At 33.0% G+C, this 115343-nt stretch carries 104 protein-coding genes and 1 tRNA gene (2 of these 105 running past the window's edge); 47 read left to right on the forward strand and 58 right to left on the reverse strand.

Annotated features, from left to right (window positions below; all coding sequences use genetic code 11):
- Positions 1–218 carry the end of a YHS domain-containing (seleno)protein gene (locus IEV10_RS12105; RefSeq protein WP_188374989.1) on the forward strand. The gene continues 253 nt to the left of window position 1, outside the view, so only the last 218 of its 471 coding nucleotides appear in the window; its start codon lies beyond the left edge, outside the window; it ends in the stop codon at positions 216–218.
- Between the two features lie 27 nt (positions 219–245).
- A complete protein-coding gene (locus IEV10_RS12110; RefSeq protein WP_188374990.1) occupies positions 246–599 on the forward strand; it encodes an SPW repeat domain-containing protein in 354 nt (117 codons plus the stop codon).
- Between the two features lie 67 nt (positions 600–666).
- Here the strand turns inward: IEV10_RS12110 and IEV10_RS12115 are convergent, their stop codons facing one another.
- From IEV10_RS12115 to bshC, 5 genes are all read right to left on the reverse strand, one after another.
- On the reverse strand, positions 667–891 hold the full coding sequence (locus IEV10_RS12115; protein ID WP_188374991.1) for a DUF3820 family protein: 225 nt from the start codon (positions 889–891) through the stop codon (positions 667–669).
- Positions 892–1437, reverse strand: coding sequence for a DUF922 domain-containing protein (locus IEV10_RS12120; RefSeq protein ID WP_188374992.1), 546 nt, complete (start codon positions 1435–1437; stop codon positions 892–894).
- Between the two features lie 82 nt (positions 1438–1519).
- Positions 1520–3442 (reverse strand): muramidase family protein, encoded by a 1923-nt coding sequence (locus tag IEV10_RS12125; RefSeq protein WP_188374993.1) that lies wholly within the window; start codon positions 3440–3442, stop codon positions 1520–1522.
- 38 nt (positions 3443–3480) lie between these two features.
- Positions 3481–5016 carry a glutamine-hydrolyzing GMP synthase gene (guaA, locus tag IEV10_RS12130; RefSeq protein ID WP_188374994.1) on the reverse strand — a complete coding sequence of 512 codons (1536 nt, stop codon included), beginning with the start codon at positions 5014–5016 and terminating at the stop codon, positions 3481–3483.
- 86 nt (positions 5017–5102) lie between these two features.
- Positions 5103–6698, reverse strand: a complete 1596-nt coding sequence (bshC, locus tag IEV10_RS12135) for a bacillithiol biosynthesis cysteine-adding enzyme BshC (RefSeq protein WP_188375109.1) — start codon at positions 6696–6698, stop codon at positions 5103–5105.
- Positions 6699–6838: 140 nt separating this feature from the next.
- Here bshC and IEV10_RS12140 point away from each other — a divergent pair, with 140 nt between their 5' ends.
- From IEV10_RS12140 to IEV10_RS12155, 4 genes are all read left to right on the forward strand, one after another.
- The gene (locus tag IEV10_RS12140) at positions 6839–9319 is read left to right on the forward strand and encodes a M14 family metallopeptidase (RefSeq protein ID WP_188374995.1); all 2481 of its coding nucleotides are present in this window, start codon (positions 6839–6841) and stop codon (positions 9317–9319) included.
- 32 nt (positions 9320–9351) lie between these two features.
- Complete coding sequence (locus IEV10_RS12145; RefSeq protein ID WP_188374996.1) at positions 9352–12195, forward strand: M16 family metallopeptidase; 2844 nt, start codon at positions 9352–9354, stop codon at positions 12193–12195.
- 63 nt (positions 12196–12258) lie between these two features.
- Positions 12259–13218 carry an MBL fold metallo-hydrolase gene (locus tag IEV10_RS12150; protein ID WP_188374997.1) on the forward strand — a complete coding sequence of 320 codons (960 nt, stop codon included), beginning with the start codon at positions 12259–12261 and terminating at the stop codon, positions 13216–13218.
- Positions 13219–13226: 8 nt separating this feature from the next.
- A complete protein-coding gene (locus tag IEV10_RS12155) occupies positions 13227–13694 on the forward strand; it encodes a DUF1572 domain-containing protein (RefSeq protein ID WP_188374998.1) in 468 nt (155 codons plus the stop codon).
- 92 nt (positions 13695–13786) lie between these two features.
- Here the strand turns inward: IEV10_RS12155 and IEV10_RS12160 are convergent, their stop codons facing one another.
- Positions 13787–14206, reverse strand: coding sequence for a nucleoside-diphosphate kinase (locus IEV10_RS12160; RefSeq protein WP_188374999.1), 420 nt, complete (start codon positions 14204–14206; stop codon positions 13787–13789).
- Between the two features lie 169 nt (positions 14207–14375).
- Here IEV10_RS12160 and IEV10_RS12165 point away from each other — a divergent pair, with 169 nt between their 5' ends.
- The 3 genes from IEV10_RS12165 to IEV10_RS12175 are packed head-to-tail and all read left to right on the forward strand — an operon-like array spanning position 14376 to position 17159.
- Positions 14376–15392: a DHH family phosphoesterase gene (locus IEV10_RS12165; protein ID WP_188375000.1), complete on the forward strand. Its 1017-nt coding sequence runs from the start codon at positions 14376–14378 to the stop codon at positions 15390–15392.
- Positions 15392–15934: a gliding motility-associated peptidyl-prolyl isomerase GldI gene (gldI, locus tag IEV10_RS12170; protein WP_188375001.1), complete on the forward strand. Its 543-nt coding sequence runs from the start codon at positions 15392–15394 to the stop codon at positions 15932–15934. Before IEV10_RS12165 ends, gldI begins: the two co-directional genes overlap by 1 nt.
- Positions 15927–17159: a peptidylprolyl isomerase gene (locus IEV10_RS12175; protein ID WP_188375002.1), complete on the forward strand. Its 1233-nt coding sequence runs from the start codon at positions 15927–15929 to the stop codon at positions 17157–17159. The genes gldI and IEV10_RS12175 overlap by 8 nt, the downstream gene beginning before the upstream one ends.
- Positions 17160–17261: 102 nt before the next feature.
- Here IEV10_RS12175 and IEV10_RS12180 read toward each other — a convergent pair whose 3' ends face one another.
- Positions 17262–18728, reverse strand: a complete 1467-nt coding sequence (locus tag IEV10_RS12180) for an aminoacyl-histidine dipeptidase (RefSeq protein WP_188375003.1) — start codon at positions 18726–18728, stop codon at positions 17262–17264.
- Positions 18729–18790: 62 nt separating this feature from the next.
- Here IEV10_RS12180 and IEV10_RS12185 point away from each other — a divergent pair, with 62 nt between their 5' ends.
- From IEV10_RS12185 to IEV10_RS12195, 3 genes are all read left to right on the forward strand, one after another.
- On the forward strand, positions 18791–19858 hold the full coding sequence (locus IEV10_RS12185) for a DUF3810 domain-containing protein (protein WP_188375004.1): 1068 nt from the start codon (positions 18791–18793) through the stop codon (positions 19856–19858).
- Between the two features lie 81 nt (positions 19859–19939).
- Entirely contained in the window at positions 19940–22915 is a 2976-nt protein-coding gene (locus tag IEV10_RS12190; protein WP_229719708.1) for an amidohydrolase family protein, read from the forward strand.
- A gap of 12 nt (positions 22916–22927) precedes the next feature.
- Positions 22928–24238 carry an amidohydrolase family protein gene (locus IEV10_RS12195; protein ID WP_188375005.1) on the forward strand — a complete coding sequence of 437 codons (1311 nt, stop codon included), beginning with the start codon at positions 22928–22930 and terminating at the stop codon, positions 24236–24238.
- A 51-nt stretch (positions 24239–24289) separates the two neighbouring features.
- Here the strand turns inward: IEV10_RS12195 and IEV10_RS12200 are convergent, their stop codons facing one another.
- Positions 24290–25084 carry a DUF6503 family protein gene (locus tag IEV10_RS12200; RefSeq protein WP_188375006.1) on the reverse strand — a complete coding sequence of 265 codons (795 nt, stop codon included), beginning with the start codon at positions 25082–25084 and terminating at the stop codon, positions 24290–24292.
- A gap of 66 nt (positions 25085–25150) precedes the next feature.
- Here IEV10_RS12200 and IEV10_RS12205 point away from each other — a divergent pair, with 66 nt between their 5' ends.
- From IEV10_RS12205 to IEV10_RS12215, 3 genes are read left to right on the forward strand one after another with little or no spacing between them, the layout of a single operon-like run.
- Positions 25151–25948, forward strand: a complete 798-nt coding sequence (locus tag IEV10_RS12205; protein WP_188375007.1) for a TrmH family RNA methyltransferase — start codon at positions 25151–25153, stop codon at positions 25946–25948.
- Between the two features lie 9 nt (positions 25949–25957).
- Positions 25958–27190, forward strand: a complete 1233-nt coding sequence (locus IEV10_RS12210; protein ID WP_188375008.1) for a M48 family metallopeptidase — start codon at positions 25958–25960, stop codon at positions 27188–27190.
- 23 nt (positions 27191–27213) lie between these two features.
- Positions 27214–27537 carry a hypothetical protein gene (locus IEV10_RS12215; RefSeq protein ID WP_188375009.1) on the forward strand — a complete coding sequence of 108 codons (324 nt, stop codon included), beginning with the start codon at positions 27214–27216 and terminating at the stop codon, positions 27535–27537.
- Between the two features lie 22 nt (positions 27538–27559).
- Here the strand turns inward: IEV10_RS12215 and IEV10_RS12220 are convergent, their stop codons facing one another.
- The 5 genes from IEV10_RS12220 to IEV10_RS12240 all read right to left on the reverse strand — a co-directional run bounded on the left by IEV10_RS12220 (position 27560) and on the right by IEV10_RS12240 (position 37203).
- Positions 27560–28264: a hypothetical protein gene (locus IEV10_RS12220; RefSeq protein ID WP_188375010.1), complete on the reverse strand. Its 705-nt coding sequence runs from the start codon at positions 28262–28264 to the stop codon at positions 27560–27562.
- Positions 28261–33702, reverse strand: coding sequence for a T9SS type A sorting domain-containing protein (locus tag IEV10_RS12225; RefSeq protein ID WP_188375011.1), 5442 nt, complete (start codon positions 33700–33702; stop codon positions 28261–28263). The genes IEV10_RS12220 and IEV10_RS12225 overlap by 4 nt, the downstream gene beginning before the upstream one ends.
- 31 nt (positions 33703–33733) lie before the next feature.
- Positions 33734–35935 carry a peptidase G2 autoproteolytic cleavage domain-containing protein gene (locus IEV10_RS12230; protein ID WP_188375012.1) on the reverse strand — a complete coding sequence of 734 codons (2202 nt, stop codon included), beginning with the start codon at positions 35933–35935 and terminating at the stop codon, positions 33734–33736.
- A 23-nt stretch (positions 35936–35958) separates the two neighbouring features.
- On the reverse strand, positions 35959–36471 hold the full coding sequence (locus tag IEV10_RS12235) for a T9SS type A sorting domain-containing protein (protein WP_188375013.1): 513 nt from the start codon (positions 36469–36471) through the stop codon (positions 35959–35961).
- Positions 36472–36558: 87 nt separating this feature from the next.
- Complete coding sequence (locus IEV10_RS12240) at positions 36559–37203, reverse strand: outer membrane beta-barrel protein (protein ID WP_188375014.1); 645 nt, start codon at positions 37201–37203, stop codon at positions 36559–36561.
- Between the two features lie 336 nt (positions 37204–37539).
- On the opposite strand from IEV10_RS12240, the gene IEV10_RS12245 reads away from it, so the two are divergent.
- The gene (locus IEV10_RS12245) at positions 37540–39372 is read left to right on the forward strand and encodes a tetratricopeptide repeat protein (protein WP_188375015.1); all 1833 of its coding nucleotides are present in this window, start codon (positions 37540–37542) and stop codon (positions 39370–39372) included.
- 52 nt (positions 39373–39424) lie between these two features.
- Entirely contained in the window at positions 39425–41209 is a 1785-nt protein-coding gene (locus IEV10_RS12250; protein ID WP_188375016.1) for a tetratricopeptide repeat protein, read from the forward strand.
- A 422-nt stretch (positions 41210–41631) separates the two neighbouring features.
- On the opposite strand, the gene rimO is transcribed toward IEV10_RS12250, so the two are convergent.
- Positions 41632–42936: a 30S ribosomal protein S12 methylthiotransferase RimO gene (rimO, locus tag IEV10_RS12255; RefSeq protein ID WP_188375017.1), complete on the reverse strand. Its 1305-nt coding sequence runs from the start codon at positions 42934–42936 to the stop codon at positions 41632–41634.
- A gap of 123 nt (positions 42937–43059) precedes the next feature.
- On the opposite strand from rimO, the gene IEV10_RS12260 reads away from it, so the two are divergent.
- The gene (locus IEV10_RS12260) at positions 43060–44136 is read left to right on the forward strand and encodes a serine hydrolase domain-containing protein (protein ID WP_188375018.1); all 1077 of its coding nucleotides are present in this window, start codon (positions 43060–43062) and stop codon (positions 44134–44136) included.
- 136 nt (positions 44137–44272) lie between these two features.
- Here IEV10_RS12260 and IEV10_RS12265 read toward each other — a convergent pair whose 3' ends face one another.
- From IEV10_RS12265 to IEV10_RS12310, 10 genes are all read right to left on the reverse strand, one after another.
- A complete protein-coding gene (locus tag IEV10_RS12265) occupies positions 44273–45931 on the reverse strand; it encodes an amidase family protein (RefSeq protein WP_188375019.1) in 1659 nt (552 codons plus the stop codon).
- Between the two features lie 49 nt (positions 45932–45980).
- Entirely contained in the window at positions 45981–46409 is a 429-nt protein-coding gene (locus tag IEV10_RS12270) for an SRPBCC family protein (protein ID WP_188375020.1), read from the reverse strand.
- A gap of 3 nt (positions 46410–46412) precedes the next feature.
- On the reverse strand, positions 46413–47387 hold the full coding sequence (ftsY, locus tag IEV10_RS12275) for a signal recognition particle-docking protein FtsY (RefSeq protein ID WP_188375021.1): 975 nt from the start codon (positions 47385–47387) through the stop codon (positions 46413–46415).
- Between the two features lie 141 nt (positions 47388–47528).
- Positions 47529–47681, reverse strand: coding sequence for a DUF4295 domain-containing protein (locus IEV10_RS12280; protein ID WP_087491600.1), 153 nt, complete (start codon positions 47679–47681; stop codon positions 47529–47531).
- Between the two features lie 22 nt (positions 47682–47703).
- A complete protein-coding gene (gene rpmG / locus IEV10_RS12285) occupies positions 47704–47886 on the reverse strand; it encodes a 50S ribosomal protein L33 (protein ID WP_008271040.1) in 183 nt (60 codons plus the stop codon).
- Positions 47887–47912: 26 nt separating this feature from the next.
- The gene (gene rpmB / locus IEV10_RS12290) at positions 47913–48149 is read right to left on the reverse strand and encodes a 50S ribosomal protein L28 (protein WP_087491601.1); all 237 of its coding nucleotides are present in this window, start codon (positions 48147–48149) and stop codon (positions 47913–47915) included.
- 81 nt (positions 48150–48230) lie between these two features.
- Positions 48231–49478, reverse strand: coding sequence for a competence/damage-inducible protein A (locus tag IEV10_RS12295; protein WP_188375022.1), 1248 nt, complete (start codon positions 49476–49478; stop codon positions 48231–48233).
- A gap of 2 nt (positions 49479–49480) precedes the next feature.
- The gene (locus tag IEV10_RS12300) at positions 49481–49822 is read right to left on the reverse strand and encodes an Hpt domain-containing protein (protein ID WP_188375023.1); all 342 of its coding nucleotides are present in this window, start codon (positions 49820–49822) and stop codon (positions 49481–49483) included.
- A 78-nt stretch (positions 49823–49900) separates the two neighbouring features.
- A complete protein-coding gene (locus tag IEV10_RS12305; protein WP_188375024.1) occupies positions 49901–50512 on the reverse strand; it encodes a fumarylacetoacetate hydrolase family protein in 612 nt (203 codons plus the stop codon).
- Between the two features lies 1 nt (position 50513).
- A complete protein-coding gene (locus IEV10_RS12310; protein ID WP_188375025.1) occupies positions 50514–51290 on the reverse strand; it encodes a 3'-5' exonuclease in 777 nt (258 codons plus the stop codon).
- 124 nt (positions 51291–51414) lie between these two features.
- Here IEV10_RS12310 and IEV10_RS12315 point away from each other — a divergent pair, with 124 nt between their 5' ends.
- From IEV10_RS12315 to IEV10_RS12330, 4 genes are all read left to right on the forward strand, one after another.
- Entirely contained in the window at positions 51415–52503 is a 1089-nt protein-coding gene (locus IEV10_RS12315) for a polysaccharide lyase family protein (protein ID WP_229719710.1), read from the forward strand.
- Positions 52504–52827: 324 nt separating this feature from the next.
- Positions 52828–53412: a Crp/Fnr family transcriptional regulator gene (locus tag IEV10_RS12320; RefSeq protein WP_188375026.1), complete on the forward strand. Its 585-nt coding sequence runs from the start codon at positions 52828–52830 to the stop codon at positions 53410–53412.
- 95 nt (positions 53413–53507) lie between these two features.
- The gene (locus tag IEV10_RS12325) at positions 53508–53861 is read left to right on the forward strand and encodes a nuclear transport factor 2 family protein (protein ID WP_188375027.1); all 354 of its coding nucleotides are present in this window, start codon (positions 53508–53510) and stop codon (positions 53859–53861) included.
- 33 nt (positions 53862–53894) lie between these two features.
- Positions 53895–54473, forward strand: coding sequence for a YceI family protein (locus tag IEV10_RS12330; protein ID WP_188375028.1), 579 nt, complete (start codon positions 53895–53897; stop codon positions 54471–54473).
- Between the two features lie 94 nt (positions 54474–54567).
- Here the strand turns inward: IEV10_RS12330 and IEV10_RS12335 are convergent, their stop codons facing one another.
- The 4 genes from IEV10_RS12335 to recR all read right to left on the reverse strand — a co-directional run bounded on the left by IEV10_RS12335 (position 54568) and on the right by recR (position 57816).
- On the reverse strand, positions 54568–55878 hold the full coding sequence (locus IEV10_RS12335; RefSeq protein ID WP_188375029.1) for a dihydrolipoamide acetyltransferase family protein: 1311 nt from the start codon (positions 55876–55878) through the stop codon (positions 54568–54570).
- Between the two features lie 118 nt (positions 55879–55996).
- Positions 55997–56617 carry a haloacid dehalogenase-like hydrolase gene (locus tag IEV10_RS12340; protein ID WP_188375030.1) on the reverse strand — a complete coding sequence of 207 codons (621 nt, stop codon included), beginning with the start codon at positions 56615–56617 and terminating at the stop codon, positions 55997–55999.
- Complete coding sequence (locus IEV10_RS12345; protein ID WP_188375031.1) at positions 56610–57188, reverse strand: phosphoribosyltransferase; 579 nt, start codon at positions 57186–57188, stop codon at positions 56610–56612. The genes IEV10_RS12340 and IEV10_RS12345 overlap by 8 nt, the downstream gene beginning before the upstream one ends.
- Before the next feature lie 10 nt (positions 57189–57198).
- On the reverse strand, positions 57199–57816 hold the full coding sequence (gene recR, locus IEV10_RS12350) for a recombination mediator RecR (RefSeq protein WP_188375032.1): 618 nt from the start codon (positions 57814–57816) through the stop codon (positions 57199–57201).
- 91 nt (positions 57817–57907) lie between these two features.
- Between recR and IEV10_RS12355 the strand changes: the two genes are divergently transcribed.
- Positions 57908–59368, forward strand: a complete 1461-nt coding sequence (locus tag IEV10_RS12355; RefSeq protein WP_188375033.1) for a sodium:solute symporter — start codon at positions 57908–57910, stop codon at positions 59366–59368.
- Here IEV10_RS12355 and IEV10_RS12360 read toward each other — a convergent pair.
- Positions 59355–59717, reverse strand: a complete 363-nt coding sequence (locus IEV10_RS12360; RefSeq protein WP_188375034.1) for a CoA-binding protein — start codon at positions 59715–59717, stop codon at positions 59355–59357. The genes IEV10_RS12355 and IEV10_RS12360 overlap by 14 nt on opposite strands.
- Positions 59718–59852: 135 nt before the next feature.
- Between IEV10_RS12360 and IEV10_RS12365 the strand changes: the two genes are divergently transcribed.
- Positions 59853–62327, forward strand: a complete 2475-nt coding sequence (locus IEV10_RS12365; RefSeq protein WP_188375035.1) for a TonB-dependent receptor domain-containing protein — start codon at positions 59853–59855, stop codon at positions 62325–62327.
- 468 nt (positions 62328–62795) lie between these two features.
- On the opposite strand, the gene IEV10_RS12370 is transcribed toward IEV10_RS12365, so the two are convergent.
- Complete coding sequence (locus IEV10_RS12370) at positions 62796–63806, reverse strand: 3-oxoacyl-ACP synthase III family protein (RefSeq protein ID WP_188375036.1); 1011 nt, start codon at positions 63804–63806, stop codon at positions 62796–62798.
- 183 nt (positions 63807–63989) lie between these two features.
- On the opposite strand from IEV10_RS12370, the gene IEV10_RS12375 reads away from it, so the two are divergent.
- The gene (locus IEV10_RS12375; protein WP_188375111.1) at positions 63990–66440 is read left to right on the forward strand and encodes an alpha/beta hydrolase family protein; all 2451 of its coding nucleotides are present in this window, start codon (positions 63990–63992) and stop codon (positions 66438–66440) included.
- 70 nt (positions 66441–66510) lie between these two features.
- Here the strand turns inward: IEV10_RS12375 and IEV10_RS12380 are convergent, their stop codons facing one another.
- Positions 66511–66972: a phage tail protein gene (locus tag IEV10_RS12380; protein WP_371862950.1), complete on the reverse strand. Its 462-nt coding sequence runs from the start codon at positions 66970–66972 to the stop codon at positions 66511–66513.
- A 293-nt stretch (positions 66973–67265) separates the two neighbouring features.
- Here IEV10_RS12380 and htpG point away from each other — a divergent pair, with 293 nt between their 5' ends.
- The 3 genes from htpG (at position 67266) to IEV10_RS12395 (ending at position 70173) form a co-directional block, all read left to right on the forward strand.
- The gene (htpG, locus tag IEV10_RS12385; protein WP_188375038.1) at positions 67266–69152 is read left to right on the forward strand and encodes a molecular chaperone HtpG; all 1887 of its coding nucleotides are present in this window, start codon (positions 67266–67268) and stop codon (positions 69150–69152) included.
- A gap of 135 nt (positions 69153–69287) precedes the next feature.
- A complete protein-coding gene (locus IEV10_RS12390) occupies positions 69288–69890 on the forward strand; it encodes a Crp/Fnr family transcriptional regulator (protein WP_229719712.1) in 603 nt (200 codons plus the stop codon).
- A gap of 187 nt (positions 69891–70077) precedes the next feature.
- Positions 70078–70173 carry a hypothetical protein gene (locus IEV10_RS12395; protein ID WP_371862947.1) on the forward strand — a complete coding sequence of 32 codons (96 nt, stop codon included), beginning with the start codon at positions 70078–70080 and terminating at the stop codon, positions 70171–70173.
- A gap of 19 nt (positions 70174–70192) precedes the next feature.
- Here IEV10_RS12395 and IEV10_RS12400 read toward each other — a convergent pair whose 3' ends face one another.
- The 3 genes from IEV10_RS12400 to IEV10_RS12410 form a co-directional block, all read right to left on the reverse strand.
- Entirely contained in the window at positions 70193–71098 is a 906-nt protein-coding gene (locus IEV10_RS12400; protein ID WP_188375039.1) for a TIGR01777 family oxidoreductase, read from the reverse strand.
- Positions 71099–71161: 63 nt separating this feature from the next.
- On the reverse strand, positions 71162–71836 hold the full coding sequence (gene mnmC2, locus IEV10_RS12405) for a tRNA (5-methylaminomethyl-2-thiouridine)(34)-methyltransferase MnmC2 (protein ID WP_188375040.1): 675 nt from the start codon (positions 71834–71836) through the stop codon (positions 71162–71164).
- Positions 71836–72351, reverse strand: a complete 516-nt coding sequence (locus IEV10_RS12410; protein ID WP_188375041.1) for a DUF4920 domain-containing protein — start codon at positions 72349–72351, stop codon at positions 71836–71838. Before IEV10_RS12410 ends, mnmC2 begins: the two co-directional genes overlap by 1 nt.
- Positions 72352–72466: 115 nt before the next feature.
- Here IEV10_RS12410 and IEV10_RS12415 point away from each other — a divergent pair, with 115 nt between their 5' ends.
- On the forward strand, positions 72467–73537 hold the full coding sequence (locus tag IEV10_RS12415) for a branched-chain amino acid aminotransferase (protein WP_188375042.1): 1071 nt from the start codon (positions 72467–72469) through the stop codon (positions 73535–73537).
- 51 nt (positions 73538–73588) lie between these two features.
- Here the strand turns inward: IEV10_RS12415 and IEV10_RS12420 are convergent, their stop codons facing one another.
- Positions 73589–73975 carry a pyrophosphohydrolase domain-containing protein gene (locus IEV10_RS12420; protein WP_188375043.1) on the reverse strand — a complete coding sequence of 129 codons (387 nt, stop codon included), beginning with the start codon at positions 73973–73975 and terminating at the stop codon, positions 73589–73591.
- Between the two features lie 53 nt (positions 73976–74028).
- Here IEV10_RS12420 and IEV10_RS12425 point away from each other — a divergent pair, with 53 nt between their 5' ends.
- Positions 74029–74214 (forward strand): hypothetical protein, encoded by a 186-nt coding sequence (locus IEV10_RS12425; RefSeq protein ID WP_188375044.1) that lies wholly within the window; start codon positions 74029–74031, stop codon positions 74212–74214.
- A 46-nt stretch (positions 74215–74260) separates the two neighbouring features.
- On the opposite strand, the gene IEV10_RS12430 is transcribed toward IEV10_RS12425, so the two are convergent.
- Complete coding sequence (locus tag IEV10_RS12430; protein WP_188375045.1) at positions 74261–76282, reverse strand: dipeptidyl-peptidase 3 family protein; 2022 nt, start codon at positions 76280–76282, stop codon at positions 74261–74263.
- 92 nt (positions 76283–76374) lie between these two features.
- Between IEV10_RS12430 and IEV10_RS12435 the strand changes: the two genes are divergently transcribed.
- Positions 76375–77394 (forward strand): SRPBCC family protein, encoded by a 1020-nt coding sequence (locus IEV10_RS12435; protein ID WP_188375046.1) that lies wholly within the window; start codon positions 76375–76377, stop codon positions 77392–77394.
- Complete coding sequence (crcB, locus tag IEV10_RS12440) at positions 77395–77760, forward strand: fluoride efflux transporter CrcB (protein ID WP_188375047.1); 366 nt, start codon at positions 77395–77397, stop codon at positions 77758–77760.
- A gap of 5 nt (positions 77761–77765) precedes the next feature.
- On the opposite strand, the gene IEV10_RS12445 is transcribed toward crcB, so the two are convergent.
- On the reverse strand, positions 77766–78365 hold the full coding sequence (locus IEV10_RS12445) for a DUF1684 domain-containing protein (protein ID WP_188375048.1): 600 nt from the start codon (positions 78363–78365) through the stop codon (positions 77766–77768).
- 239 nt (positions 78366–78604) lie between these two features.
- Between IEV10_RS12445 and IEV10_RS12450 the strand changes: the two genes are divergently transcribed.
- From IEV10_RS12450 to IEV10_RS12460, 3 genes are read left to right on the forward strand one after another with little or no spacing between them, the layout of a single operon-like run.
- Complete coding sequence (locus IEV10_RS12450) at positions 78605–79813, forward strand: MDR family MFS transporter (RefSeq protein WP_229719713.1); 1209 nt, start codon at positions 78605–78607, stop codon at positions 79811–79813.
- Positions 79813–80190 (forward strand): VOC family protein, encoded by a 378-nt coding sequence (locus tag IEV10_RS12455; RefSeq protein WP_188375050.1) that lies wholly within the window; start codon positions 79813–79815, stop codon positions 80188–80190. The genes IEV10_RS12450 and IEV10_RS12455 overlap by 1 nt, the downstream gene beginning before the upstream one ends.
- 5 nt (positions 80191–80195) lie before the next feature.
- Entirely contained in the window at positions 80196–80939 is a 744-nt protein-coding gene (locus IEV10_RS12460) for a DJ-1/PfpI family protein (protein WP_188375051.1), read from the forward strand.
- A gap of 3 nt (positions 80940–80942) precedes the next feature.
- Here the strand turns inward: IEV10_RS12460 and IEV10_RS12465 are convergent, their stop codons facing one another.
- Positions 80943–81386 carry an Lrp/AsnC family transcriptional regulator gene (locus IEV10_RS12465; protein WP_188375052.1) on the reverse strand — a complete coding sequence of 148 codons (444 nt, stop codon included), beginning with the start codon at positions 81384–81386 and terminating at the stop codon, positions 80943–80945.
- Positions 81387–81555: 169 nt separating this feature from the next.
- Here IEV10_RS12465 and IEV10_RS12470 point away from each other — a divergent pair, with 169 nt between their 5' ends.
- The gene (locus IEV10_RS12470; protein ID WP_188375053.1) at positions 81556–81897 is read left to right on the forward strand and encodes a hypothetical protein; all 342 of its coding nucleotides are present in this window, start codon (positions 81556–81558) and stop codon (positions 81895–81897) included.
- 4 nt (positions 81898–81901) lie between these two features.
- On the opposite strand, the gene IEV10_RS12475 is transcribed toward IEV10_RS12470, so the two are convergent.
- Positions 81902–82519 (reverse strand): DEAD/DEAH box helicase, encoded by a 618-nt coding sequence (locus tag IEV10_RS12475; RefSeq protein WP_188375054.1) that lies wholly within the window; start codon positions 82517–82519, stop codon positions 81902–81904.
- 5 nt (positions 82520–82524) lie between these two features.
- Positions 82525–85941, reverse strand: coding sequence for a methylmalonyl-CoA mutase family protein (locus IEV10_RS12480; protein WP_188375055.1), 3417 nt, complete (start codon positions 85939–85941; stop codon positions 82525–82527).
- 360 nt (positions 85942–86301) lie between these two features.
- Between IEV10_RS12480 and IEV10_RS12485 the strand changes: the two genes are divergently transcribed.
- Positions 86302–87399 carry an OmpA family protein gene (locus IEV10_RS12485; protein ID WP_188375056.1) on the forward strand — a complete coding sequence of 366 codons (1098 nt, stop codon included), beginning with the start codon at positions 86302–86304 and terminating at the stop codon, positions 87397–87399.
- Between the two features lie 40 nt (positions 87400–87439).
- Here IEV10_RS12485 and IEV10_RS12490 read toward each other — a convergent pair whose 3' ends face one another.
- Positions 87440–88570, reverse strand: coding sequence for a TlpA family protein disulfide reductase (locus IEV10_RS12490; RefSeq protein ID WP_188375057.1), 1131 nt, complete (start codon positions 88568–88570; stop codon positions 87440–87442).
- Positions 88571–88708: 138 nt separating this feature from the next.
- Between IEV10_RS12490 and IEV10_RS12495 the strand changes: the two genes are divergently transcribed.
- The gene (locus IEV10_RS12495) at positions 88709–89413 is read left to right on the forward strand and encodes a DUF4197 domain-containing protein (protein WP_188375058.1); all 705 of its coding nucleotides are present in this window, start codon (positions 88709–88711) and stop codon (positions 89411–89413) included.
- Between the two features lie 22 nt (positions 89414–89435).
- On the opposite strand, the gene IEV10_RS12500 is transcribed toward IEV10_RS12495, so the two are convergent.
- The 4 genes from IEV10_RS12500 to prfA all read right to left on the reverse strand — a co-directional run bounded on the left by IEV10_RS12500 (position 89436) and on the right by prfA (position 92835).
- Positions 89436–89948: a hypothetical protein gene (locus IEV10_RS12500; RefSeq protein ID WP_188375059.1), complete on the reverse strand. Its 513-nt coding sequence runs from the start codon at positions 89946–89948 to the stop codon at positions 89436–89438.
- Positions 89949–90116: 168 nt separating this feature from the next.
- The gene (locus IEV10_RS12505; RefSeq protein ID WP_188375060.1) at positions 90117–90899 is read right to left on the reverse strand and encodes an ABC transporter substrate-binding protein; all 783 of its coding nucleotides are present in this window, start codon (positions 90897–90899) and stop codon (positions 90117–90119) included.
- Positions 90900–90907: 8 nt separating this feature from the next.
- On the reverse strand, positions 90908–91723 hold the full coding sequence (gene pyrF, locus IEV10_RS12510) for an orotidine-5'-phosphate decarboxylase (RefSeq protein ID WP_188375061.1): 816 nt from the start codon (positions 91721–91723) through the stop codon (positions 90908–90910).
- A 35-nt stretch (positions 91724–91758) separates the two neighbouring features.
- Positions 91759–92835, reverse strand: coding sequence for a peptide chain release factor 1 (gene prfA / locus IEV10_RS12515; RefSeq protein WP_188375062.1), 1077 nt, complete (start codon positions 92833–92835; stop codon positions 91759–91761).
- Between the two features lie 497 nt (positions 92836–93332).
- On the opposite strand from prfA, the gene IEV10_RS12520 reads away from it, so the two are divergent.
- Positions 93333–93995, forward strand: a complete 663-nt coding sequence (locus IEV10_RS12520) for an ATP-binding cassette domain-containing protein (protein ID WP_188375063.1) — start codon at positions 93333–93335, stop codon at positions 93993–93995.
- Here the strand turns inward: IEV10_RS12520 and IEV10_RS12525 are convergent.
- The 7 genes from IEV10_RS12525 to IEV10_RS12555 all read right to left on the reverse strand — a co-directional run bounded on the left by IEV10_RS12525 (position 93992) and on the right by IEV10_RS12555 (position 101476).
- Positions 93992–95170: an AIR synthase related protein gene (locus IEV10_RS12525; protein WP_188375064.1), complete on the reverse strand. Its 1179-nt coding sequence runs from the start codon at positions 95168–95170 to the stop codon at positions 93992–93994. The two genes, IEV10_RS12520 and IEV10_RS12525, sit on opposite strands and share 4 nt — an antisense overlap.
- 113 nt (positions 95171–95283) lie before the next feature.
- Positions 95284–96783: a carboxypeptidase regulatory-like domain-containing protein gene (locus tag IEV10_RS12530; protein WP_188375065.1), complete on the reverse strand. Its 1500-nt coding sequence runs from the start codon at positions 96781–96783 to the stop codon at positions 95284–95286.
- Positions 96784–96793: 10 nt separating this feature from the next.
- Positions 96794–98365 carry a CsgG/HfaB family protein gene (locus IEV10_RS12535; protein ID WP_188375066.1) on the reverse strand — a complete coding sequence of 524 codons (1572 nt, stop codon included), beginning with the start codon at positions 98363–98365 and terminating at the stop codon, positions 96794–96796.
- A 31-nt stretch (positions 98366–98396) separates the two neighbouring features.
- The gene (locus IEV10_RS12540) at positions 98397–98816 is read right to left on the reverse strand and encodes a curli production assembly/transport component CsgF (RefSeq protein WP_188375067.1); all 420 of its coding nucleotides are present in this window, start codon (positions 98814–98816) and stop codon (positions 98397–98399) included.
- A 16-nt stretch (positions 98817–98832) separates the two neighbouring features.
- On the reverse strand, positions 98833–99582 hold the full coding sequence (locus tag IEV10_RS12545) for a CsgE family curli-type amyloid fiber assembly protein (protein ID WP_188375068.1): 750 nt from the start codon (positions 99580–99582) through the stop codon (positions 98833–98835).
- 8 nt (positions 99583–99590) lie between these two features.
- On the reverse strand, positions 99591–100127 hold the full coding sequence (locus IEV10_RS12550) for a hypothetical protein (protein ID WP_188375069.1): 537 nt from the start codon (positions 100125–100127) through the stop codon (positions 99591–99593).
- Between the two features lie 113 nt (positions 100128–100240).
- Positions 100241–101476 (reverse strand): hypothetical protein, encoded by a 1236-nt coding sequence (locus IEV10_RS12555; protein ID WP_188375070.1) that lies wholly within the window; start codon positions 101474–101476, stop codon positions 100241–100243.
- Between the two features lie 753 nt (positions 101477–102229).
- Here IEV10_RS12555 and IEV10_RS12560 point away from each other — a divergent pair.
- Complete coding sequence (locus IEV10_RS12560) at positions 102230–103243, forward strand: glutamine synthetase beta-grasp domain-containing protein (protein ID WP_188375071.1); 1014 nt, start codon at positions 102230–102232, stop codon at positions 103241–103243.
- A 65-nt stretch (positions 103244–103308) separates the two neighbouring features.
- Here the strand turns inward: IEV10_RS12560 and IEV10_RS12565 are convergent, their stop codons facing one another.
- Positions 103309–104256 carry a calcium/sodium antiporter gene (locus IEV10_RS12565; RefSeq protein ID WP_188375072.1) on the reverse strand — a complete coding sequence of 316 codons (948 nt, stop codon included), beginning with the start codon at positions 104254–104256 and terminating at the stop codon, positions 103309–103311.
- 163 nt (positions 104257–104419) lie between these two features.
- Between IEV10_RS12565 and IEV10_RS12570 the strand changes: the two genes are divergently transcribed.
- Positions 104420–104779: a BlaI/MecI/CopY family transcriptional regulator gene (locus IEV10_RS12570; protein WP_188375073.1), complete on the forward strand. Its 360-nt coding sequence runs from the start codon at positions 104420–104422 to the stop codon at positions 104777–104779.
- A 1-nt stretch (position 104780) separates the two neighbouring features.
- Positions 104781–107054, forward strand: a complete 2274-nt coding sequence (locus tag IEV10_RS12575; protein WP_188375074.1) for a M56 family metallopeptidase — start codon at positions 104781–104783, stop codon at positions 107052–107054.
- A gap of 39 nt (positions 107055–107093) precedes the next feature.
- Here the strand turns inward: IEV10_RS12575 and IEV10_RS12580 are convergent, their stop codons facing one another.
- Entirely contained in the window at positions 107094–109088 is a 1995-nt protein-coding gene (locus tag IEV10_RS12580) for an endonuclease (RefSeq protein WP_188375075.1), read from the reverse strand.
- A 560-nt stretch (positions 109089–109648) separates the two neighbouring features.
- Between IEV10_RS12580 and IEV10_RS12585 the strand changes: the two genes are divergently transcribed.
- Positions 109649–109801, forward strand: coding sequence for an SsrA-binding protein (locus IEV10_RS12585; protein WP_188375076.1), 153 nt, complete (start codon positions 109649–109651; stop codon positions 109799–109801).
- Positions 109802–109989: 188 nt separating this feature from the next.
- Here IEV10_RS12585 and IEV10_RS12590 read toward each other — a convergent pair.
- Positions 109990–110063: transfer RNA gene (locus IEV10_RS12590), tRNA-Arg, on the reverse strand.
- A 140-nt stretch (positions 110064–110203) separates the two neighbouring features.
- On the opposite strand from IEV10_RS12590, the gene IEV10_RS12595 reads away from it, so the two are divergent.
- The 4 genes from IEV10_RS12595 (at position 110204) to IEV10_RS12610 (ending at position 113456) form a co-directional block, all read left to right on the forward strand.
- Positions 110204–110761 carry a YeeE/YedE family protein gene (locus tag IEV10_RS12595; RefSeq protein ID WP_188375077.1) on the forward strand — a complete coding sequence of 186 codons (558 nt, stop codon included), beginning with the start codon at positions 110204–110206 and terminating at the stop codon, positions 110759–110761.
- Between the two features lie 2 nt (positions 110762–110763).
- Complete coding sequence (locus IEV10_RS12600; protein WP_188375078.1) at positions 110764–111180, forward strand: DUF6691 family protein; 417 nt, start codon at positions 110764–110766, stop codon at positions 111178–111180.
- Positions 111180–111980, forward strand: a complete 801-nt coding sequence (locus IEV10_RS12605; protein ID WP_188375079.1) for a sulfite exporter TauE/SafE family protein — start codon at positions 111180–111182, stop codon at positions 111978–111980. The genes IEV10_RS12600 and IEV10_RS12605 overlap by 1 nt, the downstream gene beginning before the upstream one ends.
- A 69-nt stretch (positions 111981–112049) precedes the next feature.
- On the forward strand, positions 112050–113456 hold the full coding sequence (locus IEV10_RS12610) for an MBL fold metallo-hydrolase (RefSeq protein WP_188375080.1): 1407 nt from the start codon (positions 112050–112052) through the stop codon (positions 113454–113456).
- Positions 113457–113487: 31 nt separating this feature from the next.
- On the opposite strand, the gene IEV10_RS12615 is transcribed toward IEV10_RS12610, so the two are convergent.
- From IEV10_RS12615 to tpiA, 3 genes are all read right to left on the reverse strand, one after another.
- Positions 113488–113763 (reverse strand): ATP-dependent Clp protease adaptor ClpS, encoded by a 276-nt coding sequence (locus IEV10_RS12615; protein WP_188375081.1) that lies wholly within the window; start codon positions 113761–113763, stop codon positions 113488–113490.
- A gap of 106 nt (positions 113764–113869) precedes the next feature.
- Positions 113870–114706: a 50S ribosomal protein L11 methyltransferase gene (gene prmA / locus IEV10_RS12620; RefSeq protein WP_188375082.1), complete on the reverse strand. Its 837-nt coding sequence runs from the start codon at positions 114704–114706 to the stop codon at positions 113870–113872.
- An 8-nt stretch (positions 114707–114714) separates the two neighbouring features.
- Positions 114715–115343 carry the 3' portion of a triose-phosphate isomerase gene (gene tpiA, locus IEV10_RS12625; RefSeq protein ID WP_188375083.1) on the reverse strand. Its footprint extends 121 nt past the window's final position, so the window shows 629 of its 750 coding nt (coding positions 122–750); its start codon lies beyond the right edge, outside the window; it ends in the stop codon at positions 114715–114717.

Raw genomic sequence — 115343 nt, forward strand, 5'->3', positions numbered from 1 at the left:
TGCCGCAATATGGAGGTTTCTGCGCTTTCGGAACTTATGCTGGTGCTAAATTTAGAGTAGATCCAAACAAATTTATAGTAGAGGATGGAAAGTATTATCTGTACTTAAAAAATGTAGAATTAGATGCAAAGCAATTATGGTTAGCAGAAAACAATCATAGTAAACTAAAGAGCATTGCTGATAAAAATTGGAAAAAGCTTAGTAAAACTCATAATTAAGTGATTGATTATAAATAACTAAAAATCATGAAATTCGTAACCAAAAGAATACACGCCTTTTTAGATTACCCAGTAGCTATTGCTTTGATAATACTACCTTTTTTATTAGGCTTAGGAGACTCTAATTCGTTAGCAGTAACGCTTTCTGTAGCCACAGGAATAGCAGCCTTTATATTGACGCTTTTAACAGATCATCATCTAGGCATATTTAAAGTAATCTCTTATAAAGTGCATTTAATTGTAGATTTTATAGTTGCAATTGTATTCATCGTTGCACCTTTTATCTTTTCATTTGAAGGTATAGATGCATATTATTACTGGATTAATGGCGTTGCAGTACTTACAGTAGTAAGTTTACACAAATCGGAAGCTGCACTTTAAGACCTAAAAACAATGACTAAAGGCGATTTGAATTAAACCTCAAATCGCTTTTTCTTATTTACAAATACTAAAACTCTCGGCGTATCGTATAAATCAATTCTTCCAATCCGTTGATTTTAATATCGTACATCTGTTGCATCATGTCACCTAATTTTCCTTTTGGGAATCCTTTTTGCTTAAACCATGTGTAATAATACTCAGGAATATCAACCAGATATTGATCTTTATATTTACCAAACGGCATTTTGTATTTGGCAAGCTCTATTAAAGCCTCCTTATTACCTGATAACATTTACTGTGTTTTAAAAGCTTCCAGCTTTTTAAGTTCTTGAGCTATTAAAATATTCCAAGCAGTTTGTTTTTCTCTATTTATAGAGTGATTGGTTTCTTCGTCGTATAAGTTCTGCATTTTAGAAGACGCCAAACTTATGGATTTATACAAATCATTGAGTTGGTTTCGCAGACTTGAAGATGCTTTGATTCTACTTATTTGCTCACGAAATTTTCTAGCATGTAATTCCGTTATATCAAAATGCAATTGTTCATGCTTTAATATGTGAGGTGAAGCATCTTCTGGTTTATACCATGATTCTGATGGATAAAACAAACACTCTACGGTGGTAGTAAAATCAGTAATTCTGTCTCCTGTTTTGCCAATAGAGAATCCAAACGTAATCCCAGAAGCTGTTAATGCAGCGGCATCTGTGTTTTGATTTGGTATACCTTTAAAATCTTTCCAAACTAAAGGTTTATTTGCATTCCATGAGAAGGTCTCTAAATCTTCATTTTGGCTAAAAGCTATAGACGTAAATAAAAGGAGTGCGAAAAAAGTTTTCATTGATGATGATTTTCAATTAAAACGATGGCAAATAATTCTTATTGTAATTTAGAGCTTAATGCTAAATCAAAATGATAGAAACTTAATTAACCGCTACAATTTTAAGATTGTCGTACCTAACAATATAAGTTGCTTCGTTTACATAGCCCCCAAATGTCTTCTTGGTATAACGGAATTTGTTCTCAATATACTCTGTTGCCGATTCATCATCAGAATTTGGTAAACCATCATCGTTAGATGCTAAACGCAATAATATATCTAAGGTTAAATCAAACCCACGAGTAGCATATTTACTTGGTGTTAAGCCATATCTAGACTTATACATACTTACAAATCCATTTGCAGCATCCGTATCGTATTGCTTATTAATAGTAGCATAATGAAACTTAAGATTAGACAAATGATAATTGTTGTCTGGGTCTTTACTTTCAAAAGCTCTGCTCTTATCTGTAGTTGTTAAAATGATTTCAATATCGTCAACCGATAGCCCATTTAAAAGACTAATAATACTAGATCCAAAAGACATATCATCTGTTTCTAAGAAAACAATATTCTTACCTTTTTTAAAAAGTCCTTCAAACGTCGTAGGATAAATAAAATACTCATCTTTTCCTTTGTCCTTACCTTTTTTAGTTATCTCAGAAAACAATTGCTTAGCAGCAGGGAATTCTCTTTTAAGGGTATTACTTATTGGCTTATGTTTCTGATCCGCAATAATAACAACTTGAGCTTTGGTACTATCCGTTTTAATATAATTAATCATTTTTTGTGCCAATATCTTTTTATCTGGAATGGTTTGATACACATTTCCTGATACTTTTGAAGGCATTGCTAATGGAGCAAAAACAGGAACAGCATCGCTTCTTACCTCAGCTGCAAAACGGTCGAACGTTTTGGACATCATTGGCCCGATTACGGCATCGTAATCAGAAAAATCTTCGCGACTTGTTATGTTAACAATCTCTGAGGTTCTATTTTCTGTATCAAACACCTTCAAATCGGTAGAAATCCCTAAATGTTTTGCAGAATCTAGAGCCATTAAAACACCAGAATGAAAGTCTAAAGCTGTGCTTAAAACTCTATCAGATTTCATCATAGCTTTTACCTCAGCAACAGAATCTAAATCAATTCTATGCAGCTTAAATGGTAATAATACTGCCAATCTTTTTGTTGAAGTATTCGTAATATTATCTCTTAAATCTGTAATATTATAGTCTTCGTCAGCTACGGTAGTAATTGTCTCTACATCCGAAGGTACTTTAAGTACCATACCTGCTTTTAAACCAGATTCAGCAAGCCCAGGATTCAATTCTTCTAATTCTTCTTGTGTTAAACCCAACTTTACTTTTAGTCTGAAGAACCCTTCCTTTGGTTGTACTTCATAGTAATTAAATGCTGTATCTGTTGTTTTCTCTTCGTTATTTGCAATATTGGGAACATTTAAGGCATCACCTGGCTGTATAACGTCCTTCATATCTGGGTTTAAAGCTTCTAATTCTTGTACTGTAATTCCAAATTTATACGCAATACGCCATTTACCTTCACTTGGCAAAACGGTATACTTCTTTATCGTATTAGATAATGTTTGTTTTGATATTACAGTCTTAAATCGTGGTATTCTAATTCTATCGCCTCGTCTTAAATTTTCAGAATATAATCTTGGATTGGCTTTTTTAATATCATCTTCACTGACATTATATTTCTTTGATAAGCCGTACAGTGTTTCTTTTCGTTTTACTTTATGCTTTTTATAATCAATAACCTCTTTAGACGCTTCAACTATTGGGTCATTTTTTACTTTAGAATTTGGAATAATTAAAGTTGTATTTGGTCCAAAATTAGTTTTAGCATCTGGATTTAATGCCAGAATATCGAAAGGTGTTACCAAATATGCTTTAGCTATACTCTCTATAGTTTCACCAGTCTTTACTTTATGCGTCTTATAATTTTGTGCGTTAAGACTAATAGTAAAAACGGAGAGTAAGATGATTAAAAATTGCTTCATAACTATTTAAAAAATTAGAACTTAAAATAGTTCATTTTCTATTCCCATTCTATAGTTGCTGGTGGTTTTGAACTGATATCATATACAACTCTATTTACACCTTTCACTTTATTTATTATCTCATTTGAGGTTTTCTGTAAAAACTCATAAGGTAAATTTACCCAATCTGCCGTCATACCATCAGTACTTTCTACAGCTCTAAGTGCTACACATTTTTCGTAAGTACGCTCATCTCCCATCACACCTACACTATTAACTGGTAGTAATATTGCACCAGCTTGCCAAACCTTGTCATACAAATTCCAAGAACGTAGATTATTAATAAAAACAGCATCGACTTCTTGTAATATACGAACTTTCTCTGGCGTTAGATCTCCAAGAATCCTAATAGCCAATCCAGGTCCAGGAAATGGATGACGTCCTAATAACCCTTTGTCCATATTCATAGAAGCCCCAACACGTCTTACTTCATCTTTAAATAATGCCTTTAATGGCTCAACCACTTTAAGTTTCATAAAATCTGGCAATCCACCAACATTATGATGACTCTTAATTGTTGCACTTGGTCCACCAGTTGCCGATACACTTTCTATAACATCTGGATAAATTGTTCCTTGTGCTAACCACTTCACGTCTTTAATCAAGTGTGCTTCATCATCAAAAACCTCAATAAACATAGCGCCTATGGTCTTTCGTTTCTCCTCTGGGTCACTCTTTCCTGCTAAGGCTTCCAAAAAGCGTGCCGAAGCATCTACACCCTTAACGTTAAGCCCCATACCTTCGTACTGCTTGAGTACATCGGTAAATTCATTTTTACGTAACAAACCATTATTTACAAAGATGCAATACAGATTTTCTCCAATTGCTTTATGTAATAACATTGCTGCTACAGAAGAATCTACACCTCCTGATAAACCAAGAACGACTTTATCGTTTCCTAATTGTGCTTTAAGCACATCAACTGTTTCGTCTACAAAAGCATTTGGTGTCCAATCCTGATTAAGTCTCGCAATTCTTACAAGAAAATTTTCGAGTAATTGCTTTCCATCTGTGGTATGATAAACTTCAGGATGAAACTGAATAGCATAAGTATCTTCGCCTTCAATTTTATAAGCAGCGTTTTCTACATCTGCTGTACTTGCTAGTAAAGTGCCTCCAGTAGGCAATTTCTTAATGGTATCACTATGACTCATCCAAACTTGACTGCCTTCTGATATGTTTTCAAAAAAAGCTTCGTCTTCTTTTACAAAACCTAGATTTGCACGACCATACTCTCTTGTATTGGATTCTGCCACTTCTCCACCAGAAAAGTGTGCTAAATATTGTGCACCGTAACAAACGGCTAACATTGGTTTTTTTCCACGGATATTAGACAAATCTGGATGAAGCACTTCTTCACCTCTCACAGAGTTTGGACTACCCGATAAAACGACAGCTTTAAAACTGTCAGAATCTGAAGGAATTTTGTTGAATGGATGTATCTCGCAATAGATGTTTAACTCTCTAACGCGACGCGCAATAAGCTGTGTGTATTGCGACCCGAAATCTAAAATAAGGACTTTGTTGTGTTGCATGCACAAAAATAGAAATAGATTTTAGATTGGAAATTACGATTCGGGATTTTTTGAAGAATTTTTAATCCTTTTTATTAACAGCAAAATTATATCGTTAAAATCGTAAAATCACCTTCTAATGGCTCTAAAGATTTTAATAACTCGGGGATTAACACTTCTCCGAATTCTAAATATAATTCTGAAAAATTTGTATTTCGTTCTTGTAAGCTATTATTAGGAAATAATTGTTCTTGTAATTCTGTAGCTCTAGCTATTTGATCTGCAAGTTTTCTCTTTTGGGCTTTTAGTAATCGTTTTTCAAGATGCTGAAGCCCTTTGAGTTGCTTTTTTTCTTGTGCTTCTACTGCACCTAAAAAAGACTTATCGGTATCTTTTGCAAGTTGATGTAATCCTACAAATTGATGCTTTAAATGTTCTGTCTGTTCAGAAAAATCAATATTAATATTTGATATTTTTCGAACACGTTTATTAATAAAACTATCGCGCTTCAGAAATAAATCAGTATCCGTAATATCTAAACTTTGTTGTTTTCTAGCTTGTTTTTCAGTTTTGATTAATACCGAATTACGCAATAACAATATTGGAAAAGTAACATTTTGGGCTTCAAAATTAGACTTTAACTGAAACCAATATGCCATTTCACCGCCGCCTCCAATGTAGCATAGGTTTGGTAAAATTACTTCTTGGTATATTGGACGCATAATTACGTTTGGTGAAAAACGCTCAGGCATCTCATCGAGATGTTTTAGTAATTCACCCTTATTCCAAGTAAGATTTGTAGTATTGACTTTAAATACATTATCTTCAAAAACAATGCGTTCACGTAGATTTTCATCCAAATAAAAAAGATTTATTTCTCTAGGATTAACTTGAATTTTAAATCCTAACTTTTCAATATTTCTGTTAGTATCAGAAACCGCGTTAAAAGCAGTTTGTTCTAACAGTTCTTTTTTCATTTGCGGAATAAAAAGTTTTTTTAATTCTTTATCATCAGCATCCAAAACCACTAAACCGTATTCTGTAAAAAGAGCATTCGCTAAATAACGCGTTGCATCTGAAAGATTATTATGATTGATATAAGCTTCCTTAAACCAACTCTTTAAAGTATCTGCATGTCGTCCTGGCCCAAATTCGGCAGAAATAATATCCAATACATCATCTAAACCTTCTGTATTAAAACGGCCTACTGCACCACCATCTTTTCTATTCCATTGTATTTTTTTTCCTCTAAAGTTGAAATAATTAATTTCATCAAAATCATGATCTTCAGACGCCATCCAATAGATAGGTACAAAATTAAAATCTGGATAAGTGTCTTTAAGCTGTTTGGTAAGATTTATCGTAGAGATAATTTTGTGTAGAAAATATAATGGTCCCGTAAATAAATTTAATTGATGACCAGTAGTTATGGTAAACGTATTTTCTGATTGCAAGCTTTCAATATTCTGAAGTGTCAATTCTGAAGCATCAGTACTTTGGTATTGCTGTTTTAACACATTTGCTAAAACGACTCTCGACTCTGGTGTAACAGACAACGCTTTTTCTTCAATTTGTTGTTTGAAATTTTCTAGCTTAGGAAAACGATGATACAATGGTTTCAACTCATGGTTTTCATCCAAATAATCACATATAAATGAAGAGAAATAATTTGTGTCTCTAAACGAAATACAGTCGGTTGGCATGTAATGGTTGTTATTAAGGTATAAATATACTGCAAGAGTAAAAGACAACTGCTAATTTTTAGTTAATATGATTAGGAAAACGATAAATCTCCTTCACAGTCTTTATTTTTACTAGCTTTGAAGCTAAACTAAACAAAACTATGCAAAGACTTCTATTTTTGGCATTATTCCTTTTTGGAATAAGCTTTGGTTCTTTTTCACAGAATATTCCATCTCCAGGTGAATTTTTAGGTTATCCAATAGGCACGCAATTTAGTAGGCACCATCAAGTACTTGATTACTTTAAAGCTGTAGCTAAAGCCACGCCAAATCAAGTTAAGATTGAAAAATATGGCGAAACATATGAGCGTCGCACACTTAGTCTGGCCTTTATTTCTAGTGAAGAAAACATCAGAAATTTAGATGAGATTAGGGAGAACAATCTTAAAAACGCAGGTTTATTAAATGGCCAAGTCAATAATCTTGAAGTTGCCATTGTTTGGTTAAGTTATAATGTACATGGTAATGAGGCCTCAAGTTCTGAAGCTTCGATGCTTACACTCTACAAGCTACTTACCGAAAAACAAGAGTGGCTAAAAAATACGGTTGTCATTATCGACCCGTGTATCAACCCTGATGGTCGTGACCGTTATGTCAATTGGTTTAATGAAACTGCTAGTCAACCATACGATATAGACCAACAAGCTAGTGAACACAATGAGCCATGGCCTGGTGGTAGACCTAACCATTATCTTTTTGATTTAAACAGAGATTGGGCATGGGCAAGCCAGGTAGAATCGGCTTCAAGACTAAAAGCATACAACAAATGGATGCCACATATTCATGTGGATTTTCATGAGCAAGGCATCAACGAACCTTACTATTTTGCGCCAGCTGCAGAACCATTTCATGAAATTATTTCAGATTTTCAACGGAACTTTCAGACTGAAATAGGGAAAAACCATGCTAAATATTTTGATGAAGAAGGTTGGTTATTTTTTACTAGAGAACGCTTTGATTTATTTTACCCTAGTTATGGCGACACCTATCCAACTTATATGGGAGCTATTGGTATGACCTATGAGCAAGGTGGTCATGGACGTGCAGGTTTAGGCATCTTGAACGACGAAGGGCATGTCTTAACTTTAGTAGAACGTTTAACACACCATACCACAACAGGTTTATCTACAGTTGAAATAGCTTCAAAAAATGCAAAACGCTTGAATGACGAATTTTCAAAATTCTTTGATAATTCTGGATTGAAATATAAGAGTTATGTTCTAAATGGCAATCCCGATAAAATTAGCAGTCTAAAAACACTTTTAGACAAACATGAGATTCAATATCAAAACGCGACATCAAGTAAAGTTAGTGGTTATAATTATGCAACAGGTAAACAAGGTAGCTTGAATACTGATGCCAATACTTTAGTCGTTCATAGCGACCAACCAAAAGGAAAAATGGTAAAAGTTTTGTTTGAACCAAATGCAAAACTTACCGACTCACTAACGTATGACATAACTGCGTGGAGTATGCCTTATGCCTATGGTTTAGATGCAATAGCGAGCACATCAAAAGTTTCAAGCTCAAAAGCTTTAGATAAAAAAGAATACCAACCCTTAGCTGACGCTTATGGTTACGTCAGTGATTGGAACTCAATGAAAGATGCCAAATTTTTAGCATCGTTATTAAAAGCTAATTTCAGAGTGCGTTTTACAGAAAAGCCGTTTTCTTCTAACGGAAAAGACTTTGACCGAGGCTCATTAATTATTACTAAAGGTGATAATGCTAAAATGAAAAATATGCTTGAGACATTAAATACTATTGCAAAAAAGCATGACAAGCAACTCTCAACAATTACTACGGGATTCTCAAGAAGAACTCCAGATATTGGCTCGCCAGATATTAAACTCATTAACAAACAAAAAATTGCTATACTCTCTGGCGAAGGTACTTCATCCTTAAGTTATGGTGCTTTATGGCATTTCTTTGAGCAGCAATTACATTATCCAGTAACTTCAATAAACACTGATAATTTAAGCCTAACCAATCTAGATAAGTACAATATCCTTATCATGCCAAGTGGTTATTATGGTCGCATTTTAAATGACGACATGATGAAAACCTTAAAAGATTGGGTACGCTCTGGTGGTAAAGTTATTGCCATTGATGCTGCATTAAGAAGTTTTGCTGGCAAAGAAGGGTTTAACTTAAAATACAAGCAAAATGAAAACAATGAGGAATCAGATAACCTAATTCCTTACGATGAGCGCGAGCGTCAATATGTGAACAATATGATTACTGGCGCCATCTTTAAAAGCAATGTAGATACCACCCATCCTATGGCTTTTGGCTATGACAACGATTATTTCACTTTAAAAATCGGTAGCTCCACCTATGATTTATTGAATGGTGGCTACAATGTGAGTCATATTAGTAATACAAATGCGTTTTCTGGTTTTGCTGGAAAAAATGCACTAAACAATCTACAAAATACGTTAGTATTTGGAGAAGAGCGTATGGGTAGCGGAAGCTTTATTTATATGGCTGATAATCCTATGTTTAGAAGCTTCTGGGAAAACGGTAAACTATTTTTAGTCAATTCCATTTTCTTTGTTAACAACAACGCATTCGAATTATAAAAAACTATACTATTCACTTAAACTACCAACTCATGAAATTATTCAGATATGTAAGTATCACTTTCATTATGGCGATAAGCTTATTTAGCTGTAAAAATGAAACAACAGATAAAACCAATGAATTAGAAGTTAATTACGAAACCTTTGAACTCGACAACGGACTTAAAGTCCTATTTCATATAGACCGTTCTGACCCAGTAGTGGCAGTTTCATTAACTGCTCATGTAGGATCAGCAAGAGAAATTGAAGGGCGCACAGGGTTTGCTCACTTATTTGAACACTTATTATTTTTAGAATCCGAAAACCTTGGTAAAGGTGGGCTTGATAAAATGAGTGCTCGTATTGGCGGCTCTGGAGCTAATGGTTCTACTAATAGAGACCGCACAAATTATTTACAAACTGTTCCAAAGGACGCATTAGAAAAGATGATTTGGGCTGAAGCCGATAAGCTAGGATACTTTATTAATACGGTGACTGATCCTGTTTTGGCAAAAGAAAAGCAAGTTGTAAAAAATGAAAAACGCCAATCGGTAGATAACCGTCCTTATGGTCATACACAATACGTCATTGATAAAAACCTCTATCCTAAAGGACATCCATACAGTTGGCAAGTTATTGGCTCTTTAGAAGATTTACAAAATGCAACTTTGCAAGATGTTAAAGATTTTTTTAACCGTTGGTACGTACCTAATAATGTGATTTTAACTATTGCCGGTGATTTTGATACAACTCAAGCAAAACAATGGATAAAGAAGTATTTTGATGAAATTCCAAGAGGAGAAGATATTCCGGCATTAGCTAAGCAATCTGCAGTTTTAGAAGCTTCTAAACATTTGTACTACGAGGATAATTTTGCACGTGCACCTCGATTAACAATGGTTTGGCCTGGAGTTCCTGATTATCATGAAGATTCTTACGCACTAAGTGTATTAACACAATATTTAACTAACGGGAAAAAAGCACCACTAGATAAGGTTCTTGTTCAAGATGAACAATTAACGAGCTTTGTTGGCATGGGTGAATATAACTCTGAAATTTCAGGACAAATACAGTTAAGCGTTACGGCTTTTAATCAAGTAGAATTAGATGATGTGGCAAAGGCCATTAACAAAGGATTTGCAGATTTTGAAGCTAATGGCATCTCAGAAGATGATTTAAACCGAATCAAAGCTGGTCAAGAAACTAATTTCTATTCTGGTTTATCTAGTGTTTTAGGAAAAGGCGCTCAATTGACGCAATACGAAATGTTTGCTGGAGATGCAGGTTTTCTTACCAAAGATGTTGAAAACATTTTAGCGGTTACTCCTGAAGATGTCATGCGTGTTTATAATACCTATATTAAAGATAAAAATTATATCGCTACGAGCTTTGTTCCTAAAGGACAAGCTAGTTTTGCTCTTGAGAATTCTGAATTAGCAGAAGTTGTAGAAGAACAAATTGTTGAAGGTGCTGAAGAATCTTTTGATGCATCTATTGCTGCAACCTATGAAAAAACTGCTTCTAGCTTTGACAGAAGTATTGAACCGCCTTATGGCGAAAGCCCAAATGTAACTGTTCCAGAAGTATGGAAAGAAAATCTTAGCTCTGGTATTAAAGCCTCAGGGATTGAAAATGATGAAGTGCCATTGGTGCAGTTTCAATTAAAGATTAAAGGTGGTATGCTTTTAGAAAGCATAGATAAAATAGGTGTTTCTAACATAATGGCTGATTTAATGTCGCGAGGCACCAAAAACAAAACGCCTGAGCAGTTAGAAAATGAAATCGAAAGTCTAGGCGCCCGCATTAACACATTTGCTACTGATGATGCTGTGTTTATTTCTGGAAGCTGTTTGTCCAAAAAATATGAAGCAACCATGGCTTTAGTTTCTGAAATCTTATTAGAACCACGTTGGGATGCTAAAGAGTTTGATTTAATTAAGCAAAGTGTAAAATCTAGCATTCAACGTCAAAAAGCTAATCCTAATGCTATTGCTGCTAATGAATATGCCAAGCTATTATATGGAGAAGACCATATATTAGCACAAAATAGTCAAGGTACTGAACAATCGGTAGATGCTATTACTATTAAAGATTTACAGGAGTATTACAACAATAATCTAACACCAAAATTGGCTTCGCTAAATATTGTTGGAGATATCTCTAAAGATAAAGTCATAGCCAATCTAGAAACCATTAATACCAAATGGGAAGCAAAAGATGTAAGCATACCAGAATTACCAGAAGTAAAAGTTCCCGAAAAAGCAACAGTATATTTTTATGATGTACCAAATGCTAAGCAATCGCAAATTCGTTTTGGGTATCCTGGACCAAAAGCAACTGATGATGATTATTATGCAGCCTCAGTCATGAACTATCGTTTAGGTGGTGGTGGTTTTGCATCTCAATTAACGCAAGAATTGCGTGAAGGCAAAGGGTATACTTATGGTATTCGTTCGAGGTTTAGTGGAGATGAAAATACAGGAAGCTTTACTATTTCTAGTGGTGTGAGAAGTAATGTGACGTACCAGTCCGCAGCTTTAGTCAAAGACATTTTAGATAATTACGCTAAAGATTTTGACAGTACTGATTTAGAGGTTACCAAAGGCTTTACATTAAAAAGTGGTGCGCGTGCTTTTGAAACACTAGGTGCTAAACTAAATATGTTATCAAATATTAGTGATTTAGGTTTTGATGATGACTACGCTAAGCAACGTGAAGAAATTGTAAAAGCACTTACGGTGGATGATATAAAAACTTTAGGCAAAAAATATATTAGACCTGACAAAATGATTTATTTGGTCGTTGGTGATGCTGCTACACAGTTAGACAAATTAGAGCAATTAGGATTTGGTAAACCTGTGTTATTAAACCCAACTTACGAAGCCTTAGACCAGTAACAAAAAACAATTTATAAAAGGTGTTTATATTTTCTATATTTAGGATGTATAAACACCTTTATCATGCTTAACAAAATCGCTCTCTTATTATTTCTAGTAATTACTGCTTGTGATATAAAAAGAGATAATAGTGAAAATTTTCCTAGTACTAAAACTGTATCCAAAACGTCATTAGTAATTCTTGGCACTGCTCAAGATGCAGGTTATCCCCAGATTGGATGTACAAAATCTTGTTGTACAAATAAATGGAGTGACAAAAACTCAACTCTAGTTACTAGTATCGGTATTATAGAACCTAAAGAAAAGAAAACCTATCTTTTTGAAGCAACTCCAGATATTAAATTTCAAATTAAAAAGCTATCATCATATATAGATAATAATAGTATACAATTACCAAACGGCATATTCTTAACACATGCGCATATAGGACATTACACAGGTTTAATGCAATTAGGTCGTGAAGCAATAAACGCTAAAAACATTCAAGTTTTTTCAATGCCAAAGATGTTTGATTATTTGAGTTCAAATGGCCCTTGGAATCAATTAGTTGAACTAGGAAATATAGATTTAAAAGCAATCAGTGATAATACTGAAGTTTCTGTAAATTCTAACTTAAAAATCACACCATTCATTGTACCACACAGAGGAGAATACACAGAAACCGTTGGTTATAAGATTAAAGGACCTCATAAGACTGCTTTGTTTATTCCTGATATTGATAAATGGGAAAAGTGGGAGATTTCTATTGAAGACGAGATTAAAAAAGTTGACTATGCATTCTTAGACGCAACTTTCTATAAAAATGGTGAAGTAGGAAATAGAGATATGTCTCAGATACCGCACCCTTTTGTAGAAGAGAGTTTTAAGCGTCTTAAAAACATGACTTCAAATGATAAGTCTAAAGTATATTTTATACATTTCAACCATACAAATCCACTCTTACAAAAGAACTCAAAGGCTCAAAAAGAAGTTATAAATTTAGGTTTTAATTTTGCAAAAGAAGGTTTAATTTTTGAATTGTAACATAAATCATGTCTCACATCCAACACGTATCAAAACACCTGAATGATGTCTTTTTTGGAGGTAATTGGACGGCGTCTAATGTAAAAGATACTATTACACCAATTACACTAAAAGAAGCTCATCATAAAATCAAGGACTGTAACACCATTGCAGTTTTAGTATTTCATATTAATTATTATGTAGAAGGCATACTACCTATTTTTAAAGGTGGCGGACTAGAGATTCGAGATAAATATAGCTTTGATGCACCAGAATTTAAAACTGAACAAGACTGGGAAGGTTATAAAACTAAAGTCTTAAAAAATGCTCAACTATTAGTTGATAAAGTCAATAAACTAAGTGATGTTATAATTTTTGAGCCATTTGTAGATGAAAAATACGGAAATTACTATCGTAACTTAAACGGATTAATTGAGCATACTCACTACCATTTGGGACAGATTGCTATTTTAAAGAAACTCACTAGTAAATCTTAATTATAAGATTCTGAAATAAGTTAATTAATGGCAGTGTAAAACTAAAAAGCCGATACAAATGTATCGGCTTTTTTATATTACATCTTAAAATCTTAGAACATTTCTCGACCTGAGAAATGAAAAGCACCTTCAATAGCTGCATTTTCATCACTATCACTACCGTGAACAGCATTTTCACCAATTGATGCCGCATATAGTTTGCGGATAGTGCCTTCAGCTGCTTCAGCAGGGTTAGTAGCACCAATTAAAGCTCTAAAATCTTCTACAGCATTATCTTTCTCTAAGATAGCTGCAACAATAGGACCACGAGTCATGTACTGTACTAACTCGCCAAAGAAAGGTCTTTCATTATGTACAGCATAAAAAGCCTCAGCATCTTGCTTAGTCATATGTGTTAATTTCATTGCTACGATTCTAAAACCTGAAGCGTTGATTTTCTCTAATATTGCGCCAATGTGTCCTTTTTCAACAGCATCTGGCTTTAACATTGTAAATGTTCTGTTAGTTGCCATATTTTCTTTTTTAATTATCACCAAAACTCTTGGTGAATTCGCGTGCAAAAATACGCTATTTTATAGAATACACAAGCATCAAACTGGTTTAGAATTTCAATACAAAACTTCGCTAAATTATATGCAAAGCATTTCAAGGATTTGTGATTAAATTGTATATTCGTCTGTTATGAAAACAGAAGAAATTAAAGCAGTAAAAGCCTTACTTAGTGAAGTCAAAAAAATCGTTATTATACCACATAGAAATCCTGATGGTGATGCTATTGGCTCTACTCTAGCTTTGATGCACTACTTAAACCAATATAATCATGAAGTAAGAGTTATTGCGCCAAACGATTATCCTGATTTTTTAAAATGGATGCCAGGTGAATCTTCAGTTTTAAAATTTGAAACAGAACGTGAAGTTTCGGAAAAATTAATTGCTGAAGCTGATATTATGTTTACTCTAGACTTTAATGCCTTACACCGAACAGGTAAAGATATGGCTGAAGTATTAGCCGCTTCGCAATCACTAAAAATTATGATTGACCATCATCAAGCACCAGACGATTATGCTACATACATGTATTCTGATGCTAAAATGTCTTCAACTGGAGAAATGGTATATAACTTTATAGAAATGCTTGATGACACCGATAAAATAACAGTGGATATTGCCACATGTATTTATGTTGGCATTATGACAGACACAGGCTCTTTTAGGTTTAGATCTACCACAAGTCGTACCCATCAAGTGATTTCAAACTTAATTGAAAAAGGTGCAGATAATACCGAAATTCATAACCAAGTTTACGATACCAATAGCTATGATAGGTTACAACTTTTAGGTAGAGCGCTTCAGAATTTAAAAGTTATTCCCGAGTATAACACAGCATATATTACGCTTTCTCAAACAGAGTTGGATGAATTTAACTATAAAAAAGGAGATACTGAAGCTGTTGTTAATTATGCATTATCAATTCATAAAACAATTTTAGCAGCCATATTTATTGAGAACACACAAGAAGGTATTATTAAAATCTCATTAAGAAGTAAAGGTGATCTTTCGGTAAATGAAATGTCTCGTGCACACTTTAATGGCGGTGGACATACAAACGCGGCCGGAGGTCGCAGTGCACTTTCTCTTGAAGCAACAGTTGAAAAATTTATTGCTATATTGCCTGAATATAAAAGCCAACTTGTATAATGAAAAACCTACTTTTTATTCTTATTCTGGCTACTCTATTTTTGGGCTGTAAATCTCCAGAAGCAAGACCTCCTGAAGTTGTCAATTCTGGTTCTTTTATTAAAGAATCGGTTGAACGTAACATAGAGCTTAATAAAATAGAACGCGAAAAAATTCAGAAAGTCATATCCGGTTTTTCAGATAAAGCTTTTATGCCCTCAGAAAATGGCTTTTGGTATCACTACAATTCTAAAGCAGAAAACGATAGTATCACGCCTAAATTTGGTGACCGCATCGCATTCACATTTAATATTTCTGACCTAGATGGTAATGAAATTTATTCTAAAAATGAGATAGGCACACAATACTATACTATGGATAAGGAAGAATTATTTTCAGGCCTTAGAGAAGGCTTGAAACTTATGAAAGCCTCCGAAGATGTCACATTTATATTTCCATCACAAAAAGCATATGGCTATTACGGTGATGATAACAGAATAGGCACTAATGTGCCACTAATTTGCAACGTAATTTTAAAAACAATAACCCAAAACAATGATTAAGAAAATTTATATCCCATTAGCAGCACTAATGTTACTCTCTATAACAAGCTGCAAAAAACCTAAATATAATGTTGAGGATGGACTTTACGCAGAAATTATAACCAACAAGGGTACAATGGTTGCCAAACTTCACTATGATAAAGTACCAGTAACAGTAGCAAATTTTGTTGCATTATCAGAAGGCAATCATCCTTTAGCTGAAGAAGAATATAAAGGAAAACCATTCTATGATGGCATCATATTCCATAGAGTAATAAACAATTTTATGATTCAAGGTGGTGACCCTACTGGTACAGGAAGAGGAACTCCTGGTTATAAATTTGCTGCTGACTTTAGTCCAGATTTAAAACATGATAAGCCAGGAATATTATCTATGGCTAATAGTGGAGGAATTAACACTAATGGAAGTCAATTTTTTATAACAGAAGCGCCATATGCTAGAGGTAATTTCTATGACGCACAAGGAAACTTAAAACCTTGTGATCAACCTGGAGTTAGTTGTCATTCTGTATTTGGAGAACTTGTTATAGGATTAGAGGTACAGGATTCTATATCCAATGTTAAAGTCATTGACCCAAGAACTAGAAACCATAAGCCTGTTGAAGATGTATTAATAAATAAGGTTAATATCATAAGAATTGGTAGAGATGCCAAAAAGTTTGATGCGCCTAAGGTATTTGAAGAAAACATGCCTAAAGTGGAAGAAAATTTCAAAGAATTGAGAAAAGAAGCTGCTGAAAAAGCTGAAGAAGCTAAGCGTATCGCGGAGGAAAAGAAAGCAAAAGTAGCTTCTGAATTTAAACCAACTCTCGATGATTATAACGCTAAAGCTAAAACATTAGCGTCTGGTTTAAAAGTGCATTATCTTACTAAAGGTAATGGCGCTAAACCAAAAACTGGTCAAACTGCTATGATTAATTACCAAGGTTATTTTACTGATGGAAAATTACTAGACAGTAATGTAAAAGACGTTGAAGAAAAATTTGGTATGCTTAACCCACAAAAGGTACAACGTAATATGTATGCACCTACTCCAATGAAAGTTAGCCCAGATGCAAACTTATTTGGAGGTTTTAAAGAAGCTTTAGCGACAATGCGTGTTGGTGATAAAGCGTTCTTTTATTTCCCATCTCACTTGGCTTATGGTGAAGGAGGACGTCCGCCAATTGTAAAACCTAATACCGATTTAGCATTTATTATTGAAATGGTAGATATTCAAAAATAGTCTGAAACAAAATAAATTAAAAAAGCAGCTATTCTAAAGAGTAGCTGCTTTTTTAATTATAATTATATATAATACCGAATCAGGTTTTGCATTACATTAAGATTAATTCTTTTCAGGAATATTCTCCAAAATCTCTAAAACAAACTTCCAGTATTTCTGAGTCGAAGAGATTTGGGCACGTTCGTCTGGTGAGTGCGCTCCTTTAATGTTTGGACCAAAACTTATCATATCCATTTCTGGGTAATTCTGTCCCAAAATACCACATTCTAATCCTGCATGACATGCCGCTACATGAGGCTTTTCACCATTATTAAGTCGCTCATAAATTGGCACCATGACTTTTAGAATATCAGAATCCATATTTGGTGCCCAACCAGGATAATCTCCAGAAAACTCAACTTCACAACCTGTTAACTCAAATGTAGCCCGCAATGTATTTGCCAAATCTAGTTTAGAACTCTCGACAGAACTTCGTGTTAGGCAACCTATTTTAATATGACCATCTTTAATAATAACTCGTGCAATATTATTAGAAGTTTCAACTAAATCTTTAATATCTGGACTCATTCTATAAACACCATTTAATGCAGCGTAAATAGATCTGGTTAAACCTTCTTGTACACCTAAATCCATAATCTTGTCTGGAGTTTCTGTTTTAGAAATAATTATTTCTAAATCCGGCTCCATAGTTTTGTATTCCTTCTTAATCGTTTCAGAAAGTTGTTTCATTTCAAAACTAAAAGCATCTTCATGCACAGCATCGATAGCAACTATAGCTTTGCTTTCACGAGGAATTGCATTACGTAAACTACCACCATCAATTTCAGAAATACGCAAACCAAAGTTTTCAAAACCATCAAATAACAAACGGTTCATTAATTTATTGGCATTGCCTAATCCTTCATGGATTTGCATACCCGAGTGCCCACCTTGTAACCCTTTTACGGTTATTAGGTATCCTATTTTAAATTCTGGTGTATCTTCTTCATTATAGTCTCGAGTAGCAGTCACATCGATTCCACCCGCACAGCCAACACCTATTTCGTCATCTTCTTCAGTGTCTAAATTTAAAAGTATATCACCTTTTAGCAATCCGCCTTTAAGTCCCATTGCACCTGTCATTCCAGTTTCTTCGTCAATAGTGAATAAGGCCTCTAAATCTGGATGTGCAATACTATCACTCTCTAAAATTGCCATAATTGTAGCCACACCTAGCCCATTATCTGCACCAAGTGTTGTGCCTTTAGCTTTTACCCAATCACCATCGACAAACATGTCGATACCTTGAGTGTCAAAATCAAAAACAGTATCATTATTTTTTTGATGTACCATATCCAAGTGACTTTGCATCACTATAGGCTTACGTTTTTCCATACCTTTTGTTGCAGGCTTACGAATGATAACATTACCAACTTCATCTTCAATCGTTTCTAAACCCAAAGTTTTACCAAAATCTTTCATGAATTGTATGACGCGTTGTTCCTTTTTTGAAGGTCTTGGTACTGCGTTTAAATCTGCAAATTTATTCCAAAGCGCTTTTGGTTCTAAAGCTCTTATTTCTGAACTCATATTTCTCTTTTTTTAAGTCGGTCAAAGGTAACCAAACAAAAACTATTTTCTATTTTTGAGACATGCGTATTACAAAAAAAGGAGCATTACTTATTTTTTTAGTATTTCAGATTATTCTCATTAATATTCTGAAGCATTATCCAGAATTTGTTGAGCAGTACTATAGTAATGGACTGTATGTGTTGCTATCTAAATTAATGCGTTATTCTTTTGGCTGGATACCTTTCTCTGTTGGTGATATGCTCTACACTTTGGCTGGAGTGTATGTGATAAGATGGTTTGTTCTCAATTTTAAAAATAGTTATAAGGACTCCATCAATTGGCTTCTAGATATAACTTCTGTTCTTTCAATCACTTACTTTGCTTTTCATATACTTTGGGGATACAACTATTACAGGCAACCGCTTCATAAAGCGTTTAATATTAAAGCTGAGTATTCTACTGAACAATTAATTGCGTTTACTGAACGACTCATAGAAAAATCGAATCTTATTCATAGACAACTTAGCGACAATGACTCTTTAAAAATTGAATTACCTTATACAAAATCTGAAGTTTTTGATAAGGTACAATTAGGATACCTTACACTTTCTAAAACATATCCACATCTGGTTTATCAACCTCAAAGCTTAAAAAAGTCAATTTATAGTACAGCATTAACTTATATGGGATTTTCGGGATATTTAAATCCGTTTACAAACGAAGCTCAAGTTGATGGATTGATTCCCGTATACAAGTTCCCAACAACATCTTGCCACGAAGTTGCACATCAATTAGGCTATGCTGCAGAGAACGAAGCCAATTTTATCGGAATGTTGGCTTCAGTAAATAATGATAACATCTATTTTAAATACTCTGGATATACTTTTGCATTACGTTATTGTCTTTCTGAAGTCTATAAACGCGACCCAAATACTTATAAAAGTATTTTAGAAAGAGTCAATAAAGGCATCCTTAAAAACTATAAAGACGTCCAAGATTTCTGGAAATCCTATCAAAACCCTTTAGAGCCTGCTTTCGAAAAAACCTTTGATACATTCCTTAAAGCAAATAATCAGACCGCAGGTATCAAAAGTTACAGCTACATTGTAGGATTGCTCGTCAATTACTACGATAACAATACATTGTAAAAACGTTAAAAACTCATAATAAGAATGAAGATTTAGCCATAAATCTTATCTTAGAATTCTAATTTTTAACCAACTCCTTTTATGATTAAAGCTTATTTACGGCTGCTCATGCTCATGTGCAGTTTCTCGTTATTTGCACAAGATTATTTTCCTAGTAATTCTGGAGTAAAATCTAATAACTCCAATTACATGGCATTTACAAATGCAAAAATTTATGTTTCACCAACAGAAGTTATCACAAATGGTACGCTTCTCATCAAAGATGGCAAAGTTGTTAGCGTTGGTAAATCAATTAATCTCCCAAAAAACACTACTAAAGTTGACCTCTCAGGTAAATCTATATATCCATCTTTTATAGATATGCATACTACTTTTGGAGTTGCAAAGCCAAAACGTGGTGGTAATGGACCACAATATGGTGCTAGTAGAAGTGGATTTTATTGGAATGATCACATCATGCCAGAACAAGATGTAATGGCAAATTTTGAGTACGATGCCAAATCGGCTTCAGAATTGCATAAACTAGGGTTTGGTGTCGTTAACACACATTACCCTGATGGAATTGTTCGCGGAACTGGTGCATTAATTGCTCTAAATAATGATGCAGATAATTCGCTTCGCGTTGTTGATGGAGAGACTACTCAAAATTTCTCGTTTAGAAAGAGTGTAAAATCACGTCAGTCATATCCGTCTTCTATTATGGGAAGCATGGCGCTTTTGCGTCAGATGTATGATGATGCCAAATGGTATGCTGCTGGCAATGTAGACACCAAAGATTTATCATTAGAAGCATTAAACGGAAACAAAAATTTACTACAAATTTTTGAAGCAGGAAGTCGTGCAAATTTATTGCGTGCTGACAAAGTTGGAGATGCTCATAATGTACAATATGCTATTGTTGGTGGTGGAGATGAGTACGAACGCATCAATGACGTAAAAGCAACGAATGCAACAGTCATTTTACCTATAGATTTTCAGTTAGCCTATGATGTGGAGAATCCTTTTTTAGCTTCTACACTTTCATTAAGTGATATGCGCTCTTGGAATCAAGAACCTCACAACCCAAGACTTTTAGCAGAAAATGGAATTCAGTTTGCGTTAACTACTCATGGATTAAAATCTAAGAAATCATTTAAATCCAACTTAATGAAAGCCATTGAAAGTGGACTTTCTAAAGAAAAAGCTTTAGAAGCGTTAACAATTGTTCCTGCTAAACTACTAGGTAAGTCTAATGTTTTGGGGACTCTTAAACCTGGAAGTTATGCCAATTTTTTAATTGCTTCTGGAGATATTTTCGAAAAGAAAACGAAGCTATACGAAAATTGGGTGCAGGGTATGCAACATATCATCACTAATATGAATGTAAAAGATATTGACGGTGATTATAACTTTAAACTTGCTGGAAATGACTATAAGCTTAATATAACTGGAAGTACTAGCAAAACTAAAGCAAAACTAGAATCAAAGGACAAAAGCTTAGGCACAAAAATATCTTATTCTGGAGATTGGGTGAACTTAACTTTTAAAACTGCAGATAGCACAAAGAAAGAGTTTATCAGAATTGCTGCTAATACAGCAAATGGTGATAATTTAAGTGGAAAAGCAATTATGCCTAACGGTGCTGAATATAATTTCTTTGCGAATAAAGAAGTTTCTGAAGCAATGGCTAAAAAAGATAAAATGGACAAAAAGACATCTGATGATTCTCCTTTTATGAGTCCAATTACGTATCCAAATTTAGCATATGGTTTTACTAAAAAGCCTAAAGCAGAAACATTACTATTTAAAAATGCTACAGTTTGGACCAATGAAAGCGAAGGTATTTTAGAAAATACAGATGTACTCATTAAAAATGGAAAAATTGCACAAATAGGCAAAGACTTATCTGATAGAAGCGCTAAAGTTATTGATGCTCAGGGCAAGCATATTACTGCTGGCATTATTGATGAGCATTCGCATATAGCTGCGGCTTCAATTAATGAGGGTGGTCATAACTCCTCTGCCGAAGTGACAATAGAAGATGTCATAGATGATGAAGATGTAGACATCTACCGCAACTTAGCTGGTGGCGTAACATCTATTCAAATTTTACATGGTTCTGCAAACCCAATTGGCGGACGTTCTGCAATTATAAAATTAAAATGGGGTGAATCTGCAAATGATTATATCTATGACAACTCGCCTAAATTTATAAAGTTTGCTTTGGGAGAGAATGTAAAGCAATCACGAAGTCGAGTAAACTCGCGCTTTCCTCAATCTCGTATGGGTGTTGAGCAAGTCTTTGTTGATTATTTCAGCAGAGCTAAAGCTTATGACCAAGCTAAAAAAAGCGGAAAACCATACAGAAAGGATACAGAAATGGAGGTGTTGGCTGAAATCTTAAATGGAGAACGTTTCATTTCTTGTCACTCTTATGTCCAAAGTGAAATTAATATGCTAATGAAAGTCGCTGAACAATTTGGGTTTAGAGTCAATACATTTACCCACATTCTTGAAGGTTATAAAGTAGCAGATAAAATGGCAGAACATGGTGTTGGTGGTTCTACCTTTAGTGATTGGTGGGCATATAAGTATGAAGTTAATGATGCTATCCCATTTAATGCCGCAATCATGCATAATGCTGGCGTTACGGTTGCTATTAATAGTGATGATGCCGAAATGTCTCGTCGTTTAAATCAAGAAGCTGCCAAATCTGTTAAATATGGTGGTGTTAGCGAAGAAGATGCATTAAAATTTGTAACCCTTAATCCTGCTAAATTATTACACTTAGATGACCGTGTAGGAAGTCTAAAGGTTGGAAAAGATGCTGATGTAGTATTATGGAGTGACCACCCACTTTCAATTTATGCAAAAGCTGAAAAAACAATTATAGAAGGTGTCACATATTTCGATTTAGAAAAGGACAAGCAAATGCGTGAGGCCATAAAAAAAGAGAAAAGCGAATTAATAAATAGGATGCTTCAAGACAAAAACAAAGGTTTAAAAACACAACCTGTAAAAAAGAAAGAAAAGAAATTATTGCATTGCGACTCAATGGATAATCATATTCACAACTAAAAACCATAAAAAATGAACGTATTCAATAAATTAAATACCCTATTGTTTTTGTTGTGTATCACTTTTGGGTTCTCACAACAAACACCAGCTCCAAAACAGAGCAAAGCCATTGCAATCATGGGTGCAACAGCACATATTGGTAATGGAGAAGTTATTGAAAATAGTCTGATTACATTTTCAGACGGAAAAATTACCAACATCGGTGATGCTACCAGAATGAAAATTAGCACATCTGACATGGACGTAATTGATGCTACCGGAAAACATGTTTACCCAGGTTTTATTGTTTCTAATGGCACACTAGGCTTAGTAGAAGTAGATGCCGTTAAAGCCTCTAATGATTTGGCAGAACTGGGTACTTTTAATCCTCATATTAGAAGTTTAATCGCTTATAACACAGAATCTAAAGTTGTAGAATCTATGAGGCCTAATGGTGTACTATTAGGACAAGTTGTACCTCGTGGTGGTCGTATTACAGGTACCTCTTCTATTGTACATTACGATGCTTGGAATTGGGAAGATGCCGCTATAAAAACAGATGATGGCATTCATGTTAACTGGCCAAATAGTTTTAGTCGTGGTCGTTGGTGGCTTGGAGAAGACCCAGCACTAAAACCAAACAAAAACTACGATAAGCAAGTTAAAGAATTAGAAACCTACTTCAACGAAGCAAAAACATATAATGCTGGACCAAAAACTGAGCGTCATTTGCCTTTTGAAGCAATGTCTGGCTTATTTAGCGGTTCTAAACATTTGTACATTAATGCCAATGACCAAAAGAGTATTACAGATGCTGTAAACTTTGCAAAATCTCAAGGTGTTTCTAAAATTACTATAGTTGGCGGCTATGAAGCTGGAGAAATTACAAACTTTTTAAAGCAAAATAATGTGTCTGTATTTTTAAGACGTACACATTCTAGACCTAACAATGAAGATGACGATTACGATTTGCCATACAAGCTAGCTAAAAAATTAGTTGATGATGGTATTTTAGTATCTCTAGAGCATAGCGGGCAAATGGAACGCATGAACTCTCGTAACCTTCCTTTTTATGCTGGCACAACGGTTGCCCACGGTTTAACTAAAGAACAAGCCTTACAATTAATTACGCAAAACCCAGCAAAAATTATGGGTATTGATAATATGTACGGCACTTTAGAAGTTGGTAAAAGTGCCACGCTTTTTATCAGTGAAGGCGATGCACTAGATATGCGAACTAATATCGTTAGCCATGCTTTTATTGATGGTCGTAAGTTGAGTTTAGAATCTCACCAAACAAAACTTTGGAAACGGTATTCGGAAAAATATAAAAATCAAGATTAAGCATAAAAAGGGAACCAATTTGGTTCCCTTTTTTGTTTTAATAGATATATCTTATTCAATAATCTTAGCACCTTCTGGCATTCCAAACAAGCTATTATCTGGAGCTTCTTCTTTTACTACAACATCGGCAAACTCAACTGTGTTTCTTAACTCAGTAGGTTTACCTTCCTCAACTTTGTACCAGGAAATACTTTTAGGCAAAGCTAATCCATTAAATGTATTCCAATTATCATAACGGATATAACTAAATCTTGTACTCTTCTCTTCTTTACCAAAAGTTACAGTATATGCCAACCATTGCATTTTCCCAGAATCTGCATCATAATATACAATATATTGGTCGTTTGGAGAGACGCCAACACCGGCATCATAAGAAATTAAAACACCTGGATATGTTTTACCTTCAAAAGTTAAAGGCTCTGCTTCTTCATAGATGATACCATCATCGCCAACGATAAATGGCATGGCATAGAAGTACATCATTAAACCTTTGTAAAACTTAGCATTTCCTTTATATTCATTTCCATCTTTTTCGTTAACCCATAGGGTTCTCCCGTCAAAACCTGCAGCATGCGTTGGTGTATCAATCAATTCAGCTCGGGTTTTAAGATTTGTTGTCGTTACCTCAGCGCCGTTAGGCTTATTCATGGTAAAAGACAAGGTCTTCATTTTATTCCAATTGTCAATACCGCCATGAGCATCAAACACTTTAGTTATACTCTCCGGATATACACTAGTCGTAATATCCTCTTGCTTAATGTCTTCAACTTCTGTGGCAGATTTTGTTTCATTTTTACAGGCTACAATAATAGTTGCGACTGTAAATAGTAATAATAATTTTTTCATGATATGGTTTTTGTTGATGGGTTTGACGTTATATTTCCTGTAAAATTACATTACTTTTGTTATTGTATGCATAAATCTATAACAAGCCCACAAAACCCATTAATAAAACAGCTTATTCAGCTTAAAGAAAAGTCGCGCGAGCGCAAGAAAACAAATCGTTTTTTACTAGAAGGAAAACGTGAGTTATCGCTTGCTATAAAAGGTGGCTATGATATTGAAACACTCTTATACTTTCCAGATTTGTTTTCTGAAAGTGAAGCAGAAGCTATGGAACGCTATACTATTGAAATTATTGAAATTTCAAAAGAGGTATTTCAAAAATTGGCACATCGCGGAACTACAGAAGGTGTTATTGCTGTAGGAAAGACCAAATCGCATACGCTAGAAGCATTAAAACTCAGATCAAAAAACCCTTTGATTTTAGTTGCCGAAGCGCCTGAGAAACCTGGAAACGTTGGCGCATTATTACGTACTGCTGACGCCGCAAATATAGACGCAGTAATTATTGCTAATCCTAAGTCCGACATCTACAACCCAAATATTATTCGCTCTAGCGTAGGTTGTGTATTTACAACAGAAATTGCAGTTGCTAATACTAATGAGGTAATTAGTTATTTACAGAAGTATAACTTTAATATTTATAGTGCCATTTTGCAAGAATCAAAACCTTATCACACACAAGACTATACACTACCAACCGCTATTGTTGTTGGCACTGAAGCTACTGGTCTCACACAAGAGTGGCGAGATGCTGCAACTCAAAATGTGACTATTCCAATGCAAGGGATTATTGATTCTATGAATGTTTCTGTTGCTGCAGGTATTTTAATTTTTGAAGCTAAAAGACAGCGTGATTTTAAATAATTTAATCAAATGAATTCAGATACTCTCTTTTATATTATCATAGGTATTATTAGTGTTAATTTCATAAAAGATAAAATCCTTGATGCCTTAAACGCAAAGCATTTTAATGATCCAATTCCCAATGAATTAGCTGATGTTTTTGATAAAGATGCCTATAAGAAATCTCAAGCTTATAAAGCTGTAAATTATAGGTTTGGAATTTGGTCGTCTCTATTTTCTCTAGTTCTAACTCTTAGCTTTTTACTTCTAGATGGTTTTGAATACGTCGATACTATTGCTAGAAGCTATTCAGAAAACCCAATAATTATTTCGTTAATATTTTTTGGTATAATTATGCTTGCTAGTGATATTATTTCTACACCTTTTTCTTATTACAAAACCTTTGTTATTGAAGAGCGTTTTGGTTTTAATAAAAGCACTAAAAAGCTCTTTATTATAGACAAAATCAAAGGCTTATTTATGATGGCAATACTTGGTGGTGGTTTATTAGCTTTAATTGTTTGGTTTTATCAAGCTACTGGACAATATTTTTGGTTGTATGCATGGGCATTAATTACTGGATTTACTGTATTTATGAATATGTTTTATGCGCGTTTAATAGTCCCATTGTTTAATAAGCAAACACCTTTAGAGGATGGCGAATTACGAAACAAAATTTCTGACTATGCAAATTCTGTGGGGTTTAGCTTAAAAAAGATTTTTGTTATTGACGGTTCTAAACGAAGTACTAAGGCCAACGCTTATTTTTCTGGATTTGGAAGCGAGAAACGTGTCACACTGTTTGATACTTTGATTAATGATTTGGATGAAGAAGAAATCGTTTCTGTTCTAGCGCATGAAGTTGGACATTATAAGCGTCAACATATTATTTTTAATCTTTTTGCTTCAATTCTATTAACAGGGTTGACGCTGTTTATTTTATCAATCTTTATATCTAACCCATTACTATCTAATGCTATTGGTGTTGAGATACCAAGTTTTCATGCAGGTCTTATTGCTTTTGGTTTGCTCTACTCGCCTATTTCAGAACTAACTGGACTTATTATGAATTACTTTTCACGTAAGTTTGAATACCAAGCAGATGACTATGCAAAAAACACCTACAAAGCAGAACCACTAATTAGTTCATTAAAAAAACTATCTAAAAACAGCTTGAGTAATTTAACACCGCATAAAGCTTATGTTTTTATGCATTATTCGCATCCAACATTATTTCAGCGTATTGAGAATATGAGAAAATAGTATATTTAAGAAACCAAAATCTTATGTGGGAAGAAAAGCTAAAATACTTCGACAAGCTTGTTGATCAATGTGATCGCTTTGAGCGTAAAGGCAAAAAGATGATTTATACCTCTGCAAATGGCTATATGTTTGCTTTATTAAACAAAGCTGGAGAGATAGGTTTTAGATTACCTAAACCTGTAGCTACAAAGTTTATGGAAGAGCATAACACTGGTCCTTATTATTCTTATGGCGCCAAAATGAAAGACTATGTGTTAGTCCCAGAATCACTCTACGACAATGAAAAGTTACTGGTAGATTTCTTAAATCAGAGTTATGATTTTGTAATGAGTTTGCCTAAGAAATAAAAAATATTGATTCCTTATTACTTTACTGGATATTAAATTGAAATATATCAGATTCTGAAGTATTTCCAGCTGCATCTCTAGTAACAACTCTCCAATAATAAATATTGCCTGAGACAACTGCAACAGTCAATTGGCTTGCAGAAATATTACTTGTGGCTAATTCCGGTGGATTTATAGTACTTAAATACACATCATAATCAACAATATCATCATCGACATCACTTCCACTCCATTGCAATGTCACTGAGTTTGTTGAAGGCAGTGTTTGTGCGATAGTAGGTGAAATAATTTCTGCTTGAAAAGGTGGATAGGTTTGTATAGCTTCTCCTGCATTATAAAAATTCCAGGTTTCACTTTCTAATATTTCATCATTAAAGGCATAGTTTACAAACCATCTATATGAAACAGCTCTTTGAATAGTTACTGGGTATATAAAATCTTCCGTTTCGTACTCTGTAATACTATTAGTCGATAAATTTTCTACAGTGAGTATATAACTTTGCGCATTGTTATTAGGCTCCCATTCAAAAAGTACAGTGCTTTCGGTAGGTGTAATATTTGTACCTTCAGTACATAAAGAACTTTCGAACGGAAATATTAATTGAACGCCCTCAACATCATCAGGAATTTCACCATTTGGTATAAGCGTATTTATATTATCATCAGTAGTATCTACGCATCCTTGAACAAGTAGTACAAAACAAGTAAGCTTAATTAGTCTTTTCATTGTTTGATAATTTTATAAGTTGAAACTCTTGTTTTTGAAACCACAGAAATTATATACATACCTGAATCAAAGCCTCTTGTATCCAATGCTATATTCCGAGTTTCACTTCTATATTTTTTACTTAAGACCAACTTTCCAACAACAGAATAAATGTTTACAAAAATTTCTTCATCTTCATTAATATTGTCAATATTAACTATATCATTGAATGGATTAGGAGAAACAATAAAATCTTTTGTATTAAAGATGACATCATTAAAAGTACCTTGACATTCTAAGTCTGTACTTACTTTTAGCGTATTTGCGCCTTCTTTTAAATCTAATGTTATTGAAGAATTATGTGTTGTAAACGCTTCGCCATTAAACACAAAATTATAGCGAGTACTGCCAGACATTTCTACTACAATTCTATTTCCTGAAGCTACTCTACTTGCAAAAACTTCTAATGGATTGGGTTCTGTTATAACTATTGTATAACAAGCTTGATAATTTGGCCATTCTTCAATAGTAATACACATTTCATAAGTGCCCGCTAATAGATTAAGTATATCTATATCATTAATAAAATTATACTCTTGAAAAAAGTCTTCTCCTATAAGCGTAACCCTATAAGAATAAGCCTCTTGAGACACTATTGTTATTTGACCATCATTACTGTTTAAACAGGTTTCGCTAAGTATAGAAATTGCAAAATTATCATTTGCTAATCCAGGAAAAGGACATCCAAATAAATCTACAGGAACACCAAATTCTGTTCCTGGACATAAGTCTTCAGTATTAGGCACACCATCGTTATCTGCATCTTCACAAATGATCTGATAAGTCGCACTATCATCTTTGTCCCAGTTATCGTATGTTCCATCTGTATTAGAAATTACCGCTACTGGATCATCTACCAAAATACATCCTAAATCCGGATTATTTATAGCATTAAATATTTGCAGATTTTCATTATTACCATTTTGAAGATTTAACTGATCTGCTATCAACGTATTTGATTGACAAAATAGAGTTTCCAGATTAACATTTTGAGTAACACTTAAGCTACTAAGAAGATTAGATGAACAGTTGAGTTCTTTTAGATTTGTTAGTACATCAACATTTAAAGCATTGAGACTATTATTAGCAACATCTATATTGACTAAATCTGAATTGAAATCTAGGTTTAAAGTTGTTAATCCATTGTTTGAAACATCTAAAGAGATTAAGTCCGTAAGCGATGTTAAATCTATATCCGTAATCGTATTATTAGAGGCATCTAAATTTGTCAAAACTATATTATTACTAAGGTCTACTGCAGAAACATTATTAACTTCAAAATTTAAATTAACTAAGCTCACAAAATCCTCAATACCAGTTAGGTCCGAAATTTCTCTAGAAGAGATATTTAAAAAAGTGAGACTTTCAATAGTTGCGGTGGTCACATAATCGTCTAATGGTGCTGTATCATAGCCTAAATCAATTAAAGCTTGTTCAAAATTGTCATCAGGGACAAATGTTTGCCCAAAAAAGCAATCTGTAGCAAACTGAGCTGTTGCATCAATGCTCCAAGTCGCTCCTGCTGGTACAGTACCATTATCTGTTTCAATACATGTTAAGTCTGGATTGCTTTGCGCATTGAGATTGGTTAATATGCTATTTTGTCCGTTTCTAATATTTAAAATTTCAAGTGAATTAGATTGACAACTCAAACTTGTTACATTTTGATTTAACTGAAAATCGAGCTCAACAATAGCATTAGCATCACAAATAAAATCATTTAAACTTGGTACTTCACTAGGTAAAAAAGAAGTGAATACATTATTAGAAATATCCAAAACTGCCAGATTGGTATTTTGAGTTAAATCAATACTAGCTATTGAATTGCTTGAACAATTTAGAGTTGTAAGTGCCAAATTACTTGCTGTATTAACAGTACTTAACTGATTATTAGAGACATTTAGAGTTATTAAGTTCATGTTTGAACTGACATCAATAGTAGTGATCGCATTGCTTGAACAATTTAAATCTTCTAAAGCTTCAAAATCTTCGATTCCAGTTAAGTCAGCAATGTTATCTCCGCTCACATCCAAGCCTATTATGTTTTCAATATTAGCTGTTAAAACATAATCATCTAACGGTCCAGAATCATAACCTAAATCAATTAAAGCTTGTTCAAAATTATCGTCAGGTACAAAAGTTTCGCCAAAATTACAATCTGTATTATAGCTCGCTGTCGCATCTTTTAGCCAACTTGCAGGAATAGTATTTATAGCATCTACTTGAATACAGTCTAAGCTTGGGTTATTGGTAGCATTAAAACTGGCTATATCAGCATTTATACCATTTTGAATATTAACAGACTCAACCAAGTTATTAGAAATATTAATTGAAATTATTTCTGGACAAAACTCTGTTTGATTAGCTTGGTATACACAAGCTGAAATTGCCATTGTGGTTAAATCTAAGCCATCAACAATTTGATTGTTACTAAGGTTTAAGGTCTTTAAACTTCCAAGGTTATTTGATAACGTGAGATTTGAAATTTGATTTGTATTACAATCGACCTCAATAAGAGCAAAGTTATTATTCAAATTTAAAGATGTTAACTCATTATTGGAGGTGTACAGATATTCTAATGCTCCATTTCCACTTAAATTCAAATCAGTCAAGGCATTAAAATTACAGTCTAATCGCTTTAAAAGTGGACTTGATGCAACATTTAAACTTGTTAAACTATTTTGAGCTGCGGATAACTCTACTACATTTATATTATCGGTTAAGTCTATTGAAGTCATTTGGTTGCTTGTAACATCTAATAGTTCCAAAGCCCCATTAGCACTAAAATCTATTTGGGTAATTTCATTAGATCTACAATTAAAGTTTTGAAGTGCCTGATAATTATCCAAAGCTACATTTGATAAACTATTATTTGCACAACTAAACACTGTGAGTGTCGTATTAATAATAGTAGAGGTTGTCATATTATTAATACTATTGCTATTGCAATTTAAATTCTCAAGAACAGGATTATTGCTTATATCTAATGTTGTTAATTCATTATTTGAAGCATTAAGAATTCTTAAAAGTTGATTACTACCTACATTTAAGGCCGCTAATTCATTATCAGCACAATCTATAATTTCGAGGTTAGCATTAGCGGATACATCTAAATTGTTTAAGTCGTTTCCGGCGCAAAAAAGCGCTACCAAATTATCTGTACCGCTAAAATCAAACACATTTGTGGTATCATCAATAAAATTTGAACTACAATTTAATCGCTCCAAAAATGTCAAATTACTAACATCTAAAGCCTCTAGAAAGTTAGCACTACAATCTAACTCTACCAATGCTTTAAAATCTGTAATCCCAGTTAAATCCAAAATACCAGAATCACTTACATCTAAGGTTTGAAGCAGCTCAATATTTGCAGTCAATACTTGGCCATCAATGACATTATCATAACCAAAATCAATTAATTTTTGTTCAAATACTAGATCTGGGATTAGTGTGATTCTATTATTTACACAATCATCATTATAAGACGCTATTGTATCAATCTGCCAAGCCGCAGGAATGTTTCCTAAAACTGCGTTATCAACATTAATACAAAACAAGCTTGGATTTCCTGTAGCATTTAATGCTGCTAAAGCTGCATTATTTCCATTAGCTATATCAAGTGTCATTAATGCATTATTACTGCATAAGAGTGATATTAAAGCTGTATTAAACGAGACATTAAGATTCTCTATTTGGTTGTTAGAACAATCTAAATCTGTCAAAGCAAGATTTGTATCTAAACCTAAAACTGAGATTAAATTATCAGAGCAATTGAGCGTTTGCAATGCTGCAAAATCTTGAATACCTGTTAAATCTGATATGGCCAAACTAGAAACATCCAAATTGGTTAACATATCAATATCTGTAGTTGCTACAAAATTGTTAAGCGTTCCATCTGTATCTATACCTTGGTCGATTAATGCTTGTTCAAAATTATCATCTGGAACATATGTCCCACAATTCAAATTGTAATCAGCAGTAGCGTCTTTTTGCCATCCTGGAGCACCATTTGCAAAGACAACATCATCGACTTCTATACAAAACAGATTGGGGTTATTTATAGCATTAAAATTAGTTATTGCTGCATTATTTCCATTAACTGCGCTTAACGCAAACAAGTTATTATCATTACATAAAATTGATGTTAGAGCTGTGTTGCTTGATAAGTCAAGACTCTCTATCTGATTGAAAGTACAATCCAAATCTGTGAGAAGTGGGTTGTTATCAAGCGCTAAACTTTTTAGATTATTACTAGAACAATTTAAAGTTGTTAACCCTGTATTACTAGATACATCCAAATTTGAAATCGTATTATTTTGAATGTTCACTAATACTAATGCTGTATTAGCAGTAAGGTTTATATCGGATAAGGCATTATCAGATATATCTAAATCTTCTAGGTTTGTATTAGCCGATAAATCAATGCTCTCGATAGCATTAGTACTTGCATCTAAAACTTCTAAAGCTAGAAAATCTTCAATACCTTCTAAACTAACAATAGACGCATTAGAAACGTCTAGCATTATTAAACCCTCAATATTAGCTCTCAGCACCAAATTGTCTAAAACATCATCATAACCTTGATTGATAAGTTCTTGCTCAAAATTATCATCTGGCACATACGTAAAAATATCTATACATATTGCATCGCTATAATAAGTAAAGTCATCTTTAATCCAACCATTTGGTGTGAAGTTAGTATCTATTTGAATACAGAATAAATCTGGATTATCAGATGAATTTAATGTTGAAATAAGACTATTGTAGCCATTAGCTACAATAAGTGACGTCAATAGGTTATCAGAAACATTAATTGTAGCAGCACCTTGACATAAAGTCAAAGGATTGGTTTGTGGGTCAGGGCAAACAAGTGTATTGATATTACTTAAGTCTAAACTTGTTAAAACATTATTTGATACTTCTAGATTTTTTAAAACTGTATTTGTTGAAAGATTTAAAGTGTTTATTTGGTTTGAAGCACAAAACAAACTTTCTAAATTGGTATTGCTATCAAAGTTTAAAGCTCCAGTGATTCTATTATTTGAAACATTTAGAAACTTAAGGCTTGTATTAAGAGAAACATCTATTTGACTTAGTCTATTATCATTGCAAACCAAGATTTCAAGACTTATAAAATCCTCAATTCCAGAAAGATCAGCTATCTCTAAATCTATAATATTTAATGAAGTGACATCTGTAATTCTATCAGTAAACACTAAGCCATTATTAGCGATACCATCCCCCATACTATTTGCATCTCCTAAATTAACTTCAGAACCATCTTCTGCATGGGTTTCTAAGTAATTTTCAAAATTTGCATCTGGTATTGATGTCGTTTGAGAAAATAACGAACTGCTAAAAACACAAATAACACAAAGAGATATAAGACTTGTTTTCATAAGATTAGTTTAAGATTGACCCTAACTACTTTTAGTCTTTATGTGTTTTTTTATGATAGTGTAATTGCTTCTCTAGTTTAGCTTGAATCTTTGTGATTAGCTCTTCTTTATACTTTGGGTTTTCTTTAATGTTTTTCCAAACAAAATGGTTTTCAACATCAACACCATTTAACTTCATTTGTTCTCTAGCCAATTCAAACGCTTTCTCTATGTCTTCTCTGGTTACTTCCCAGTATACTAACTCCCCATGCTCTGCATGAACCACTTCATACTTTCTATTGTGGTAATTATTTATAGGTAATTCATCTTCATGGGTATCAAAATTTGGTTGACTAATTGATGGTGTGCCGCCATTAGTAGTTTTACCCATTAAATCGTATATCTCAGAAATTTGACTCTTTAATGCATTTATTTCTTCTGATTGACTCGCAATTTTATCTTCTAGCTTTTCAATAATGGGATTGTTATCATTTTTATTTAAACCTACTGCTACATTAACCATGCTTATTTTATGGCTTGTATGATTTTCTGACCAAGCTACCCCAACAATATTTTTAATCTGCTTGACTTTAATTTTTGATGGAGGTATTGCAATACCGCTACCGTCATTCATTCCGCTTGGAATTATATAATCTCCAATATTTACCTTTCCATAAACTTTAACAGGTACTTGTCCCATAAAAGCAACTTTTTCATATAAATGTTCAAGATTTTTTTGTGGCATATTACCTAAAACGATAGGTTTAAAAGAAACAACCATTGTACGTTCTGCGCCTTCTATATTTTTTGAAATTTTCCCTCCTTTTAATCCAACAATGTCTCCAAAAGACATGTCTTCATCAGAATTTTCTCGTTCTAAATATTCTGCATAATCTCCAGACCCCGAAGCATATGTTACCCCTTGATAAGTAATTTTATTATTATCATAAATGATTTTATTGTTTTGGGATCGCTCCCATACTAAAGTTGCAAAAACAGCTTGAACAGTTGCAGACACTAACTCTACACCTGCAAAAGCGATATCCGCAGGCCCAGGCGACGCTAAGCATCCACCAAGACCAACACAAGCTCTAAAATCTGTTGAAGCCTTAATAAGTTGAGCAGCAGCAATAACCTCATAAGCAATTCCAAATCCTAAGTCTACGTTTGAGTCATAAATATCAAACTCTAAAGAAGATTGGTCGAATCTATAATCTGCATTTTCTCCGAATTCGGTTGGGGTTTCACCTTCAATTCTACCCCAAGGCTCAACACTCTGAGTATCATAAAATGTAATAAAATTTGTATCGTTATTTCTTCCTCCATTAACTCGTATTGCTAAACCATTATTTCCTCCGTCGATTAAAAGCGGGTGGTTTGTAATTCTTGCATAATCTTGGTCAACATTAGGCATATTTGATGTTATTCTTACCTGAGAACCTAATCCATTGATAAGTGTAGCGCCATTAATATTTGTTGTACCATTTAGAGTTGAGCTTAAATTAACCGTTAAATTATCAGCTACCAAATCTCCAAAACTTGCTTGACCGTTAACATTTAAATCATTTAATGTTGTTAAGCCAAGGACATCTAAAGTCCCTTCCAAATTTGAGTCACCACCTACTCTTAGACTTCCGGACAAGTCTGTTGGTCTTTGATTATTAACATTAAAAGCTTCATTTAAATTGGTTACGCCATCTACGGTTAAAGTTCCCGATAGATAACTAGGAACATTATCATTAACATTTAAAGCATCATTAAAATTTGCTGGTCCTTCAACAAGCAACTGGCCGTTTAAAGAAGTATTACCATCTACATCAAGGTTTCCTGATGCAGTTATATCTCTATGTTTTGCATAAGGTAAATATGTAAGCTCTTCTACACTTATTAATGTAAAATCTGAACCACCTTCAAAATCAATTTCAACTTTTAATAATTTAGTACCGCCATCCCAACTTATGCTTTTAAATGCGTCGTTGTCTTTACCAATTATGAGATTTACACGACCAAACTCGTCAGTTTCTGTAATTCTGGTTTCTTGAAATTCAGGTGGACTTTGCTCATTATCGCCATCTATGATTGAAAACCTCATATTAATAGTCGTCTGTGGCAAATAATTATCTGGTGAGTTTACACCTGGCAATTCTAATTCGTCAGGCCCAATGATTACCGCCTGATAAGTTAAACCATCAGTTTGTGCGAAAATTTGTGATGTTATGCAAAAAAATAATGCTATGAGTAGAATTCTTTTCATGATTGCTGATTTTATATTTTCTCTTATTTAGATTTAATGAGTTTAGAATTAAAGTGTTTACTTCCAGAAATAACTTTCAGAAAATATGCACCACTTTGTATAGTGCTAAATTGTAGGTCAATTTTTTGAGCAGCTGAAAAGCGGTTAGAATATATCAACTTGCCAGAGACATCATTAAGCAAAACCATTATGTCATTTTGTATCGGACTAATAAAGTCAATGGTCAATTGTTGATTGAATGGATTTGGATATACCTTAACGTCCAAATTATAATTTACATCTTCAACGATAGTTATATTAAATAATGGTTGTTGATAGCCTTGTCTTAAGACATAATTACTATTTCTATGTGTGCCAATAACACTAGATTGACCTATACTTTGACTCACATTATACGTTCCTTGTGAAGTACTTATTGTTTGAGAAGAACCACTGCTACCAATATTAGAGCTAATGATTCTATACCTTGTATTCGTTTGGGCTAAACATACTTCTGCAACGCAAAACAGAATTAATATTGGTAAAAATGCTTTCATAACTATTTATAAATCTAGAACTAAATCTCTATCAATTTTAATGTTTCTCTTAATGTCCACCTTTTGTCTACTGAAAACCGAAAACTTCTAAAAATCGCAATTACAATTGGGCAGATTGATTATAAAACCAATACCAAACTGATGCGCATTAAGTCCTAATTTTTCTTGTGTACTTCCGCTATTAGCTAAGGTTGTTTTCCCATAATTATAGACCGCTGAAATTGCCGCATATTTTGAAACGGGATATTGCATTTCTAATCCGCCTCTAAAAAACACAATGGTATTATTAAACTCTTCATTACCTACTAGATTAAAAACCGCATTGTTTATGGTTTGGTTTCCTCTTACCATAATCTCTGGTGATACAGATACATTAGCAAAAAAATAAAGATCTCTTAATTGAAATAACTGAATACTCATACCTGCTTTAAGTCCTAGGTAACTCACATCCCATTCAAAAAAGTTGTTTACGCTATTCTCACTACCGATTGCGCCGTAATTATTATAAGTAGCCCCAAGAGATAAAAACAATGTTTTACTTGGATTGATACTCTGTCTGTAACCCATACCATAATAGGTTTTAGAAGTAGATAACAAATTATCTAGTGGTTGACCCTGAGAATTTTCATAATCAAAAGAAGATATGGTCGTACCAATCTCAAAATAGAGTTGCTGACTTAGACATGTGCAACTAACCATTAATGCTATTATAAAAAGTGTATAATTTTTCACTCCTTTCCAGTTTTGTTGAGAGCTAATGTAGTTGCGAAAATCAATTGAAAAAAGAAAAAAAAGCAATGTCCACCTTTTGTCCACTTATAAAAATCAGCTTAAATCAAAAAAATAATCACCTTTATTATAGGTAGACAACGATTTATATTTAATTTATAAACTTTTGAAAATCAATTATTTAAAATAAATAAACAAATAATATTATCTTGAGTAAGATAACAAGCTAAACACATGAGAAAGTCTAAGCGTATTAATAATGTCCTCTTTTTAGAAAAAAATAGAATTGTCTACTCTGAGGTGGACAAATTTCTGGTCGTCCTAATTTTGTGCTTTTTAATGATAACTACTTCAACATTTTCACAGGATAAAAAGTATATAGATAGTATCACAAAAATTTATAATAATCTTGAAAATGACAAGTCAAAGATTAAACTTGCTCACCAATTATTTAAAATTCAAATTTATAAGGATATAGATGTAGCTAAGAGGTATGCTGATGAGCAACTCGAGCTATCAAAAAAGATAAAATATACAAAAGGTGAAGGTACAGCCTATAGAGATTTAGCAAAATACTACAGATATGCCTCAAAACCAGACTCCGCCAGGTATTACTTTATGGCATCTGTAAAAAACTTCACTGTTAATGGAAATAAGGAGAGGCTTTGCACTGCTTTAGACAGATACGCCACTTTTGAAGTTATAGAAGGTAATTTTGATAAGGCTATAGAAATTGTAAATCAAATGATTTCTACAGCACTAGAGCTAAAAAACGGTAGAATACTAGTGGATGCATTACAACGAAAATCTGTTGTACTACTTGATATGGCTAACTATAGCTCTGCAATGGAAGTTGTACTAAAATCTGTGCAAATCGCAGATACAATGAAGCCAAAATACACATTAGGCAAAGCTATTGGACTATCAGACATTGGTAGGGTAGAGATTCATAGAAACAATTATAAAGCATCTATAGACCCAACAAAAAGAGCCTTAAAATTATTAGAAGAATTAAATAATCTTAAATGGCAAGCTATTGTACTTAATCAATTAGGAAATGCATATTGGCATTTAGAAGATTATGACAATGCATTAACTTCATACGAACAAAGTTTAAAAATTGTTACTGAACAAAACAGACAAGATTATATGGCTGTAGCCTTAGATAACATAGCTGGGATTTATTCTAAAAAAGGGCAATACAAAAAAGCACTTAGTATGGCTCAAAAGGCGCAAGCCATAACCCTAAAAATCGGAACAATTAGTAATAAGATAAATAGTTATGGAAGCATAGCAGATATTTACTTAGAAAATAATTATCCTAAGAAATCTATATATAATTATACTAAAGGCATTCAAATTGCTGACTCAGTAAACGCAATAGATGATTTATACACTTTATATAGAGGCCGTAGTAGTGCCTATAGTAATAATGGTAATTACAAGCAAGCTTTACTAGACTACAAAATATATAAAAAGCTATACGACAGTATTTTTAGCACTAAGTCAGAAAAGTATATAGAAGAACTTAAAACAAAATTTAATATTCAGAAAAAAGAGAGTGAAATCCTTATTAAAGAAAAGGAAATCAGGCTATTAGAAGAGCGAAAACAAAAAGCCGAAAATCAACGCTTATTCTTTATTATCACTGCTGGTGGAATTCTACTCTTTGCTTTGTCTGTAATTTATGGATTGAGACAAAAAATGAAACGCAATAAAACTGAAAGAGAAAAACTAGATATCGATTTAGGGTTTAAAGAAAAACAATTAACCACTCATGCGCTTCACCTTGCCCATAAAAATGAAGTGTTATTAGACTTAAAGGAGCAATTAAAATCCATAAAATCCGAGAGTAATAACTCTAGAGGATTTCAGAATATTATCAATAATATCAACCTAGATATCAATAATGATAATAACTGGGAACAGTTCAAATCTTACTTCGAAGATGTCCATAAAGACTTCAATACCAAAATAATAAAGACATATCCAGAAGTAAGTAATAACGATTTAAGGCTTATGTCGCTATTAAAAATGAATCTATCGAGTAAGGAAATAGCCAACATTCTAAATATCTCAGCTGAGGGCGTAAAAAAAGCAAGATATCGCCTAAGGAAAAAACTAAATCTATCTACAGAAGAATCACTTCAAGAATTGGTACTTACGATGTAATGCTTTTTTAAAACAATTTTCCACTCTCTATATGAATCAAAAACTAGAACATATGCCTAGAACCAAAACCATCTTTAATATGTCTACACCTCTAATAAAGTCAATCCGTTTTATAATGCTAATTGTGGTGATTGTTTCTTCAAAATTGCATAGCCAAAACGAAAAAAGAGTAGACAGTTTGCTAACTGTTTTAAAGCAACAAAAAGACACTGTAAAAATCAACACTTATACACAGTTGTTTATAGAACATATCAATGTAGATCCTGAGATAGCAAAAAAGTACTTGGATGCCGAAATGAAGCTTGCGGAAGCCATAAAAAACAAAGAATTTATAGCGCGTACAAAAATAAATTATGCTGTATACCTATTCAACAAATCAAAGTTCAAGGAATCAATTGATGTACTTGATAAATTACTAATAGAATTTGACGAATTAGATAATGATTATTATAAAACTGTAGTGCTGGTTAACAAAGGAAATGCCCTAAGAGAGCTAGGCTTTTATGAAAAAGCGCTTGAGGCGCATATAGAATCTTTGAAAATAAAAGAGGCAATTAATGCAGATAAGGAAAGTATAGCTATTAGTTATTGGAATATTGGAAACCTTCAAGACGACGTGGGCAGAACAGAGGATGCTATTGCGTATTACAAAAAATCAAAAATCCTTTTTAAAGAACTAAATTCAGAATCAGATACCATAATACTAAATATTATGATTGCTGAAGACCTATCAAAAATCGAAAAAATACAAGATGCCATTCCGCTTTATAAAGACGCCGTTAATTTCTTTAAAAAATACAATGCCAAGCAAGATTTGGCTAAAATCTATCAATATTTAGGTAAAAGCTATACCGAATATGATAGTCTGGATGTGTCTTTAAATTATTTCCAAAAAGCCTTAGCTATAAACAAAGATTATTCTCAAGAAGCTTATGTTGGATTAGATTTAAGGCAAATAGGTGAAATCTACATGAAAAAAAATCAACCCAATAAAGCGATACCATATTTTAAAGAGTCTTTAGATATTTCTAATAGTCTAAGCTTAAAAGATGAAATATCTAAAAACCATGAATCCTTAGCACGAGCAAAAGCCTTCGTTAATAATTACAAAGAAGCCTACACTCACTTAGTTAGTCACAAAACTATAAGTGAAGAGTTACTTAATGCAGAAAACATTGAACGAATGAATGAGCTTGAAGTTAAATACAAAACCGAGAAAAAAGAAAAAGACTTACTACTAAAAGAAAACGAAATTCAACTTTTAGAAGAACGCAAACAAAAAGCTGAAAATCAACGTTTATTCTTTATAATCACAGCCTTTGGAATTCTACTTTTTGCAATATCATTTATCTACGGATTAAAACAAAAAATGAAGCGTAACAAAATAGAACGCGAAAAGTTAGACAGTGATTTAGAATTCAAAGAAAAGCAATTAACCACTCATGCACTTCACTTAGCCCACAAAAACGAAGTGTTACTAAACTTAAAGGAACAATTAAAATCTATAAAGTCTCAGAGTAATAATTCCAGAGGATTTCAGAATATTATCAATAATATTAATCTTGATATTAATAATGATAATAATTGGGAACAGTTTAAATCCTATTTTGAAGACGTACATAAGAACTTCAACTCCAAGATAATGAAAACTTATCCTGAGGTAAGTAATAATGACCTAAGACTTATGTCACTCTTAAAAATGAATCTCTCAAGCAAAGAGATTGCCAACATTCTTAATATATCTACAGAAGGTGTAAAAAAAGCACGTTATAGATTGCGAAAAAAATTAAATCTATCTACCGAAGAGTCACTACAAGAATTAATTATATCTATATAAATCAAGTGGTTATATCTTTTTGTCCACTATTTGTCCGTGGCTATAAATACTATAGTCCACTGATTGTCCGTACATAAAACTTTATAAATACTCTTTCACTCAATACGTTTGCCAAGTCATTATATAATGACTACCAGTTTTGTGGTGTCTTGCGCTGGATATGGCTGCAGACTTCCAGTTGCAAGCCGCTACAAAAACTAATACTTACAATAAAATGCAAACACTATGAATTCCTCTAAAAACAAATCAAAACGGGCTAAGCGTTCTAAAGAAAGATTAGCTTTTACTATTTTTTTAATTCTATCGGCTGTATTTATATTTTCTTAAACGCTAGCCAATAAACACAAACAAAACTATGGGACTACTACTTCTATATAAAATCTTCTGCTGGGTAATGAAGGGAAAAAGAAAGCCTGCGCTTTTTAAAGAATAACCTCTCCATATAAATCAAAGTCTTCAGCTTCTATGACTTTAACAGTCGCAAACTCTCCAGTTTTAAGATAAGTTGTAGTGGCGTCTATCAACACTTCGTTATCCACATCTGGGGAATCAAATTCGGTACGGCCAACAAAGTAATTACCTTCTTTACGATCAATAACTACTTTAAACTCCTGCCCTATTTTTTGCTGATTGAGTTCCCATGAGATTTGAGATTGTATCTCCATGATCTGATTGGCTCTATCAATTTTAACGTCCTCAGGCACATCATCTTCAAGATTATAAGCATGTGTATTCTCTTCATGAGAATAGGTAAAGCAACCTAAGCGTTCAAAACGCATGTCTTTAACCCATTGCTTTAAGGTCTGAAAATCGTCTTCGGTTTCGCCTGGATAACCAACAATTAAGGTAGTTCTTATAGTCATTTCAGGCACTTTAGCCCTAAACGTCTTAAGTAACTTTGTCGTTTTTTCTTTAGTGGTGCCACGACGCATACTTTTTAAAATAGAATCTGAGATATGTTGCAACGGAATGTCTAAATAGTTACAAATTTTTGGCTCGCGCTTCATAATATCTAAGACATCCATCGGAAAACCAGTTGGAAACGCATAATGCAAACGAATCCACTCAATACCTTCAACTTTTACTAAGTTTTCTAAAAGTTCAGCAAGATTTCTCTTTTTATATAAATCTAAACCGTAATAGGTTAAGTCTTGTGCTATCAGAATTAATTCTTTAACACCATTAGCAGCTAATTTTTCAGCTTCTGTGACCAAATCTTCAATTGGAGTACTTTTGTGTTTTCCTCTCATCAACGGAATAGCACAGAAACTACAAGGGCGATCACAACCTTCAGCAATCTTTAAATACGCATAGTTTTTAGGCGTTGTAGTTAAACGTTCACCAATTAATTCATGCTTATAATCTGCACCAAGGGCTTTTAATAAACCCGGAAGTTCAGTCGTCCCAAAATACTGATCTACATTTGGGATTTCCTTTTCTAAATCAGGCTTATAACGCTCGCTTAAACATCCTGTAACAAAAACTTTATCAACTTCGCCGTCTTCCTTCTTTTGCATGTAGTGCAAAATCGTATTTACACTTTCCTCTTTGGCATTATTAATAAAACCACAGGTATTAATTACAACGACATTACCTTCCTGCTCATGTACCACATCTTTACCACTAGCCTTTAATTGCCCCATCAATACCTCACTGTCGTAAACATTTTTACTACAACCTAATGTTACCACATTGATTCTGTTCTTCTTAAGAGTTTTTGTGCGCATAGTCTTTAAATCAGCATGCAAAGATACATAATGATTTAGGATATTCGACTAATGAATTTAGTGTTCCTATTTTAAACTTTACATGGATTTATTAGTCTTATATAAAAAACCAAATCAAAAACCATGCGAATTACTTATACACTTTTAGTATTTATCATAATGCTTTCATGCAGTTCTACAGAAAGTATGCCTCAAGAGACACCAAATAATAACACTGGTGTTTATTTTCCTCCATTAAATTCTGATGACTGGGAAAGCACATCGACAATAGAGTTAGGCTGGAATGAAACCGCTAAACAAGAACTTTTGAACTTTCTAGAACATAGCGATACCGAAGGATTTATCATCCTTTATGAAGGAAAAATAGCTATGGAAAACTATTTTAATGGTGCTAATGCGTTTACAAACAATCCCTGGTTTTCTGCTGGTAAAACACTAACCGCTTTTACTTTATGCATAGCTGAACAAGAAGGTTTAATTAATTTGAACAATCCGTCTTCAGACTATTTAGGTGTCGGTTGGAGTAGTTTAACCTCTACTGAAGAAATGGCCATCAAGGTTAGGAATCACGTGACAATGACCACTGGATTAGATTACACAATGGGCTTGTATTGTACTGATTTTGATTGTTTAACTTACCTAGATGAGCCTAATAGTTTCTGGTATTACCATAATGCGCCATATACTTTAACACAGTCTATTATTTCTGGAGCAGTTAACACTACTTTTGATAGCTATTACAATTCAGGATTAAAAGACAAGATTGGTATGCAAGGTGGTTGGGTTTCGTTAGGCTACAACCGTTTTTACGCAAGTACAGCAAGGAGTATGGCAAGGTTTGGTTTATTGTGTTATAACAAAGGCACTTGGGATAATACAGAAATTTTGAATGAAGCTTATTTTAATGAAATGACACGTACATCTCAGAATCTTAATCCTGCTTATGGTTATTTATGGTGGTTAAATGGAAAATCGTCTTACATTTTACCTAGCTCTCCAATAGCATTTAACGGAAAGTTAATACCAAATGCACCAGACGATTTAATAGCGGGTTTGGGTGCTAACGATCAAAAATTATACATCTTACCAAGCGAAAAATTAGTCATTATACGAATGGGCGGTAATGGTGGCGAAGGTCAATTAGGACCATCAGGTTATGATAACTTACTTTGGGAGAAAATTAATGCGGTGATTGATTAATGCTGTCAGTTCGAGTGTTCCGACTGTGGTCATTGAGACGATTCGAAATGTGAACGTCGGAATGTATCGAGAACTAATCCACAACTTCTCGATACGATTCTTCATACTTCAGAATCACTCGAAGTGACAATAAAAATTAGTTGTAATTCTTTGGAGCTATTCTAGTTTTTGAAGCTTGCTCATACACATAAGCCCATTCTAGTAATTGCTTTTCACGTAAACGACCAGAAATAAAAGTCAACCCCATTGGTCTTCCATTATCTTGATAACCCATTGGTACTGTTAAAGCAGGATATTCTGCAACCGCAGCAAAACCTGCATGATAGTTATTAATAGACAAGAATCCGTCAAGATTTTGAGCTTGCATTGGGGTATCAAAATATTGTCTGCCATTTGTTTTCAAGGTGTCTTTAATACGTTCTAAGAAAGTAGCATCTCCTTTATCTTCTGAAATACCTATAAACAGATTTTGTCCGTAAGGCATCGCTATTAAAGAATCTTTTAAATTGAAAGCCATAAAATCTTCAATTGTTCGCATAGCAACATCCTTATTAGCGTAGCCTTCCATATACGCTGGCAAATCTTTCTTCATATCAAGATTAAGTAGTCTTAAAAAATTAGGCAAGCCTAATTGTTCTTCTTCAATTTCAACAATAACAGCACCTTTCGCCTTTAATACATCAAGAGCTTTCACATACAAGGTGTCTTCTAATAATCGCTTAGGCGCTCCAAAACGTTTTCCGTTAACAGAAGCCTTTTTTAAATCTTCGTAATAAAAGCCATTATCTAAAAGTGCATCAATTGTTTTTGAATCTGAAGTATCAGGGCCAAAAATAGCATCTAATACAATGGCATTATCTATCACTGTTTTGGTCATCGGACCTGTGGTGTCTAGTGTTGAAGATATTGGCACAACTCCAGAACGACTGACCAAACCTATTGTGGGTTTTAAACCAACTATAGAATTACTGCTTGCTGGTGATAAAATAGAACCAGATGTTTCACTGCCAATAGCTGCCGCTGCAAAATTTGCAGAAACCGAAACTCCACTTCCAGAACTAGAACCACCAGTATCAATAATTCGTCTTCCGTATGGGTTTAATGTTTGCCCACCAACAGCTGAATAACCACTAGGGCAATCGCCACAAAAGAAATAGGCCCATTCACTAAGGTTGGCCTTGCCTAAAATTATAGCGCCTTTAGATTTTAATTGCTTAACAATAAAAGCATCATTAGTTGTATTATCTTTTAATGCAACAGCTCCGGCTGTAGTTACCATACCGGAGGTATTAATATTATCCTTAAGAAGTATTGGCATGCCATAAATTGGATGATTTAAGTTGTTCTCATTAGCATCCGCTTCTTTTGCTTCCTTAATTACATTTGGGTTAATTGATATTACTGAATTCAAAGATAAATCATTCTCTCTGTCAAATTTTCTAATTCTGTATAGATAGAATTTTACAAGTTCTTCATAGGAGTATTTACCATTAGCTATCCAACCTTGGATGGAAGGAATATCTTCTTCCATAACCCACACCTTCATTGCATTGTAATCAGACTCTGTAAAATCTTCCATCTGCGGATTAATCTTAGCCCAAATCTCATCTTTCGTTATAACTTTAGAGTCTAGCACCTTAAACTCTCTAAAATCCTTGGTAGAAATTGCACTTAAATCATCTTCTTCAACAATGGTTTCTGATTCGTTAATTGGAGGTCTTGCCTCTTCAGATTTAGGATTGTCTTTACAAGAAAAAATAAATAATAATAGAAAGAGCTTAATATATCTAGTCATGGTAGTATTTTTTTTATAAAAATACGAAATACCATGTTATGTAGAAATCTTAGTTACGATCGCTAAAAGGAATTATAATTCCGTTTTCAATATAATTTTTTAACCCATTTAAGAGCATTGCCCAGCAAAAGGATGAATTTCTAAACTCATGATTATTATGCTGCCAATCTGAATGAGAGAACTTTAAAAGCGTTCCATTGTTACTTTCCTCCAATTCAATACCAAAAGTGGTTGGCATCCAATCACTACTAGCTTCTGTGATTTTTAAAAAGAAAACATCATTTTGTTTTACTTTTGAAACTTTAGCATACCAATCATATTGATCTGTAAAATTTAAATTATATACTGTATTTAGTTCTGGTTTTCCCGAAGATTTTAAGGTCCACCAATTATCTAAATGTTTTGGTAAAGAAAACGCATCAAAGACCTTCTCTTTTGATGCGTTAATGTATAAATCGAAAAGTATTCTATTTTCCATAATCTATTTAAAAAACGAATCCACAAACTCGTATTTATTGAAAACTTGTAAGTCTTCAATACCTTCACCAACACCAATGTATTTTACTGGGATTTGAAATTGGTCACTAATACCAATAACCACACCTCCTTTTGCAGTGCCATCTAATTTAGTAACTGCTAAAGACGTGACTTCAGTTGCTGCTGTAAATTGCTTAGCCTGTTCAAAAGCATTCTGCCCTGTTGAGCCATCTAAAACTAGTAATACATCATGAGGCGCATCACCTAACACTTTTTGCATCACGCGTTTTACTTTGGTCAACTCATTCATTAAGTTAATCTTATTATGTAAACGTCCAGCTGTATCAATAATAATTACATCTGCATCTTGCTTAACCCCAGATTCAAGTGCATCAAAAGCCACTGAAGCTGGATCACTACCCATTTCTTGTCGTATCATAGGTATGTCTACACGATTTGCCCAAACTTGTAACTGATCGATAGCCGCAGCTCTAAAGGTGTCTGCCGCGCCCAGAACGACTTTTAAACCTTTCTTTTTAAACTGATATGCTAATTTACCAATGGTGGTTGTTTTACCAACACCATTAACGCCAACTACCATTAATACATAAGGTGTCTTTTGACCATTGTCTTGTTTTGGTAATTCAGGAATGGTATAATCGGTTTCTTCGCCAGAATTAGTTTCTGATAATAAACCAGCAATCTCTTCTCTTAAAATCTGATTAAGTTCTGATGTGCCTAAATATTTGTCTTTAGACACCCGTTCCTCAATACGTTCTATGACTTTAAGTGTTGTATTAACACCAACATCACTAGTGACTAGAATTTCTTCTAAGTTATCTAATACGTCATCATCGACTTTAGATTTCCCTGCAACAGCTTTATTTAGTTTATTAAAAAATGACGATTTAGATTTCTCTAAACCTTTATCTAAGGTTTCCTTTTTTTCTGAGGAAAATATTTTTTTGAAAAAACTCATGTAAAAATTAATTTCTATTGAGAGTACAACAATCTTGCCTTTTGAAAAATACTGCTAAGTTGTCAGACATTGCTCAAATATAGCCATAAAAAAACTGCTTTCACATGAAAGCAGTTTTATAAATATCTTAAGTTTTAGCGCCTATTTTTTCGCTAAAAAATCTTTAACAAATTCTGGTGCCATTACTGACTCCACAAATGTGTAAGCTCCAGTTTTTGGAGACTTTACCATTTTGATAGCTTTTGTCAAACGCTTTGATCCTGTTTGTAAGGATGCTACTGATTTCTTTGCCATAATTTCTGTGGATTATTCTTTGTTACTTAATTTCTTTATGAACAGTCATACGCTTAAGTATTGGATTAAATTTCTTAATCTCCATACGGTCTGGCGTGTTCTTTTTGTTTTTTGTCGTGATATATCTTGAAGTTCCTGGCTGACCAGAAGCTTTGTGCTCTGTGCACTCTAAGATAACTTGTATTCTATTTCCTTTTTTTGCCATTGTAAATTGACTTTAGCGTAATGCTATTATTTGTAAAATCCTTTTGCTCTAGCTTCTTTTAACGCTGCAGAGATACCAATCTTATTGATAGTCTTTAATGCAGATGTAGAAACTTTTAATGTTACCCATTTATCTTCCTCAGGAATGTAAAAACGCTTCTTCACTAAGTTTGCATCAAACTTGCGTTTTGTCTTATTCATGGCGTGAGATACATTGTTCCCAACCATTGCTTTTTTCCCAGTAAGTTCACAAACTCTTGACATTGTATTCTTTCTTTAGGTATTCGTATTTTTTAAACAGGGTGCAAATTTAGTAAAACTTTACGTTTCGGCAAACATAAAGTATTACTTTTTTAAAATTTCTTTTTGCAACATTTCAAAGGCTTTGTTTGTTGCTTTTTTAATGGTCTTTTCGCGTTGGTTAGAAAACTTAAAAACCTCCGCGTAAATATTGTTTTTTGTAGCTATACCTATCCATACAGTTCCAACATCCGCATCTGCATCTCCTTTTGATGGTCCTGCATTACCAGTTGTACTAATAGCATAATCCGTTTTATATACATCTAAAACACCTTTTGCCATTGCTTTTGCTACTTCTTCACTAACGACAGAATGCTTATTTATCAAGTCTTCAGATACTCCAAGAATATCCATTTTAGATTGCGTAATATAAGTCACAACGCTACCCTTAAAGTATTTTGAGGCGCCCGCATTTGCGGTTATCGCTTGAGCAATACTTCCGCCAGTACAGCTTTCTGCAACAGCAATTGTTTTGCTTAGCTTTGTTAATTGCTGACCAATTAAAGCTTCTAATGAAGTATCTTCTTCGTAACCTACAAATACATCTTCAATTTGAGGTAGTAATAGGTTTATTTGCTTTTGCATTTCTATTTCTACAACAGATTTGTCCATAGCTTTTGCTGACAAACGCAATCTTACCTTTCCCAAATTTGGTAAATAAGCAAGCTTCATAAAATCGGGTAGATTATCTTCAAATGCTTCAATACGATTAGCGATAGCACTTTCTCCTAAACCATAAGTGAGTAATGTTCTATGCTTTATGTATGGAAACTTGAATTGTTTTCGTAATTCTGGAATAACCTCATAAGTAATTAAAGCCTTCATCTCATAAGGCACGCCTGGAAGTGACACAAACACTTTACCATTCTTCTCTAACCACATGCCAGGTGCAGTACCAAATCTATTGGTTAAGACTTTAGACTTTGATGGCACTAAGGCTTGTTGTCGATTAATATCAGAAATTGGCGTTTTTATATATTTTGAAAACAGATGCTCTATATGTTTTAAAACATCTTCATTTTCAACTAAAGTATCATCAAAATACTCGCAAAGCGTATGCTTAGTAATATCATCTTTTGTTGGTCCTAAACCACCAGTGATAATAATTATATCTACATTTTCTTCTGCTTCTTTTAAAGATTTTAGGATATGTGCTTTATCATCTTGAACAGAGGTAATTTGATAGACAGAAACCCCTATTTTATTGAGTTCTTTTCCTAAAAAAGCGGAATTGGTATCTACAATTTGCCCGATGAGAATTTCATCACCAATGGTAATAATTTCAGCATTCATAATTATAAACCGAAATCTTGACGAATTTCATTTACCGTGTTTTCAATAGCAGTGAGTACTACTTGAAGCTGTTCTGAAACGTCTTTTTCTGTTTGCTCAAATTTACCCCAATCCTGAACTTCTATGAGTTGGTCATAAACACCAAGTTCAAACAAGTCTATTGTAGGTTTCATTTTATGAGCAGCTTGATAAGCCTCGTGATAATCTTTTTCAGGAACTGCAACACGTAATCGTTCTGCATCCTCGGGAACTTCCTCTAGAAATGCAGCTGCTAATGCAGCAATGAAATCTTCATCACCTTCAGCTAATTCTCTTACGCGTTCTAATTTGTAGTATTGTGCCATTACTCGATAATCGAGATTAAAATGATTTATGGTTTATCCAAAAATCAAAGGTTATTATTTTACTCGTCTCTATAAGACTTACTTTACTTTAATTGAAAACATCTCTTCATCTTCAATGAAGCCTTGCAAGCGGTCATTAGCAAAAACTTTGCCAACTCCAGCTGGTGTTCCTGTAAAGATAATATCTCCAATCTTTAAAGTAAAATATTTTGAGACATATTCGATGAGTTCATCAACTTTCCAAAGCATCAGTTCTGTACTTGCTGATTGGACTATGGCATCATTCTTCTTTAAACTAAAGTTAATATTATTGATATCCTGAAACTTAGACTTAGGCAACCACTTACCAACTACTGCTGCTCCATCAAAAGCTTTTGCTTTTTCCCATGGCAAGCCTTTTGCTTTTAGTTGCGCTTGCAAATCGCGAGCTGTAAAATCAATCCCCAACCCTATGTCATCATAGTATTTGTGAGCAAATTTTTTGGCTATGTGCTTCCCTACTTTATTGATTTTGACTAAGACTTCCACCTCGTGATGGACATCATCAGAAAAATCTGGAATAAAAAACGGCTGTTTTTTAAGCAAGATAGATGTATCTGGTTTAAGAAATACAACTGGATCTTTTGGTTTTTCGTTTTCTAATTCCTCGATGTGCGCTGTGTAATTACGACCAATACAGATTAGTTTCATATTAATCCAATTTATTATTAAACTGACTTAATTTAATAGCTGTTAATACTTTCTTAGTATACAGCGGAAAGTCTGCATTGAGTAACCAGCCAAAATAACCTGGTTCTTGTTCTAATACATCAAGCACACGTTTACCCTTGTGCTTACCAAACGAGAAACACTCCTCACCATCTTTGTTATATGCAATAAAACCAGCAAAATCAGCAAACTTCTTACGAGAGCTAAACTCTGCTAGGAAACTTGTATCATTCTCCAAATCTTCATAACGCTCTAGCTGGGCTTTTAATACCTCGTAAGTGGCTTTTGTATCCGCTTCTGCACTATGGGCATCATCTAGATTTTTATCGCAATAGAATTTATATGCGGCTGATAATGTACGCTGTTCCATTTTATGAAATATGGTTTGAACATCGATAGATTGGCGGTTTTTCATATCAAAATCCACATCTGCACGCAACATCTCTTCTGCTAATAACGGGATATCAAATCTGTTGGAATTAAAACCTCCTAAATCTGAGTCTTTAATTATATTATGCACTTCCTTTGCCAATTCCTTAAACGTAGGTGCATCTGCCACATCGGCATCCGAAATCCCATGAACAGCAGTCACTACTGGCGGAATAGGAATGGTAGGATTAACCCGTTTGGTATAGGTTTCTTCTTTACCATCTGGATATACTTTAAGAATAGAAATTTCTACAATACGGTCTTTGGAAATATTAATACCTGTGGTTTCTAAATCGAAAAAACAAACAGGTTTATTAAGCTTGAGCTGCATAGTTAATTTTTAAAACAACAAAGATAATGAGATTAGATGTATTGCAATTTGTCATTATGGAATTTATAATCTAACTTCGTAAAATTGGTTAACCAATTTTTTTAAATAGTCATATCTTAAATCAATGAATCGATTTTATTTATATTTATTCGTATTAGTTGTACTTAGTTGTGCTGAGAGTGATGAACCAACTGAAGTTATATCCACAGATATTTCTGTTACAAGTTCTACGAACTCAATTACATGGACAGATGACGCAGGTTTATTACAACAATTAGATAATGCTTTAAGTTATAATTTTGGAAGCACTCTTGAGAGTGAAATAGAAAAGCAACAAGTATTTAATACTGATTCTACAGAGGTCACTGCTAGTATAAAATTTAGCGCTGGTTTTGAAAATGTATATAAAGACACCAACCCTTTTAATAATTCTGTAACCATAAGTTTAATAAGAGAAGTGCCTGCTCCGCAAGGTATAGAATTGAAAGCAGATGGCTCTGGAAGCACTTACGAATTAATTACTTCGGTTTTAGCACCAGATGCAAATCCTATTGAAACTCCAGATTGTAACCACGCATCTTTTGGACGCCATATCGATGAAATTTTTGATAATGATATAAATACAAATGTATTTAGATTCTTTATGCACACAACACCAGACAACGACCGCTGTATTAATTTTGACCGCCAACGTAATGAGATAAAAACCTATGACCAATCACCTGATAACTTAAAAGGTGTACAAAACGAAACAGTGGTTTATAAATGGAAGTTTAAATTACCTTCAGGATTTCAAACGTCTCCAAACTTTACGCATTTACACCAACTAAAATCTGTGGGTGGTAATTTGGCAAGTATGCCTATGTACACATTAACTGCAAGAAAAAGCAGCCCTGATAGGCTTGAATTGCGCTATGCTGAAACAGACACCCAAGTAACATTAACTCAAACGCCTATTACACCTTTTTTAAATACCTGGGTAGAAGTTACAGAAACCATAATTTATGGCACAAATGGCACTTACGCTATTGAAATAAAAAGTATAAATGATGGTAGTGTTTTATTTGAATACTCTAACAACTCTATTATTAATTGGCGACCAAACGCAGATTTTGTAAGACCTAAATGGGGTATTTACCGAAGTCTTATTAACTCACAAGACTTAAGGAACGAAGAAGTGCTTTTTGCGGATTTTAGTATTACTGAATTATAGCACTCTTCCATATAAACTTATAACTTTTTTAAAGCTTGACTTTATACTTTTAAAAGTCTAACTTCGATTATTACAGGTTGAGCTTGTCGAACTCACCACTGATATAGTCAATTAAATGAAATTCATCGGATTGATGATGAAGGAACAGAACCTTAAGGTTGGTAATAGAAATTACACCAAACAATGGTAATAAATAATTGATTGTTCTCACCTACATCCGATAATAAACATGAATTCTCCTAATGATAGTTTTTATTTATTAATTTAGATTTAATCAACTCTAATTGCTCGCACTAACATTTTTGACATAAGCTAAAAACATCAATGAATCATAAATCTTTGTTAGATTACATAAATAAGTTCATCAGCTTAACTGTTGAAGAAGAAAACATTTTACTTTCAAAAACAACTAATAGACGTTATCTCAAAGACCAATATATCGTTCAACAAGGAGACGTCTGTAAAAGCGTAAATTTTATTATTTCTGGATGTACAAAAACATTTTATATGGATCAAGAAGGACAAGAACATATTGTAATGTTTGCCATAGAGGATTGGTGGACTTCTGACTTAGGAAGCCATATTACTCAAACTCCTGCCGATTTCAATGTACAATGCATAGAGCAGACACAGCTTATTCAATTTACTTATGATAATCTCGAAGAACTCTATAAAGAGATTCCAAAACTAGAACGCCTGTTTAGAAAAATTGTAGAACGTGCTTTTGTAGCTTCACAAAAACGGATTATCAGAAATTTTAGTCTTTCTGCTAAAGAGCGTTATCAAGTTTTTAAAACGACTTACCCAAAAATAGATCAGCGGGTCCCACAATATATGATTGCCTCGTATTTAGGAATTACAAAAGAGTTTTTGAGTAAAATTAAGAGCCAAATCATACAAGGCCAATAAAAGTTAATCTAGTTTAACTTCATTTAATATTCTAGTTCATTTTTTAGGTTTTCAATGTTTAGGAAATTTGTACCATAACATTAAAACATAAAAAAATGAATACTCTATTAGAAAAAATCAGCACGATTAATGACATGATACTCGAAGGTAAAGCTTTAGATGCTTTTGATGAATTCTATCATGATGATATTGTAATGCAAGAAAACGACAATCCTGTTGTAGAAGGAAAAGTTGCAAACAGACAAAGAGAAGTCGATTTCTTTGATGCTATTACAGAGTTTAGAGGTGCTCAACCTTTAAAAGTAACTGTAGGAGAAAATACAACCATGGTAGAATGGCATTTTGATTATACCCATAAAGACTGGGGAATTAAAAATTACACTCAAGTTGCTGTGCAAAACTGGAAAGATGGAAAAATTATTAAAGAAAAATTTTACTACGGCGTATAATTTAAGCTATGAACAATTTAAAAAATAATAACAATGAAAAATTCAATTAAAAATACAGCTACACTAGTAATTATAGCTTTTATGACATTTTCTTTTACAACACTAGAAGGTGACAAAAAAGACATTAAAATAGAGCGTAGTAAAGTGGTCTGGAAAGGCTACAAAGTAACAGGTTCGCATACTGGAAATATTAGCATAAAATCTGGCCAATTAATTTTTGATAATAATCAATTAAAAGGTGGACAATTTATAATAGACATGTCTACCATTACAGTTACCGATTTAGAAGGTGATTATAAAAACCAGATAGAAGGTCATTTAAAATCAGATGACTTTTTCGGGGTTACAAAATTCCCACAAGCATCTTTAACTTTTACAGATGTAAAAGTAACTGGAAAAAACTCATATAGAGTTATTGGTAATATTACTATTAAAGGTAAAACTGAAAGTGTCTCTTTTGATTTATCTATATATGGCAATAAAGCAAATGCTTCTCTAAAAATAGACAGAACTAAATTTGATGTAAGGTATGGCTCTAATAGTTTCTTTGATGGACTAAAAGATAAGGCTATCTATGACGAATTTGACATCATCGTAGACATGGAGTTTTAAATTTAAACTTATCAAATGAAGCAAAAGAGTTTGTAGAATAAAAAAAGCACAGTTTATGACTGTGCTTTTTTTACTTATGCATAAATCTTCTAATCTATATTTCTCTATCCATATCCCAAGACTCTAAATAGTCTTTTACAGCTTTTACAAACTGTCCTCCAAGTGCACCATTTACCACACGGTGATCATAAGAATGAGATAAGAACATACGGTAACGGATACCAATAAAATCGCCTTCTGGGGTTTCAATCACTGCAGGTACTTTACGTATAGCACCTAAAGCCAAAATACCTACTTGTGGCTGGTTAATAATTGGTGTACCCATAATGCTGCCAAAAGTACCCACATTGGTTACGGTGTATGTACCATCTTGGATATCGTCAGGGTTAAGTTTTCCAACTCTTGCACGGTTAGCCAAATCATTAACCTTTTTGGCCATGCCTAAAAGATTTAACTGGTCTGCATCTTTTATGACTGGTACAATTAAGTTACCATCAGGCAAAGCTGCTGCCATACCCAAATTAATATTTTTCTTTTTTACAATGCTATCGCCTTGTACAGAGATATTCATTAATGGAAAATCACGTAATGCTTTTGCTACGGCCTCCATAAATATTGGCGTGAATGTTAAGTTTTCGCCTTCACGCTTTTTAAAATTGTCTTTATGTTTTTTACGCCAGTTCCATATATTAGTGACATCTGCTTCTATAAACGACTGCACGTGAGCAGATGTTTGCACTGAATCTACCATATGCTTGGCAACTAATTTGCCCATACGACTCATCTCAACGATTTCGTCATCACCAGATGCTACAATAGGTGCAGCCTTCTTTTCTACAGGTTTAGCTGTTGCAGCTGGTTTAGAAACCACTGTTTCTGTTTTTGGAGCTGAGCTACGAGACTCTAAATATGCTTTAATATCATTTTTAGTGACACGGCCATCTTTACCCGAACCAGCAATTGTATCTAATTCTGTTTGAGAGATACCTTCTTGCTTTGCAATATTTTTTACTAATGGCGAATAGAACCGCTCACCAGTAGATGCAATAGGTGCTACAGCTTCTTTAGCAGCTGTTACTGTTTGAGCGACCTCAGCAACTTCTTTTACAGCTTCTGCTTTTGGAGCTTCTGCAGCTGGTGCTTTTACCTCTACAGTATCGCCTCCTTCGGTTTCGATTACTGCAATGGTTTGCCCCACCTGTACAACATCATCAATATCGAAAAGTTTTTCGACTAAAACACCGTCAACTTCACTCGGCACTTCACTATCTACTTTATCAGTAGCAATCTCTAAAACTGCTTCATCAGCTTCAATAGTTTCACCAACATCTTTAAGCCATGAAGTTATTGTTGCCTCTGCAACACTCTCTCCCATTTTAGGTAATTTCAGTTCAAACTTTGCCATATCTCTAATTTGATAGTCGTTATTTGGTAATTGGATGCAAAATTAATAAAAAAACAGATATTTTACTGCTAATACATTAAATATTAATCAAACTTTAGTATTCCTAATCAGCATAAAATTACTTTGTTTTTCGCACTTCAAAATTAATCAAATTCTCTTTCAGCCAATTAGAAAATTTAGTATTTGGATTAATTATTACAGTCTTTTTAGCAATTTTAATAATAGGTGCATCATCTACATGATCTGTAATAAATACATCTACCGACTTTAAATTATTCTTTTCAAAATAACTTAAAAGGTTTTCTTTTTTTCGTTCACTAAGATTTTCAAAATCTGAAGAAAATCCATATTCTGGAAAATCCGTTGCTAAGCATGTATCAAAACCTTCTGTTTTTGCAATCAAATTGGCATAACAGCTTGGTGCTGCCGAAGCCAATATCTTAACATCAAAAGAAGCATCTGTAACTTCTTCTATTTTATTTTTATGTTTTGATAATTTTGAAATAAAATCTTGATAGTCGATATCTTCATTTTTGATAAGCTTAAGGGCTTTGTACTTTAATCTAGAATGTGATATTATTCGGAATAGCCTCAACTTAATAAAAAACAACAGTATGTTAAACTTAAACATTCTAAAGTCATTAAAATAGTAACTCAGCAAGTACTTAAGAAACTCATGAAACGTATTTGCATTGTATAACGTCCCATCTAAATCTACCACTAATACCTTCTTATCCATGATGCTTGGTTTTATAATCTAATGACCATGGAAAACGAACCAATTGGTTCTTAAACATATAATAATCTGGTACTACTATAGACTCTGCATTTGTCCAAGCTAAAACTGCTGTCTTAATGGAGGTATCTGGAAATTTATTTGATAACACCTCTATAACCGATTGCATGGTTTGTCCTGAATCTACTGCATCGTCAAGAATAAGAATAGTATTTATAGACTTATTTTCAAAAGCACTAAAATCGATTTCAATCGTTTGATTATTATTTTTATTTGAAGTTTTTATTTGTTTCTGATGCTCAGAAATTCTAGCCTTATTCAATATTGAATAAGGTAACAAATTCAATAAATTCTTCATAAAACTACTTTGCTTAATACCTTTAGTGGAAGGTCTCTGTAGCTTTACAGTTGTGTACACAATATATTTATTTAAATGTTCTTTTTTGAATTCCTCTAACACATAGCCACCACCATTTAAAATACCGACAACCATATCTGGTTTACTATCAATTTTTATAAACAATCTCCGGCAATGTAGTTGAAAATCGTTTTTATGTAATGTGATGACCTTCAAAATAAAAACGCTATAATTTTAAAGATGCTTCAAACGGAATACGGTCAATGATACTTCTTCCTAAAGTGACCTCATCGGTATATTCTAACTCATTCCCTGCAGCAATTCCACGTGCAATAGTCGATGTTTTTATATCGTAATCTTGGAGCTGTTTAAAAATATAGAAATTGGTTGTATCACCTTCCATTGTTGGACTCATAGCAAAAATAAGTTCTTCGACTTCGCCTGCTTTTACTTTATTGACTAAAGCGTCGATATTTAAATCTTGAGGTCCAATACCATCCATGGGCGAAATCTTTCCTCCTAAAACATGATACAATCCTTTAAAAGAACCTGTGCTTTCGATGGCCATAACATCACGGATATCTTCTACAACGCAAATCAGTTCTTTTTTTCGCATTGGGTTTGTACAAATTTCACAAAGCTCTTTATCACTGATATTATGACAAGACTTACAGAAATTTATCTCTTGGCGTACTTTTTGAAGCGCGTCTGCCAACAAAAAAGATTGCTCTTTTGGCTGACGTAACAAATGTAACACCAAACGTAATGCCGTGCGTTTACCAATACCTGGTAATTGTGACATTTCATTAACTGCGTTTTCTAAAAGTTTTGAAGAAAATTCCATATTGGCGAAGTTAGGTATTTTTTAAATTTTGGAAAGATTGGTATTGGTATTTCTAAAAAGTTTATTTTCGAATGAATTAATTACTGATTTTATGTCACCGACTTCTATCCTACTTCTTATTGCTGCCTACTTTGGTGTATTGGTTTTAATCTCATATTTCACCGGAAAGGAAGATACCAATGCTGCATTTTTTAAAGCAAATAAGTCTGCACCATGGTATTTAGTAGCCTTTGGAATGATAGGCGCATCACTTTCTGGTGTGACTTTTATTTCGGTTCCAGGCGCCATAGCTGATAAACAGTTTGGGTATTTACAAGTTGTTTTTGGATACCTCGTTGGTTACTTAGTTATAGCGTATGTCTTATTACCACTTTATTACCGTTTAAATCTAACATCCATATACACTTATTTAAAAGATCGTTTTGGCATAACTAGCTACAAAACAGGTTCTATTGCATTTTTAATTTCTAGGACCGTTGGTGCTTCTTTTAGACTATTTTTAGTCGCAAAAGTTTTACAACTCTTAGTCTTTGATTTGTTTAATATTCCTTTTACCATTACCGTAATTATAACTATTGCTTTAATATGGTTGTATACATTTAAAGGTGGAATAAAAACTATCATATTTACAGATACACTACAAACATTATTTATGCTTATTTCTGTTGTTGTTGCCATTGTTTTTCTAGCATCCGCTTTAGACTTACATAGTGTTTCTGATGTGATAACTAATGCCAAAGAAAGCCCGCTTAGTAAAGTGTTCTTTTTTGATGATGGTAATAATGCACAATACTTTTGGAAAAGCTTTTTATCTGGTATATTCATTACCATTACTATGACTGGTCTTGATCAAGATATGATGCAAAAAAATCTGACTTGTAGAAACTTAAAAGAGGCACAAAAGAATATGGTTTCTTTTAGTATTGTTCTTGTGTTTGTAAATATTCTGTTTCTAGTTCTTGGATTAATGTTAACGCAGTACGCACAACAAAATGGCATTACTGCAACTAAAGATGATTTGTTTCCAACAATAGCAATGCTGCCAGAAATTGGCATTGTAACTTCAGCTTTCTTTTTATTAGGGTTAATTGCAGCGGCATACTCTAGTGCAGATTCTGCTTTAACGTCTTTAACCACTTCTTTTTGTATAGATATTATAGAGATTGATAAAAAGTCTCAAGATGAACAGAAAAAGACAAGAAAAAAGATTCATGTATTATTCAGTATTATCCTAATAATAGTCATTATCATTTTTGATACTCTTTTTAAAGATATATCAGTTATTTGGGAGTTATTTAAAGCAGCAGGATATACTTACGGACCACTTTTAGGTTTGTTTGCTTTTGGCTTATTAACTAAGAAACATATAAAAGATAAATATGTTTGGCTAATTGCTATTATAGCTCCAATACTATCTTATGTTTTAAACATGTATTCTGAAGTATTACTTAGTGGCTACAAAATAGGTTTTGAAATCTTAATCATTAATGGTTTTATTACCTTTTTAGGATTGCTATTAATTTCAAAAAGGCAAGTCTCTAATACTGATTAGTACCTAAAAGAACTAAAGTACAAGCCACTTCATATTCAATATTATTTTCTGATAGTAATTTATAAAATTCAGGATTTTCTGTTCCGGGATTAAAAATCACGCGATTAGGATTTAGACCAATAACATAGTCATAATAGTCTTCTTGTCGGTTTGGATTCAGATATAAAGTTACAGTATCAATGTCTTTATAATCTATTAAATCCGTATCAATAGTTACACCTACTACTTCACCTTCACGAAGTCCAAAGGCTTTTACGTCATGACCATATTTCATCAATCGATGTATTGCAATATTAGAATAACGCTGCTCTTTTAATGAAGCACCAAGGACTAATGTTTTCTTATTCATAACTAATATTTGTTAAGATTTGTTAAAACGAGTAACATAATACAAAAATAGTCGTCTACACATTAACAAACTATCATCAATCAATCGATACTGCAATATTTTAAAAGTTTCAGTATCATAAAAAACGAACAATCAATGAAACATTACCTCATGGTAATTGTCATGTTATTCTCTTTTGTGACAATTGCGCAACCCAATTCAAATTCTGACATTAAAAACGGTTCCATCTCAGGACGAGTTATGGACGCTAAGTTAAAACAACCTTTACCTTATGTAAATGTTATAATCAAAGACAAAGACCAAAAAGTAATTACTGGTGGTATTACAGATGCTGATGGCAATTTTTTTATAGATAAAATTCCTGAAGGCACAGTAATAGTAGATATAACGTATATAGGTTATAAAACAATAACTAAATCAGTAACACTAGAAAAAGGCAATTATAAAGTAAATCTTGGCGATATAAATCTAGATGAAGATGCTGAGAGTCTAGATGAAGTTACTGTAGTTGCAGAAGTCTCTACAATTCAACAGAAAATAGATAGACGCGTCATTAATGTAGGTAAAGACCTTACGACATCTGGTCCTACGGCATCAGATATAATGAATAACATACCAACGGTAAACATTGATCAACAAACTGGTGATGTTGCGTTACGTGGCAATCAAAATGTGCAAGTAATGGTAGATGGTAAATTATCTAATATTCCTGCTGCACAATTACTAAGACAAATCCCGTCGACTTCTATTAAACAAATAGAATTAATTACTAATCCGTCTGCAAAATACAATCCAGATGGCATGAGTGGTATTATCAATATTATTCTTCATAAGAACGTTAATATAGGATTTAACGGAAATTTAAATGTAGGGCTTGGCTATCAATTAGAACCAAAGTTTAATAGTTCTATTGATATGAATTATCGTAATGGTAAGCTTAATTTTTATGGCAGTTACGGTAATAACATCGCTGATAATAGAAACTCAATTATTTTAGAACAAACAGAATCAGGTTTAGTACAAGATTTAAACTTACTAGATGAACGTAATTCTCACTTATTTAAGCTTGGCGTAGACTATTATATCAATGATAAGAATACCTTCTCTGTATTTACAAATCAGAATATTTTTGATGGAGGAGCTTTAGGTGAAACTGCCCTAACCTTTGGAAACAATCCAAGTTTAAATCAAACACAGATCCTAGATAATATTAACGAAAATAATAGTCAACAATATAACGCCAATTACAAATTGGATTTTGATAAAGAAGGCCATAATATTGAATTAGAAGTTGACTATAACATATTTGATGCTGATGTAGAAACAAATAACAGTTTCACTGGTGCTAACGTTAGACCAAACTTTAATGAATTTACTGATACGGATAGAGAACGTACAACTATAAACTTAGACTATACAAATCCTTTATCTGATAGTGCAAAATTAGAAGTTGGAGCTCAAGCAAGATTGTTTACAAATGAATTAGCTTATAATTCTGATGCTCGTGTACAAAATCAATTTGGAACATACATACCAACTTCAACAAGTTTTGATTACGAACGTAACATCTATTCTGTATATGCTAGTTATGGGAAACAATTAGAGAAATGGTCATACAAACTTGGACTTCGTGCAGAAACTGTTACTGTTGATGCTTTTGCGGTTGATACTGATTTAACTAATAATACACAAACAGATTTTCCTTTTGAAAACGATTACACACAAGTTTATCCTTCAGCTTTTGTCACTTATAATCCTTCAGAGAAAAACTCTTACCAATTTAGTTATAGTCGTCGCGTAGACAGACCTGGTGTAGGACAAGTAAATCCTATTCCTGAGTTTAATACACCTTTGATATCACAATTTGGTAATCAGGAATTAGAACCTCAGTTTACCAATTCGATAGAGGCCAATTATACAAGAAATCTAGAAAAAGGTAGTATTACAGGTGGTGTATTCTACAGACTAATTGAAGATGAAATTAATCAAGGTGTTTTTGTAGATCGTTCGACTTTAGGCTCTGGAAGAGTCATCTTAAGAGTCGATAATTTTGGAAATACATCTGCATATGGTGTCGAAATATCTTCGAGCTATAGACCAACCAAATGGTGGAGTTTTAATGCAAGTTTTGATATGTATGGCCGTAAGCAACGTGGTTTTGCTGAAAGCTTAGACCCAAACATTGTTAACCCAACTGAGAATGATATTGTACTAGAAAATACTGAAGTAGATAACCTAATCTTAAATTTTAGAGTCTTCAATAATTTCAAGGTTACTAAAAAATTATCGCTTTCTGCGTTTGCAATGTATAGAGGAAAAGATACTGGTTTAAACTTTGAAATGGAGCCTATGTATTTTGTAAATCTAGGTATGCGCTATAGTTTTCTTAAAGAGAATAGAGCCACGTTTAGCCTAAACTTTAATAACGTATTTGACACTCAAGAAATAAATATCCTAAGTGAACGTCCTTTTAGACAAGAGGCTCAGGTAATGCCAGAATTCAAAACAATCTTCGCTGGTCTTTCTTACCGCTTTGGAGGTGGTAAATACAGAGCTAAATCACGTAAAAGACGTGATAACGATGAAAAATCTGGAGGAGGTTTTATATAAAGATGTAGATTTAGTAGCCTTTCTTAATAGTTGATGGTTAGTGTTAGTGTTGGGCTATTAAACAGAAAACCCGGAGCAAACTTGCTTCGGGTTTTTGTTTGGCATACTATTTGAAAACAGGTTTTGTAATGATAAATCACACTTATCGACTTATCCTATAACTAGTTATAGTTTACAATTATTTGAGTTAGTCTTCAAAATAAAATAACTACAAATTAGATATAGTAAAATCCAAAAGTTGTCTGCTTTTGGATTTTTTTGTTAAAACGCGTTAAATATGTTAAAGTTTGCAATAAAAAATAAACATGAGCGTCTTTGTTATAGATAAGTTTTAAGTAATAAGTGTTATATATTTTTAAGTTTATAACATAGTGTTAGTTAAAGTTGGTTAATAGCTGAAAAAGCCGAGCCTAGAGGGTCTCGGCTTTTTTGATTTTATAAAAAAATTTTAATCTAATTCTCTAGAATCTACCATTTCATTATAGCACTGCCCCATGTAAAACCACTACCAAAAGCTGCTAAAACCACATTATCACCTTCTTTTATTTTTCCTTCTTCCCAAGCTTCTGTTAATGCAATCGGGATTGATGCTGCAGTAGTATTACCATAGCGCATAATATTATTATACACTTGGTCATTACTCAAACCAAACTTCTTCTGGATAAACTGCGATATACGCAGATTAGCTTGATGTGGAATAAGCATATCTATATCTTCTTTCTGAAGTTTGTTTTGTGTTAAACCTTCAATAATAGCTTCACTAAATCGTACAACAGCATGTTTAAAAACAAACTGCCCATTCATATAAGGATAGTAAGACACATCATCAGGGTCGTTTTCTTCCATAATGGCATCCACCCAACGTCCTGTACTTGGTCCTTCTAAAGCTAATTCCTTAGCATGTTTTCCTTCAGAATGTAAGTGTGTAGATAAAACACCTTTTGAGTTGTCTTCTTCTCTACTTAATACTGCCGCTCCTGCACCATCTCCAAAAATAACAGTCACACCACGACCTCTTGTAGATCGCTCTAATCCACCAGAGTGATTTTCACTACCAATAACTAATACATTCTTATACATCCCGGTTTTTATAAACTGATCTGCAACAGAAATACCATAGATAAACCCAGAACACTGATTCCTAATATCTATAGCTCCGATAGTATCCATTTCTAAAAGTTCTTGTACACGTACACCTCCACCAGGAAAATACATGTCTGGACTCAACGTAGCAAAAACAATAAAGTCTATATCATCCTTGGTTAATCCAGCTCTTTCTATAGCGATTTTGGCAGCCTTTGCTCCCATTATAGAAGTTGTATCGTCACTTGTTTTTGGATCTATCCAACGGCGTTCTTTAATACCAGTACGCTCCTGTATCCACTCGTCACTTGTATCCATAAACGCTTTTAAATCGTTATTGGTTACCACATTGTCTGGCACATATTTTCCTAAACCAGTAATTTTTGAATTGTACATAAACTTTAAATATTAAGCGAAAAACAAAATTAACCATTTAGAAGCTAATCAGAATTGCATTCGTTATGCATGCATAACAAACTAGATTTAAGAGTCCATAGCCATAATTTTAACATCATTATTGCATTTTCTAATTTCTATTTTAAGTATCTTCAAGCCACTAATCAATTATCATTATCAAAGATGAAAACATTAATCAAATTATTCTCATTCCTATTTCTATTAAATGCTTATGCACAACAAAGCTTAACTTATCAACAACCCACTGATGAAATTCTAGAATTAGCAGATGTAGATTTAGCTCCAGGAGTTCAGATTGACAGTAAGGGAGAAAACATGGTACTCATATATAGAAACCAATATAAATCCATAGCTGAATTGTCTGAAACTGAAATGCGTCTTGCTGGATTAAGAATAAATCCTGTTACAAATATTGGTAGCAGAACTACATTTTACAATAACCTTATGGTTAAGAAGACTTCAGACAAAGAAGCTAAACAAGTCACTGGTTTACCCAAAAATCCACGTCTTTCTGGTTTTAGCTGGTCGCCTGATGAATCCATGATAGCTTGTTTAAATACGACATCTAAAGGCGTAGAAGTTTGGGTTTTAGATATTGCTAAAGGCAGTGTTACTAAACTTACTGATGCTAGTGTAAATGCTAATATGGGAAGTACTATTAATTGGTTTAAAGACAATAAACACCTTTTGGTTAAAATGTTACCAAATGATAGAAAAGAATTAATTAATACAGCTGTAGCTGTACCAACTGGACCAACAGTTTCTGTAAGTGATGGTGCTAAAGCACAAAATAGAACATACCAAGATCTATTAAAAACACCTAATGATGAATTTAATTTTGAACAATTAGCTCGATCAGAAATTAAGAAAGTTTCAATTGATGGAAATGTTCAAAATTTTTTAAATGCAGATATGTATCGAGGTATTAATTTTTCTCCAGATGGAAATTATATTATGATTACTAAAATAAAACGTCCATTTTCTTATTTGGTTACTTATACAAGATTTCCAAGTGAAAGTACTATTTATGAAGCCAACGGAAAAAAATTACAACCTGTTAACGACGTTCCTTTAGACGAAGTAAGACCAAAGGGGTTTATGTCTACAAGAATGGGGAAACGAAGCATGCAATGGCGAGGAGACAAAGCCGCTACTTTAGTTTGGGCTGAGGCACAAGATAATGGAGACCCAGCTGAAGAAGCAGAATTTAGAGATGCTGTATATGAACTTAAAGCGCCTTTCAATGGAACTCCAAAACTTATTTTAAAAACACAACAACGTTTTGCTGGTATAGAATGGGGAAATGATAATACGGCTATGGCTTATGACTATTGGTGGAATACTCGTAATCTAAAAACCTATTTGTTTAATCCATCTAATGCAAAATCAAAAGTAATATCAGATAGAAACTATCAAGACGTATATAGTGACCCAGGAAATTTTGTAACGTCAAAAAACGAATTCGGTCGAAATACATTAGAATTGAATGGCAACAAACTTTATTTAATGGGTGATGGATATACAAAAGACGGACAGTTTCCATTTATTGATGAATACGATATAAAATCTAATACAACTAAACGACTTTATACTTCTAAATATACAGATAAAGTTGAAAACCTTAGCTCAGCTTTAGATATGAAAAAAGGTGAGATTTTAGTGAGAATTGAATCTCCAACAGAGTATCCAAATTATTATGTTAGAAATATTAAAAAGAAAGATAATCTAAAAGCCATTACAGCATTTGACAATCCCTTTAAAAGTCTAGAAAAAGTTAACAAAAGGGTGATTACTTATAAACGTGATGATGGATTAGATTTAGATGGCACTCTATACTTACCATTAGACTATAAAGAAGGTGAAAAATATCCAATGATTTTATGGGCATACCCTAGAGAATATAAGGATAAAGCTAGTGCATCTCAAAGCACTTCAAATGCCAACGAATTTGTATATCCATATTGGGGTTCGCCAATTTACTGGGTAACCAAAGGCTATGTAGTCTTAGATGATGCAGCATTCCCGATAGTTGGTGAAGGTGCTGAGGAACCAAATGATTCATTCAGAACTCAATTAGTTGCAAACGGAAAAGCTGCAATTGATGCCGTGGATGAATTAGGATACATAGATAGAGACAGGGTTGCTGTTGGTGGGCATAGTTATGGCGCATTTATGACAGCCAACTTATTGTCTCATTCTAACTTATTTGCTGCTGGTATAGCCCGAAGTGGTGCTTACAACAGAACGTTGACGCCTTTTGGTTTCCAAAGTGAAGAGCGAAGTTATTGGGAAGCTCCAGAGATTTACTACAATATGTCGCCGTTTATGCATGCAGATAAAATGAAAACACCTTTACTACTAATCCATGGTGTAGCAGATAACAACTCAGGTACATATCCATTACAGAGCGAACGCTATTTTAATGCTCTTAAAGGTTTGGGAGCTCCCGTACGATTAGTCATGTTACCTAAAGAGAGTCATGGTTATAGAGCCAAAGAATCTATTATGCATATGCTCTGGGAACAAGACCAATGGTTAGACAAACATGTAAAAAACAAAAAGAAGAAAGAAGAAAAGATAGAAGATAAAACCTCGAAAATTAAGGGTAAATAACTTTCAAATGTTTTCAATCAAAAAAGCTAATCATTAGTAATGATTAGCTTTTTTGATTTTAGTTGGTTTTTTAGCTTTTTGAAGGAAAATATCCTGTCAAACATATAATGTAATTTATACCCAAATTTGGTTGCATATTATTTATGGATTGGTTTCTCCCTGAATTATTAGTACGTATGGTTGTGTTAGGTTTATTTCCAGTAGTTAAAACGGAAGAGTTACCTTTTTTTACAGAGTCACCATTAGAACTATCATATGCTGGCACTTCGTAACTCATATTAGGCGCCTGAAGTGAGGTTAAAATAACATCTTCAGAGCCACCGCGTTGACCTAATCTATACGTTGATAAGCCAGGACCAGTTCCTGTTCCCACTGGTACTCGTCCTCTGAAATCAGGTAAAGCAAAAGTGGTTCTACCATCACCTCCATAAGTAGTTCCGAGAATACTAAATAACGCAGTGTTAGAACTTATAGCTAACAATTGACCTTCACATAAAGCCCAACCTCTTGGGGCAAAATTACCAGCAAACATTTTTACTTCGCCAAGAAATCCTTCTTGAGAAACTGATGGACTATCGTTTTTAGTAAACCCAAGACAAAGAACAATTAATAAAAGAAAAACAACTTTTTTCATGATAATTTTAAGATTAATTATAGATTATTATTGACTTAAAATTATCAAATAAATCGTTAAAAACGAACTTAAACTCTTTTTAATCAGTTATTTAAAATAAACACACCTTACTATTCTGCCATCTTGTCATTTATATAGCATTGGCATTTTTATTGAAACAAGCAGATAAAACAATTTAAAACTCATATATCATGACAAAAGGTAACATTAATGTTTCAGTAGAAAACATATTCCCTTTAATCAAGAAATTTTTATACAGTGATCACGAGATATTTCTCCGTGAATTAATTAGTAACGCTACAGATGCTACTTTAAAACTAAAGCACTTAACCAATATTGGTGAGTCTAAAGTTGAATATGGTAATCCTCAAATTGAAGTAAAAGTAGATAAGGATGCTAAAAAATTACATATCATTGACCAAGGTCTAGGTATGACTGCTGATGAGGTTGAAAAATACATTAACCAAGTCGCATTTTCTGGAGCTGAAGAGTTCTTAGACAAATACAAAGATGCTGCTCAAGATGCTGGTATCATTGGTCACTTTGGACTAGGTTTCTATTCTGCATTTATGGTAGCGGATAAAGTTGAAATTATCACCAAATCTCATAAAGATGACCCTGCTGCACATTGGACATGTGATGGCTCACCAGAATACACACTTGAAGAAGCAGATAAGACAGATAGAGGAACAGAAATTATCCTTCACATTGCTGAAGATTCTACAGAATTTTTAGAAGACAGTAGAATTAGCGAACTATTACTAAAATACAACAAGTTCATGCCTGTACCAATTAAGTTTGGTACAAAAACAGAAACACTTCCAAAGCCAGAAGATGCAAAAGAAGATGACCCAGCACCTACTCAAGAAGTTGAAAACATCATAAACAATCCTAATCCTGCTTGGACAAAACAACCTGCAGATTTAGAAGAAGACGATTACAAAAACTTTTACCGCGAGTTGTATCCGATGCAATTTGAGGAACCATTGTTTAACATTCACTTAAATGTTGATTATCCTTTTAACCTTACTGGTATTCTATATTTCCCAAAGATGTCTGCAGATATGCAAATTCAAAAGGACAAGATTCAGCTATACCAAAATCAAGTATTTGTTACGGATAACGTAGAAGGTATAGTACCTGAATTTTTAACCATGCTTCGTGGTGTTATAGACTCACCAGATATTCCTTTAAATGTATCTCGTAGTTACTTGCAAGCTGATGGCGCAGTAAAGAAAATTTCGTCATACATCACTCGTAAAGTTGCAGATAAACTAAAGTCGTTATTTAATAATAATCGTGAAGATTTTGAAGCAAAATGGGATGATATTAAAATAGTCATCGAATATGGAATGCTTTCTGAAGAAAAATTCTTCGAAAAAGCAGAGGCTTTTGCACTTTACCCAACAGTAGATGGCAACTATTATACCTATGAAGAGCTTTTCAATAAAATAAAAGCAAAACAAACTGATAAAGATGACAAATTAGTTATCCTTTACGCTTCTGATAAAGATGCACAGCACTCCTATATTGAAGCAGCTAAAACAAAAGGTTATGAAGTCTTATTATTAGACTCTCCTATTGTATCACACTTAATTCAAAAATTAGAAACCACAAAAGAAAACATTTCTTTTGCACGTGTTGATGGTGACCATATCGATAACTTAATCAAGAAAGAAGATACAGCAATTTCAAAACTATCTGAAGACGAAAAAAAATCTCTTGACGAGTTATTAAAAGAAGTCGTACCGTCAGAAAAATTTATGATACAGCTTGAAGCTATGGATAGTGATGCATCGCCTTTTATGATTACACAACCAGAGTTTATGCGTCGTATGAAAGAGATGCAGCAAACTGGTGGTGGCGGAATGTTTGGTATGGGTAACATGCCAGAGATGTATAATCTTGTAGTAAATACAAATTCTGAATTGGTTGGTGAAATTTTAAATACAAAAACCCGAAAGAAACAAGAACGCTTAATTAATCAAAGTTTAGATTTAGCACGACTATCTCAAGGCCTTCTTAAAGGTGAAGAACTGACTAACTTTATTAAGCGTAGTTACGATATGATAAAATAGAACTTGTAGATTTATTTTTTAAGTGAAGCCACCTTGTGAAAACTTGGTGGTTTTATTATTACCTCACATTATATCAAATATATTAGATAGAATAACGATAGTTCTTGGATAAGAATAAAGTTATAGCTAGATTAAATGGCTATTAATAACCTCATGAAAGCTGACGACTCAAAAGCCAAAAAACTCTTTAAAGACCTATCCTTTTCTTCTGATGAAATTGATATCATTGAGTCAGTATTTCATAAAGTTAGTTTAAAAAAAGGTGATATTATATTAGAGACCAATAATGTCGTAAATTATCAATATTACACATTAGAAGGCTGCTTAAGATCTTATTATTTAGACCTACAAGGCAAAGAGCATACTGTACAATTTGCAATAAAAGATTGGTGGATTAGTGATTATACTGCTTTTTTTTCAGATTCTAAATCTATTATGAATATTGAAGTCATACAAGATGCTACTGTATACAGACTTTGCAAAAAAGATAAGGAAGAGTTGTATGCCAAAATACCCAAAGTAGAATCATTTTTTAGAAAAAAATTAGAACGTGCATTTGCTGCGTTTCAAAAAAGAATTTTATCTAACATATCACAGACAGCAACGGATCGCTATACAAATTTTATTGAAGCATACCCCAATATTGAGAAAAGCGTAAAAAACTATCATATTGCTTCTTATCTGGGTATAACTAACGAAAGCTTGAGTAGAATTCGTCGAGAAATGTCAAATAAATAATTTATTACCATACATCAATTTTTATAGAGATAAATTAATATAGTTTTGTACCATCATTGATGGTGTTTAATACTATTAATTAATAGCTAAAAAAGCGTGGCTCCGTTAAAAGCTACGCTTTTTTTATAGTATCTATTTTGCAAAATAATGTCAGTGGTTTACAACTTTGGTTTCAAAAGCTTCAAATTTGAAAAGCATCTATACAGATTTAAAAAGAGTAAAAGCTAAAGAGGTAAAAACAATTGAAATGGAGCAAGGTCAAAAAAAGCAAGTCGTATTGTAGCTTGGACATTTCAATAACTTTACCCTAGCAAATCTTTTAGTGCTGGTTCCAGATTTGCGAACGTAAAATCAAAACCTTCTTGTTCAATTTTTAAGGAGCTTACACGTTGACTTTCAAATAAAAGCATATGCATTTCACCAAGAGCTAATTTCATTGCAAATTTTGGGATATTTGGTAATACGAGTGGTCTTTTCAAAACCTTTGCAGCTGTTTTTGTAAGCTCAGCATTAGTTACTGGATTTGGTGCTACGGCATTATAAACACCTGTTAATCCTTGCTTAACAGCATACATAAATAGCTTAGCTAAATCCTCAACATGAATCCAACTTTGCCATTGGTCACCAGTACCAAATGCTGCTCCAGCTCCAAATTTTATTGGCCTTATAATTTCTGGTAATGCACCACCTTTTTCAGAAAGCACTAAGCCAATTCTAAGTTTGCAAACATCTATATGGGAAGTTTTAAAAGCATCTATAGCAGTTTCCCAATGCTTTACTACTTCACCAAGAAAAGTATTAGAAACCTTATCAAAATCTTCTTCGAAGTAATTAACTAATGATGACGGATATATACCTATTGCACTTGCAGAGACAACATGTTTTACAGAAAAATTGTTGTCATCTATTGTTTTTTTAAGAAGCCTAGCCGTATGAGTTCGGCTTTCTAAAACTTCCTTTTTATAGGAACTTATCCAACGTTTAGAAATTGATGCGCCAACAAGATTTATTAGTGTATCAACGTCATTAAAACAAGCTTTGTCAATTTCTCCTGCCTTAGGATTCCAGTAAAACCCTTTATAGTTGTCTTGATTTTGTAATTTAGATTTCGAAGTCGTTAGGTAATTAACAGCTATACCATCTTCATGGCAGAGTTTTACTATTTCTTTACCAACCAAACCCGTAGCACCTGTAATTAAAACTCTCACAATTATTAATTTTAGACAAAGATACGTGAGCTAAAAACCCAAGACTCAGACTTTAGTTAAGTTTTAACGTTTTACAGCACGTAACATATGCCGTTTATTTGGTGGACCTTCAAGTCTTTCAATCTCGAATCCTACAGATTTTAGAGCACGTTTAACACTACCTTTTGCTGAATATGTGACCAAAACAGCATTTGACTTCATGGCTTTATACATTATTCTGAAAATAGTTTCCGTCCATAATTCAGGTTGAACTCTAGCTCCAAAAGCATCAAAATAAACAATATCATATTTTGAATTGTCCGCTATATGTTCGAATAATTTTTGTTCTTTAATAATACTGAAGTTTTTAGATATCTTAACCTGTTCTTCCCAAGTTGAATCATGAATCGTATAGAACTCTTCTTTATATTTAGTAGAAATCAATTCAGGATAATTCAAGATTTCTATTTCTTCTTGTTTTACAGGATAAGCTTCAACTCCGGTATAATTAATTTTTTGTTGACGTTTTTCTGCTTCAATTAAAGTCAAAAAAGCATTCAATCCTGTACCAAAGCCTATTTCTAGAATAGACACTTCTCTGTTCTTAGATATTTGGCTTAAAAAGAAAAGCAAACCATGTTTTAAATACACATGATTTGCTTCATTAATTGCACCATGAACAGAATGATATTGCTCATTCCATTCTTCTATATGGATGGTTTTAGAACCATCTCCAGTGGTTATAATTTTTCGTTGCACTATTTTTTTAATAAAACACCATCTGCTTCAAAAGACATAGTCACTTCTGGCTCAGTAATTTTTGCAATCTCCTCGGGAGTTTTGCCAGCGTCTTCAGCATAATGTTGTAAATCTGCTACCGATGTTTCTTTTACAAAAGCCTTGCCATTGATTACAACTTCTCCGGTGGCATCAAGAGGCATAAAAAACCCGTAGTCTTTAAAAGTAACACGAACAACTTTATCATTACCCATATCTAACTTCATCCAACATCCTTTTTTTGAACACACCTCAGATATTTTTCCTCTCATCTTTGCATTTATAGTATCACCAACTTTCAAAGCATCATAATGTGCCATCATTCGCTCAGCAGAAAGTGCATCTACATCTGTAATTTCTTTTCCAAAACTGCTATAAGCTATTTCTTTAGATATTTCTTCAGTATTGGCATCTTGTTCTACAGCATTGACTTTAGTTTCATTTTTACAAGAAACTATAAGTGCGCCAATACATATTGAGGTTAAAAGTTTTTTCATTTTATATAATTATTGTTGATAAATGGTATAACAAATTTACTAAATTTTAAGGAAAAATTAGAGTTAAAAGCCGTTACGATTGCGTATTTTTGCACCATCAAATCTAGCACATTAAATGAATACAACTACATCTTACGAAATCGATTTAGTAAAAGCGAAAACCTCAAAAATCAACAGTGTTGATTTTGATAATTTAACGTTTGGTCGCGTCTTTACTGATCATATGTTTGTTTGTGATTTTAAAGATGGAAGTTGGCAGAAACCTCAAATAATGCCTTATCAGGCAATGACTTTTGAGCCTTCGGCTAGAGTGTTTCATTACGGTCAAGCTGTTTTTGAAGGTATGAAAGCTTATAAAGATGACAACGGTAAAGTCTTTTTATTTAGACCAGATCAAAATTTTGAGCGCATCAATAAGTCTGCTGCTCGTATGGCTATACCTGAATTTCCAAAAGAATACTTTTTTAAAGGGCTAGAAACTTTATTGAATTTGGATGTTGAATGGATAAAACCAGGATTAGACAACTCATTATATTTAAGACCTTTTGTAATTGCAACTGAACCAGCAATATCTGCTTCTCCTGCTGAAGAATATCGCTTTATGATTATTTGTTCTCCAGCTAAAGCGTATTACAATGAGCCTGTACGTGTTTTATTTGCAGAAAAATTTAGTCGTTCTGCCGATGGAGGTGTAGGTTTTGCTAAAGCAGCAGGTAATTATGGAGCACAGTTTTACCCAACGAGTTTAGCTCAGAAAAAAGGTTTTCAACAAATTATATGGACAGATGCTAGTACGCATGATTATCTTGAAGAAGCTGGTACTATGAACATCTTTTTCAGAATTGGTGATAAATTAATTACTGCACCAAACAATGATAGAATTCTGGATGGTGTTACGCGTAAAAGTGTTATACAACTTGCTAAAGATTTAAATATTGATTGCGAAGTGAGGCGTGTTAGCGTTAAAGAAATAAAGGATGCCGCTATAAATGGTAGCTTAACAGAAATTTTCGGTGCTGGTACAGCTGCTGTGATAAGTCCAGTTTCTGCATTCGAACATGCTGGTGATGTTTTTGAAATCCCAGTAACCAATGATTCTTATGCTACATTATTTAAGTCTACGTTATTAAATATTCAGCATAATCTAGCCGATGACAAACACAGTTGGAGATACGAGGTAAGGTAAAAAACAAAATTTAATTGATTATAAAAAAAGCAGCCGATTGGCTGCTTTTTTTTATGACTCTAAGATAGATTGTATATTGGGCTTAAAATAGTTTGGTCCTTTTAGCACCTTACCATCTTCGCGATAAATAGGTTCGCCATCTGAACCTAGTTTGCTCATATTACTACGTTGTATCTCTTCAAAAACTTCTTCTATTTTATGTTGCATACCATGCTCGATTATAGTACCGCATAAAATATAGAGCATATCACCCAAGGCATCTGCAACTTCTACCAAATCATTAGCATTGGCAGCTTCCAAATACTCTTCGTTTTCTTCTCGCATTAACTTATAACGAAGCATATTTTTCTCTATGCCTAAATCGGCTTTTGGTTCTTCTCTATGTCCTATTTTAAAAGCTGTATGAAATGCTTTAACTGCATTGATTTTATCTTGCATTGTTAGTTAGTCTATTAAAGTTCTAATACGTAAATTTGTATAAAAATAAGAAGATGTTTACGACTGGTCAATTAGTTTTTGGAATATTATTTTTTATTGCCTTTGCAACGGTAATTGTGTTTCAGTATCGTAAAGATTTAAAACTTCATAAAAAATACTATAAAGGCACGATTTGGATACTTCTCGCTTTTATTGGTTTTATAGGTCTTATTGCTGCAGTGAAATTTATGTATATGTAAGTAAAACAAGGACGTAATTATAATTACATCCTTGTTTTACTAGGTTTTAATTCTTAGTAGGTAAAAAACTATAGGTCTTACTATACTCTAACATTTGTTCAGGAAACCCTTTTGGTTGTGTTACTTTGATTGCAGTTATAACTCCATTTTTATCCGTCTCAGGCACTAATACTGGATTTACAAAACCACTGTAAGGTGCTGAAGTAAACTGTTTGTTACGTTCTAAAACTTCGGCATGAATATCTTGATCTACTTTTACACCATAACCTTCTACTAAAGCTTCAACAGCAGCAAAATCGCCTTCAGATTTTATACGCTGGGTTTCTCGAAGTAACTGTCCAAACAGTGTGTGTAATTTATCGTAATCATTAATATTAAAATAGGTTTTGCCGTCTCTAGTAACTTTTTCAATAACATTATCAGCTTTCCCTTTTTCAAAAACCCAAGCACTCACCCATTGTCTGTTTACCATATGTGCTTCCTCGACATCATCACCTAGATTTAACCTTATTAATTGCGTCATCAGACCATTTCGGATATAGCCGTCATAAGCTGCCTTCCCTATAGACTTCCAATCATTTACCAATCCTAATTCTTGCAATTTAGGACTATATAAATAATAAAGTCCCACTAAATCTGCACGACCTTCTTCCAAAGTAGATGCATATTTCTTTAGTGTTTCTTTAGTCTCTCCAACTCCTGGATTTAGCTGTCCTGAAGCATGACCAATCACTTCGTGTAAAGCAGTATGCAATTTATCTGCTTGTTGCCCATACGCCTCTTCTAACTTTAATTCCTCATCATCATGAACAAATTCTTTTAGCCTACCTGTGCTTCCTGCATTATTATAAGCATTTATAATATTTCCTAGTGATACTGATTTACTTCCTACTTCTTTACGAATCCAATTAGCATTAGGTAAGTTTACGCCTATTGGTGTACTCGGTGATGCATCTCCAGCTTCTCCTGCAACAGTCACTACTTTATAAGTTACACCAACAACATTATCTTTTTTGTGCTCATCCATTAATGGAGAGTTATCTTCAAACCACTGTGCATTTTCAGATAATACAGACATTTTTTTTGACATATCAAAATCATTAATCTGTACAATAGTCTCGTAACTTCCTCTATAACCTGAAGGATCGTTATAGACTTCTATAAAACTATTAATATAGTCTACGTTACCCTCTGTTGCCGCTGTCCAAGCCACATTATAATCATCCCATGTTTGCAAATCTCCAGTTTTGTAATAATCAATAAGCAGGCCTAGTGCATTACCTTGAGCTTCGTTTTCTGCAACACCTTTTGCTTTTTCTAACCATTTTACCACTTCATCAATAGCACTACCATATAGTCCGCCAGACTTATAAACACGTTCTTTTAAGACCCCATTTTCTTTGACTAATTGAGAGTTAAGTCCAAATGATAATGGCCTGTCAGGGTTTGGTGATGCTTTCTGTTTGTAGAAATTTTCGACATCAGCGGTTGTAACATCTGGTCCATAAAAATTAACAGCAGATTCAAGCACATTATCAACGCCCTTGGCTAGGTTAACTTTTTTAGAATCTTCATCATTAAAAATAGCAGCATAGGCCATGCCGTCTAGTTTGGTGTCGGTAGCCTTTAATAACTCATTAAAATAAGACTCATCAAAACCAGGCTGCAATTTGTCATTAGAATAATGATGATGTATACCATTACTAAACCATACACGCTTTAAATAAACTTCAAAAGCTTTCCAGTTATCAGATGTTTTATCTCCTGAATAGTTAACATATATATTTTCTAAGGCTTTTCTAATCGCTAAATTATGTCGGTAATTTTGATCCCACATCATATCCCGACCAGCCAAACCTGCTTGAGTTAAATAGTAAACTAATTTCTGTTCCTTCAAAGTTAAGTTTTCCCAACCCGGAATCTTATAACGCAAAATTTTAATATCAGCAAATTGCTCTACGTTATAACTAAACTCTTGCTCTTCAGGAATTGATTCTTTTTTGTCATCATCACATGATAAGAATAATGAAGCTACTAAAGCAATACCCAATATTGATTTTAATTTCATTTTTGATTTAATTTTAGTTCTACACAAATGTAGCATTAAAAAGACATATCATAAAATTACTATCTTTGGTTAATAACAAAAATCAATCCTCCATGAAAGCCTTAAAATATATCCTTTTTCTGATTCTTATTGTTGTTATAGGACTTGCAATCTATATCGCTGTACAGCCCAATTTTTATGAGGTAGAACGTAGTAGAACTATTAAAGCTCCTGCTGCTGTTGTTTATAATAATGTCATAGATTTTAAAAACTGGGAAGCTTGGAATTCTTGGAAAGAAGAACATCCCGAAATTGAAATTTCCCTTCCTGAAAAAACTAATGGTATTGGTGGCTCATACTCTTGGACGCAAGACGGTGATGTTGGTACTATGAAAACTACAGCAACAGCTGCTAATGATTCTATTATACAAGAAATGCAATTTTCAGATTTTCCTAAGTCTGATGTAAAATGGAATTTTACAACTAATGAAGACGGAAGCACAACTGTGAATTGGAAAATATCTGGAAAAGATTTACCATTTGGCTTTAAAGCATTTGCAACACTGATGGGGGGCATGGAAAAACAAATTGGACCGCATTACGAAAGAGGACTAGAAATGCTTGATAGTGTAGTTGTAAATAGTATGAAAGCTTATAGTGTAAAAACTGATGGAATTACCGAATATGGCGGAGGCTTTTATATGTATAAAACCACATCAGCTACTAGCTCTAACATAAGTCAGATAATGGGTAAACAATATGGTGAGATAATGACTTACATGGCGAAGAATAATGTTGTGCAAACAGGTATGCCATTTACAATTTACAATGAAATGAATGATGCAAATAATAATATAATTATGAGTCAAGCAATCCCAGTGCAAAACAAAGTTGAGATTGCTCAAGATTCTGAGATATTGTGTGGTTATATCCCAAAAACTAAGGTTTTTAAAACCACTCTAAAAGGTAATTACACGAATCTACCAAAAGCATGGGAAAGTGCAATGACTTATATCGCACAGAATAATTTACAACAATCAGAGTTAAAACCTTTTGAAATATATCAAACGGATCCAGGCAATTATCCTAACCCTGCAGATTGGATAACAGAAGTTTATATTCCTATTAAATAAATGAAGCAACTATTACTTGTTTTTGTGGGTGGTGGCTTTGGAAGTGTACTTCGCTTTTTAGTAGGAAAATGGCTCAATAGTTCTGAAAGTGGAATACCTTACGGTACTTTTGCCGCCAATATAATTGGCAGTTTACTAATTGGAATAATACTAGGTGTAGCTGCAAAAAATGATGGACTTTCCGAGTCGCAAACACTTTTGCTGGCTACTGGCTTTTGTGGTGGCTTTACCACATTTTCTACTTTTGCATACGAGAATCATGTATTTTTAAAATCTGGTGATTTTACCTCTTTTGCCCTGTATACCATTGCTAGTTTTATAATTGGGTTTTTAGCGGTCTTTGGAGGTATGTATTTGGTAAAGTAGTATCACTATTTCTTAAATGCTTTTACACCTGCTTCAACTTTTAAGTCTATATAATTAACTCTTGGAACTATAGGACAAGAATATTTCTCGTTATAAGCACATAAAGGATTATAAGCCTTATTAAAATCTATTTCAATAGTATCATCATCAGGGATTCTTAAATCTAGATAGCGGCCTCCTGCATAGCTATCTTCTCCGTTAGTATTATCTATAAAAGGTAAAAACAGATAGTCTTTGTATTCTTCCGAATTCATATTTTCTTCACCTTGATAGATGTTTAGCTGAATTGTTTTCTCCTTCAGTTTAAAAGTCACAATCCCATAAATACGTTCACGTGATAAACGACTTGTCGTGGTTTTCATATTAAACCATTCTGCATCTGGTGTTCGCATAATTTTTGCTGAGATGATATAAGTTGAATCAAAAGGAAAAAAATCTAAACCTTCAAATACTCTTAAATCTTTTGCCTTCAAGGGAGATGTCGACGCATCTTTAAAAATATTATTCTGATTAATTTGATATTCAGTATCACCTACAACTGCAGATTTTTTCTGAGAACATGCTATTAAAACCCCTAATAGTACTATATACTTAAGACATCTCATTACTATATTTTTCAATTCCAAAAATACAACTTATACTTTTTTTTCATAGTTTTGGATGCAAATCAAATAATAATCTAATGAAATTTTCAATTGTAGCATATAAGCAGAGACAGACCTCTTTACAGAAGAGTCGTACTTTTTGTGTGTTATAACCTTGATATATTTAACCAACCAAAACTTAAAAAGTCCGACAGCAATGTTGGACTTTTTACTTTTATAATAATGACAAAATGAAAAAAATGTACACAAATTACATAGCATCTTTTAAGGGTTTACCTAAAGAGATTTGGTACATATCGTTGATATCTTTAGTCAATAGAGCAGGTACAATGGTTATCCCTTTCTTATCACTTTATCTTACCACAAATCTAGAGTTTAGTAAAGATGATGCTGGGTGGATTTTAGCCTTTTTTGGAATTGGTTCTGTAATTGGTGGCTGGTTAGGCGGAAAATTAACGGATGTATTTGGGTTTTACAAAGTTATGATAGTTAGCTTGTTTTTAACTGGTCTTTGCTTTATAGGATTACAGTATATGTCTTCATTTTGGGGATTATGTTTTGGCATACTCATAACTATGAGTATCGCTGATTCTTTTAGGCCTGCTATCTATGTTTCAATAAAGACATACACTACTGAAGAAAATAGAACACGAGCTATAGGCTTATTACGTTTAGCTATTAACTTGGGTATGGGAATAGGACCAACCTTAGCCGGATTAATCATTGTATCTAAAGGTTATAACATGCTGTTTTGGATAGATGGCATTACCTGTATATTGGCTATACTACTATTCAGTTATTTGGTAAAGGAACCTAAAAAACAATCTTTAGAAGTAGATTCGGAATCTGAAGAAGTAAGCAAACTAAAGAATATTGTTTACAGAGATTTTACATATTGGATTTTTATTGCCATGTTTTTTTTCATGGGAATGCTGTTTTTTCAACTCATAATTACAATGCCTTTATATTATGAAGGTGTATTTGGGCTTAATGAGTTTCAAATAGGTCTATTTTGGATGATAAACATAGGCTTGATTATCGTTCTTGAGATGCCCTTTTTAAATTATCTTGAAAAACAGTCTATTACAGTTACACAACTTATTCTTTACGCTTGTTTATTAATGAGTATTAGTTTTTATATACTCTATCAAAATTTTTGGATAGGTATTCTTATAATCAGTATGGCTCTAATTACATTTGGAGAGATGTTAGGCTTCCCTTATACCAATAGGTTTGCTCTTAGCAGAGCTAAAGAAGGATTTGAAGGTAGTTATATGGCACTTTATGCTATGGCTTTCTCTTTATCTCATATTTTTAGTTCTAAAATAGGGTTGAGTATTGTTGAACGATTTGGGTACCAAATTAATTGGTTAGTTACAGGGACTTATGGCCTAATAGCTGTAATTTTATCGTATTGGTTACATAATCGAGTAAAAAAGAATCTATAATGAATTTAAATCAAGTTACCATTCCATCTCTAAATGTTGAGAAAGCTACAGCGTTTTATAAAACTTTAGGGTTGATTTTAATTGTTGATGCTTTACCAAGATATGTTCGTTTCGAATGTCCTAATGGTGATTCTACGCTCTCAATACACAAAGTTGACACTTTGCAAAACGGTGATGGTATAAGCTTGTATTTTGAAGTCGAAAATATTGAAGAAACCGTCAAAACGCTCAAGCAAAAAGGCATTACATTTACGACTAACATTTTAGAGCAAACATGGCTATGGAACGAAGTACATTTATATGACCTCGATAACAATAAAATAATCATATTTCATGCAGGTGAGAACCGAAAAAATCCGCCTTGGAGAATCAATTAAATACTATGAAAAAAATAATAATTCTATTTTCTATATTACTCAGTTTTAGCTGTAATTCAAACTCTAAAAAGAAAGCTCCAGAAAACGAAAATACGTTTATAGAAAAGCAATTTCCAAAATTAGAACCCAATCGCTACAACGTAGCGTTTTTAATCATGGATGGCACTTATAATACAGAGTTGACTGCCCCTTATGATATTTTTCAGCATACCATTTTCAGAAAGAATATTAAGGCCATGAATGTATTTACTGTTGCAAATACAGATGCACCAATTACAACTTTTGAAGGTCTGCGAATCTTGCCAGATTTTAATTATGTAAGCGACGTTTTGCCAAAAATTGATATCCTTGTTGTACCAAGTGCAGAGCATCATTTAGATACAGATTTGGATGACAAAGCTATGATAGACTTTGTAAAAAAAGTAGATAAAGAAGCCACTTTTATGACGTCGCATTGTGACGGTGCATTTGTTCTCGCAGAAGCTGGTGTTTTGAATAATAAAGTATCTACAACTTTCCCGAGTGATATTGATAAAATGCGAGAGCGCTATCCTAATTTAGATATTAGAAAAGATGTGCTATTTGTGCATGATGGTAAGTACATCACCTCAGCTGGCGGAGCTAAAAGTTTTGAAGCTGCTTTGTATTTGTGTGAATATCTATATGGAAAAGATATAGCTATAAGCCTCGCTGGTGGTTTAGTTATAGATTGGAGTCTAAAAGAAGTGCCACATATTGTTGTAGAATAGCACTTACTTTAACGGCTTTACAGGATTATGATTTACGACTTGAGACAAAACAATCTGTGTCTTAGTTTCTCCATAAACGATAAGTTGGTCAATAAATTTCTCTAAATGCTGTTGGTTTTTCAAAACAACCTCCATAACAATATTTTCATTACCTGTAATACGATAACAGTTAATAACCTCGTCATAAGTCTTTACTTTTTCTAAAAATGGTTTTAGCATGCCCATAAAAGCACGTAATGTAATTATTGCTTTTAATTGATATCCTGCAGAAAATGGCGAAATCAGAGTTTTATACGAATGTATTATCTCTGCATCTTCCATCTTTTTTATACGTTCAGCCACCGCTGGAGAACTAACACCTACTCGTCTTCCAATTTCTGCATTTGTCATTCTAGCATTTTCTTGTAAACACTTTAAAATCTGCCAATTAAGAGAATCTATACCCATTTAATGTTTTTTACAAAAATTAACATATAATTTAAAGCAAATATAATGATTTGCTTTAAATACAAAAGCTGAAAATGATTATGAGTGATTATTTTCGTATAAAATTGCTATTAAATTGAATTATTCTATTCCATCACACTTGTCTAACATCCCGCTTTACCAAAAGGCGATGGACATCTTTATTTTATCTCGAAGTATTTCGACATATCTTAATGACGATTTGTGTTTATTAGACGTTGATGGAAAAGAAAATAATGATATCTACTTTACTGGAGATATAATTCAACAATCTTCTAACCTAGCGCCAGAAATTATTAATGCAGAACGCGAACGTTTTTCAGATAAAAAGCATAAGCACATTGAAAGCTTGGATAGGTTAACTTATCGTCTTTACAAGAATTGTAGACGTTTAGAAAACACGAATAGTAATGGTAAAGACTACTTACCCATTTTACAAAGCGAATTAAAAAAATTCAGAATACTGAAGCGTAATTGGATGCTGACGTTATAGAAACCTAATCTGACCACTTTAAGATTCTTGCATTGCTCATATAACTATTTTGGTAATTAGCAATTTTAGAATTCCACTCATCAGCGATAATGATAGATTGAGACTTATTTATACTTTCTGTTAAACGCAAAATATGGTTATATCCATTATTACTTGCCAAATAATCAGCATCATCTAACACAAACAGCTGAATCTGCCCTAAGTGTAATGCATTTTGAAAATAAAGCTTAGAAATAAAAGCAGGTGTTCCTATAACGATATCTTGCCCGTAATAAATTTCTACTTTTTGCTTTTCAAAATCGTAACGCTCACTTGTGCCGTAAATGCGTAAATCAGTATTCCTTGTATATTTTGAAAACGCTTCTTTTAGTTCAGCTATTTTTTGCTGATTTTCAACAATAAACAGAGCGCGCGGTGAGTCTTCAAAAGCTTCAGCTTTTAATTTGTGAATTGTATGAATAATTAAGGCAGTTGTTTTTCCACTACCCTTTTTACCAATAACATATGCGTCAGCACCACTTTTTATAACTGGCAATACTTCTTTTTGGAATGGTAATGGTGCTTCAAAATTTAAGGTCTTTAGTGATTCCTTAAGTAATGGGTTTAGTTTTTTGAATGACATATAAATTACATGTTTCTTCGGTACTGTCCACCAACTTCAAACAATGCACTTGTGATCTGCCCTAAAGAACACACTTTACAAACCTCCATTAAAGCTTCAAAAATATTCTGATTATTTACCGCCTTATGTTGTAAGTCTTTTAATAATTCTGAAGTATCACGAATTTCATGCAAGTGTTTCAATGTTTGAATTTGAAATTCTTTTTCTTCTTCCGTAGCTCTTATAACTTCAGCAGGTTGCACAGTAGGCGATCCTTTGCTACTCAAGAATGTGTTTACACCTATAATTGGGAACTCGCCATTATGCTTTAACGTCTCATAATATAAACTCTCTTCTTGAATCTTACTACGTTGGTACATGGTTTCCATAGCTCCTAAAACGCCTCCACGTTCAGTAATTCTATCAAACTCTAATAGTACGGCTTCTTCAACTAAATCCGTTAATTCTTCAATAATAAAAGCACCTTGAATTGGATTTTCGTTTTTAGCTAAACCTAATTCTTTATTAATAATTAATTGAATGGCCATAGCACGTCGCACAGACTCTTCTGTTGGCGTTGTGATAGCCTCATCATAAGCATTTGTATGCAAAGAATTACAGTTGTCATTTATGGCATAAAGAGCCTGTAAAGTTGTACGTATATCATTAAAATCAATCTCCTGGGCATGCAAACTACGACCAGAAGTCTGGATGTGATATTTAAGCATTTGTGCCCTTGGGTTTGCCCCATACTTATTCTTCAACGCTTTTGCCCATATACGTCTCGCTACACGTCCAATTACGGAATACTCTGGGTCGATACCATTGGAGAAAAAGAATGAAAGGTTTGGACCAAATTTATTAATATCCATTCCACGGCTTAAGTAATATTCTACATATGTAAAACCGTTAGAAAGCGTTAATGCCAATTGTGTAATAGGATTTGCTCCTGCCTCGGCAATATGATATCCAGAGATTGATACTGAATAAAAATTGCGAACATTATTATTTATAAAATATTCCTGAACATCACCCATTAAACGCAATGCAAATTCTGTAGAAAAAATACATGTGTTTTGTGCTTGATCTTCTTTTAAAATATCGGCCTGAACAGTACCTCTTACTTGAGCTATTGTTTTTGCTTTAATCTCCGCATAGATATGAGCTGGTAAAACCTGGTCTCCTGTAACACCTAAAAGCATCAGACCAAGTCCATCATTGCCTTCTGGTAAATCACCATTATATTTTGGACGTTGTTTGCCTTTATATAGCTCAGCAATTTTCTTTTCAACTTCTTTTTCTAAACTGTTTTCTTTTATATAAACTTCACATTGTTGATCAATAGCTGCGTTCATAAAGAAACCTAATAGCATAGGTGCAGGACCATTAATGGTCATACTTACAGAGGTCATTGGATCAGCTAAATTGAAACCAGAATACAATTTCTTAGCATCATCTAAACAACAGATAGACACACCTGCATTACCTATTTTACCATAAATATCTGGTCTATAATCTGGGTCATTACCATAAAGTGTTACACTATCAAAAGCTGTCGATAAACGCTTTGCAGGCATCCCTAAACTCACATAGTGAAAACGTCTATTAGTTCGCTCTGGCCCACCTTCTCCAGCAAACATACGTGTTGGATCTTCTCCTGTACGTTTAAATGGATATAAGCCTGAAGTATAAGGGAATTCTCCAGGTACATTTTCTTGTAACGTCCATCTTAAAATATCTCCCCAAGCAGAATACTTTGGCAAAGCTACTTTTGGTATTTGAGTATGCGATAAGGACTCTGTATGTGTTTCAATTTTAATTTCCTTATCTCTTACTTTAAAAGAATAGATAGGATTTTTATAACGGTTTACTTTTTCGTCCCATCCTGTAATCACTTCCCAATTATAAGGGTCTAAGTTCATCTTTACGCGATCAAACTCACCAATAAGCAGCTTTAAAAAGTCTTTATTTTCAGTTTCATTTAAATCTGCAGTATTTATATCTACTCCTGACTTATCAAGCTTAGGTACTGAATCAATAACTGATTCTATAGTCTTAAATATCCCATACAGTTTCTGAGCAACCTCTACTTGATTTAAAGTCGTTTGGTCATATGCACGATTGCTTTCTGCAATTTCTGAAAGGTAACGCGTACGATTTGGAGGAATGACAAAAATCTTCTCACTCATTTCTTTAGAAATCTCGAAAGTCGATTTTAAATCAGCTTCAGTTTTATCTACCAATTTATCCATAATAGATTTGTAGAGCGTATTCATTCCTGGATCATTAAATTGAGACGCAATTGTACCAAAAACAGGTAAATCATCTTGATGTACATCCCAAAGATTATTATTACGCATGTATTGTTTTTTTACATCACGTAATGCATCTAATGCGCCTCTTTTATCAAACTTATTGATAGCTACTAAATCCGCAAAATCTAGCATATCAATTTTTTCGAGCTGCGTTGCTGCACCAAACTCTGGTGTCATGACATATAAAGCCACATCACTATGCTCCATAATTTCTGTATCAGATTGTCCGATACCTGAAGTTTCAAGGATAATTAAATCGTATTCTGCAGCTTTTAATACTTCAATCGCTTCACTAACATATTTTGATAATGCCAAATTAGATTGACGTGTTGCCAAACTACGCATATAAACTCGAGGCGAGTTAATAGCATTCATTCTTATTCTATCGCCTAACAATGCACCACCCGTTTTTCGTTTTGAGGGGTCTACGGAAATAAGACCTATTGTTTTCTCTGGAAAATCAATTAAAAAACGTCTTACAAGCTCATCAACTAAAGACGACTTACCAGCACCTCCAGTTCCTGTAATTCCTAAAACCGGTGTTTTTGATGTCTTATTTTTTTCTTCAATAATACTTAAGACGTCTTTAGCTACGTCAGGGAAATTCTCTGCCGAAGAAATAACACGTGCAATATCCTTAGAGTTTTTTCGATTCAAATGGTTGACTTCTCCATTTAGACTATCTCCTATTGCATAATCAGATTTCTCTACCAAATCATTAATCATACCTTGCAAACCTAATTCTCTTCCATCGTCTGGAGAATAGATACGTGTAATACCATAATCCATTAAATCTTTAATCTCTTCAGGCAAGATAACACCGCCGCCGCCGCCAAAAATTTTAATATGTCCGGCTCCCTTTTCATTAAGCAAGTCATACATATATTTAAAGTACTCATTATGACCACCTTGATAAGAAGTCATTGCAATAGCATTAGCATCTTCCTGGATTGCTGTATTTACAACTTCTTCAACACTTCTATCATGACCTAAATGTATGACCTCAACACCTGTAGATTGTATGATGCGGCGCATGATATTAATTGCAGCATCATGCCCATCGAAAAGTGAGGCAGCTGTAACTATACGTACTTTATGTTTTGGTTTATATGGTGCGACTTGTTCCATTCGTAATACAATTGCTTTTTAGAGCTACAAATTTACTGAATTTATAAAAATCATAGGCTTTTGTTATGAAATGTTTAAATCATAAAAAAATCTTACAGCATGCTTTAATTAATTAGTAATAGAAGAATAGCTTGAATTGTATAACATTATGATTTTTGTAAAAAAGAGAAAAGGTAAGATTTGAGTTTTGATTACAAATTAATCACCAGCTTTTATTTTCTAAAAAATTTGTTAAAATGTATCAATTTTCTTACTTTTAAAATTACATCTCTCAAAAAATCAACTATTTATAATTTTAAGGTATATAAACATACCTTTAATTAACACACAACAAAACCATTAACCAAAAACAATTAATTCATGAAAAAAAGATTATTATTAGTCTGCTTTTTAGCAAGTATAGTTTTTACCTATGCTCAAGACTTACCATCTAATCCAACACCAGGGAAATGTTATGTAAAATGTATTACTAAAGATACTTTCAAAGAAGTTACTGATACTTATCAATCCTATCCAGAGTACAATACTTTAGATATAGTGCCAGCAACTTACAAAACTGTTGAAGAAAGAGTTTTAGTAAAAGAAGCTACAAAAAAGTATGTATATGTCCCTGCGGTATATGAAACTGTTGAAGTTTCCTATGTTAAGAAAGAAGGTCGTACAGATTTAAAAGTGGTACCAGCTACTTTTGGTACAAGTTCAAAAACTTACGAAACTTATCCATCTACATCTGGATGGGAGTATAAAATTTTAGAAGATTGCCCTTCTGTAAATAAAGATGATTGTGTAGCCGCTTGTTTTGTTGAGTATCCTGCTCAGTTTAGAGAAGTTTCATTTACTACTCTTGCTGCTGATGCATCAACAAACAACATCCCTGTACCAGAACAGACCACAACTTATAAAAAGAGAGTTATAAAAACTCCAGCTCGTGTGGATGAAATAGAAATACCAGCTGAATACACTACAATTAAAAGACAAGTAGTAGACACACCTGCAAAGGCAGTACCTACTACTGTAGCTTCAAAATCTGATTCAGTCGATAGAACAGTGTTAGACCAGAAAGGTGGAATTTCTTCATGGGAAGAAGTTGACTGTGAGTTGTTAGATCCAAACGTATTACCTGTATTTTATGAATTAGGAAGTGCTCGTTTAACTGCTGCATCCAAGAAAACTATAGATGAAACATTATTACCTATAATGAAAGATTCTAAAGTAAGTGTTGAGATTATGTCTCATACAGATTCTAGAGGTAATGATGATTTTAACCAATCTTTATCGCAACAACGTGCTAACTCTGTAGTAAACTACTTAGTATCAAGAGGCATCTCAAGAAACCGATTATCTGCTAGAGGTTTTGGGGAGTCTCGTTTAACAAACAGATGCTCTAACGGTGTAGATTGCTCTGAAGCTCAACACCAAAAGAATAGACGTACAGAATTTAGAGTTTTGTCTAATTAATCCTCTGGATACCCTTTTTAAAATTGATAAAGCACCTTTTTTAAGGTGCTTTTTTTGTTATAATGTATTGTGGATAATTTGCAGTTTCTTTTTTGGCCTTAATACCATAGTCTTCAAGATTACTTTGCATGAACTCAAAATACTTATAATGTATTTGCCAATCGTGTATGCTATAAAGGTGCTCATCTTTTGAAGAAGATACAATTATAGGTATATCAAGTGCTTTTGATAATTGATATGCCATATCTTTTATACTCACATTATCTGCTTGTATATCACTATCACTAACCAAATATTTAGACTCAACATCTCCCCAGTTAATTTGTGTAGAGTTCCAAAAACTTGGGTTGTTAATTTTTAAAGTTATAACGTCTCCATTAGTAATGCCTTCTGCAACTTGAAGCTTTAATTCATTTAAAACTTGCAAGTCTATATCTTCTTTATCAATTTCAGTCTTTTTTATATAAATAGTATAGTACCTATTTAATTCTGATGAAACTTGTATTTGATTTCTATTAACTTTAGACAAATAACTCAAGATATCTTTTACTTTACCATTTAATTTTAAGTAACCATTGCTATAACTAACATTAAAATCTTCTGAATTTACATTACTTAGTTTTACCTCAATATCGTTTTTTGGTACATAATCCTTTTTTGAAAACTCTTTTGGGTTTACTATTTTCAAAAAACCTGATAATGGTTTTCTCGTTTTATTATCTCTTAAAAATTTGTTTAGTTTATTAGGACTTAAATCCGAAGGGTGACCTTGCCATAGCTTCTCTCCTTTTGCATTAAAAAGAATACCTTGTGGCAAAGACCTAACACCATATTGTTTGAATGTACTCCCATAATCATCTACAGCAATGGTTAATAGCGTTGGGTTCTTCTTAATAAATCGCTCGACTCTTGTTGGATTCTCTTCTGATAATGAAATGACATGAAAATCTTTTGGATATTGCTTTTGCAAAACAGTAAGTATTTTTTTTGCATAAACACATGGGCCACACCAAGTTGCCCAAAAATCAACGAAGTAGAGTTTATTAGATTCTGTTTCTACAATTTTTGATTCTTGCAGTACTTCAGACACTCTTATTTGAGCTATAGTATAATAACTTCCTAGTAAAAATAGTAACGTAAATGCTATATTTTTGAATTTTAAATCTCTCATAATTAAATCTTCAACCCTATAAGTCAAATACCATGCTAAAATTAATATTTATAATTTAAAATATAAATTATGATTAAGATGTAAACGCAAGTTTTATGCATATATTTGAGAACAATTTTGAATAAAAACACTTCAGTCATGAAAAAATCTATCCTACTCGTTTTCTTAGTCTTTATATTTTCTTCATGTGCAGAATTACAACAAGTTGTTAACCAACTCCCGCAAACTGGACCTATTAGTAATACAGATATTGCTTCTGGACTCCGACAAGCACTAGATTTAGGTATAGATAAACAAGTTAGTAAGCTTACTCAAAAGGATGGTTTTTTTAAAAATGAATTGGTAAAAATTTTACTCCCAGAAGAACTTCGGAAAGTTGATAAAACATTAAGAAATATAGGCTTAGGTAACTTGGCTGATGAAGGTTTGAAGATTTTAAATCGCGCCGCTGAAGATGCTGTAAAGGAGGCAACACCTATTTTTGTGAATGCTGTAAAAGACATCACCTTTAATGATGCCAAGAACATCTTACTTGGGAGTGATGATGCAGCTACACAATATTTAACTTCGAGAACGCAAACTGAACTTTATAACAAGTTTAAACCTGTGATTAATAATTCATTTAGTAAAGTCGGCGCAGAAGAAATTTGGTCTAATCTAATTACAAAATACAATGCCTTACCACTAACAAATGATGTGAATCCTGATTTAACGGATTATGTAACTGGTGAAGCACTAAAAGGTGTTTATACAATGATTGCCGTTGAAGAAAAACAGATTCGAACTAAAATATCATCTAGAACTACAGATTTACTAAAGAAAGTATTTGCGTTACAAGATTAGAGATTATAGGAAGTCTTACTAATTATTTTCTTCTGTATAGCCCATCAAAAGCCACAGATATCTTTTCGCCTTCTTTAGTTTGGGTGATGACTTCCCAATACTGCCTTACAGTACCATCATCGTTATCAGTCCAAGTAACTCTATTAACAAACTTATTGCCATCTTTGTTTATGGCTTCATCAGTTTGCAAAATCATCTGATTACCTTTTTTATTACCTTTTAGATGAAGACTTGCCCCTTGATTGTCTATCCAAACTTGTTCCCATTGTTTAGCAACGACATTATAAAAACTATGACTTGTACCTGTATAACCTGGACTAGCACTAGTCCATCTTTCTTGAAGTACACATTTGCCCAGAATTAATTTTAGGTCATTCTCTCCTGCTTTATTTCCGTTTGGCAATGTCACATCCCATTGACCTTCCCAAAAGGCAAACTCAGCATGTTTCTCAGTACAACATGCACATTTATTATTTTGAGCAAATAAATGAGATATAAAAATTAGAGCAAAAAATGTGAAAATACTTTTTTTCATGATGATTTAGTTTATCCCAAGTTATTAAACCATATTTAATTATATCCTAATGTTAACATAACATTTACAAGAAGAAAAGTCTTGATATTTGTAAGGTAAGAGATTAGTTAGTCTTTACATTATGTCAGTTAGTTAATAAGTCGATATGCCAGTATCGGCTTTTTCTTTTTATAAACTCAATATCTCGAAATACTGATATACATATTTAAGGCGACTACCATACCAAGAAAACATTTCGCCATCTACAAGGATAATTTCTTTTTTTGGAAAAGAATGCTTCAATTCTTTTATATGTTTTTCTTTAAATGGAAAAGGTTCACTAGAAAGCATTATAACTTCGACTTCTTTTAATTTTGAATGGTCTAAAGAAACCTCAGGATAACGCGTTTCAGTTGTAAAGATATTCTTAAAACCTGCTTCGGAGAGCATAACATCTACAAATGTATTTGAAGCAGCAACCATCCATGGGTTTTTCCAAATAAAATATGCAGCTTTCCGTTTTGGTAAACTTTGAATTTTATTCTGAAAATACTCACGCTCTTTCTTAATTTCAGAAATAATTAAATTAGCTTTTTCTTTAACCTTAAAGATATCACCATACATCTCAAACAATTCAAAAGCATCGTTCAGATTATAAATATCACTGATATGGATTGGGGCAATCTTTTTTAAACTTTCAACAATCTCAAAGCTATTTTCTTCTTTATTGCATAAGATAATATCTGGTTTTAAGTCCTTTATTTTATCAATCTTAATGGTTTTTGTACCCCCAACAATAGTTTTTTGTTGTTTTAGTTCTTTTGGATGAGTACAGAATTTTGTTACACCAAAAATTGAATCTCCTAAACCTAAGTCAATTAACAACTCTGTCTGCGAAGGCACTAATGAAACAATTCGTTTTGGTGTCTCTTGTATATTAATTTGTCTATTGAGTTGATCCGTAAATGTCATGAGAAGGTTTACTTGGCAAGTATGTCTTTCATTTCAGCCTGTAAGGCAAGTGCTTTATTTGCGGCAGCTTCAGCAAAATCTTCACTTTGCGAAGCATAAATAATACCTCTTGAAGAATTAATTAACAAACCAACATCATCTGTCATTCCGTATTTACAGACATCTTGAAGGTTTCCGCCTTGAGCACCAACACCAGGAACAAGTAAGAAATTCTCAGGAATAATTTGTCTTATTTCTGCCAAATATTCGGCTTTAGTAGCACCAACCACATACATTAAATTCTCAGAATTCTTCCAAGTTTTGGAGGTTTTTAATACCTCTTTATAGACTTCTACACCATCAATAGTTTTAGTCTGAAAGTCATATGCGCCTTGATTAGATGTTAAAGCCAAAAGTATGGTGTGCTTATCTTTAAATGTTAGAAATGGTTCTACAGAATCTTTACCCATATATGGCGCAACAGTAACACTATCAAAACCTAAATCTTCGAAAAAGGCTTTGGCATACATTGTACTTGTATTACCAATATCTCCACGCTTTGCATCTGCAATGGTATAAATTTCTGGGTGATTTTTATTAAGATAATTAATAGTCTTCTCTAAAGATCGCCAACCCTTAATACCATAAGCTTCGTAAAATGCTGTATTTGGCTTATAGGCCACACATAGATGGTGCGTGGCATCTATAATTGCTTTATTAAATGCAAAAATTGGGTCTTCTTCTTTTAATAAATGCTTTGGAATTTTATTTAAATCCACATCCAATCCTATGCAAAGAAAGGATTGCTTTTTTTTGATTTGATTAATTAGTTGATTTGTTGTCATTCTATAAAAAAAGCCTCAAAAAAGAGGCTTAGTATTTAAATTACATCGTCGTTAGCTTTTAATAACTCCGTATTTTCAGCTAACATTAATTCGTCTATTATTTTTTGGATATCACCATTGATGATATTTGATAAATCATAAAGTGTTAATCCTATTCTGTGATCAGTAACTCTTCCCTGAGGGTAATTATAAGTTCTAATTTTTGCACTACGGTCGCCGGAGCTTACCATACTTTTACGTTTTTCAGAATCAGCGGCTTGCTTTTTGGCCAACTCTAATTCATATAAACGTGAGCGCAATACCTTTAAGGCTTTCTCTAAGTTCTTATGAGATGATTTCTGATCTTGACAACTTACAATCATTCCCGTAGGTTCGTGATGCAATTTAATTGCAGAATACGTTGTATTTACCGATTGCCCTCCAGGACCTGTAGATGTGGTACGTTCAATACGCACTTCAGTCATATCTAATTCTACATCAAACTCTTCTGCTTCTGGTAACACCATCACGGTTGCAGCACTTGTATGCACACGTCCTTGCGTTTCTGTTTGTGGCACACGTTGTACACGGTGAACACCCGCTTCGAATTTCATAGTTCCATATACATCTTCACCTGAGACTTCAAATATAATTTCTTTAAAACCGCCAGATGTTCCTTCGCTAGTACTTACAACATCAACACGCCATCCTTTATCGCTACAGTATTTTGAATACATACGATACAAATCTCCCGCAAAAATACTAGCTTCATCTCCACCTGTTCCAGCTCTGACCTCTACAACCACATTCTTAGCATCATCTGGGTCTTTGGGAATCAGCATAAAACGAATCTCTTCTTCTAAAGCTGGCACTTGCTCTTTTGCTTCTTCTAATTGCATTTTAGCCATTTCTACCATCTCGGCATCAGAACCATCAGCAATAATTTCTTCAGCTTCGGAGATATTGTCTAATAGTGCTTTATAAACTGCACCTTTATCTACAATCTTTTTAAGGTCTTTATATTCTTTATTAAGCTTTATATAACGCTTTTGGTCAGATATAATATCTGGCTGTATAATAAGGTCATTAACCTCATCAAAACGCTGCTTAACTATTTGGATTTTCTCTAACATCTATCATCAAAAATTGAGGGATAAAAGTACAATAATTATTCATTTTTATTTTGGGTTTCTTTAGGACATATTAACAGTAAAAAATAATTAATAATAAACCACGTTAAAGAAGTATATGCATCGTCTCCTAGCTATACTTGCATTTTATAAACCGTTTGTAGTTTGGTCTTTAGTTGTTAATGCTTTGATTGGGTTTTTAAATCCGCATCTAGCACCCGCACTTATTACCAAATTATTTCTAACGGTTTTTGCGTGGTATTATGTCCATGAAACCTCGCAACGACGAAAATTGACCTTTTATAAAAACTTAGGAATTTCGCCGATAAAATTATTTTCGATTTTATTTATATTAGACAGTGTATTGACCATCATTTTCCTTACAGTTTTTAAGGAATTTACATAGCTTGAACATTGCCTAATTATCAAATTTTGACTCTAATACTAAACTATATTTAAAAACTAAATAAAACCTCTAAAAATGATATAATATTACCCAAATGATATTTGAATTAGATAATGTAGAACTTTACTTTAAGAACAAACGTATTTTAAACGGCATTTACCTAAAAGCAGAAACTGGAGAAGTGACTGGTGTTTTAGGTAGAAATGGCTGTGGAAAAACTAGCCTTCTAGATATTGCTTTTGGTAACCTAAAACCAAAGTATAAACTTATTAGAATAGACAGTAAGCCTCTTTTAAAACCTTTGTATAAAGCTATATCAACTAAGTACTTACCACAGTATGATTCTGTTCCTAAGAATTTTAAGTTGAAGTCTCTTTTTGAATTATTTGAAGTTAACTGGACTACTTTTACAGATCAGTTTGAAGACTATTATCCTTACCAAAATTATAAGTTTGGTCAGCTTTCTGATGGACAACGCAGATTTATAGAAATCTATATCGTCTTAAAAAGCAATAGCGATATTGTACTTTTGGATGAGCCTTTTAATGGTATTTCTCCTTTAATGATTGAAGGTGTAAAACATATAATATCTGATGAAAAGCTTAATAAGATAATTATACTTACTGACCATAGATATGAGGATGTTATTGATATAACTGATACGCTATATCTTCTAAACAACGGCACAACAAAATTGATTAAGGAATTAAATGAACTTGAAGATTATGGATATTTGAGTGTTGGGAGTTTGTCTTAGTATTCAAACTTACCAAAATCACTTTTAATGGTTAATTTCTTTTTATCAGAGGCTTCTACTCTACCAACAACCTGAGCATTGACATTAAATGATTTTGAGATGCTCATAATATCTTCGGCAACTTCTGGTTTAACATATAGTTCCATACGGTGACCACAATTAAAGACTTGATACATTTCTTTCCAATCGGTTTTAGATTGCTCTTGTATAAGCTTAAATAGTGGTGGAATTGGAAACATATTATCTTTTATAATATGTAAATGGTCTATAAAGTGAAGAATCTTGGTTTGAGCACCTCCACTACAATGCACCATACCATGAATGTCATCACTACTGTATTTATTCAAAATCGCTTTTATAATTGGCGCGTAAGTACGTGTTGGAGACAATACTAACTTTCCAGCATCAATTGGAGAGTTTTCAACCTTATCAGTCAACTTTATCTGTCCTGAGTATACCAAATTTTCTGGTACAGCTGCATCAAAACTTTCGGGATATTTTTTCGCCAAAGATTTATCAAATACATCGTGACGCGCAGAAGTTAATCCATTACTTCCCATACCACCATTATATTCGGTTTCATAAGTAGCTTGACCAAAAGACTCTAGACCTACAATAACATCACCTTCAGAGATGTTTGCATTATCTATAACATTACGACGCTTCATCCTTGCAGTAACTGTTGAATCTACAATTATGGTACGTACTAAATCACCAACATCTGCAGTTTCTCCTCCAGTTGAATGGATTGTTACTCCAAATGATTTTAAATCTTCTATAAGTTCCTCTGTTCCATTTATAATAGCAGAAATAACTTCGCCAGGAATTACATTTTTGTTTCTTCCTATGGTCGAAGACAACATAATACTATCTGTAGCACCTACACAAAGTAGGTCGTCAATATTCATAATCAATGCATCTTGCGCTATGCCTTTCCAAACAGAAACATCTCCAGTTTCTTTCCAGTACATGTATGCCAAAGACGATTTTGTACCGGCACCATCTGCATGCATAATCAAACAATAATCCTCGTTGTTAGTCAAGTAATCTGGGACTATTTTGCAAAATGCTTTAGGAAATAAACCCTTATCAATATTCTTTATGGCATTGTGTACGTCTTCTTTAGATGCAGAAACACCTCTTTGCGCATATCTCTTACTAATATCTTGACTCATTATTGTTTGTTATTAAGCACAAAAATAATTGAATTAATTTCTATATCTAATTACTAGAACAAAAAAAGCATTCAATTATTTTGAATGCTTTTTTAATGTTATATGACATATACTTATTCAAAATCTGGCATTTCAGCATTCTCTATCAATGATGTTCTTCCTGCCGCATTATTATTTGGCAATAAATCAGTTACAAAAATATTACGTTGCGAAATACCATCATTTGATGTATTTGTAAAAATTACTTCTGCTTCATTTGGTGTAAATCTGCAATCAAAATCATTTGTACCAGCAATTTTTCCATCAGATAAATCAATAGTATTACTCGTATTTCTATTATATAAAAATATGTGAGAATCTAATTGTCTGTAATTTGAACTTTCAAATCCAGAGACATCATACCAATAAATTATTGATTGGTTATCTACCGAAATATCTAATCCGCCGGCTGCGCCAGAAACTCCAGATAATATATTATCAATAAGTATTCCTGATAAATCAATTGTATATACCGACACATTATAACCACTAACATCATTAGTTTTAATTGCTAATAAGCTTTCATCTGCACTAATAACCACTTCGGTTATAAAACTATTATCAGGTGTCTGATATATCTCTTGAAGTCCTGTTCCATCACTATTGATAGAATATAATCTATCGAAATTTGAATAATAGAATCTTCCACCATTATCTGTCCAAGTAAAATCAATCTCATTTAAATCAAAACCATTTATAGCTACTTGAGATGTAATTTGCTCTTGGTTTGAACCATCTAAATCCATTGTGAAGATATGAGTTTCAGAGCCACTATTTGATAAGAAAGCAATCTTATTCGCAGTCACATTTCTTCTTGGTCTGTAACTATTAATTAAAGAAGACGTTAGTTGAAGTTCATTACCTTGAGCATCAGTAGAAAAAATAACATTATTATCTCCAATCTTTCTAACAAAAGTATATCTAAATTCAGGCGCAGTAACTGTCTCAAAAACACTAACTGCGCTTTGAATTACATCAGTATTTATATTATCCTTAGCACCTACTTGCCAAAAATACTTGAGTCCAAATCTTAGACCCGTGATATCAAGCATTGTATCATTTACTGTAGAAAATGATAGAACTTCTTCATCAAAATCATTTCTAAGTTCAATACTATAAGTAATATCATCTTCATCAGGATCACTACCAGACCAAACCAATTGCACATCTAATGGGACGTCAACAGCATTATCCGTAGGAGTAACTAAAACTGGCGTATTAGGAGGCCTGTTATTGGCAGTCTCTATATTTAATTCAAAAACAACATTAACTGACGAATTTGCAGTTATCTCAACACCTTCAAAGGCAGCTAAAAATCCGTCAAGTTCAGCTTGAACAGAATACTGATTAACAGGTATTTCTTCAATAATAAATTTACCTTCAGCATCAGTGAAAACTGTGCTAAAATTTGGGTTCGTAGAAATTTTTACATTCTCTAATGGTAAGTTTGTTCCATTAGCAACAACAATACCTGTAAGTGTTCCATTTTCAAGGTTATCAAGTGTATCTTCACTACAATTAATAAAAACAAAGGCTAATAACAAAGTGATTATACTTTTTATATATTTTTTCATGTTGTTATTTTTAATTTTCATCAACTTTACTATCTTTTATTTGCTTTCTATTAGCTTTTCGTAATTCACGTAATTTTTTACGTGCTTCTTTTTTTGAAACATCAGAAGTATTATCACCCTCAGAATCCTTAGCTTTTTGTGCTCTGATATTAGCCTCTCGCAAAAGTCTAAGTTCTTTTTCCTTCTGATTTTTTAATTTTCTTTTGCGTGTACCTTCGTAAGTAGGTGGGTTTAAATAAAAATTAAGACCAAGTCCAAATCTATAATAAAAATCATCACGCTTTCCACTAATAGCTCCATCTAATTCATCAGTAAACACAATATTTTGCTCTCCAAATAAATTTATTCCTAACTGATCAGAAACCAAGTACTCCAATCCAATACCATACTGAAATTTTAAATCTACATTAGCAAAATTGTTTCTAGCATTAGCACCCATGCCAGAGTAAATATAAGGTGTGAAATTATCATAGGGTAAAATTGTAAATTCAGCATTAAAATCAAGAGAAGTGAATGCCTCATCTAAATTGCCTTCATTTCTTAGGTTAAACTGATTAAGTGAAGTATTAATATTTAAGAAAGGGTTAAGATATCTTTTATAACCAACTCTAGCAAAAATTTCAGGTTTAGGCTTAGGTAAATCTCCATCTATTATACTAGTACCGACGGATATATTAATTGCAGATTTCCCACGGCGATCTCTATACAATCTATCATGCAATTTTGTATTAGATGATAAACTCTTTTCTTCGTAATAATCTATTAATAGCTGATTAGCTGCATCTTTTTCAGATTCATCAACAGACCAAAGACCATCTGATATTCCTTCAACTACTAAAGAATGAACTGCTTTTTCTACAGCTTCAGTAATAGCTAATTGTACTGGTTCATTTCTTGTAAAACCTGTTTCTGCCTCTAATAGCCTTTGAAAACTAACAAATCTAAAGAAACTTGCATCAAGTGCTTGAGAAAGTATTGTTTTAGACACATAAACAGTTTTTAATATCTCTCCTGTAGATGTAGATACAGCGCGCAAATATATAGTTATTCTATCTTGTCTATATTGAGTAGAACTACCAATACCAAAATATCTAGCTCCTAATCCTCCAGTAACAATATTAGTGTCATAAGACACTATTCCACCTTCTAATAAGATTCCTGCAAATAGTAAAGGTCTTAAACGCTCAGGCTGTGTTCCATTAAGCTTAGAATATTCTTCACGAGTCGATTTAATAATCTGTCTTTCATTCAATAGATTATTCAAATTCTCTCTTTCTGTAGGTATAAACCAATTTGAATCTTCCAGTGCTTTTAGTAAAATTGCAGTAGACCCTTGCGTAACAGCAGTACTAAATGTACTTCCGTTCTCAGTTGGCTTAAACTGTCCAGTTTGGTCTCTAAAATTATAAACTCCAACAACTACCTGTTGTTGAGGTTTAGGAAGATTTGTAAATAACTTACTAATTTTTGTTTCTTCACCTAATCGAGCTCGTTCCTCACTGACGGGTTGATTAAAGTATGTGCCGCAACTAAACATAAATATCATTAAAAACAATGATATTAGTAGTTTATAATTTTTCATAAAAAAATATATAAGTCTAGAGAATATTACTCTAATTACCTGGAATTATAATTTGGGTCTGGTCTCCATTAGTTATGTCTAAAATATCAATAACTAATCCTTCTGCAGATTCAAAAATTTCTACAACTAGGGAACCGAAAGAAAAAGTTCCTGGAGTAAGGTTACCATCCGCACCAAATTGTTGTGTGAATAAAGATCTTGAGATTTGATTTAGTAATTGGTTATTCAAATTTTCGGTAAATGCCTCAATTTCACTTTGCTGATTTCTAAGATTGGCATCTTGTTCTTCTGAAAAGGGATTTTGAGCTTGTGCACTACTCAATAAGAATTGATAATTAAACGTATCACCTCCAAAGTTTGGGTTTACAGGACGATACACTAATTGTTGAGAAAAAGATTCTGTAATCGAGAAAATCGATATTAATGCGAAACAAAAAAGTAGTTTTTTCATGATGATTTGGTATATTTTAATATTGTCTGATTAGGCTTTTATTTTTTTCTAAGGTAACAAAATATCTTAATACATTCTTTATAGCTATTTTAGTCTGCTCTAAAATAAAATCTCTTTTTGGATTTACAAAAAATCGATGCACAATTGTATTACCAATTATTACCTCCATTATTGTGTTTCTACCAAAGCTAAATTTCTCTTTAATTTTTACGATTTCTTTACCGTTAATCTGATTAAGTCTGTAAGCAGAAGAAAACTCTATAAAAAAATCTCGTCCTGGTTTTGTTTTAGTATCCTCAGTTATTATACCTCTAAAACCTGCATAACCATCTTCAGCCAATTCTGGAGAGTTTAAAACAGTTTTTTTTATCTGCTCTTCATTATTATTAATTACAACTAATCGGTCTTTTGCTACCAATTGATTATCAGAATCATAAATTAACAAAACTACAGTAACCTTATCTTTTGTTACATTATTAACTGTTGTAGAGGCTAGTATCTTCTTTTCAGTGGCTTGTAATACGAAACGACCAGATTGTTCATTACGAGACACATTATTAGTTCTTGGATTTTTCTTGTATACGTAAGATACGTATCTAAGGCTCTTAATTAAATCTGTATTATTAGTTGCTGTAACATCAATTTTTATGAGCTCAGAAATAGCCTCAGTCTTTATTTTTGCTACCACTTCTTGGTTTGTTATTTGTGAATAAATATTCCCAGAAAACAACAAACAAAAAAATAATACAAATAGTTTATTAAACATCTTGGTAATTAAAAACTCCTAATAATTACGCTTTGGCTATTGCCTAAAAGCTTAATTGACATTTTATTTGTTTGAGAATTTGTACCAAATCTCTCAACAGTTAAATTATTGCCATTTTGCAAAATATTCAAACTAGCAGAATCTACATTACCAAAAGTAAAATTGGTAACTTTATTATTGTTTCCTGATTGAAAAATTTGTTCAGAAACATTATTTACTGTACTTGTACTATTTATAAAGTTATCATTCCCAGATTGAAGATGTGATATATCAGATATACCTTTTGAAGAAACATTGGATATTACATTATTATTAAATCCAATTTGCTGAATCATGACAACATTATTACCACTCTGTTGTGTTGGAGTATTAGTGAAATTTCTACTAACTTGTTGAAGTTGTAAAAAATTAGATACCTCATTTTTATAATTAAATATCTTGGAAACTTTTTTGGTCTTACTGTTATCTACATCCTCTAACTCTTGAGACAATACTAAAACAGGTAAAAGAACAACTATTAATAAAATTATGTATGGCTTTTTCATGTTAATAATTATTTATGTGTCTCTCTTTTTACAAAAATAACTAAAAGAAAGGAGAATTTTTCACTCCTCTCTTTTAGTTTATTTTAATGCTATTTCTAAGAATTATTTCTTTCTTAGAAAGGTCCTCCTACTTGAGTAGTTGTAGCTGTATTAAGAGCTCCAGTTTGCATAATAGAACTTGTGTGACCCGTACCAGTTTGGTAAGTAAATGCAGTGTTAGCCAATCCGTTTTGATTTGTATATGCATCATTACTAAATCCTAATTGATCAGATACAGATAAGTTAAAGTTACCATTTTGGATAGTTAAAGAACTATTATCATCACCAAATTGGTATTGACCAGATTCGTTTCCTAGTAAGAAACCGTCAAATTGAACAGCTGCAGCATAGTTACCATTACCAACTTGTAATTGCTCAGCATAGTTGTTAGCAGAGAAAAAAGATTGATCTATGTAAGCATCGTTACCAGCACCATCTTGTATTTGAAGAGCAGTGTTATCAAAAGAGAAAAACTCTTGCCACACTTGTCCAAAGTTATCTTCACCAAATTGGTACTGAGTTGATGTATTACCAGCACCAAATTGATCAGCTTGAGCTTCATTACCCTCGCCATCTTGATACTGCATAGCTGTGTTTGATAACCCATCTTGATCTACGTCAGCTATGTTATCTTCACCATATTGGTCTTGATCAGAATCGTTATCATTACCTACTTGATTAGCATATGCACGGTTTCCATCTCCTCTTTGATATTGGTCAGCAGTGTTACCAGAACCTCCAAAGTTTAATTGATATACATCTGCAAAGTTGTTAGAACCTCTCTGTGTTTGCTTAGAGTCATGGTTCTCTCCTTCTTGCCATGCATAAGCATCGTTTCCATCAGATTGGTTAGGACCACTACTTTGGTCTTGTCTAGACGTGTTGTCATCACCTAATTGTACAACATCCGCAAAATTGTTATCAAAACGTTGCTTTTGGTTAGATTTGTTTCTTGCACCCCATTGGAAAGCATAAGCATCATTATCTTCTGCATAACCTACACCTTGATCAATATTAGATCTGTTTTTGTAGCCTAACTGAGTAACAAATGCTAAGTTACGATCACCATCTTGCTTTACTTTAGATCGGTTCTTTGTACCATCTTGATACACATCAGACCTGTTATCAACACCTCCAATACCAAAGTTTTTACCATCTTGGTCAACTTTAGATTTGTTTTTGTAACCAGTTTGATAAACGATAGATCCGTTTCCAGCTCCATTTTGGTCAACATCACTGTCATTAGATTGTGCAAAAGAAACTCCTCCGCATAATAATAGTGCCGCGGCACCTAAAAAATAATTTTTCATAATTTTTAATTTAATGGATTAATTTAAATAGATTAATAAATGATTAATTAATAAAACATAAAACTTTTATGTTTAACTTTTATATAATTCTCAATCCATAAAGAAAGAGATTACAATTCTTTTTAATACTATAATCATTAAAATATTCTCGGGGAACAGAATAACTTTTCTTCATAATTATTTCGTCTTAAAAGTATTTGAAAAGTGCTAAAACACATATCAAAAACTGTTACGAAACAATGAACATAACATTAAATTTTTGGGGGAAATAAAATTCAATTCACTTACTTAATAAAGTGAGTTCAAAAGAAAATTAATTAATTGATTAATAGCTTTTAATGTTTTAAACTTCCATTACAGAAACTTCAACATTACAAATGTATACTTTATTACTTTAGACCAATAGTCTTTAAACGAATATTTAATCTTTTTGTCGAAAAATCGTTAAAAAAATAAATTATCGTTAGTAGAATACGTCAAAATATGATAATGATTGAATTTTCTTCAACACGATAGGACCGCTTATTGCTTGATAATTAGCAAAGTAAGAGTCTTAAAAGATTTTTTTTCTTTAAAAACCTTACTATCCTTTTTGACTTTCAAAAAAGTATTAATTCACAAACTGCGAAAACCTTATAGTTAATAAATAGAACACTGTTGTTAATAACAAATGTTTAAACCTCCTTCTTTTTATAGTAGTGAAAAATGAAAAAAAATTATCTTTGGGCTTTCGCTAATTTAACACAACACAAAATGAGCAAATCCAAGTTAGAATATATTTGGTTAGACGGTTACAAACCAACACAAAACATGAGAAGTAAAACTAAAGTTGAAGACAACTTTAGTGGTAAATTAGAAGACTGTCCAATATGGTCTTTTGATGGTTCATCAACAAAACAAGCAGAAGGTGGATCATCTGATTGTCTATTAAAACCAGTTGCAATTTATCCTGACCCAGCACGTAATAATGGATACTTAGTAATGACAGAGGTTTTAAATGCGGATGGCACTCCACATGAATCTAATGGTCGTTCTACTATTGACGATGATGATAACGACTTTTGGTTTGGTTTTGAGCAAGAATACTTTATTATGGACAAGGATACGCAATTACCTCTAGGATTCCCAATTGGCGGTTACCCAGGACCTCAAGGTATGTATTACTGTTCTGTTGGTGGTAGAAATACACATGGTAGAGATTTCGTTGAAGAACATGCAGACTTATGCATTGCTGCTGGATTAAATTTTGAAGGCATCAATCAAGAAGTTGCTTCTGGTCAGTGGGAATTTCAATTATTTGCCAAAGGTGCAAAAAAAGCTGGTGATGAAATATGGGTAGCTCGTTATTTGTTGGATCGCTTAACAGAGCAATATGGCTACTATATAGAATACCACCCAAAACCTGTAAAAGGTGATTGGAATGGTTCTGGTATGCATGCCAACTTCTCAAACACTGTTTTAAGAACATGTGGTTCTCAAGAAACTTATGAGAAAATATGCGAAGCTTTTAGACCAGTTGTAAAAGAACATATGGCTGTTTATGGCGAATATAACGATCAGCGTCTAACAGGATTACATGAAACAGCTCACGTAGATGATTTTTCTTATGGAGTTTCTGATAGAGGAGCATCAATTCGTATTCCTATTATTACTGTAGAAAAAGGCTGGAAAGGCTGGTTAGAAGATCGTAGACCCGCATCTAATGGAGATCCATATAAAATTGCAGGACGAATAGTAAAGACCGTAAAGTCTGCAAATATTTCTTAGTGAAATTTATATATAAAAAAAGCGATCCAAATGGGTCGCTTTTTTTTATAACTTTTATTTTTTTCTTAACTAAAAGCCAGTCCTATAAATATTAAGTAGGCTATAAAAAGTAATAATCCTTTACGGCGCCCTATAGTAAATCTCTTACCAAAAAACACTAACGGTATAAGAATTGCAGCAAAGCAAATCATCCAAAATATATTTGTAGATAAAATCTTAGAAGACTCGACAACTATTGGTTTTATCATTGCAGTAAGTCCTAAAACAGAAGCTATGTTAAATATATTAGACCCTATTAAATTACCCAAAGAAATGGCTTTCTCTTTTTTAAGGGCAGCTATAACTGAAGCTGCTAATTCTGGGACACTTGTACCAATAGCTATTACTGTTACAGATATAGCATAATCACTTATGCCTACAGCTTTAGCAAACCCTTTTGCGCCATCTACTAACCACTCAGAGCCATAATACAAACCTGCAGCACCAATAATAAGCCAAATACCTATTTTAAAATTTGAAACAACAGCTAAACTTTCATCTACTTCTTCAGCAATACTCGCTTTTGTTTTCTTTCGAGAATCTCTAATTAACAAAAATAAGAACCCTATTAAAACAATAAATAATATTGCGCCTTCAACTGAGGAAAGCACATTATCATTACTCAGAAAGAAATACAATGCAAATGACATAAACATTAGCATTGGCCAATTAAGCTTGTAAAACTCTCTATCTATTATTAATGGAGAAATTATTGCGGTAATACCTAAAACCAAACCTATGTTAGCAATATTAGAACCTATTACATTTCCCAAAGCTATATCACTAACGCCATCTAATGCTGCCTGTAAACTCACTAACAACTCTGGTGCCGATGTTGCAAAAGATACAACCGTCATACCAATAACAAGTTTAGATAGCTTAAGTTTAAAAGATAACCCTACAGATGCTCTTACCAAAAATTCTCCACCAACAACAAGCAAAACCAATCCTAGGATTATAAGCAATACATTCATTTATATTCAATTTTTTGCGAAGATAGTGTTTACTTTTTAACTATATATTCTATTCTTTTAAAGGATTAAAACTAAATTTTAAGTTAAATAACTATAAAAATAGTTTGATAACTACAAAAATAGTTATATTTGAATCCTATTCATCTATAAAAACATATAGCACATGCAAAAATTAACAAACAAAGAAGAGGAAATAATGCACATTTTGTGGCAATTAGAAAAAGCATTTGTTAAAGATGTTTTGGCAGAGATTAAAGAAGACAAACCCCATTACAATACATTATCTACTATTATTAGACATCTTGAAGAAAAAGGATATGTTGCCTATAATGCTTACGGAAAAACACACCAATACTATCCAATTATTACTAAAGAGGCTTATAAAGCCAAATTTATGAATACAGCTATAGCGCACTATTTTAACAACTCCTACAAAAACATGGTTTCCTTTTTTGCTAAAGAGGAAAAAATTAGTGTTGAAGAACTTAAAGAAATTATAGAATTAATAGAAAAAAAGAAATAAGATGGACTATTTATTAAAATCTAGCGCCTTACTCTTTTTAATGTATTTGGGCTATACCTTTTTTTTAAAAAAGGAAACTTTTTTTAATCATAACAGATGGTTTCTATTAATTGGTCTTGTAACCGCATTAGCATTGCCTTTAATCGTTATCCCTATATACACTACTATTGAGCCAATTACAATAATAGAAACACCAACATCATTTGTTAATACCTCTGCAGAAATTACTCCTAATAAGAAATCATTTGATTGGTTACAATTATTGACTAATATCTATTTTGTAGGCTTAGTTATATTTTTAATACAGTTTATATTACAATTTGGTTCTTTAGCATTTCTTTTGCTTAAAAACTCAAAAGATAAGGACGGTATTTACACCTATGTGATTGTAAAAAATAAAATCTCCCCATTTTCATTTTTCAAATGGATTGTTTACAACCCAAACTTGTTTTCGAATGAAGAATTAAAACTAATACTTAATCACGAAAAAGTACATGTACGCCAATGGCACTCTATGGATATTATTATATCTAGACTCACTTGTGTCATATTTTGGTTTAATCCGTTTACATGGCTATACCATAAAGACATACAGCAAAATTTAGAATACATAGCAGATGCAAATGCTCAAAACACATCAAACTCAGAAACCGATTATCAACGTTTACTCTTAAAAACAAGTGTTGGTGATAATACTATCAATCTTACATCAAATTTTTATAATTCATTAATCAAAAAACGAATCATCATGTTACAGAAACAACCATCAAAGTCAATCAATCGTTTGAAGTCTATTTTTATTTTACCCCTTCTTTTGGTTTTCCTAATGAGCTTTAATACTAAAGAAGTGTATATAGAAAACGTAGAAGTAACAAATGAGAGTAAGCTAGATACACAAAATTCAAAACTAATAGAAGTCGTTTTTTCTAAAAATACTTCTGACAAAGAATTAAGCAAAATCAAATCTGAATTAGCAAAGCAGGATGTTATAATGACCATAAATGAAATTAAAAGAAACTCTGATGGCTTAATTACAGAAATTGACTTATCCTTCAAGTTTAATGAAGGTATGACTAATTACAATGCAGAAGACAGTGATGGTATAAAACCATTTTATTTTAAAGCTGACACTAATGGTTCCATTAGTGTTGGCCCAGCAACAAATGAAATAATAGAAATAATTGAAGAACCAGAGGTTATAGAACTTATTGAAGTTAAAGAGGAACCTATTATCGAAATTATTGAGGAAGAAATGGAAATTGAAAACGATAAAAAACAAAACAGATTCATTATTCATGATGCTGAAAATGAGGTAGAAATCGTTGCAGACTCTGTTTTAGTTGTGGAAGGTAGACCAAAAGTTAAAGCGACATATACATATGTTACTAAAGACACTATTATAGTTGGCAAGTCAATTAATAAATCGAAGGTTATTGCTAACGGGAATGTTAAAATCCGAAGCAACTCTTTTGTGGTTAATACTGACTCCATCAAAATTAGAAATGCTAATGGTACAGATCCTATTTATATTCTAAATGGCAAACGCATATCTAAAAAAAAGTTTCAAAAAATAAATTCTGCCAAGATTAAAACTATGGATGTGCTCAAAGACAAATCTGCTATAAAATTATATGGTAAGGCTGCAAAAGATGGTGTTATTATAATTAATACCGAAGAAAAGGGGCCATGGAAAGTATCAACAAAAGTTAATTCTGTAAAATCATATAAAGAAGCATCTAGTGGTGACGTAAAACAGTTAATTGCTTCTGGCAAGAAACCCGTAATTGTAATTGATAATGAAGTCATGGGGAATATAAAAATAAAAGATATTGATTATGATGTTGCCAAATCAGTTAGTATTTTAAAAGGAGAAGCAGCCATAAACTTATTTGGAAAAAAAGCTAAAGACGGAGCTGTAGTAATATTCACCAAAGATTATAAAGCTGTTAAACCGGATAATGTAAAAGTAGTTGTATCTGGAATACATTATGAGGATGATTTAAACAAAAGTGAAAATGCAATTTTATACTACGTAACTAAAGACACCTCTGATAAAGAGCTAAAACAATATAAAAGTAAACTAGCAAAACAGAACATCACAGCAAAATTTAATAAAGTAAAGCGAAATGATGCCGGTGAAATCATTAGTATTAAAATTTCATTATCAGATGAAAATGGTGCTAAATCCAGTGCAAGCTGGAAAGATGATGATGGAATATCAAAAATACTAATAGGCAAAAAAGGAAATAAACTTATCGCTTCTTCAAGCTACTAAAAGGAAAAGCCTAAACATTATTTAAGTTTAGGCTTTTTTTTATTTAATCACTAAGCGTTTAGTTTCAGTTTTGTTAGCATCTGTAAACTTCAATAAATACAAACCTGAAGACAACCTAAAATCAACCTTATTAGAACTGTCTGGTTTTAATGTTTCAATTTTTCGGCCTTCAATGGATAAAACCTCTATTATTGTTGATTGTGTTATACCCTGAAATGTTAAGCTGTTTTGTGTAGGGTTTGGATAAAACGAATATCTATCTAACTCCTCATTATTAGTACTTAAAGCACCGTTAAAAACCATTCCTACTTTGTCTCCCCATATATAATCCACAAGGTCTGGCAAATCAACTAAAGGATTTCTGTTACGTTGCCACTCGTAAACAACATTGTTTCTGTTCATTTCATAATCATCCGGAATATCATCTTCATGCCACTGTATTAAAGTTGCCAAATCACCTAAATTACCCGTAGGGGAAGAACTCGGAAAACCATTTACAATTTGCAAACCATTATACCTCAACTCTAAATATAACACGCCACGAGCAACATCGCCTCTAAAACTAATTCCCACATCATTTGTCACATCTATATTTGAAGGACCATTATACTCATCAGAATCAAAATTATTACTGTAATGCCTGTTACTCCTTCTACTATTTTCTCCTGCATCTGCTGCCCTTAATGCATGAGCATCAGAATTACCATGACGAAGGGAATCCGCATTTGTAGTTATAAAAGAATTTATACCAGTAGCAAAATCATCGAAATCTTCCCAATCATCATATCCACCTCTTGATCGCGGAAATGTATGTTCTCTATTCCATTTACCATTACTGATGCTTGAATTTTGTACATCTAGTTTAGAGCGCCCTTCTTCCGTATAGACCAACCAAACCTGATTACTATTTAAAGGGTTTTGATCTGCACTTTTAAGTATATCTACAACATCTGCATAACTATGCGTTCTTACTACATTTGGGTCTGCAATAATTGCTTGCACAGCATCTCTTAAATCTTGTCCAGCTTTTCCGTTAAGACTACTGTAATAACCAGAAGGCTGTGCACTAGTCACTTGGTCATAGGTTGGATTTAATGGTGTACCCCATGCAGCCATAGTAAAATCATTATCTACAACACGAACAGTAATTAAATTATTTGAAGCGGCAATAGGCTCTACTAAATCTAAAAACCGAATTTCTAATTCTTCATCACCTTCGTCATCTGAATCATCAGTAATTGTAATTGTTGTTGTAGCAACATTTTGACCATTTGGTATAGTAATCTCAGTTGAACCTATAAAATCAGAAGAGTTAAACGTTAAGTTATTTAATGAAATATTGAATGTAACATCAGAAGTCACATTCTGGTCAGCTGTAAATGTAATTACAAAACTATCACCCTCATTATACTCTGTTGAAGAAACAGAAATTTCTATTGTATTAAAAACTATTCCACTACCATCGTTTAATGCTCTAGGTGTTGGCGTAGCAGCTATATAAGTTCCATCATTTTGCCTTTGTAAAGATCTTGGATTAGAAGTCGTACCATTATCATTGTACTGAATTGTTTCTCCTAAAAGACCAAGTAATACCGAATCATCAGCATCATTAGTATCGTATACTAATGCATCAATTAAATCTGTTTGTGTTGCAAGTGTTCCTTCAGGAAAATCATTTACTGAAGCCTGATATATTGCAATAGCATCTGCACCATTCTGAATAACATTATTTGGAATCACAACTTGCGGAAAAGGACTTACCAATAAATTCCCAAGAACTAAAAGTCCATTGCTATCCGTGGTGTATCCATTTAAGTCATATGCTAAATAACTTGAATCACCTCCATTAGTAGAACCATTAAAAAACACCAAAATATATCCGTCAGTTGAAAAGTTTGGTGTTAGAGATTTTATTTCAATAAATTCTTTGTCATCAGTACTAGGAGTGTCTGGATCAATCTCATTAATTACAAGCACTTGTGATTGTGCAAAAAATGAAACTAAAAAGAATAAGAGAAAAGTAAAATTGCGCATACTTAATTTTTTGCAAATATACGTTTATTAAGCGCCGAATTATGTTAATTAACTATTATCAAATAGAAGTAAAAAAAATGACATCACTTATCCTAAAAAAGTTCAGGTATTAAAACTAAAAAGATCAAATCCTCAAAAACAGCTGTTTTAAGCATAAAACTTCCCTTGAATTTTAAAAACAGCTCTTAAAACCCCCTTGAAATGTTTCAATTAATAACTAAATACATATTAAAATATAACATATTAAAACACAAATAAAGATAAATAGGTTTCATTTTAAAACTATTAAAATTTTTTTACTTATAAATTCATATTTAAATTCACAGATTTTAGCAAAAGTATTTGGCAGAAGGTTAATAGCCTATATATATTGAAAACTCAATCAAAAAATTGTAATAAAATATTAACCTTTAAAAACATTAAACCATGCTAACTATTGTAAAAGTAATTGTAGAAATTATTTTCTCGATTTAAGATTTTAACCAATCAATCAAAAATGTAAAACTTAGCTAAAAGCTAAGTTTTCTTTTTTTAGATATATTTGAACATTAGGATATATCATGAAAAAAAATATTTTTAAAGCTTTAGCTAAAGTCAATAAGGTCTTACTACCTTCTTTTACTAAAAAGCAATTAGATATCGCAAAAGCAAAGAAATGGCAATTAGCCATCATAGGATGGCGCGCTTATGTTACTATGAATGCTTTGGATTAAAGTTTTTTATTATAGCTAAAAGAATAAATTATAAAAATGATAGAATAAAAAAGCTTATCAATATTGATGAGCTTTTAGTGACTACAGATTGACTCTGTCATGCCTAACAAAGCTCCGCTTTAAGAAATCAAAACCTTACTAAAACAAAAAAGCAAGCTATTAGTTTTAGCTTGCTTTTGGTTTATTCGTGACCTCGGCAGGATTCAAACCTGCAACCTTCTGAGCCGTAATCAGATGCGCTATTCAGTTGCGCCACGAGGCCTATTTTAAGTGGGTGCAAATATAATATATTATTTAAAAAACATCCAAACTATTTTTTCATAAAATATGAGTTTTTGCCTTTTTTGCCATTCGTTATAGATAGATGATTATAGAATTTTATTTTTGTTTAAAATTTAGTTTATGGAATATATTTTAGAACCATGGCCATGGTACATTTCTGGACCATGTATTGCTATAGTCATGTTTATACTTTTATACTTTGGAAGAACGTTTGGAATGTCTTCCAACTTACGTACACTCTGTGCTATTGGGGGCGCTGGTAAAAAAGTAGATTTTTTTAAATTCGATTGGAAAGCACAACGCTGGAATCTTGTAGTTGTACTTGGGGCTATAGTTGGCGGTTTTATTGCTCATAACTCTCTTTCAAACCCAATAGATATTAATTTAAGTCAACAAACAGTATTAGATTTAAATACTTTAGGCTTTAACAATATTGGCAAATCCTTATTACCTCCAGAATTGTTTAGTTGGGAAAATGTATTAAGCATTAAAGGATTACTAATACTTATTATAGGTGGCGTTTTAGTCGGGTTTGGAACTCGTTATGCAGGTGGCTGTACTTCTGGACATGCCATCACTGGGCTAAGTAGTTTACAATTACCTTCACTAGTAGCAGTTGTTGGTTTTTTTATTGGCGGTTTAATTATGATTCACCTTATTTATCCAATCTTATTTTAATTATGGGCAAGTATATAAAGTTCTTTTTAGTAGGTCTATTCTTTGGCATTGTTTTGGTTAAATCTGAAGCTGTCTCATGGTATCGCATTTTTGAGATGTTTAAGTTTCAGTCTTTTCATATGTATGGTATTATTGGCTCTGCAGTAACTACTGGTATTTTACTATTATTAATTTCAAAAAAAATAAAGCTAAAAACCATAAAAGGTAATCTTTTAACCGTTCCTAAAAAGGATTCAGGATTCAGAAGATATATTATTGGTGGTAGTATTTTTGGATTAGGTTGGGCACTTTGCGGCGCTTGTCCGGGACCTATGTATATTTTATTTGGAACAGGCGCATTCTCTATTATTATTGTATTAATCGCTGCAATTTTTGGGACATATATGTATGGTGTATTAAAAGATAAATTACCTCATTAATGGAGATTAATGAAATATTAGGATATGTTGCTTCAGTTGTTGCAGGATTCATTATGGGATTAATTGGCGGTGGTGGTTCTATATTGACTGTTCCTATTTTGGTATATCTTTTAGGGTTCAACCCTATTGTGGGCACAGCATATTCATTATTTGTAGTTGGAGCCACATCTACTATTGGCGCAGCACAAAGTCTAAGACGAGGTCTAGTAGATTATAAAGCAGCAATAATTTTTGCAATTCCTTCTATTATCGGCGTTTATTTAACTAGAAGATACCTAGTACCTATTCTACCAGATGTTATGTTTAGCATTTCTGATTTTAAAGTAACCAGCGGTATTTTTATAATGCTAGTTTTTGCTGTTGTTATTCTGTTTGCCAGCATTTCTATGATCACCAAAAAGGCAAATAGTATAGATGATGATGAACCGGATTCTAACTACAATAACGTTTTGGTTATTATATTTGGTTTAGTCACAGGAATTATTAGTGGTTTTGTTGGAGCTGGTGGCGGTTTTTTAAATATCCCCGTTTTAGTTTTCTTTGTAAGACTACCTATGAAGACAGCTATAGGCACATCACTTTTTATTATTGCTATAAAGTCTTTAATGGGTTTCCTAGGTGATATCAAGCATATTGATATAGATTGGACGTTTCTTTTAAAGTTTACCTCACTTTCAATAGTAGGGATTTTAATAGGACTCTATTTTTCAAGGTTTATAGATGGTAAAAAATTAAAGAAAGCATTTGGATATTTCACTCTAATAATGGGGTCTTATATTATCTGGAAAGAACTCCTATAGGCAATATGATAAATATCACATTTTGAAACTTCAAGTTTTGTAAATTTGCATCTCAAAAAAGGAATGAAAATGAAAATAGAACAATTATATACAGGTTGCCTAGCTCAAGGCGCATACTACATAGAATCTGAAGGTGAGGTAGCTATTATTGACCCCTTAAGAGAAACACGCCAGTACATTGATAAAGCTGAAGCAAATAATGCAAAAATCAAATACATTTTTGAAACACACTTTCATGCTGATTTCGTTTCGGGTCATGTAGATTTGGCAAAAAAAACAGGTGCCACTATAGTTTATGGACCTGGAGCAAATACTAATTACGACATACATTCTGCAACAGATAACGAAGAGTTTAGAATTGGAAAGCTAACCATAAAAGTATTACATACACCAGGACACACATTAGAATCTTCGACCTATTTATTAAAAGATAAAAACGGTAAAGACCATGCTATTTTCTCTGGCGACACATTATTTTTAGGTGATGTTGGCAGGCCAGACTTAGCCATAAAATCAGATTTAACAAGTGAAGATTTGGCTGGCATGTTATTCGATTCGCTTCGTAATAAAATAATGCCTTTAGCCGATGATGTTATCGTTTATCCTGCTCATGGTGCAGGCTCTGCATGTGGAAAAAACCTAAGCAAAGAAACAGTTGGCATCTTAGGTGAGCAAAAGCAAAGTAATTATGCGCTTCGTGCAGACATGACAAAAGCTGAATTTGTGAAAGAAGTGTTAGATGGCATTGCTCCACCACCACAGTATTTTGCTAAGAATGCTATGATGAACAAGTCTGGATATGCAGATTTTGAAGATGTTTTAAAACAAGGAGACAAGCCTTTAAGTCCTGACGATTTTGAAGCTTTAGCAAATCATGAAACTGCTCTAGTTTTAGATGTTAGGCCACAAGCAGATTATACAAAAGGGCATATTCCTAACTCAATATTTATTGGATTAAACGGACAATTTGCACCATGGGTAGGTGCTTTAATCACAGACATAAAACAACCCATTGTTTTAGTTGCTCCTGAAGGTAAAGAATCTGAAGCCATAACTCGTCTTTCTCGTGTGGGCTATGATAACACCTTAGGTTATCTAGAAGGCGGAATAAAAAGCTGGAAGAGTTCTGGAAGAGCTATTGAAACTCTTGAATCTATCTCAGCAGAAACATTTGCTGAACGCATAAAAAATGATACTGTAAACATACTAGATGTCCGTAAAGATGGTGAATACAATTCATCGCATTTAGAAAATGCACAACACTTTGCTTTAGACTTTATCAATGAAAACATGAGTCAAGTTGATAAAAACAAAACATACCACATTCATTGTGCTGGTGGTTATCGTTCAGTCATTGCGGCCTCAATACTTAAAGCTAGAGGATTTACTGATTTAGTTGATGTTGCTGGGGGTTTTGGTGCAATTAAAAAGACTGATTTGCCGACGACAGATTTTGTATGTCCGTCTACACTTTAAAATAAAAAGTTCGCAATTGCGAGCTTTTTATTTATACTATTTCGGCACTAAGTCCAGCTTGTAATAGCTTGGAACATCGCGGTTCTAATTCGTCATAAGATCCTGTTTTTACGGTACACTTTCCTTTATAGTGTACAATAATAGAACATTGTTCAGCCTGCTCTGGTGTATGATCACAAGCATAAATCAATGTATCAATGACATGGTCAAAGGTATTAACATCATCATTAAACAAAATAATTTCATTCTGCCCAACAACTTCTTCTTCAATTAATAATTGTTCTTTTATTTTCTCCTGAGACCCCATTACTATATACTTTAAGCTAATTTAAAAAATATTCGTTACCAAAACGATGAATCACATCATTCTAGCACTCTAAATATGTTAAAATTTAATCTAGATACAGCTTCTTTCAAATATTAAAGGTTAAGGCCACCCAATCATTCCTCTGAATTTTATCTTTAAGATTAAGTGTATATTTATTACATTCTGCTTCAATTGTGAGAATATCATCTTGATAAAAACCGCTTAAAAAGAGTAAGCCATTTTCATTTAAACACCCTGCATATGCAGAAATATCAGAGAGTAAGATATTACGGTTAATATTTGCTATAATGATATCATAAGTCCTTTCATACAAGAGTGTTACATCCCCTTCATATACTGAAATTCTTGTACAATTATTGCGATCTACATTCTCTAAACTATTGATGTAGCACCAATTATCAATATCTATAGCATCTACACTTTTCGCTCCAACTTTTTCTGCCAAAATAGCCAAAACACCTGTTCCACATCCCATGTCTAAAACTGATTTGTCTGTAAAATCATTTTTAAGGATATGTTGAATCATCATATGAGTAGTTTCATGATGCCCAGTTCCAAAACTCATTTTTGGCTCTATAATTAAATCATATTTTGTCTGAGGCTCATCATGAAAAGGGGCTCTTACAGTAACTTGATTGTCAACCATAATGGGTTTAAAATTCTTCTCCCACTCTGCGTTCCAATTGGTTTGTTCTATTTCATTGAATTTGTAAGTAATTTCAAACTCTTCAGAATTTAAAATCTGTATATGTTTTAAAATATCCTGATGCCATTCACCTTTTTGAATATACGCTGTTACACCATCTTGATTTTCAACAAAACTCTCAAAACCTGCATAGCCCAATTCTGCAATTAAAATTTCTACTGCTGGTTGTAGTGGAGAGACTTTAAACTCGTAACCGATATATATAGTATTAGACATAAATGCTATTAAAAGGCATTGACAATAGCAAAGAAGTCCTCTGCATTAAGTGAAGCGCCACCAATTAAACCTCCATCAACATCTGGTTTAGAAAAAATCTCTTTGGCATTATTAGGTTTTACACTTCCACCATATAGAATAGAAACTTCATCAGCGATATTAGCACCATACTTATCTGCTAATGTTTTACGGATAAAAGCATGCATATCTTGTGCCTGCTCAGGACTTGCAGTTTCTCCTGTGCCTATTGCCCAAACGGGCTCATAGGCCAATACAATATTTTTAAAAGCATCAGCACCTAAATGAAATAAAGCATTTTGTATTTGGCCACCAACTACGCCTTCTTCGTTGCCAGATTTTCTATCGGATAGCTCTTCTCCAAAACAAAAGATAACGCGTAAACCATTTGCCAAAGCAGCATCAACCTTTTTAGCTAAGGATGCATCCGTTTCGTTAAAATAAGCACGACGCTCGCTATGACCTAAAATTACAGTTTTTACACCTATACTCTTAAGCATACTAGCACTAACCTCTCCTGTATATGCACCTTTTTCTGCAAAATGCATGTTTTGTGCTACGACCTCGATTGTGTTTTGACGTAAGGCTTCAAAAGCATGCCAAAGATTCGTAAAACTGG

It is taken from the genome of Winogradskyella haliclonae, from assembly GCF_014635865.1.
Classification (GTDB): domain Bacteria; phylum Bacteroidota; class Bacteroidia; order Flavobacteriales; family Flavobacteriaceae; genus Winogradskyella; species Winogradskyella haliclonae.

Bases quoted from the DNA above. Each gene is read 5' to 3' on its own strand.
- IEV10_RS12110 (WP_188374990.1), top strand. From the start codon at position 246: ATGAAATTCGTAACCAAAAGAATACACGCCTTTTTAGATTACCCAGTA.
- IEV10_RS12115 (WP_188374991.1), bottom strand. From the start codon at position 891: ATGTTATCAGGTAATAAGGAGGCTTTAATAGAGCTTGCCAAATACAAA.
- IEV10_RS12120 (WP_188374992.1), bottom strand. From the start codon at position 1,437: ATGAAAACTTTTTTCGCACTCCTTTTATTTACGTCTATAGCTTTTAGC.
- IEV10_RS12125 (WP_188374993.1), bottom strand. From the start codon at position 3,442: ATGAAGCAATTTTTAATCATCTTACTCTCCGTTTTTACTATTAGTCTT.
- guaA (WP_188374994.1), bottom strand. From the start codon at position 5,016: ATGCAACACAACAAAGTCCTTATTTTAGATTTCGGGTCGCAATACACA.
- bshC (WP_188375109.1), bottom strand. From the start codon at position 6,698: ATGCCAACCGACTGTATTTCGTTTAGAGACACAAATTATTTCTCTTCA.
- IEV10_RS12140 (WP_188374995.1), top strand. From the start codon at position 6,839: ATGCAAAGACTTCTATTTTTGGCATTATTCCTTTTTGGAATAAGCTTT.
- IEV10_RS12145 (WP_188374996.1), top strand. From the start codon at position 9,352: ATGAAATTATTCAGATATGTAAGTATCACTTTCATTATGGCGATAAGC.
- IEV10_RS12150 (WP_188374997.1), top strand. From the start codon at position 12,259: ATGCTTAACAAAATCGCTCTCTTATTATTTCTAGTAATTACTGCTTGT.
- IEV10_RS12155 (WP_188374998.1), top strand. From the start codon at position 13,227: ATGTCTCACATCCAACACGTATCAAAACACCTGAATGATGTCTTTTTT.
- IEV10_RS12160 (WP_188374999.1), bottom strand. From the start codon at position 14,206: ATGGCAACTAACAGAACATTTACAATGTTAAAGCCAGATGCTGTTGAA.
- IEV10_RS12165 (WP_188375000.1), top strand. From the start codon at position 14,376: ATGAAAACAGAAGAAATTAAAGCAGTAAAAGCCTTACTTAGTGAAGTC.
- gldI (WP_188375001.1), top strand. From the start codon at position 15,392: ATGAAAAACCTACTTTTTATTCTTATTCTGGCTACTCTATTTTTGGGC.
- IEV10_RS12175 (WP_188375002.1), top strand. From the start codon at position 15,927: ATGATTAAGAAAATTTATATCCCATTAGCAGCACTAATGTTACTCTCT.
- IEV10_RS12180 (WP_188375003.1), bottom strand. From the start codon at position 18,728: ATGAGTTCAGAAATAAGAGCTTTAGAACCAAAAGCGCTTTGGAATAAA.
- IEV10_RS12185 (WP_188375004.1), top strand. From the start codon at position 18,791: ATGCGTATTACAAAAAAAGGAGCATTACTTATTTTTTTAGTATTTCAG.
- IEV10_RS12190 (WP_229719708.1), top strand. From the start codon at position 19,940: ATGATTAAAGCTTATTTACGGCTGCTCATGCTCATGTGCAGTTTCTCG.
- IEV10_RS12195 (WP_188375005.1), top strand. From the start codon at position 22,928: ATGAACGTATTCAATAAATTAAATACCCTATTGTTTTTGTTGTGTATC.
- IEV10_RS12200 (WP_188375006.1), bottom strand. From the start codon at position 25,084: ATGAAAAAATTATTATTACTATTTACAGTCGCAACTATTATTGTAGCC.
- IEV10_RS12205 (WP_188375007.1), top strand. From the start codon at position 25,151: ATGCATAAATCTATAACAAGCCCACAAAACCCATTAATAAAACAGCTT.
- IEV10_RS12210 (WP_188375008.1), top strand. From the start codon at position 25,958: ATGAATTCAGATACTCTCTTTTATATTATCATAGGTATTATTAGTGTT.
- IEV10_RS12215 (WP_188375009.1), top strand. From the start codon at position 27,214: ATGTGGGAAGAAAAGCTAAAATACTTCGACAAGCTTGTTGATCAATGT.
- IEV10_RS12220 (WP_188375010.1), bottom strand. From the start codon at position 28,264: ATGAAAAGACTAATTAAGCTTACTTGTTTTGTACTACTTGTTCAAGGA.
- IEV10_RS12225 (WP_188375011.1), bottom strand. From the start codon at position 33,702: ATGAAAACAAGTCTTATATCTCTTTGTGTTATTTGTGTTTTTAGCAGT.
- IEV10_RS12230 (WP_188375012.1), bottom strand. From the start codon at position 35,935: ATGAAAAGAATTCTACTCATAGCATTATTTTTTTGCATAACATCACAA.
- IEV10_RS12235 (WP_188375013.1), bottom strand. From the start codon at position 36,471: ATGAAAGCATTTTTACCAATATTAATTCTGTTTTGCGTTGCAGAAGTA.
- IEV10_RS12245 (WP_188375015.1), top strand. From the start codon at position 37,540: ATGATAACTACTTCAACATTTTCACAGGATAAAAAGTATATAGATAGT.
- IEV10_RS12250 (WP_188375016.1), top strand. From the start codon at position 39,425: ATGCCTAGAACCAAAACCATCTTTAATATGTCTACACCTCTAATAAAG.
- rimO (WP_188375017.1), bottom strand. From the start codon at position 42,936: ATGCGCACAAAAACTCTTAAGAAGAACAGAATCAATGTGGTAACATTA.
- IEV10_RS12260 (WP_188375018.1), top strand. From the start codon at position 43,060: ATGCGAATTACTTATACACTTTTAGTATTTATCATAATGCTTTCATGC.
- IEV10_RS12265 (WP_188375019.1), bottom strand. From the start codon at position 45,931: ATGACTAGATATATTAAGCTCTTTCTATTATTATTTATTTTTTCTTGT.
- IEV10_RS12270 (WP_188375020.1), bottom strand. From the start codon at position 46,409: ATGGAAAATAGAATACTTTTCGATTTATACATTAACGCATCAAAAGAG.
- ftsY (WP_188375021.1), bottom strand. From the start codon at position 47,387: ATGAGTTTTTTCAAAAAAATATTTTCCTCAGAAAAAAAGGAAACCTTA.
- IEV10_RS12280 (WP_087491600.1), bottom strand. From the start codon at position 47,681: ATGGCAAAGAAATCAGTAGCATCCTTACAAACAGGATCAAAGCGTTTG.
- rpmG (WP_008271040.1), bottom strand. From the start codon at position 47,886: ATGGCAAAAAAAGGAAATAGAATACAAGTTATCTTAGAGTGCACAGAG.
- rpmB (WP_087491601.1), bottom strand. From the start codon at position 48,149: ATGTCAAGAGTTTGTGAACTTACTGGGAAAAAAGCAATGGTTGGGAAC.
- IEV10_RS12295 (WP_188375022.1), bottom strand. From the start codon at position 49,478: ATGAATGCTGAAATTATTACCATTGGTGATGAAATTCTCATCGGGCAA.
- IEV10_RS12300 (WP_188375023.1), bottom strand. From the start codon at position 49,822: ATGGCACAATACTACAAATTAGAACGCGTAAGAGAATTAGCTGAAGGT.
- IEV10_RS12305 (WP_188375024.1), bottom strand. From the start codon at position 50,512: ATGAAACTAATCTGTATTGGTCGTAATTACACAGCGCACATCGAGGAA.
- IEV10_RS12310 (WP_188375025.1), bottom strand. From the start codon at position 51,290: ATGCAGCTCAAGCTTAATAAACCTGTTTGTTTTTTCGATTTAGAAACC.
- IEV10_RS12315 (WP_229719710.1), top strand. From the start codon at position 51,415: ATGAATCGATTTTATTTATATTTATTCGTATTAGTTGTACTTAGTTGT.
- IEV10_RS12320 (WP_188375026.1), top strand. From the start codon at position 52,828: ATGAATCATAAATCTTTGTTAGATTACATAAATAAGTTCATCAGCTTA.
- IEV10_RS12325 (WP_188375027.1), top strand. From the start codon at position 53,508: ATGAATACTCTATTAGAAAAAATCAGCACGATTAATGACATGATACTC.
- IEV10_RS12330 (WP_188375028.1), top strand. From the start codon at position 53,895: ATGAAAAATTCAATTAAAAATACAGCTACACTAGTAATTATAGCTTTT.
- IEV10_RS12335 (WP_188375029.1), bottom strand. From the start codon at position 55,878: ATGGCAAAGTTTGAACTGAAATTACCTAAAATGGGAGAGAGTGTTGCA.
- IEV10_RS12340 (WP_188375030.1), bottom strand. From the start codon at position 56,617: ATGGATAAGAAGGTATTAGTGGTAGATTTAGATGGGACGTTATACAAT.
- recR (WP_188375032.1), bottom strand. From the start codon at position 57,816: ATGGAATTTTCTTCAAAACTTTTAGAAAACGCAGTTAATGAAATGTCA.
- IEV10_RS12355 (WP_188375033.1), top strand. From the start codon at position 57,908: ATGTCACCGACTTCTATCCTACTTCTTATTGCTGCCTACTTTGGTGTA.
- IEV10_RS12360 (WP_188375034.1), bottom strand. From the start codon at position 59,717: ATGAATAAGAAAACATTAGTCCTTGGTGCTTCATTAAAAGAGCAGCGT.
- IEV10_RS12365 (WP_188375035.1), top strand. From the start codon at position 59,853: ATGAAACATTACCTCATGGTAATTGTCATGTTATTCTCTTTTGTGACA.
- IEV10_RS12370 (WP_188375036.1), bottom strand. From the start codon at position 63,806: ATGTACAATTCAAAAATTACTGGTTTAGGAAAATATGTGCCAGACAAT.
- IEV10_RS12375 (WP_188375111.1), top strand. From the start codon at position 63,990: ATGAAAACATTAATCAAATTATTCTCATTCCTATTTCTATTAAATGCT.
- IEV10_RS12380 (WP_371862950.1), bottom strand. From the start codon at position 66,972: ATGTTTGCTGGTAATTTTGCCCCAAGAGGTTGGGCTTTATGTGAAGGT.
- htpG (WP_188375038.1), top strand. From the start codon at position 67,266: ATGACAAAAGGTAACATTAATGTTTCAGTAGAAAACATATTCCCTTTA.
- IEV10_RS12390 (WP_229719712.1), top strand. From the start codon at position 69,288: ATGGCTATTAATAACCTCATGAAAGCTGACGACTCAAAAGCCAAAAAA.
- IEV10_RS12410 (WP_188375041.1), bottom strand. From the start codon at position 72,351: ATGAAAAAACTTTTAACCTCAATATGTATTGGCGCACTTATAGTTTCT.
- IEV10_RS12415 (WP_188375042.1), top strand. From the start codon at position 72,467: ATGAATACAACTACATCTTACGAAATCGATTTAGTAAAAGCGAAAACC.
- IEV10_RS12420 (WP_188375043.1), bottom strand. From the start codon at position 73,975: ATGCAAGATAAAATCAATGCAGTTAAAGCATTTCATACAGCTTTTAAA.
- IEV10_RS12425 (WP_188375044.1), top strand. From the start codon at position 74,029: ATGTTTACGACTGGTCAATTAGTTTTTGGAATATTATTTTTTATTGCC.
- IEV10_RS12430 (WP_188375045.1), bottom strand. From the start codon at position 76,282: ATGAAATTAAAATCAATATTGGGTATTGCTTTAGTAGCTTCATTATTC.
- IEV10_RS12435 (WP_188375046.1), top strand. From the start codon at position 76,375: ATGAAAGCCTTAAAATATATCCTTTTTCTGATTCTTATTGTTGTTATA.
- crcB (WP_188375047.1), top strand. From the start codon at position 77,395: ATGAAGCAACTATTACTTGTTTTTGTGGGTGGTGGCTTTGGAAGTGTA.
- IEV10_RS12445 (WP_188375048.1), bottom strand. From the start codon at position 78,365: ATGAGATGTCTTAAGTATATAGTACTATTAGGGGTTTTAATAGCATGT.
- IEV10_RS12450 (WP_229719713.1), top strand. From the start codon at position 78,605: ATGTACACAAATTACATAGCATCTTTTAAGGGTTTACCTAAAGAGATT.
- IEV10_RS12455 (WP_188375050.1), top strand. From the start codon at position 79,813: ATGAATTTAAATCAAGTTACCATTCCATCTCTAAATGTTGAGAAAGCT.
- IEV10_RS12460 (WP_188375051.1), top strand. From the start codon at position 80,196: ATGAAAAAAATAATAATTCTATTTTCTATATTACTCAGTTTTAGCTGT.
- IEV10_RS12465 (WP_188375052.1), bottom strand. From the start codon at position 81,386: ATGGGTATAGATTCTCTTAATTGGCAGATTTTAAAGTGTTTACAAGAA.
- IEV10_RS12470 (WP_188375053.1), top strand. From the start codon at position 81,556: ATGGACATCTTTATTTTATCTCGAAGTATTTCGACATATCTTAATGAC.
- IEV10_RS12475 (WP_188375054.1), bottom strand. From the start codon at position 82,519: ATGTCATTCAAAAAACTAAACCCATTACTTAAGGAATCACTAAAGACC.
- IEV10_RS12480 (WP_188375055.1), bottom strand. From the start codon at position 85,941: ATGGAACAAGTCGCACCATATAAACCAAAACATAAAGTACGTATAGTT.
- IEV10_RS12485 (WP_188375056.1), top strand. From the start codon at position 86,302: ATGAAAAAAAGATTATTATTAGTCTGCTTTTTAGCAAGTATAGTTTTT.
- IEV10_RS12490 (WP_188375057.1), bottom strand. From the start codon at position 88,570: ATGAGAGATTTAAAATTCAAAAATATAGCATTTACGTTACTATTTTTA.
- IEV10_RS12495 (WP_188375058.1), top strand. From the start codon at position 88,709: ATGAAAAAATCTATCCTACTCGTTTTCTTAGTCTTTATATTTTCTTCA.
- IEV10_RS12500 (WP_188375059.1), bottom strand. From the start codon at position 89,948: ATGAAAAAAAGTATTTTCACATTTTTTGCTCTAATTTTTATATCTCAT.
- IEV10_RS12505 (WP_188375060.1), bottom strand. From the start codon at position 90,899: ATGACATTTACGGATCAACTCAATAGACAAATTAATATACAAGAGACA.
- pyrF (WP_188375061.1), bottom strand. From the start codon at position 91,723: ATGACAACAAATCAACTAATTAATCAAATCAAAAAAAAGCAATCCTTT.
- prfA (WP_188375062.1), bottom strand. From the start codon at position 92,835: ATGTTAGAGAAAATCCAAATAGTTAAGCAGCGTTTTGATGAGGTTAAT.
- IEV10_RS12520 (WP_188375063.1), top strand. From the start codon at position 93,333: ATGATATTTGAATTAGATAATGTAGAACTTTACTTTAAGAACAAACGT.
- IEV10_RS12525 (WP_188375064.1), bottom strand. From the start codon at position 95,170: ATGAGTCAAGATATTAGTAAGAGATATGCGCAAAGAGGTGTTTCTGCA.
- IEV10_RS12530 (WP_188375065.1), bottom strand. From the start codon at position 96,783: ATGAAAAAATATATAAAAAGTATAATCACTTTGTTATTAGCCTTTGTT.
- IEV10_RS12535 (WP_188375066.1), bottom strand. From the start codon at position 98,365: ATGAAAAATTATAAACTACTAATATCATTGTTTTTAATGATATTTATG.
- IEV10_RS12540 (WP_188375067.1), bottom strand. From the start codon at position 98,816: ATGAAAAAACTACTTTTTTGTTTCGCATTAATATCGATTTTCTCGATT.
- IEV10_RS12545 (WP_188375068.1), bottom strand. From the start codon at position 99,582: ATGTTTAATAAACTATTTGTATTATTTTTTTGTTTGTTGTTTTCTGGG.
- IEV10_RS12550 (WP_188375069.1), bottom strand. From the start codon at position 100,127: ATGAAAAAGCCATACATAATTTTATTAATAGTTGTTCTTTTACCTGTT.
- IEV10_RS12555 (WP_188375070.1), bottom strand. From the start codon at position 101,476: ATGAAAAATTATTTTTTAGGTGCCGCGGCACTATTATTATGCGGAGGA.
- IEV10_RS12560 (WP_188375071.1), top strand. From the start codon at position 102,230: ATGAGCAAATCCAAGTTAGAATATATTTGGTTAGACGGTTACAAACCA.
- IEV10_RS12565 (WP_188375072.1), bottom strand. From the start codon at position 104,256: ATGAATGTATTGCTTATAATCCTAGGATTGGTTTTGCTTGTTGTTGGT.
- IEV10_RS12570 (WP_188375073.1), top strand. From the start codon at position 104,420: ATGCAAAAATTAACAAACAAAGAAGAGGAAATAATGCACATTTTGTGG.
- IEV10_RS12575 (WP_188375074.1), top strand. From the start codon at position 104,781: ATGGACTATTTATTAAAATCTAGCGCCTTACTCTTTTTAATGTATTTG.
- IEV10_RS12580 (WP_188375075.1), bottom strand. From the start codon at position 109,088: ATGCGCAATTTTACTTTTCTCTTATTCTTTTTAGTTTCATTTTTTGCA.
- IEV10_RS12585 (WP_188375076.1), top strand. From the start codon at position 109,649: ATGAAAAAAAATATTTTTAAAGCTTTAGCTAAAGTCAATAAGGTCTTA.
- IEV10_RS12595 (WP_188375077.1), top strand. From the start codon at position 110,204: ATGGAATATATTTTAGAACCATGGCCATGGTACATTTCTGGACCATGT.
- IEV10_RS12600 (WP_188375078.1), top strand. From the start codon at position 110,764: ATGGGCAAGTATATAAAGTTCTTTTTAGTAGGTCTATTCTTTGGCATT.
- IEV10_RS12605 (WP_188375079.1), top strand. From the start codon at position 111,180: ATGGAGATTAATGAAATATTAGGATATGTTGCTTCAGTTGTTGCAGGA.
- IEV10_RS12610 (WP_188375080.1), top strand. From the start codon at position 112,050: ATGAAAATAGAACAATTATATACAGGTTGCCTAGCTCAAGGCGCATAC.
- IEV10_RS12615 (WP_188375081.1), bottom strand. From the start codon at position 113,763: ATGGGGTCTCAGGAGAAAATAAAAGAACAATTATTAATTGAAGAAGAA.
- prmA (WP_188375082.1), bottom strand. From the start codon at position 114,706: ATGTCTAATACTATATATATCGGTTACGAGTTTAAAGTCTCTCCACTA.